An 81,484-nucleotide genomic window follows, 5' to 3' on the forward strand; every position below is an offset into this window, starting at 1 on the left:
GGGTTTCCATCCGCCACCGCAAAGGGAAATACAGACCCTTTCGCGGTGAAAGGGAAGTTACAAGGGTTAGGGTGAGGGGCGCCGCCGCCCGTATCGCACCGTCTCGAACCGCGCGGCGAGCCCGTCGTAGAGCAGCAGACGCCCGACGAGCGGCTCGCCGGCGCCGGTCAGGAGCTTGATCGCCTCCATCGCCATCAGCGTGCCGATGACGCCCGTCAGCGCGCCGACGATGCCGGCTTCCGCGCAGGCCGGCACGACGCCCGGCGGCGGGGGGGCGGGGAAGAGGTCGCGGTAGCCGGGGTTCCGGCGCCCGTCCGGCCCGGCCTCGTAGGGTTTCAGCACCGTCAGCGAGCCGTCGAAGCGGCCGACGGCGCCGCTGACGAGCGGCACGCGCGCCGCCTCCGCCGCGTCCGCCGCCGCATAGCGCGTGTCGAAATTGTCCGAGCCGTCGACCAGCAGGTCGAAGCCGGCAAGCAGGGCCGCGGCGTTCCCCGGCGTGAAGCGCGTGACGAAGGCGTCGACGCGCACATGCGGATTGAGCCGCCCGACGGCGGCGGCGGCGCTCTCCGCCTTGGCCGCGCCGACGACGGCGGTGTCGTGGATCACCTGGCGCTGCAGGTTGGAGAGCGAGACCGTGTCGTCGTCGACGAGGCCGAGCCGGCCGACGCCGGCGGCGGCGAGATACTGGATCACCGGCGCGCCGAGGCCGCCCGCGCCGATGACGAGCACGCCCGCCCGCTTCAGCCGCTGCTGCCCCGCCCCGCCGATCTCGGCGAGCACGATGTGGCGGCGGTAGCGTTCGATCTCGTCCGGCCCGAGCCTGTCCGTCATGGCGCGATGCTCCCGTCGGCGACGGTGAGGAACTGCGCCCGCTCGCCGAGCGCGGCAAACATGGCACGATCCGTGCCGGTCATGAAGGCCTGGCCGCCGAGCCCGTCGACCCGGTCGAACAGGGCGGCGCGGCGGCTTTCGTCCAGATGGGCGGCGATCTCGTCGAGCAGCAGCACGGGCGCATGGCCGGTCATGCCGGCGACGAGGCCGGCATGCGCGAGCACGAGGCCGACGAGCAGCGCCTTCTGCTCGCCGGTCGAGCAGCGCTCGGCCTCCATGTCCTTCTCGCGGTGGCGGATGAGGAGATCGGCGCGGTGCGGCCCGTCGAGCGTGCGGCCGGCGGCGGCGTCGCGATGGCGGCCCTCGCGCAGGAGGGCGAGATAGGTCTCCTCGATCTCGTAGGCCGGCCGCTGCCATTCCGCGTCGAGGAAGCCGGACAGCCGGAGCGTGGCCGAGGGGAACGGCCCGTCGTCGCGCGCCGCTTCCACGAGGCCGGAAAGCAGCCCCACCAGTTCATGGCGGGCGTGCGCCATGGCGATGCCGAGGGCGGCCATCTGGCTTTCCAGCGCGGAGAGCCAGGCGGGATCGGGCCGCGGCTCGGAGAGGAGCCGGTTGCGGCCGCGCATCGCCTTCTCGAAATCGGCGGCGCGGCGGCCGTGCTCGGGATCGAGCGACAGCACCAGCCGATCGAGGAAGCGGCGGCGGTCGGCGGAGGGGCCGGTGAAGAGCCCGTCCATCGCCGGCGTCAGCCAGAGCACGCGCAGGTGATCGAGCAGCTCGTCGACCGTGCGCGCCGGCGTGCCGTTGATGCGCAGGCGCCGCGACTGGCCCTCGTCGCCGCCCTCCGTGCCGGTGCCGATGTCGACCTCGCCGGCCATGCCGTCGACGGTGGCGAAGACGGAGAAGCCGCCCGAGGCGCCCGCGCGCGGCACGTCGCCATAGGCGGCGCGGCGCAGGCCCCGGCCGGGCGAGAGGAAGGAGACGGCTTCCATGAGGTTGGTCTTGCCCGCGCCGTTCTGGCCGGTCAGCACCACGTGCCGGCCGTCGAGCGCCAGCGACAAGGCCGCGTAGTTGCGGAAGTCGGTGAGCTTGAGGCGGGAAAGGGAGACCTTGTGCGGCATTGCGTGTCCGGATCGTTCGGCAAGAGAGCTATGCCGCAAGCCCCGCGATTGCAAGCCTGCCGGGCGGCGAAAGGCCCGGACGCAGGGAACATCCGGGCCTTCGCGGGAGGTCGGGGGCGGTGCTTACCGGCAGATGCGGACCTTCTTGACGACGAGGTTGCCGTAATAGTCGTAGGACTTCACCTTCTTGACGAAGCAGTGCTGCTGGTAGCCGTAGCTGTAGTAGCCGGCCTGCGAGGGCGCGGCGAAGGAAACGGCGGCAACGAGGGCGACGGCGGCGGAAACGACGATCTTGCGCATGGGGTCTCTCCTGATCTCTCCTGAAGGACGAGCCTCTCTCGTCCAGTGACCGGACTGTCCCATATCGGCCGGGCCGACGCTGTTTCGCGAGGAACAGGCCTCCGCGGACGTGGCTTCGCCCCTCACCCTGGCCCTCTTCCCGCTTTCGGAGACGGTGCGGGCAGGCCGCATCCGCGGTTTCCCTTCCCGGCCGTTTTGCTGTAGGGCAAGGCGCGACCTCCCCTGACAGAACGCAAGGACCCCTCGTTTGCTTTCCCGTTCCCGCCTTTTCGACAAGAGCTTCTCCGCCTTCCTCTTCGACATGGACGGCACCGTCATCAACTCGATCCCCGCGACCGAGCGGGTGTGGAGCGCCTGGGCGCGCCGCCACGGCCTCGATGTCGCGACCTTTCTGCCGACCATGCACGGCGTGCGCGGCATCGACACGATCCGCCGCCTGGCGCTGCCGGGCGTCGACGCGGAGGCCGAGGCGCGCGAGATCGAGCGGGCCGAGATCGAGGACGTGGACGGCATCGTCCCCATTCCGGGCGCGCCGCGTTTCCTCGCCGCGCTGCCGGCCGACCGCTGGGGCATCGTCACCTCCGCGCCCATCGCGCTGGCGAGGCGCCGGCTTGCCGCCGCCGGCCTACCGCTGCCGCGGGTGATCGTCACCGCCGAGGACGTGGAGAAGGGCAAGCCCGCGCCGGACGGCTACCTGCTCGGGGCCGAACGCCTCGGCTTCCCGGCGGCCGACTGCCTCGTCTTCGAGGACGTGCCGGCGGGCATCCTCGCCGGCGAGAGCGCGGGCGCGAGCGTCGTCGTCATGACCGCGACCCACGCCCACGAGATCCAGACCGGCCACCCGACGCTTCCCGGCTACGAGGGCGTCGAGGCGGAGGTAGGCGCGGACGGCCGGCTGTCGCTGCTTCGGGCCTGATCAGGCGTTGCCGATCAGGATGCCGGCGGCGAGCACCAGGCCGCCGCCGAGCACCACCTGCAGGACCGCCCGGAAGAAGGGCGTCTCCATGTAGCGGTTCTGGATGAAGGCGATCGCCCACAGTTCCAGGAACACGACCGCCACGGCGATCGCCGTCGCCGTGAAGAAATTCGGGATGAGATAGGGCAGCGCGTGGCCGAGGCCGCCGAGCGCCGTCATGATGCCGGAGGCGAGCCCCCGCTTCACCGGCGAGCCGCGGCCGGAGAGCTTGCCGTCGTCGTGGGCGGCCTCCGTGAAGCCCATCGAGATGCCCGCCCCGACCGAGGCCGAGAGGCCGACGAGGAAGGTCTGCCAGGTGTCCTGCGTGGCGAAGGCGGCGGCGAAGATCGGCGCGAGCGTCGAGACGGAGCCGTCCATCAGCCCGGCGAGCCCCGGCTGCACATAGGTCAGCACGAACTGCCGGCGCGCCGTCAGGTCCTCTTCCGTCCTCACGTCGGCGGGCGTGTGCGTCTCGCCGAGCCGGCGGGCGAGCGATTCGTGCGATTTCTCCGCCAGCGCCAGGTCGCCGAGGAGCTTGCGCGTCGCCGCGTCGCGCGTGCGGGCGGCGGCTGTGAGATAGAAGCGGTGGGCGGCCTCCTCCATCGCCTCGGCCTCGGCGCGGATCGTCTCCAGCGGCAGGTTGGCGACCAGCCAGTCGGGCTTGCGCTCGGGAAAGTCGCTGACGTGCTCGCGCCGCACCAGCGGGATGCGGTCGCCGAAACGGGCGACATGGCGGTCGATCAGCATCTGCCGGTGATGGCTCTCCTCCTCGGCCATCTCCTCGAAGACGCGCGCCGAATGGGGATAGGCCTCGCGCAACTGGTCGGCATAGGCGAGATAGATGCGGCCGTCGTCCTCTTCCGAGGAGATGGCGAGCGCCAGGATTTCCTGCTCGCTCAGCGATTCGAGCGCGCGCTTGTGCGGATGGAGGAGACGCGAGAGCATGGCGGGATTCCAGTTTAGAACTATTCTAAATATAGGACCGGGCCCGTGCCGGTCAAGCTCGACACCCGCGCCTCTCCCCGGCTAAAGTCAAGCCGCCACCATCGCGGCCACCAAGGCCGTCACAGGGAACCCGCCGGAGATCGTTCTTGTCATCGACGTTCAAGCTGCTTACGGACACCGGGGACACGCTCCTCGACCGGATGGGACGCGCGCTCGCCGGCCGCCTGCAGGCGCAGACCTCGGGCTACGAGCCCTATACGCCGTCCGACCCGGAGACGCTGGCGCGCACGCTGCGGCCCGGCGACGTGCTGCTGGTGGAGGGCAACCAGCAGGTCTCGGCGGCGATCAAGTACCTTACCCAGTCGACCTGGTCGCATGCGGCCCTCTTCGTCGGCGAGGCGGTGCCGCTGACCTTCGAGCAGGCGGCGCTGCCGGCGACGGAGCGGCCGCAGCTCGTGGAGGTCAATCTCGGGGAAGGGTGCGTCGCCGTGCCGCTGTCGAAGTACCGCACCTACAACACGCGCATCTGCCGGCCGATCGGGCTGACGCCCGACGACCGCGACACGCTGATCTCCTACATGGTCTCGCGGCTGGGGCTGCGCTACGACCTGAAGAACGTCCTCGACATGCTGCGTTATTTCCTGCCGACGCCGCCGGTGCCGGTGCGCTGGCGCCGCCGCCTGATCGCCTTCGGCTCGGGTGACCCGACGCGGGCGATCTGCTCGACGCTGATCGCCGCCGCCTTCGAGGCGATCCGCTATCCGATCCTGCCGCAGGTGACGCGCGCGCCCGGCCACGCGGCGGCGGCCTCGACCTATTCGCGCGAGGAGATCCTGCACATCCGCCACCACTCGCTCTACACGCCGCGCGACTTCGACCTCTCGCCCTATTTCGAGATCGTCAAGCCGACGCTGAAATACGGCTTCGACTACAAGCGGCTGGAATGGGCGGCGGACCGGGAGGGGCCGTGAGGCGGCCTGCCCGTCATGCCCGCTTCCGCCGCGAGAGGAGAGCGTGGGGAAACCGGCCCGCCCATCGCTCCTCGCGCCCCGCTTGCGGGGAGAGGATGCCGGCAGGCAGGTGAGGGGCCGCGCCGTCGATCAGGAGCGGTCGCTCCTCATCCCGCTGCCGCGACCTCTCCCCGCCAGCGGGGAGAAGGGGCAGGACGCACGCGCGTGATCCCGGATGGGTGAACCTCACCCCTTGAGCGGCGAGATCGCGATCTCGACGCGGCGGTTCTGGGCGCGGCCGGCCTCGGTGGCGTTCGAGGCGACCGGGCGGTCCATGCCGTAGCCGACCGCCGACATGCGGCGCGGATCGACGCCGGTCGAGGCGAGATAGTTGGCGACCGAGCCGGCGCGGCGCTCCGAGAGCGCCAGGTTGTACTGCGCGTTGCCGACGGAATCGGTGTGGCCGTCGACGTCGATCAGCGTCTTGTCGAACTTGCGCAGCACGATCGCCACCGCGTCGAGCGTGCGGTAGAAAGCCGGGATCACCTGGTCCTGGTCGGTGGCGAAGGTGATGTTCGACGGCATGTTGAGGACGATGCGGTCGCCGACGCGCGTGACCGAGACGCCCGAGCCCTGCAGCTGGGCGCGCAACTCGGCTTCCTGGTTGTCCATGTAGTTGCCGATGGCGCCGCCGGCGAGCGCGCCGACGCCCGCGCCGATCAGCGCGGCGTTGCGGCGCTGCACCGGGTTGTTGCCGACGAGCAGGCCGGTCGCCGCGCCGAGGCCGGCACCGATCAGCGCGCCGCCCGCCGTGTTCGACATCTTCTGCTCGCCCGTATAGGGGTCGGTGGTCGTGCAGGCGGAGAGAAAGATCGCCGCCGTCGCGACGATCGCGCATTTCTTGTACATGGAGATGCCCCCGAAGTGTTCCGTTGATTCTGCATCAACCTATCGATTGCGGCGGAATCAGGAAAGGCCCTAGGATTGGCCACTGCCGGCGGACGTGACGCCGGCGCTCGCGGCCACCACCAGCGCCGTGCCGAGCATCTGCCACGGCGTCATCGGCTGGGCGAGCACGAGGAAGCCGGCGATGGCGCCGAAGGCCGGCTCCAGGCTCATCAGGATGCCGAAGGCGGCGATCGGCATGCGGCGGAGCGCGATCATCTCCAGCGCATAGGGAAAGAGCGGCACGAGGATCGCCAGCCCCAGCATCATGCCGAGCCCCTCCGGGCTCATCGCCTCCGGCGCCCGCCACAGGCCGAAGGGGGCGGCGGCGATGGCGGCGACGATCAGCGACATGGAGAGGCCTTCCAGGCCCTTGAACAGCCGGCCGGATGAGCGCATCAGCACGATATAGGTGCCCCAGCCGACCGCCGCGCCGCAGGCGAAGAGGACGCCGACGGGATCGCCGATCCAGCCCTCGCCGTCATGCGAGAGCAGCATCACGCCGACGAGCGCCGCCGCCGGCCAGACGAGCCGCCAGCCCGCGCCGATCCCGAAGGTGGCGACGGCGAGCGGCCCGAGGAAATCGATGGCGACGGCGAGCCCGAGCGGGATGCGCTCGATCGCCGCGAAGAAGGAGAGCGTCATGCCGGCCATGGTGGTGCCGAGCATCGCCGCGCTCAGCCATTGCCGCCGGTCGTAGCGCAGCACCCTGGGGCGCACGATCGCGGCGAGGATCGCCGCGGCGATGGCGACCCTGAGGAAGGTCGTGGCGGCGGGGCCGAATTCGGCGATGGCCGTCGCCGAGAAGGCCGAGCCGAACTGCACGCTCGACATGGAAAGCAGGCACAGCACGACGCCCGCGAGAAGCCCCGTCCTGTCCCCGTCCGCCGTCATCTGCCGGTCCGTCATGCGCGGTCCTCCCCGCGCCCGGTCTATCGGAGGCGCCGACGTTCGACAAATCGATAATCGTGACGGCCGGCTTCAATAAAATTGACGCTTCAGCCGGAAATGCCCCTCAGAACGTTGGCGACGTTGAGGCCGATCTCCGGCACGCCGTAGCCGCCCTCCATGCAGACGAGCACCGGCACGCCGCTTTCGCGGATCTTCCGCCCCATGGCGAGGAAATCCGGCGAGGTGAGCCTGAAGAAGGAGATCGGGTCCTTCTCGAACGTGTCGACGCCGAGCGAGACGACGATGACCTCGGCGCCGAAGCCGGCAATGCGGGCGAGCGCGTCGTCGAGCGCGGCGCCCCAGACCGACCAGGGCGTGCCGGGCGGCATCGGATAGTTCTGCGTGGCGCCCGTGCCCGCGCCCTTGCCGGTCTCCTCCGCATAGCCGAGGAAATGCGGGAAGGCCTCCGCCGGGTCGCCGTGCAGCGAGGCGAAGAAGACGTCGCCGCGTTCGTAGAAGATGTCCTGCGTGCCGTTGCCGTGGTGGAAGTCGACGTCGAGGATCGCGACCTTCTTCGCCCCCTTGTCGAGGAAGCGCTGCGCGGCGACGGCGGCGTTGTTGATGAAGCAGTAGCCGCCGAAGGCGTCGATCGCCGCGTGGTGGCCGGGCGGGCGGCAGAGCGCGAAGGCGGCCTTCTCGCCGCCGGCGACGATGTCGGCCGCCGTCAGCGCCGAGCGCATGGAGGAGAGCGCCGCCTCCCAGGTGCCGGGCGAGATCGCCGTCTCGGCGGCGTTGCAATAATAGCCGAGCTGGCCCTCGATATGGGTCGGGATGCGCGGCGAGGTGCGGCGCACGGGGAAGGCGGTGGCGATCGCCTCGCCGCGGTAGCCTTCCTTCGACCAGCGCGCCCAGGCCGTCTCCAGGAAAGAGAGGAAGCCGGCGTCGTGCACCTTCAGCGCCGTCTCCAGCCCGTAGTCCGCAGGCGCCGACACGTCGGTAAAGCCGGCGTCCTTGACGGCGGCGAGGATCCATTCGGCGCGGAACGGCGCCTCGAAGGGCGCCACCAGCTCGCCGCCGAAGAGCTCCGTGCGGGCGTTCCTGAGCTTGTGGTCCTCGGAAAAGATGACGCGCATGACGGCCTCCCTCGCGCTTTTGCGCGCGACGTTAGCCCCGGCGTCACGGGGAAGGCAAGCCTAGCCGAGCTTCTTGTAGAAGAAGGTGGTCGCGCAGAGGTGTCCGTCCGGATAGAGCGCATAGTCGGGGATCACGCCGGCGCGCTGCCAGCCGAGGCGCTCGTAGACGCTCTCGGCCGGGCTGCCGGTCGCCGTGTCGAGGACCAGCACCGTCTTGCCGCGCCGCGCGGCCTCCTCCTCCGCCGCCGCCATCAGCGCCCGGGCGATGCCGCCGCCGCGGGCGTTCCGCATCACCAGCAGCTTCTTCACGTCCGCCCGGTGCGGCTGGTTCGGCATCTGGCGGATGCCGACCTGCACCGTGCCGACGATGCGCCCGTCGCGCTCGGCGGCGAAGAGCAGCGTCGCGCCCTCGCCGACCGCCGCCGCCACGTCCGCGAAGAAGGGCAGCGCATCCTCGACGCCGTAGGGCGCCAGGAAGCCGACCGAGGCGCCGTCCGCCACGCAGTCGGCCAGCACCGCGGCGAGCTCGCCGAGGCGGGCGCGGGTTTCGGTTTCGTCGAGCAGGCGGATGTCGTGCATGGTCTTGCCTCAGCTGCGGCCGCGGTCGAGCACCACGGCATAATGCGCGGGCTCCGGGCCGGGATTCTCGAAGACGTGGCCCTCGGTGATGCTCATGTAGAGGCAGTCGCCGGGCTCCAGTTCGTGGACGGTGTCGCGGACCGTCAGGCGCAGCCGGCCGGAGAACAGCCAGACATGCTGCGTCATGCCCGCCTTCGCCGTCTCCGGCGGATAGGCGATGCGGGCGCCGGCCGGAAACTCCACCTCGACCAGATCGACGCGCGAGCCGGTGTCCGGGGCCGAGACCGCACGGCGCTGGTAGCCCGTCTCCGGGTCGCGCCAGACCGTCTGCCGGGCGCGGCGCGAGAGCGGCGACGGCGGCGAGCCCTCCTCCGCGGCAAAGGCGAAGAAGGCCGAGAGCGTCAGGTCGAGCGCGGCGCAGAGCCGCGACAGGAGCTGCGCGGTCGGGCTCGCCTCGCCGCGCTCGATGCGCGAGATCATCGCCCGGCTGACGCCGGAGGCGGCGGCGAGGCCGTCGAGCGTCTCGCCGCGGGCGGTGCGGAGCTGGCGGACGCGCTCGCCGATCGCGCTTTCGAGGGGGGCATCGTCTTGTTCCATTATCATGGAATACTTTTCCTATATAGTGGAGTCAACGCCGCGCCGGCCCTGCCGAAAAATAATTTTCGCCGTGCCGCTCCGACGACACCGCGGCGGACCTTTGCCCGCTATGGTGGCGGCGAATCGGGGAGGAGCGACGGATGGCAGGACAGGCGGCAGGACGGGCGTCGTCCCTCTTTTCGATCACGGCCCTGGTCGTCTCGATGACCTTCGTCGCCGTCGGCAACGGGCTGATGCTCGCCTACGTGCCCTTCGTGCTGACGACCGCCGGGGCGCCCGGCTGGGCTGCGGGCGCCGCCGTCACGGCGATCGCCTTCGGCGGGCTGATCGGCTGCGTCATCGCCGGCCCGGTCATCCGCCGCGTCGGCCACGCGCGCGCCTTCTCCTGCTCGATGGCGCTGGTGTTGATCGCCGCCGTGCTCGTCGCGCTCGGCTTCAACCCGCTGCTCTGGGTTTTCGCGCGCGGGCTCTACGGGGTGGCCGGCAACGCCAATTTCATCATCGCCCAGAGCTGGCTGAACCATGCCAGCGACAACCGCTGGCGCGGCAGGGCGATGTCGTTCTTCTACATGGCCTATGTGCTCGGCCTCGGGCTCGGCGCCTGGATCTTCGGCCGCATGCCGGCCGACGGCAACCTCGCGCCGCTCGTCACCATCCTGATGACGACGCTGGCACTCCTGCCGATCGGCCTCACGCGCCTGCCGAATCCGCCCGCACCCGCCCGCGTCAGCGTCGATTTCAGGATGGCCTGGCGCAACTCGCCGGTGGCGCTGATCGGCGTGCTGGCGGCCGGCGGCCTGTCGATGGTGGTGCAGGGCTTCACGCCGATCTACGCCGCGACGGCGGGCGTCGGCCAGGCCGACGTGGCGCTTTTGATGTTCGTGATGCAGTTCGGCCTGCTTTTCGTGCAATATCCGCTCGGCACGCTCTCCGACCGCATCGACCGGCGCATCGTGCTGATCGTCACCTGCCTGATGATCGCGGGCGCCGCCGTCGCCGCCCTCTTCGTCACCTTCCAGGCCTTCCTGCTGCTGATGCTCGTCTTCGCGCTCTGGGCGGGCGCCGTCGAGAGCGTCTATTCGATCGCCAACGCGCATGCCAACGACCGCACGGACCCCGAGGACTTCGTGCCGCTCGCCTCGACGCTGCTCGTCGCCTGGTCGGCCGCCGCCACGCTCGTGCCGCTCGCCGTGACGGCGCTGACGCCCGCCTTCGGCCCGCAGACCTTCATCTACGCCGTCGTCGCCGTGGCGATCGCCTATGCCGGCTTCGTCGCCCACCGCCTGCGCCACCGCGAGACCGTGCCGCCGGAGGCGCGCGAGACGTTCGAGATCAGGAGCGCGCAGGTTCCCAATGCCGGCGCGCTGGTCGAGGGCGAACCGCCTCGGGAATAGCGGCTTCGATGGTGAAGGAACCGTTGATTTACCGCTTTGCGGGCGCAAGGCCCGCTGCTATATGGCGCGCATGAGCACCAATTCGACGCCCCTCGACCACATCCGCAACTTCTCGATCGTCGCGCATATCGACCACGGCAAGTCGACGCTCGCCGACCGGCTGATCCAGTCCTGCGGGGGGCTGGCCGAGCGCGAGATGAGCGAGCAGGTGCTCGACAACATGGAGATCGAGCGCGAGCGCGGCATCACCATCAAGGCCCAGACCGTGCGCCTGCACTACAAGGCGAACGACGGCGAGACCTACGTGCTGAACCTCATCGACACGCCCGGCCACGTCGACTTCGCCTACGAGGTCTCCCGCTCGCTCTCGGCCTGCGAGGGCTCGCTGCTGGTGGTCGACGCGTCCCAGGGCGTGGAGGCGCAGACGCTCGCCAACGTCTACCAGGCGATCGACAACAACCACGAGCTCGTCACCGTCCTCAACAAGATCGACCTGCCGGCCGCCGAGCCCGAGCGCATCAAGGAACAGATCGAGGAGGTAATCGGCATCGACGCCTCCGACGCCGTGCTGATCTCCGCCAAGACCGGCCTCGGCATTCCCGACGTGCTGGAGGCGATCGTCAAGCGCCTGCCCGCGCCGAAGAGCGAGGGCGGCGAGACCGCGCCGCTGAAGGCGCTGCTGGTCGATTCGTGGTACGACACCTATCTCGGCGTCATGGTGCTGGTGCGCGTCATCGAGGGCCGGCTCACCAAGGGCCAGGTCATCCGCATGATGGGCACGGACGCCAAATATTCCGTCGAGCGCGTCGGCGTGCTGACGCCGAAGATGGTGGCGATGGACAGTCTCGGCCCCGGCGAGATCGGCTTCATCACCGCCTCGATCAAGGAAGTGGCCGACACCCGCGTCGGCGACACGATCACCGAGGACAGGCGCCCGACGGCGAAGGCCCTGCCGGGCTTCAAGCCGGCACAGCCGGTGGTGTTCTGCGGCCTCTTCCCGGTCGATGCGGCCGACTTCGAGGAGCTGCGCTCGGCGATGGGCAAGCTGCGCCTCAACGACGCCTCGTTCTCGTTCGAGATGGAATCGTCCGCCGCCCTCGGCTTCGGCTTCCGCTGCGGCTTCCTCGGCCTGCTCCACCTGGAGATCATCCAGGAGCGCCTGTCGCGCGAGTTCGACCTCGACCTGATCGCCACGGCGCCTTCGGTCGTCTACCAGCTCACCATGACGGACGGCACCGAGAAGGAGCTGCACAACCCGGCCGACATGCCGGACGTCGTCAAGATCGCCGAGTTCCGCGAGCCGTGGATCAAGGCGACGATCATGACGCCGGACGACTATCTCGGCGGCATCCTGAAACTCTGCCAGGACCGGCGCGGCATCCAGACCGAGCTCACCTATGTCGGCAACCGCGCGATGCTGACCTACGAGCTGCCGCTGAACGAGGTGGTCTTCGACTTCTACGACCGGCTGAAGTCGATCTCCAAGGGCTACGCCTCCTTCGACTACAACCTCTCCGGCTACCGCGAGAGCGATCTCGTCAAGATGTCGATCCTCGTCAATGCCGAGCCGGTCGATGCGCTTTCCATGCTGGTCCACCGCTCGGCGGCGGAGAAGCGCGGCCGCGTCATGTGCGAGAAGCTGAAGGACCTGATCCCGCAGCACATGTTCCAGATCCCGATCCAGGCGGCGATCGGCGGGCGCATCATCGCCCGCGAGACGGTGCGCGCGCTGCGCAAGGACGTGACGGCGAAATGCTACGGCGGCGACGCCACCCGCAAGCGCAAGCTCCTGGAGAAGCAGAAGGAAGGCAAGAAGCGCATGCGCCAGTTCGGCAAGGTGGAGATCCCGCAGGAGGCCTTCATCGCCGCGCTGAAGATGGGCGACGAGTAAGGCGGGCCGTCCCCGGCCGGGCCCGGGAACGGCCGCAATGCAGGCGCGCTGTCAGGCGGCCGGCTGCCTGGTCTTGCGCAGGTAGGGCAGCACCGTGTCGAAGGAGCCGAAGCGGGCGATCGCGTCCTCGTTGGAGACGGCGGCGGTGATGATCACGTCCTCGCCCTGCTGCCAGTTGGCGGGCGTGGCCACCTGGTGCTTGCTGGTGAGCTGGATGGAATCGATCGCGCGCAGGATCTCGGCGAAGTTGCGGCCCGTCGTCATCGGATAGGTGAGGATCAGCTTGATCTTCTTGTCGGGGCCGATGACGAAGACGGAGCGCACCGTGGCGTTGTCGGCGGGCGTGCGGCCTTCCGACGTGTCGCCGGCGCCGGCCGGCAGCATGCCGTAGAGCTTGGCGACCTTCAGGTCCTTGTCGCCGATCAGCGGATAGTCGACGTCGAAGCCGGTGGCGACGCGGATGTCGTTCTTCCACTTGTCGTGGCTTTCGACCGGATCGACGGAAATGCCGATGATCTTGACGCCGCGCTTGCGGAACTCGCCCTCGATGCCGGCCATGGCGCCGAGCTCGGTCGTGCAGACGGGCGTGAAGTTCTTCGGATGCGAGAAGAGGACCGCCCAGCCGTCGCCGATCCAGTCATGGAAGCTGATCGGGCCGACCGTGGTCTCGGCGGTGAAATCCGGGGCGGTGTCGTTAATGCGCAGGCTCATGGTTTGGTCCTCTCGATCTGTCTGTCCGCCGGCCAGAGGGCCGCGGACGGCCTTTTCCGCTAGATAGACCCAAAAATCCGCCTTGCCTATACCTCGCCCGCCCGCGCGCGAAGGCCCGCCGGAGCCGAAGTTTGCGCGGTTTCGCCCGTGCGGGCGAAGGCATTCGGCAAGGCGCCCGGCACGCGCCAAACCGTTCTCCGCCGCGGCCGGGAATTGGAAGGGGATTTTATTTCTCCCGACCCCCGATTTCCGCCCGCCCGCCGGTGAGGTCGGCGAGCATGCGCGCGGTCTCCTCCGCGGCCCCTGCCGCCACGCGCAGCGCCAGCGTCGCGCCCGTGCCGTGGAAGGCCTCGCCGTCGATCAGCACGCCGCCGGCCGCAAGCCGCGCCTTGACCAGGGCGAGGTCGGAAAAGCCGACGGAGACGGACAGCGCCTCGCGCGCGACGAAGGGCGACTTCGCCGCCTGGCGCAGGCAGGCCGCCGCCGTGCCGCCATAGGCGCGCACCAGCCCGCCGCTGCCGAGCAGGATGCCGCCGAACCAGCGGGTGACGACGACCAGCGTCCGGTCGAGCGCCTGGCCGTCGATCGCCTGCAGGATCGGCTTGCCCGCGGTGCCGCCCGGCTCGCCGTCGTCGCTGAAACGATAGGTGCCGCCGATGCGCCAGGCCCAGCAATTGTGATTGGCGGCGCGGTCGGCGACGGCCGCGAGCACGGCCTTCGCCTCCGCCTCGTCGGCGACCGGGCAGGCGGTGGCGCGGAACCGGCTCTTGCGGATCTCCTGCTCGAAAGTCTCGGTGCGGTCCAGCGTGTACATGGGGCGCGTCGTCCGGCGGCATGGCGTTCGCCCGCTTCCTTGCCGCGTCCGGGCGGCCGCATCAAGCCCGACGGCGCGACAAATAGCCTACCATTTATATAGACTATTGACAGCCGCCACATTCCCGCCATGATGTCGTCCGGACAGAACGGGAGAACCGCATGCTCTATCTCGGCGGCGTGACGCTTGGTTATTTCAACCTCTATCCGGTCGGCTTCCAGCCGAAGGGCAGGACGGACCGCGAGGACGCCTTGCCAGCCACGGAAGAGGACGACCTTCCCTTCGAGGCCAGCCGGTTCCCGGCCGCCCCGCCCCGCCTCTTCGGCGGCACCCTGCCCGCGACGGCAAGAAATCATCGATGATTTCCCGCCGTCGCCGCCGGACGGAGCCGGGATTCATCCGGCTTTAAGGTTTTGCGGACACATGATGGCCGACGCGGGCGCGTGACACGGCCCGTGCCCACCGCTTGTTCGCAAAAGGCAACCGCATGTCACCGAACACTCCGGCCATCTTCGTCTCGATGGTCGTCGCGACGCTCGGCCGGTCGACCGAATTCGACGGGCTGCTGGCGTCGCTCGCCGCCCTGACGCGCCGCGATTTCGAGGTCATCGTCGTCGACCAGAACCCGGACGACCGTCTCGTGCCGATCGTCGCGCGCTGGCAGCACGCGCTCACCATCCGCCACCTGCGCCCGAAGATCCGGGGCCTCAGCCGCGCGCGCAACCTCGGCGCCGCCGAGGCGCGGGGGAACTGGATCCTGTTTCCGGACGACGACTGCTGGTACGCGCCGGACTTCCTCGACCGCTTCGCCGCGCTCGTCGAGAGCCGCCCGGCCGATTTCTATTGCGGCCGCGCCGTCAACGCCGAGGGCGAGACGATCATGGTGCGCTTTTCGACCGAGCCCGAGACGGTCCGGCGCGAGAACGTCTGGTCGACGCTGATCGAATGGGTGTTCTTCGTGCGCCGCGAGACCTTCGCCCGCTCCGGCGGCTTCGACGAGCGGCTCGGCGTCGGCGCCGGGACGCCCTGGGGCGCCTACGAAGGCCCCGACCTCGTGCTCAACCTCATCAAGGCCGGCGCGACCGGCGTCTACGAGCCCTCGCTGACGGGGCACCATCCCGACGAGCGCGCCGCGCCGCCCTCAGCGGAGGGCGCGCGCAAGATGCGGGCCTACGGCGCGGGCCTCGGCTACGTGATGCGCCGGCACGGCTACGGCTTCCGGACCTTCGCGCCGCATCTCCTGCGCCCGCTCGCCGGCATCGTCGTCTATACGCTGACGGGCCGGCCCGGGCTCGCCGACCGCTCGCGCCAGCTCCTCATCGGCCGCTGGACGGGCTGGCGCTCGGCCGCCTGAGCGCCGGCCCCCTCAGAAGGAAACCACGGCCTCCATGCCGGGGCCGCGCACCTCGCCCGAGGGGCGCGCGGCCGGATCGGTCGCGGCAAGCGGTGTGAGCCGCACGGTCCTGACGGAGCCCGGCGCGAGGTGGAACCAGTTGTCGGAGAGGCCGAAGCCCGGCGCCTCGATCGCCACGGACTGGGCGAAGCGATCCGCCGAAAGGGCGAGCGCCCATCCCGCCGCGTCCTGCTCCAGCGTCGCCGTCACCGCGGCGGGGAAGAGCGCGGCGGCACGGCCGCGCGGGAAATGGAAGGCCTCGGCGAGAACGGTCCCCTCCGCATCCGTCAGCCGCGCGACGGTGACGTCGTGGGCGGGCGGGCCGAAGCGGAAGGCATAGGTCGTGTCGAAGAAGGCGCCGAAGAGCGCGGTCGCGGCGACGGTCGCGGCGGAGCGGGGGCCGAGCGACAGCGCCTGCCGGCCGCTCACCACCGGCTGGCGGCCGTGGCGCAGGCAGGCAAGCTCGACGGCAAGATCGAGCGTTTCCGGTCCGTCGTTGACGACGTGGAGGTCGAGGCCGTTGGTGCCCTCGTCGGACAGGAGAAGCTGCACGGGACGGAAGGCGCGGCGCAGCGCGTGCCAGGCGGATTTCGGCAGGCCGGTCGCGTCCACGACGCCCCAGCCGGCGCCGGGCAGGAGGTCCTGGAAGGTCCAGACCAGCGCGCCGCCGCAGCCGGAGGCCGGCCGGCGCCATTCGGCGAAGGTTGCCTCCATCACCTCGGCGACGACGGCGCGCGAAAGATCGAGGTAGCGGGCCGGGTCCTCGCGGCGCAGGCGGGCGGGGTCCTCGCCGTAGAGGTCGTTCAGGTAGTGGTCGCGCACGTCCTCGAAGTCCCAGGAGGCGCCGCGGTCGCGCGGCACGCGGGCCTTCCAGCGCGGGTCGTGCACGGCGGGCACGGGCAGGTGCGCCTCCAGCGTCTCGCGCTCCGGCACGTTGGCGAAGGCGAGGCTTTCGGCGGCGAAGCGCACCCCGGCGCGGCGCGCGTCCTCCAGCGGCCGGCAATAGGCGCCGACGCCGTAATAGTGCGTGACGCCGGCATTGGGCGAGAACGGCATCGCCCCGCCGCTCGGCGAATTCTCCACATAGGCCACGTCGGGACGGTGCGCGGCCACGAGCGCCGGCAGGACCTCGCGGGTGAGCGGGCCGCCGCGGGCACCCTCCGGCAGGCCGAGCATCGCCGCCTGCTGGTCGATCTCGCTGCCGCCGCAAAACACCGCGAGCGACGGCGAGGCGGCGGTCGCATCGAGGAACTGCGCGACCTCGCGGCGGACGTTGTCCACGAAAGCCGGGTCGCCCGCGGGATAGTCGAAATTGGCGAGCATCGCATCCTGCCAGACCATCAGGCCGAGCTCGTCGCAGAGCGCGAAGAAGTCCGCCGTCTCGTAGGCCATGGTGCCGCCGATGCGCAGCATGTTCATGTTCGCCCCGGCGGCGAGCCGGAGCAGCGGTTCGCAGCGCTCGCGCGCGCCCGGCAGGTCGACGATGTCGGCCGTGGTCCAGACGGCGCCGCGGCAGAAGATCCGCTCGCCGTTGACGCGCAGGGCAAAACCGTTTCCGTCGGCACCGCGGTCGATCTCGACGCGGCGGAAGCCGGTGCGGCCGAGCGGATGGCGCACGCCGCCGGACACGAGGGCGACGTCGTGCAGCGCGGGCCGGCCGTGGGTGCGCGGCCACCAGGGCTCGACGCCGGGAAGCGAAAGCTCGGCGGCGAAGCGGCCCTCGCCGTCCGCGACCATCGTCACGCCGGCGCCCGCGCATTCCAGCACCGGTGCGGCCGCGCCGTCGAGCGCGAGGCGGACGGCGAGCCGGCCCGTGCCGTCGGCGTCGAGGCTGGCGGCGATGCGCACGTCGCGGGGGACGGCGGGATCGGCGCGCACGAGGCGGACGGGCCGCCAGGGACCGGCGGCATGGACCTCCGGGCACCAGCCCGGCATGCGGCCGAGCAGGGTGGAGCGCACCAGCCGCATGCCCTGCGGCACGATCATCTGCGGCCGCCAGCGGGCGCGCGGCCCGCGCCTTTCGAGATGCGGCCGCAGCGCGCGGAAGCAGAGGTCGAGGCGATCGCGGCCGGTCAGGTCCACGGGCAGGTCATGGCCGACGAACATGCTGTCGGAGGAAAGCACGCGCGCGCCGTTCCACCAGACCTCGCAGACCGTCGCCAGCCCCTCGAAGCGCAGCACGGCCGGACCGGGCGGCTCGCCGGAAAGGTCGAGGCCGTACCAGGCGTCGAGATGGTCGAGCGGGGCGGGTGCGGTCCGCTCGAAGCGGCCCGCCCGCTCCAGCGCGCCGGCGACGGTGCCGGGTACCGGTGCATCGATGCGGTCGGGGAAGGCGTCGAGCGCGGCGGGTTCCGCAGCCGCGCCGGCCGGCGTCAGCACCATGCGCCAGCCGGAAGAAAGGTCCCGTCCCGTCGCCGCCATGCCGTCTCCCTCAGCCGAAACGCGCGGCAAGCGCCGCCGTCAGGCTTTCCCAGGCCTCGGCGGCCGGGTCGAGGGCGGTCGCGAGCGGCGCGAACTTCTTCCGCGTCACCGCCCGGGCGAGCTGGAACTGCACGGACTTCGCCGTCTCCGAGATCCGCCGCGCCGCATCCGCCGCCGGCGCCAGGCCGCCGTCCGGCGCGATCCAGTCGAGATGGGCGGCGGCGAGCTCGAAATTGGCGCCGAGCTGGCGCAGCGTGTTGAAGGCATATTTGTGGAAGAAGCCGAAAGGCCGTTCCGCCACCGCCTCGACCTGCGCGGGGAAGACCGCCGCGAAGGCCGCGACCGGGTTTGCGGCGGGCCGCCGCGCGAAATGGACGGCGAGCAGCCGTTCGGCCTCGCGGCGCAGATGCGCCTCGTCCGGCGGGGCGGCCGGGAACTTGGCGAATTCCGCGTAGGGCAGGAAGGGCAGGTCGTCGGGCCCGTCCAGCCGGTGGAACAGGCCGTCGAAATCCTCGCCGTCCAGCCGGAAGAAGCCGGCATTGTGGAAATAGTCGAGCCCGCGGCCCTCGAGGTCCAGCCGGTTGACCGCGACCGTCGTCTTGCCGTGCTCCTGGCGATAGGCGACGCCGCGCGTGTCGGGCAGGAAATAGCTGTCCAGCTCGACGAGGCAGAGCCGTCCGCGCGCGAGCTGGGCGAGAACGTGGGTCTCCACCCGGTCGTAGATCGCAAGCTCGGTGCAGCGGATGCCGTAGAGGGATTCGAGATCTTCCAGCGGCACCTTGAAGAAGGTGAACTGGTCGCCCTCGAAATCCTGCGTCAGCGTGAAGCCGAGCATGGCTTCGGGAACCGTGCCGAAGGCGTTCAGCACCTCGATCCAGAGATCGACGTAGCAGTTCGTCTCCGGCCACATGCGTTCCGCGTCGTGCAGCGCATGCGGCCGGTAGGCCTCGGGCGAAAGCCCGGCGAAGACGGCAGCCATGCTCAGTCCCGGTAGCCGAGTGCCGCGCGGACGCTCTCGGGCCATTCCGCGACGTCGAGACCGTGGCGGGAAAAGAGCGCGAGCGCGATGCGCTCCAGCCCGAAGCCGACGCAGGCGGTATGCGCCACCGCGCCGTCATCCAGATAGAGGCCCCATTTCGCGCCGAAGGCGTCCTGGTGGTAGTTGAAGCTCATGCAGGCCGTCGGCTTCGCCGCCGAGGTGACGGGGATCAGGAGCTCGAACTTCAGGTTCTGGTCGCGCTGGTTGTTGGCGAGCATGCGGCCGGCACGGCCGAAGAACGGGTCGTTGGCGACGTCGATCGTCACGTCGAGGCCGACCTTGGCCATCATCTCCAGCCCGCGGTCCATCCAGGTCTGACGGAACGTCGTCACGTGCTCCTGCGTGCCCATGCAGACATATTCGCGCATGCGGAAGAGCTGCTGGCGGGCCGGGTCGTTCGAGGGCTCGTGGCGGAAGCAGTAGGACTGCAGGTCGTAGAGCCCGCCCCCGGCCGGCAGGCGGCCGCGTTTCGCGATCGTCGGGTAGAGCGGATAGCAGGCCGCCGGCGTCAGCACGATGTCGGTCGCCTTCTGCTCCTTCGTCCAGTCGCCGCCGACCTCCATGCATTGCAGGAGGCCCATGTGGTCGAGCTCGCCGCCGCAGAAGCTGTGCACGGTGCCGGCGAGCTGCGGGAAGCTCTTCATGTAGCCGCTCGTCTCGAAATGGGCGCGGTTCATGCCGGGCGGAAAGCGCATGGCCTCCGCGCCGTCGTCGCCGCCATAGGCGTCGATCAGCCGCTCGAAGCGGGCGATCACGTCCTCGAACAGACCGGAGCGGCCGTAGAGGCCCTCGACGCCGGTATCGATCAGCAGGCCCGCGTCGAAGAGGCGGTCGAGAAGGGAGGATTGCATGTCCATGGGATCACCCCGTGAGGCTGGTGTCCTGCCTGTGCACGAGCAGCAGGTTCGACGTGTTGGCGAGGATACGGTCGTTGGAGATCATCAGCTGCGCCGAATGGGCGTCGCGCAGATGCCGGCCGAGGCTGTAGGGCGTGCCGTTCTTGTAGCCGAGGATGCCGCAGATCAGCATGGCCTGGTTGACGATCGAAAGGATCGTCTCGGAGGCGGCGATCTTCACGTTGTTCATCGCCACGGCGAAGCCCATCGAGGAGAGCCGCTCCGCATCGGCCTTCGCCGTCTCGTATTCGCGAAGGCCGGCGATCGTGCTCGCCTTGACGAGCTGCAGCAGGTTGACGGCTTCGGCAAGCCGCAGCGCGCCGGGCGGCGGCGTGCCGGGGGTCTTGCGCGCGGCGGCGCGCACGAAGGCCTGGGCGCGGGCGACGGCGTCGACGGCGATGCCGTACCAGACGGCGCTCCACAGCAGGTGCGAGGTCGCGAGCATCGACTGCGCGGCGATCTCGGCGAAGGGCTTCGGCAGGATCTGCTCGGCCGGCGCCTCGCCGGTGAACAGGTAGCCGTCGGAGCAGGTGCCGCGCATGCCGAGCGTGTTCCAGCCCTGCGTGTGCTCCAGCGTGTACTGGTCCCTGGTGAAGACGGTCATCACCTGGTCGGTGGAGGCGGCGTCGGCATGCGACCGCGAGGTGATCAGGATCGCGTCGGCGTGCGCGCCGTAGGAGATGACGGTCGCGTCCTTGACGAGCCGGCAGCGGCCGCCCGCGACCTCGATCGCGCAGATGCTGTTGCGCAGGTTGCCGCCGATGCCGCCCTCCGTCGTGGCGGAGGCGAGCAGGAGCTGCTCGGCGACGATGCGGCGCATGAAGGCGCGGTGCCACTCGCTGTCCGTCCCGTGCGAGACGAGGCTCGACAGCTTGATGTGGTGCATGGCGAAGACCATGGCGGCGGCGGCACAGTTCTGGCCGATCAGCGAGCAGACCTCGGCGATCTCGGACAGGCTCGCGCCCTCGCCGCCGAGCTCCGGCGGGATCTGGATCGACAGGAGCCGCTCGGCGATCATCGCGTCGACCGCCTCGCGCGGGAAGCGGGCGGCGGCGTCGACGTCGTCGGCATGCGTCGCGGCCACCGCCGCGACGCGTCCGGCGCGCTCGGCGAGGCTCGTTGCAAGGGCGAGGGTCATTCGGCGGCCTCCGCGCTGCCGACGAGGCTTTCCACGGTGCGGGTGATCGCGGCGATGCTCTGGAAGGACTTGCGGTTCAGGAGGCTGTCGGGAAACTCGACGTCGAAGGCTTCCTCGACGGCCAGCATGACCTGGACGGAGGCGAAGGAGGAGAGGCCCGCCGCATAGAGATCGCCGTCGTCGGCAAGCTCTCCGACCGGCATCGGCAATCCGCCGTGCCTGGCGAGAATGTCACGGATCTTCTGCTTCATGTCGTCGTTCTCCATCGTTGTCCTGCCGCGCCGGGCGCGGGCCTCGGGCTCATCCCTGCCACACACATACGCCGGGGGAGATAAGATCGGCTGAAGGGACATGGATAAGATTCGGTGAAGACGGAAGCGGCCCGGCGCAATCTCCGCGTGTGCGGCGCGGCGGGAGAAAGCGGCCGCCTTTTCAAGGCCTTCCCGCGCCGTCACGCCCGCCGCCGGCCGGAAAATTGAGGCTTTGTTAACCATATCCTGAGAACGTGCGGCAGTGGCCCGCCACGCGATGCGCGCGCGGCGGCCGTCTCTAGCAGGCCGTCCGGAATCGGGCGGCCGTTCGGGCGTTGCATGGACATCGACATCTTTCAGCTGCCGGGCATCGTGAGGAAGAGGCTCCACTACGTGGTCTTCTCCGTGCTCGCCTGCGTCGCGCTCGCCGCCGGCTTCCTCGTGCAGCAGAAGCCGCTCTACCGCTCCACGGCGGAACTCTACGTCGACATGCAGCGGGGGCCCGTCGTCGGCAGCGGCGCGGGCACGGGGCTCGACACGCAGCAGCTGATCGGTAGCCAGCTCTATTTCCTGCAGTCGCGCGACGTGCTGCGCGACGTGGTCAAGCGGCTCGACCTAACGAAGGACCCCTATCTCGCCGGCCCCGCCGCCACGGGCGACGCCACGGACGGCGTCGTCGACGCGATCGCGGCCAATCTCCTCGTCGAGCGCAACGGCGAGAGCTTCGTCTTCGCCATCACCATGAAGCACCGCGACAGCGCGATGGCGGCGAAGATCGCCAACGCCGTCGGCGAAAGCTACCTGCGGCTCACCGATTCGTCCCGCCTCGACGCCAACCTGAAGACCTCCACGGCGATCGCCGAGGAGACCGAGCAGCTGCGCCAGCGCGTGCTCGAGGCGCGCGCGGCGGTCGAGACCTTCCGCGCCGAGAACGGCCTCCTCTCCACCGGCCAGCAGGGCCTCATCACCGACCAGCAGCTCGCCGCGCTCAACCAGCAGCTGCTCGCCGCCCGCCAGCAGGCCGAGCAGCAGAAGGCGGCCTACGACCAGGCCCGCAAGCTCAACCTGTCGGACGTCGAATCGGGCGCCATTCCCGAGGCGCTGCAATCGGCGTCGCTGTCTGGCCTGCGCACCCGCTACGGGCAGATGCTCGAGCGGCAGGCCGAGCTGTCCGCCAATCTCGGCAACGGCCACCCGCAGATGCGGGCCGTGCATTCGCAGATCTCCACCATGCGCGCGGCGATCGAGAAGGAGCTGGCGCGCATCCGCGAGCTGACCGCCAACACCTACGAGCGCGCCAACGCCAATCTCGCCGCCGTGCAGAAGCGCTTCGACGAGCAGACGGCCGCCAACGGCGACAACGGCAAGGTCCGTTTCCGCCTCGCCCAGCTCGTGAGCGAGGCCGACACGCTCGACGCCGTCTACAAGTCCTTCCTCACCCGCGCCGAGGAGCTCGGCCGCCAGCAGGACCTCGGCGCCGGCAACTCGCGCATCATCTCGGCCGCCGTCCCCTCCAGCAACCCGGTGAGGGCGCCGCGGCTGCTCGTGCTCGCCGCCGCCGTGCTGTTCGGCACCGCGGCGGGCGCGGCGCTCGCCGTGCTGCGCGAGATCGTCGGCGGCTCGCTGCGCTCCGAGCAGGACCTCGTGACGAAGACCGGCGCGCCGGTGCTGGGCACGATCGCGGCGGCCGGCGAGGCACGCGGCGACGGCCGCTGGAGCGACAGGCTCGCCCGCGTCGTGCCCTTCGCCCAGCGGGCGGAGCGGCGGGAGACGACGCCGCGCATCTCCGGTCTCACGCGGGCGGCGCATCTCATCGAGGCACAGTTCGAGCCGGGCGTGCCCGCGACGATCGCGGTCCTGTCGGCCGGCGGCGCCGGCGAGAACGCGGCCCTCGGCCTCGCGCGCGAGCTGCAGGCCCTCGGCGAGGAGGTACTGTTTTCCGACGGCACGCTGCGCCGGCCGGCGCAGGGCCGGTTCGGCGCCGGCGGCTCGGTGCGCATCCGCACCGACATCGCCGCCGTCCGCCGCGACGGGCCGTCGCGCGGGCATCCGCAGGCGCTCGAGGACATGCTGTCCTTCCGCCGCATCGGCGCGGCCGGCCTGCGCAAGGTGACGGCGCTGTCGTCGGCGCGCGTCAGCACCGCCTTCCGCGATGCGCCGGCCGGCTTCACGATCATCGACTGCTGCGGCACGCCGGCCGAGGCGATCCTGCCCGCGGTCCTGCGCCATGTCGACGGCATCCTCGTCGTCTCGGCGCTCGGCGCCACCGGGGCGGAGGCGCTCACCGCCCTCGTCGCCGAGATCGCGCCCTGGCGCGACAAGCTCATCGGCAACATCCTGGTCGGCGACCGGGCGGCCTGAGGGAGGGCGGACGATGCAGGCAACCGCCGCCGGGCATCCGGACCTTGCCGGCGGGACGGAGCTCGCGCCTCCCGTCCTGCGCTTCCTGGCGACCGTCGCCGTCCTCGGGGCGCTCACCTTCAACGCCTTCCTGTGCCTCGTCAACACGCGCGTCATGGGCGTCAGCGACAGCCAGGTGATGCTCATGGAGATGGCGATCATCGGCTGTGCGCTGCTCGGGGCCATGACGCGCAGGTTCGCGCTCTACCTACTCACCGCGGTCTTCGTCAGCTACATGGTCTTCCTGTTCATGATGCGCGGCGGACAGATCAACCCGAAGCCGGTGCGCGACATCCTCATCCCGATCGCCTTCTACTTCCTCGGCAGCCGGCTCGCCGACCCGAAGCTCGGCGACCGGCTGGTGCTGGCGAGCGCGCTCGTCGTCGTCGCCTTCGGGCTGTTCGAATACCTGCTGCTCGACACGTTCCTCGACTACTTCAACGTCCTCGGCTACTACATCGCCCGCGGCTCGGTGACGCTGGAGAAGGCCTTCGGCCAGACGAAGGGCCTCTTCATCTCCGGCCAGCGGCCGGAGGCGCGCACGATCCTGCCCTTCCTCGGCCAGCACCGCGTCTCCTCCGTCTTCCTCGAACCGGTCTCGATGGGCAATTTCGCGGTGATCGCCTATTGCTGGACGCTGTTCCGCGGCCGCGCCTTCGCCGCGCGCTGGCTCGTGCTGGCGCTCATCCTCACCGTGGTGGCGCTCGCCGACGCGCGCTTCGGCCTCTATACCTGCGTGCTCGTCACCCTGCTCTATCCCTTCTACGGGCTCGTGCCGCGGATCGTCTGGAGCGTCGCGCCGTTCCTCATGCTGGCGGTGATCGCCGTCTACGGGATAACCTCGGTCGACGGCGGCGGGCCGAACGACATCGCCGGCCGCTTCGCCGTCACCGCGCACATCCTCACGCAGCTTTCGACGAGCGTCGTGCTCGGCGTCGAGACGACGAACCTGTTCGTCGCGGATTCGGGGCTCGCCTATACGCTGACCGCCTTCGGCATCGCGGGGTTCGTCGCGCTCTGGACGCTCTTCGTGCACGCGCCGCTTTCCGACGCGCGGGCCTGGCGGTTCCACTCGATGGGGATCGTCTACCTGCTGCTGCTGATGCTGATCAGCGATTCCTTCTACTCGATCAAGACGGCCGCGCTGTTCTGGCTGCTGATCGGCATCGCCGGCGCCTGCCGCGCGCGGGACCGCTGAGGATCAGCGGCGCAGCGCCATGCAGGCATGCGGCGCCTCGCCGGAGACGAGCGCCTTCAGCTGGGGGCGGTCGCCCGCCGCCGTCGGCTGGATGTTGAGCGGCTCGTCCTCCGGCCACCAGTCGCCGCCCGCCCAGTAGGTCCAGCCCGACCAGACGTCCGGCAGCCCGTCGACATGCGCCACCATGCGGGAGAGCCCGTCGAGGCAGGCCTTGTCGTCCGATCCGCCGAACTCGCCGAGGAAGCCGCGCGCATTGTTGCGGCGCAGCCAGGCCGTGAAGTTCTCGAGCGCCGCCACCGCGTCGTCCGCCCGCTCGCAGCTCGGCGAGGTGCCGGAAAAGTCGCTGTCGAGATACTGGTGGACCTCGTAGGCGAAATTGCCGGCCGGGTCCTCGACGCCGAGCATCACCGTGCCGTTGGCGCCGCCCGGCAGCTCCTTCTCCCAGCTGTGCGCGCCGCTCCAGATCGTTCCCGGCACGAGCACGAGGTTCTTCGCCCCGGCCTTGCGGATCGCGGCGATGGCGGCGTTGACAGCGGAAAGCCATTGCGTGGCGGAAATGTCGTGCGGCTCGTTCATCAGGCCGAACTGCACGCCCTGGTCGTCGCGATACTCGCGCGCGAGCCGGCGCCAGAAGTCGGCGAAGGCGCTGTCCGGCACGTCGGGCGAGCCGATCTGCGCGCCGTCGTAATAGGCGTAGTTGTGCACGTCGAGGATGACCGTCATTCCCGCGCGCCGGATCTCGGCCACGGCGGCGGCGAGGCGCAGGCGCTCCTCCCGGTCGAAGCCGCGGCCGAGACGCGGCTGGAGCCGCTCCCACTTGAAGGGCAGCCGCACGGCGTTGAAGCCCTTACCGGCATAGTAGGCGATCGTCTCCGGCGAGGGATAGATGTAGTCGGTGCCGTAGCTGCCGATCCCGCCGCCGAACTCCGCGCCGGCGAGGTTGACGCCGCGCAGGCAGGCGGCCTCGGCGCCGGCGGCGACCGCAAGCGCCAGCGTCGTCGCCGCGGCGAGGCGGCCGAGGAAGGGCATGTCCAGGCAAGGTCGCATGATGTCGCTCCGTCCGGTCGGGCGTCCGGCTCAGGCGCCGGTGCGTCCGGCGAGGACGCCGGACGGCCATGCCCGCCTGCCGCCCTCGCAGGCGGCACGATAGACCTCCACGTAACGATCCGCCACCCGGTCCCAGGAATAGGCCGCCGCCGCCTCGATCGCCGCGCGGCGGTAGCCCGCGGGGTCGCCTTCGAGCACGGCGAAGGCCGCGTCGATGCCGTCCGCGGCCCGCCGCGCGTCGGCGAAGTCGCAGAGGCGGATCTCGCCGTGCCTCGCGGCGAGGTCGGCATAGGCGGTGTTGGGATGGAGCACGGGCATCAGGCCGGCGCTCATCGCCTCGACCGCGACGAGGCCGAAGCCCTCGTATTCGGACGCCGAGGCGAAGAGAGAGGCATTGCCGGCAAGATCGCGCACCGCCGCATCCGGCAGGCCGACATGCAGGCCGACATGGGCCGCAAGGCCGCGCGCGGCGATCATGGCCTCGACGTCCGCGACCGAATGATCGCCCGGCACGCCGACGACGTCGAGATGCCAGCCGGGATCGCGCGCGACGAGCGGCGCCATGGCGTCGAACAGGCGGTCGAGGCGCTTGTTGACGGAGAAGCGGCCGATGGTGACGAGGCGCCGGCACGGCACGCGCGCCGCGGCATCGGCGAATTTCCGCGTGTCGGCGCCGTTGTCGATATGGACGACACGCGAGCCCGCGACGGTGCGAAACAACCGCACGTCCTGCGCGCTGCAGCCGACGATGCCGCGATAGGCGAGCGAGGAGACCCGCGTGACGGTGCGGAACCAGACCTTCTTCAGCGCGGAGAACCTGGCGGTGTGGAAGAAGCCGCCATGGGTGGTGGCGACGAGCGGCCTGCGATGCAAGAGCCAGCCCCAGGCGAGCGCATCGAAGAAGAAGTCGACCGCATGGACATGGACGATGTCGGCATCGGCGAGATGGCGGAAGACCTGCGGGGCGAGCGGATAGCGCGTGCTGCCGGAGAAGGGGATGCGCACGACCTCGACGCCGTCGATCGTCTCGCGCGCCGGCAGGCTCTTCTCCGGCGCGGAGAAGAGCCGATCCAGCGTGACGACGCGCACGCGAAAACCGCGCGCCAGCAATTGCCGCGAGAGGTGGGCGACGACGTCCTCCAGCCCGCCGCGGTTCGGCAGGTACTGGCGCACGACCTGGACGGCGAGCGGCGCCGTTTCGGCGGAAGACGGATTGCGGGGCGCTCGGTTCATGGCGGTCGTCCTGGCTCCTCGGGCCGGCCCGTGCCGCCCGTTCCGCCCGATCAAGACCCGTCCGCCTTAAGGCGCGGTTAAAGCGGAACGGCTCCCCGCCGACAGGATTAAGAGATTGCAAGCGGCCGCCCGCCCGGATAGACGCGAAGGCCTGCCCCCGCACGGCCCCGACAGACAGGTTCCTCTGCCATGACCGCTTCCCGCCATCCGCTGCGCGTCCTCTTCTCGCTCGTCCGCGACGAGCGCGGCCGCGTGATCCGGGCGACGGCCTCGTCGGTCGTCAACAAGCTGTTCGACGTGATGCCGGAGATCCTGATCGGCATCGCGCTCGACGTGGTGGTGCGCGGCAAGGATTCCTTCGTCGCGAAGCTCGGCATCACCGATCCGGTGCAGCAGCTCACGCTGCTGGGCATCGCCACCTTCCTGATCTGGTTCGGCGAATCGCTGTTCGAGTATTTCTACCAGGTGCTCTGGCGCGGGCTCGCGCAGGACGTGCAGCACCGGCTGCGCATCCTCTGTTACGACCACGCCCAGCACCTGCCGACGAGCTTCTACGAGGAGAACCGCTCCGGCGACCTCGTCGCCGTGCTGAACGACGACATCAACCAGCTCGAGCGCTTCCTCGACCGCGGCGCCAACGAGCTGATCCAGACCTTTTCCGCCGTCGTCCTCGTCGGCGCGGTGTTCTTCATCGTCAGCCCGCTGATCGCCGTGATCGCCTTCACGCCGGTACCGGCGATCATCGCCGGCGCCTTCTGGTTCCAGCGCCGGGCGCAGGCGCGCTACGACGCGGTGCGTGCGCGGGCCGGCGGGCTCGGCGCAAGGCTCACCACCAACCTGCAGGGGCTGCAGACGATCCGCGCCTTCGGGGCGGAGGCGCGCGAGACGGAGGCGCTGACGCGCGAGAGCCTCGGCTATGTCGAGGCGAACCGGGCGGCGATCCGCGTCTCCTCCGCCTTCATCCCGATCATCCGCATGGCGATCCTGTCGGGCTTCCTCGCCACCTTCCTGATCGGCGGCTGGCTGACGCTGACCGGGCAGATGCAGGTCGGCGCCTACGGCCTGCTCGTCTTTCTCACCCAGCGCCTGCTCTGGCCGATGACGGGGCTTGCCGAGATCGCCGACCTCTACGAGCGCGCCATGGCCTCGACGCGGCGCATCCTCAGGCTGCTCGACGAGCCGCGCGCCGAGCCGCACGGCACGCACGACGCGCCCGTCTCCGGCCGCTTCGACCTCGACGACGTCGGCTTCCGCTATGCGACGAGCCCGGGCGGCGTCAACGGCATCTGTCTCTCCATCGGCGCCGGGGAGACGGTGGCGCTCGTCGGGCCGACGGGGAGCGGCAAGTCGACGCTGATCAAGCTCCTCGGCCTGTTCATCCGGCCGCAAAAGGGCTGCATCCTGCTCGACGGGGTGCCGCTTGCCGACTGGTCGGGCGAGAGGCTGCGCCGCGCCATGGCCTGGGTGCCGCAGGAGGTGACGCTGTTCACCGGCTCGATTTCCGACAACATCGCCTACGGGCGGCCGGGGGCGCGCTTTTCCGAGATCGAGGCGGCGGCGAGGATGGCGGAGGCCGACGGCTTCATCCGCGCGCTGCCGGACGGCTACGACAGCCAGATCGGCGAATACGGGCAGAAGCTCTCCGGCGGGCAGCGCCAGCGCATCGCGCTTGCGCGCGCCCTGCTGATCGACCCGGCGATCCTCATCCTCGACGAGGCGACGAGCGCCGTCGACAACGAGACGGAAGCGGCGATCCAGCGCTCGCTGGCGAAGATGAAGGGCAGGCGCACGGTGATCCTCGTCGCCCATCGCCTGAGCACCGTCGTCCATGCGGATGCGATCCACGTGATGGAGGACGGGCGGATCGTGCAGTCGGGCTCGCACGACGCGCTCGTGGCGCGGCCGGGGCTCTACCGCAACCTCTGGAACATCCAGACGGGGCATGCGGAGATCGAGGCGGAGATGTGAGTGGCCGACAGGCCCCCTCATCCGCCCTTCGGGCACCTTCTCCCCGCTGGGGAGAAGGGAAAGGAGACGTCGCCGCGCAACACCTTCTCCCCAGCGGGGAGAAGGTGGCGGCAGCCGGATGAGGGGTTATGCGAGCCCCCTCAGTGCGCCTCGTCCCAGTTGTGCGCGGCCCGCGCGTCGACCTTCAGCGGCACTTTCATCGCGAGCGCCGGCATGGAGGCGTTCTCCATCGTGTCGACGATGACGGGGATCGCGCGGTCCACCTCGCCGTCCTCGATCTCGAAGATCAGCTCGTCGTGCACCTGTAAGAGCATGCGCGCGCCGAGGCCGGCCCGTTCCAGCGCCGGCTCCATCTTGACCATGGCGCGGCGGATGACGTCGGCGGCCGAGCCCTGGATCGGCGCGTTGATCGCCGCCCGCTCGTTGAAGGCGCGCACCGACGGGTTGGAGGAGCGGATCTCCGGATAGTGCGCGCGCCGGCCGAAGATCGTCTCGACATAGCCGTGCTCGCGGGCGAAGGCCTTGGTGGAATCCATGTAGTCCTTGATGCCCGGGAAGCGCTCGAAATATTTCTTGATGTACTCGCCCGCCTCCGACCGCTCGATGGCGAGCTGGTTGGCGAGCCCGAAGGCGGAGATGCCGTAGATGATGCCGAAATTGATCGCCTTGGCGCGGCGCCGCACCTCCCCGGGCATGCCCTCGACCGGCACGCCGAACATCTCCGACGCCGTCATCGCATGGATGTCGATGCCGTCGGCGAAGGCCTGCCTGAGCTGCGGGATGTCGGCGACGTGGGCGAGCACGCGCAGCTCGATCTGGCTGTAGTCGGCCGAGACCAGCTTGCGGCCGGGCGAGGCGACGAAGGCGGTGCGGATCTTGCGGCCTTCCGCCGTGCGGACCGGGATGTTCTGCAGGTTCGGCTCGGAGGAGGAAAGCCGGCCGGTGGTGGTGGCGGCGAGCGCATAGGAGGTGTGCACGCGCTTGGTCTGCGGATGGACGAAGCCCGGCAGCGCGTCGGTATAGGTGGACTTCAGCTTGGTGAGCTGGCGCCAGTCGACGATCTTGCGCGCCAGCGGCACGCCCTGGGCGGCGAGGTCCTCCAGCACCTGCGCGGAGGTGGACCATTGGCCGGTCTTGGTCTTGGACGCGCCGGAGAGCCCCATCTTGCCGAACAGGATGTCGCCGAGCTGCTTGGGCGAGCCGATGTTGAAGCGCTCGCCGGCAAGCGCGTAGATCTCCTCCTCGAAGGCCGCCGCCCCCTGCGCGAGCTCGCCGGAGAGACGGGAGAGCACCTGCCGGTCGATGGTGATGCCGCGCTCCTCCATGCGGGCGAGCACGGGCACCAGCGGCCGCTCCAGCCGCTCGTAGACCGTCGTCATGCGCTCGGCCGCAAGGCGCGGCTTCAGCACGTGCCAGAGCCTCAGCGTCACGTCGGCGTCCTCGGCGGCATAGGCCGTCGCCCGGTCGATCGCCACCAGGTCGAAGGTCTGCGCGCCCTTGCCCGAGCCGCAGACATCCTTGTAGGGAATCGGCTTGTGGCCGAGCCAGCGCTCCGACAGCGTGTCCATGCCGTGCGTCGTCACGCCGGCGTCGAGCGCGTAGGACATCAGCATCGTGTCGTCGTAGCTCACGATGACGATGCCGTGCTGGCGCATGACGAGATAGTCGTACTTGAGGTTCTGCGCGACCTTGAGGACGGACCGGTCCTCCAGCAGCCCCTTCAGCCGGTCGAGCGCGGCGCGCACGGGGATCTGCCCCTCGGCGAGGCCGCCGCCGAGCAGGTCGCCGACGCCGGTCTTGTGGCTGAGCGGCACATAGGCCGCGCGGACCGTGAGGCCCGACGGGTCGGCGCGGTTGTCGGCGATCGCCAGCGAGAAGCCGCAGAGCTCGGCCTGCATGGGATCGAGCGAGGTCGTCTCCGTGTCGAAGCCGACGAGGCCGGCCTCGCGCGCATCGGCGATCCAGCGGTCGAGCGTGTCGAGGTCGCGGATCGTCACATAGGCCGAATGGTCGATCACCGCGCCGGAGAAGCGCTCGGCGCGGGCCCGGGCGAGCCCCGCCGGCGACGCCTCGCCCGGGCGGGCGGTGGGCATGAGCACGGCGGCGGCCTCCGCCGCCGTCTCGCCGCCGTCCGGCGAAGGCGCGACGGCCTCGCCCCTGTCGAGATCGGGACCGTGGGCCTCCGCGCCCCATTCGACCGGAACGACGGCCGGCTCGATGGCGCTCGCGTCGCAGTCGCAGGCCTCCGCCACGCGCCGCGTCAGCGTGTTGAACTCCATGGCCTTCAGGAAGGCGATCAGCCTCGGCCCGTCCTGCGGGTGCAGGATCAGGTCGTCGAGCGGCACGTCGAGCGGCGTGTCGTTCTTCAGCGTCACGAGCTGGCGCGAGAGCAGCACCAGCTCGCGGCTGGCGAGGATGTTCTCGCGCCGCTTGACCTGCTTGATCTCCTCGGCGCGGGAAAGCAGCGTGTCGAGGTCGCCGTATTCGGCGAGGAGCTGGGCGGCCGTCTTCGGGCCGATGCCGGGGACGCCGGGGATGTTGTCGGTGGAATCGCCCGTCAGCGCCTGCAGGTCGATCATCTTCTCCGGCGCCACGCCCCATTTCTCGATCACGTCGGGAATGGCGATCTGCTTGTCCTTCATGCCGTCGTACATCGACACCTTCCCGGTGACGAGCTGCATGAGGTCCTTGTCGGAGGAGACGATGGTGACGTCGGCGCCCGCCTCCTCGGCGAGCCGCGAATAGGTGGCGATCAGGTCGTCCGCCTCGTAGCCCTCCTTCTCGATGCAGGGCAGGTTGAAGGCGCGCGTCGCGTGCCGGATCAGGCCGAACTGCGGGATCAGGTCCTCCGGCGGCGCGGTGCGGTTGGCCTTGTAGAGATCGTAGAGATCGTTGCGGAAGGTCTTCGAGGAATAGTCGAAGATCACCGCGAAATGGGTCGGCGTGACGCCGACGTCGGTGTTGCGCGCATCCTTCAGGAGCTTCCACAGCATGTTGCAGAAGCCCGAGACGGCATTGACCGGCAGGCCGTCCGACTTGCGGTTGAGCGGCGGGATGGCGTGGAAGGCGCGGAAGATGAAGCCCGAGCCGTCGACGAGGAAGAGATGATCACCGTTTTTCATGGGGTGAATGGATAGCGCGGCGCTCCTCCGGCGTCCATCTCTTATCCGGGCTCTTATCCGGGCCGCCCGCGCCGCCCGGCCGTCACGCGAACGTTACCGATTTGTAATTTTCGCGGGTGGCCGAATCCCTTGAAATGCCACATTCGCGGGCACAGATATCACCCATCGGCACCTGATCAAAGCCGTTGTCTGGCATACCGGCCTGTCCCCCGCCGAGCCAGACGAGGACAAAGGCCTCATCCCCCTCTCCGGGCCTTTGTCCATTCTTCGAAGAAGCCGCCGCGACGCGCCTCCCGTCGTCGGCGGCTTCCGTTTTTCATCGCCTGCGATCCATCCTTGTCTTGCCCCGCGAACGGGCATAGCCTCGCGTCCATGGATTTCGACCGGAAGGAGTCGGCGGCCTATCTCGCCAATCTGCTCTCGAAGGCAGCGTCGCGCGCGCTGCAGGCGCGGGCGGACGGGGCCGGCTTCGCGCCCGGCCAGTTCCCCGTCCTCCTCGAACTGTGGAACGGCGACGGGCTCACCCAGCGCGAGCTCCTCGACCGGCTCGACATCGAGCAGGCGACCATGGCCAACACGCTTTCCCGGATGGAGCGCGACGGGCTCATCGCGCGGCGGCGCCATCCGAAGGACCGGCGGGCGCAGCAGATCTTCCTCACCGCCCGCGGAAAGGCGCTGCGCGAGACGGCGACGGCGGCGGCCGCGGCGGCCGAGGACGCGCTGTTTGCGGGCTTCCGCCGCTTCGAGCGGGAACTGCTCCTCGAATACATGCGCATGGCGCTCGCCAATCTCGGCCGCGACGCCGGACGCTGAGTGTCGCAGTTTCGTCATACGATTTGCCCTCGCCGCCGCGATCGGTCTAAATGCTTCCCGAAATCAAGGGAATCGACCATGACCAACCTCTCGCCCGTCCTCGACCGCGCCAGCGCCGGCATTCCGGCGAGCCTCGAACGCCTGTTCGAGCTGGTGCGGATCAAGTCCATCTCCACCGATCCCGCCTACAAGGCGGACTGCCGGCGGGCGGCGGAATGGCTGGTCTCGGACCTGCGCTCGCTCGGCTTCACCGCGACGGTGCGCGACACGCCCGGCCATCCGATGGTGGTCGCCCATCACGACGGCGCGCATCCCGACGCCCCGCACGTGCTCTTCTACGGCCATTACGACGTGCAGCCGGTCGACCCGCTGAACCTCTGGGACCACGACCCGTTCCAGCCGGCGGTGCGCGACGCACCGGGCGGGCGGCGCATCATCACCGGCCGCGGCACCTCGGACGACAAGGGCCAGCTCATGACCTTCGTCGAGGCCTGCCGCGCCTACAAGGAGACCGCGGGCGCGCTGCCCTGCCGGGTGACCATCCTGTTCGAGGGCGAGGAGGAATCGGGCTCGCCCTCGCTGAAGCCCTTCCTGGAGGCGAATGCCGCGGAGCTGACGGCCGACGTCGCGCTCGTCTGCGACACCAGCATGTGGGACGGCGAGACGCCGGCGATCTCCGCCGGCCTGCGCGGCCTCGTCGGCGAGGAGGTCGTCGTCAAGGCGGCCGACCGCGACCTGCATTCCGGCTATTTCGGCGGCGCGGCGGCGAACCCGATCCACATCCTCGCCGATATCCTCGCCGGCCTGCACGACGAGACCGGCCGCGTCACGCTTGCCGGCTTCTACGACGGCGTCGAGGAGACGCCGAGCCAGATCAAGGCCGCCTGGGAGACGCTCGGCCGCTCGGCGGAGACCTTCCTCGGCGAGATCGGCCTCTCCATCCCCTCCGGCGAGAAGGGCCGCTCGGTGCTGGAGCTCACCTGGGCGCGGCCGACGGCGGAGGTGAACGGCATCACCGGCGGCTATACCGGCGAGGGCTTCAAGACGGTGATCGCCGCGGAGGCCTCGGCGAAGGTCTCCTTCCGCCTCGTCGGCAAGCAGGATCCGGCGAGGATCCGCGACGCCTTCCGCGCCTATGTGCGCGCGAGGATCCCGGCCGACTGCTCGGTGACGTTCCACGCGCACGGCGGCTCGCCGGCGATCCAGCTCCCCTACGATTCGCCGCTCCTCAACAAGGCGAAGGCCGCGCTTTCCGACGAATGGCCGAAACCCGCCGTCGTCATCGGCATGGGCGGCTCGATCCCGATCGTCGGCGACTTCCAGAAGATGCTCGGCATGGAATCGCTGCTCGTCGGCTTCGCGCTGCCGGACGACCGCATCCATTCGCCGAACGAGAAATACGAGCTGCGTTCCTTCGAGAAGGGCATCCGCTCGTGGGTGCGCATCCTCGCGGCACTCGCCGAACGCTAGCACGCAATCCCGGACAAGAAGAGGCACGAAGGAGATCGGGCCCGGGACACCGGGCGGCGGACAGGCCAGAAAGGAAGCGGATGACATCGACGGAACGGTTGCAAGCAAGGGCCCCGCAGGGCGGACGGCAGAACGCCGCATGCGAGGGAACGGCCGGATGAAGTGGTTGAGGAAATTCTTCTGGCCGCTCGTCAGCACCGCCGCGATCATCATCTCGATCTACATCCTCTACAAGGACCTCCGCGGCCTGTCGCTCGACGAGTTCATGGCGAGCCTGGAGGCCATCCCGCCGTCGGGCTGGCTGCTCGCCGTCGCCGCCACCTTCGTCGCCTATGCGGCGCTCGCCGCCTACGACCACCTGGCGCTCGAACATCTCGGCCACCGCATCTCGCTGTGGTTCATCACCATCACCTCGTTCACGACCTACGCGCTGTCGCACAATATCGGCGCCTCGGTGTTTTCCGGCGCGCTCGTGCGCTACCGCGCCTATACGTCGAAGGGACTGTCGGGCTCCGAGGTGGGCATGCTGGTCGCCTTCTGTTCCTTCACCTTCGTGCTCGGCACCGTCATGCTGTTCGGCCTGGTGCTGGTGCTGGAGCCGGAGATCATCGAGCGCTTCGCCGATTTCCTGCCGATCGAGGCGGCGTTCTCGACCGGGATCTTCATCCTGGCGCTCGTCGCGCTCTACGTCGTGGGCAGCCTCGTCGGCTTCCGGCCGATCCGCACCCGCTGGCTGAAGCTCGAATATCCGCGTCCCTCGCTCGTCTTCCGCCAGCTCGTCATCGCGCCGGTGGAGCTGATCGGGGCGGCGGCGATCATCTATTTCGTGCTGCCGGCCGAGGGCAATCCCGGCTTCTTCGTGGTGCTCGGCATCTTCCTCGCCTCGTTTTCCGCGGCACTGCTGTCGCATGCGCCGGGCGGCATCGGCGTGCTGGAGCTCGTCTTCATCGCCGGCCTGCCGGAGATCGACCCGGCAGCGGTGCTGGCGGCGCTCGCCGTCTTCCGGCTGTTCTACCTCCTCGTTCCCTTCGTGATCGCCCTCTTCGTCATCCTCATCTTCGAGCGGGCGAGCTTCCTCGCCCGCTCGCGGCAAAAGGACGAGTGAACGGTTCATCCGCCGTTCAGTTGAATTGTTTCATGGTATGATCCGTCCTGATCACTGCAGACAGTGACGAACAAGGGAGACCGACATGAAGAACACGCTCAAGAGCGGCATTGCCGCGGCCCTGGCCGCCGCGATGTTCGCGACGACCTTCGTTCCCGTACAGGCGACGGCGATGCCCCTTCCGAAGGTCGGCGTCTCGCAGTCGTCGGACGTCGAGCAGGTGCAGTATCGCCGCGAGCGCCGCGGCTGGCACAACGGCCACCGCGGCTATCGCTACCATCGCCACGGCTATCGCCGTCATTCGGACGGCTGGTGGTATCCGCTGGCGGCCTTCGGCGCGGGCGCGATCATCGGCGGCGCCATCGCCAACCAGAACTATGCCCGCCCGCGCTACGAGGGCGTCAACCCGCGCCACGTCGAATGGTGCTATGCGCGCTACCGCTCGTACCGCTCCTACGACAACACGTTCCAGCCCTATGGCGGCCCGCGCCAGCAGTGCTATTCGCCCTACTACTGATCGACGAGACCTTCGGGCGGCCGGCGAGGCCGCCCGAAAGGCATCTGCGCGTTCACCGCTTGTTTACCACCCCTTAAATCGCCGCATTTAAGGTCCAACCCACGGCGACATCGACGGGGGCCCTTCCGACCGCGCATGGCAGACAACCGAAAATCCAGGCGAATCGAGCCCTCCTTCGACGGCTCCCGCGGGCGCGACGACGGCGACTTCCGCCTCGGCGCGGGCGACCGCGTCGCCGGGGAGCGCGGCGGGCGCAAGCGCGGCGGCCGATCCGCCGCCCCGCGCGCCGCGCGGCGGCGCCGCTCCGGCGGCCTGTTCGGCCTCCTGCGCACGCTCGTCTACTGGTGCCTCGTGCTCGGGCTTTGGGGGGCGATCGGCCTCGGCGGCCTCGTCCTCTACTACGGCGCGCGCATGCCGAGCGCCACCAGCTGGGCGATTCCCGAGCGCCCGCCGAACGTCAAGATCCTCGCCGTCGGCGGCGAGATCATCGCCAATCGCGGCGCCACCGGCGGCGAGGCGCTGTCGCTGGAGACCATGTCGCCCTATATCCCGCTCGCCGTCATCGCCATCGAGGACCGGCGCTTCTACTCGCATTTCGGCATCGACCCGCTCGGGCTCGCCCGCGCGATGCTGACGAACGTCACGAGCGGGCGCATGGTGCAGGGCGGCTCGACGCTGACCCAGCAGCTCGCCAAGAACCTCTTCCTCTCGCCGGAGCGCACGCTGGAGCGCAAGGTGCAGGAGGTGCTGCTGGCGCTGTGGCTGGAGCAGAAATATTCCAAGGACCAGATCCTTGCGATGTATCTCAACCGCGTCTTCTTCGGCTCCAACTCCTACGGCGTGGAAGCCGCCTCGCGGCGCTATTTCAACAAGTCGGCGCGCGACGTGAACCTCGGCGAGGCGGCCGTTCTGGCGGGCCTCCTGAAGGCGCCGTCGCGGCTTTCGCCCGCCCGCGACCCGGAGGCGGCGGAAGCGCGCGCGCAGGTCGTGCTGTCGGCCATGCGCGAGGAGGGCTTCGTCACCGACGGCGAGATCAAGACGGCGATGTCGCAGACGCCGGCACGCGCCAAGAGCTACTGGTCGGGCGCCCAGCACTATGCCGCCGACATGGTGATGGCGCAGCTTCCGGCGATGATCGGCGACATCACCGAGGACCTGGTCATCGACACGACGATCGACCTCGATCTCGAGAAGAAGGCCGACGCGGCGATCTCCGCCGTGATCGAGAAGGAAGGCGCCAAGCTCGACGCCTCGCAGGCCGCCCTCGTCTCCATCGACGGCACGGGCGCGATCCGCGCGCTGGTCGGCGGGCGCGACTATGCGGAAAGCCAGTTCGACCGAGCCTCCAAGGCGAAGCGCCAGCCGGGCTCCGCCTTCAAGCCCTTCGTCTATGCCGCGGCCCTCGAAGCGGGCCGCACGCCGCAGTCGGTGCGCAACGACCGGCCGGTCAGGATCGGCAAGTGGACGCCGGAGAACTACGACCAGAAATTCCGCGGCGAGGTGACGCTCGCCTCGGCGCTGGCCGAATCGCTCAACACCATCGCCGCCCAGCTCGTCATGGAGGTCGGGCCGAAGGAGGTGGTGAAACTCGCCCGCCGCCTCGGCATCGAATCGGAGATGCAGGCGAACGCCTCGATCGCGCTCGGCACCTCGGAGGTGACGCTGGTCGAGCTGACGGCCGCCTACGCCCCCTTCATGAACGGCGGCTACAAGGCGACGCCGCACATCATCCGCCGCGTCTCCACCGCGGACGGCCGGGTGCTCTACGAGAACACCTACGACAATCCGCCGCGCGTGCTTTCGCAGAAGGTGGTGTCGCAGATGAACGGCATGCTGATGCGGGTGCTGACGGAAGGCACGGGCAAGAACGCGCGGCTTCCCGGCTGGCAGGCGGCCGGCAAGACCGGCACGACCCAGTCCTTCCGCGACGCGCTCTTCGTCGGCTACACGAGCAACCTCACCACCGGCGTCTGGTTCGGCAACGACGACGGCAAGTCGATGCGGAAGGTGACGGGCGGCGGCCTGCCGGCCAAGGCCTGGAACGGCTTCATGACGGCCGCCCACGAGGGGCTCCATCCTTCGCCGCTCTTCGGCACGACGGAGGGCAGCGAGGCGGTGGCCGAGGACGCGGGCCACGATCCGCTCTACGACCTCGTCTCGCGCGCGCTCGGCACCGACCCGCAGGCGGCCGATACGCCGGCCGTGGCGGACGAGCGGACGGGCGCCGTCGACGACGGCCTCATCCCGCCCGCCAACGTCGGCGCGCGGCAGACCGGCACGCGGCGCACGACGCTCCTCGACATCCTGATGGGCGGCTGACGCCGGGCCGGCTTGACGCCCGTCAGGTCCGCATCCACATTGGGCCGCAAAGAGGAGGCATCCCGCCATATCGCTGATTTTGCCCGCTTTGCGGCCGTTCGATGTCTTGCAGTCGTTCGGGGGCGTCCTTATATACGCCGCAAAGCCGCGAGCTCGGGCTCCCGCTTTTGCGAAGACCATACCATAGGGACTGCCGAAAGAATGCCTGATCGGGTTCCGGCGGTTCGCTTCAAGGAGAGAATGACATGGCAAAAGTAATCGGTATCGACCTCGGAACGACCAACTCCTGCGTCGCCGTCATGGACGGCAAGGATGCGAAAGTCATCGAAAACGCCGAAGGCGCGCGCACCACGCCCTCCATGGTCGCCTTCACCGACGACGGCGAGCGGCTGACCGGCCAGCCGGCCAAGCGCCAGGCCGTCACCAACCCGGAAAACACCCTCTTCGCGGTCAAGCGCCTGATCGGCCGCCGCTACGACGACAAGCTCGTCGAGAAGGACAAGGGCCTCGTCCCCTACAAGATCGTCAAGGGCGACAACGGCGACGCCTGGGTCGACGCCCAGGGCAAGGCCTATTCGCCCTCGCAAATCTCCGCGATGATCCTGCAGAAGATGAAGGAAACCGCCGAATCCTACCTCGGCGAGAAGGTCGAGAAGGCCGTCATCACGGTTCCCGCCTACTTCAACGACGCCCAGCGCCAGGCCACCAAGGACGCCGGCAAGATCGCCGGCCTCGAAGTGCTGCGCATCATCAACGAGCCGACCGCTGCCGCGCTCGCCTACGGCCTCGACAAGAAGGACGGCAAGACGATCGCCGTCTACGACCTCGGCGGCGGCACCTTCGACATCTCCGTGCTCGAGATCGGCGACGGCGTCTTCGAGGTGAAGTCGACCAACGGCGACACCTTCCTCGGCGGTGAAGACTTCGACATGCGTCTCGTCGAATACCTCGCGGCCGAGTTCAAGAAGGACCAGGGCATCGACCTGAAGAACGACAAGCTCGCGCTGCAGCGCCTCAAGGAAGCGGCGGAAAAGGCCAAGATCGAGCTCTCCTCCTCGCAGCAGACCGAGATCAACCTGCCGTTCATCACGGCGGACGCCTCCGGCCCGAAGCACCTGACGATGAAGCTGTCGCGCGCCAAGTTCGAAAGCCTCGTCGACGACCTCGTGCAGCGCACCGTGGCGCCCTGCAAGGCGGCGCTGAAGGATGCCGGCGTGACCGCGGCCGAGATCGACGAGGTCGTCCTCGTCGGCGGCATGAGCCGCATGCCGAAGGTGCAGGAGACCGTCAAGCAGCTGTTCGGCAAGGAGCCGCACAAGGGCGTCAACCCGGATGAGGTCGTCGCCATGGGTGCGGCCATCCAGGCCGGCGTGCTGCAGGGCGACGTCAAGGACGTGCTGCTTCTCGACGTGACGCCGCTGTCGCTGGGCATCGAGACGCTGGGCGGCGTCTTCACCCGTCTGATCGAGCGCAACACGACGATCCCGACGAAGAAGAGCCAGACCTTCTCGACCGCCGAGGACAACCAGTCGGCCGTGACCATCCGCGTCAGCCAGGGCGAGCGCGAAATGGCCGCGGACAACAAGCTGCTCGGCCAGTTCGACCTCGTCGGCATCCCGCCGGCGCCGCGCGGCGTGCCGCAGATCGAGGTCACCTTCGACATCGACGCCAACGGCATCGTGCAGGTCTCGGCGAAGGACAAGGGCACCGGCAAGGAGCACCAGATCCGCATCCAGGCCTCGGGGGGTCTTTCCGACGCCGACATCGAGAAGATGGTGAAGGACGCCGAGGCCAATGCCGAGGCCGACAAGAAGCGCCGCGAGACCGTCGAGGCGAAGAACCAGGCCGAAAGCCTGGTCCACTCCTCGGAGAAGTCGCTCAAGGAATACGGCGACAAGGTCTCCGAAGACGACCGCAAGGCCATCGAGGACGCGATCGCTGCGCTGAAGGCCGCCACCGAGGTTTCCGAGCCGGACGCCGAGGACATCAAGGCCAAGACCAACACGCTCATGGAAGTCTCCATGAAGCTCGGCCAGGCGATCTACGAGGCCCAGCAGGCCGAGGCGGGCGCCTCCTCCCCGGACGAGGCCGGCGACAACGTCGTCGACGCCGACTACGAGGAAGTCAAGGACGAGGACGACCGCAAGAAGTCGGCCTGAGCCTGAAAATGCCGGCCGCGCCAAGCGGCCGGCCCAACGGACAGCGGAAGGCGGAAACCGGCGCGAAGGGAACAGGGCCACATGATCACTCCCGTTCAACGCGGCGACGACGTCATGGCCTTCTCCCCGCCCCGGTGTCCGCCTTTTCGCGTGCGCAGGCTTTCATCACAGACGCAAGATTGACGACCAGTCCATGAAACGGACGTGAACCCCGATGGCAAAAGCTGATTTTTACGAAACGCTGGGTGTTTCCAGGACCGCCGACGAGAAGGAGCTGAAGAGCGCCTTCCGCAAGATGGCGATGAAATACCACCCGGACAAGAATCCGGGGGATGCGTCGGCCGAGCAGAAGTTCAAGGACGTCAACGAGGCCTACGAGACGCTGAAGGACCCGCAGAAGCGGGCCGCCTACGACCGCTACGGCCATGCGGCCTTCGAGCAGGGCGGCATGGGCGCCGGCGGCTTCGGCGGCAACGGCGCCGGCTTTTCCGGCGGCGGCTTCTCCGACATCTTCGAGGACATCTTCGGCGAGATGATGGGCGGCGGGCGCCAGCGGCGCTCCTCCGGCGGGCGCGAGCGCGGCGGGGATCTGCGCTACAACATGGAGATCTCGCTGGAAGAGGCCTATTCGGGCAAGACCGCGCAGATCCGCGTGCCGACGTCGATCACCTGCGACGCCTGTTCCGGCTCGGGCGCCAAGCCCGGCACCAGCCCGAAGACCTGCGCGACCTGCGGCGGCTCGGGCCGCGTGCGCGCCGCCCAGGGCTTCTTCTCGATCGAGCGCACCTGCCCGACTTGCCACGGCCGCGGCCAGACGATCAGCGACCCCTGCACCAAGTGCCACGGCCAGGGCCGCGTCACCGAAGAGCGCTCGCTGTCGGTCAACATCCCGGCCGGCATCGAGGACGGCACCCGTATCCGCCTTGCCGGCGAGGGCGAGGCCGGGCTTCGCGGAGGGCCGGCGGGCGACCTCTACATCTTCCTGTCGGTCAAGCCGCACGAGTTCTTCCAGCGCGACGGCGCCGACCTCTACTGCACCGTGCCGATCTCGATGACGACGGCGGCGCTGGGCGGCACCTTCGACGTCGCCACGCTCGACGGCTCGAAGTCGCGCGTCAGCGTGCCGGAGGGCACCCAGGCGGGCCGCCAGTTCCGGCTGAAGGGCAAGGGCATGCCGGTGCTGCGCTCGACCCAGGTCGGCGATCTCTACATCCAGATCCAGATCGAGACGCCGCAGAAGCTCACCAAGCGCCAGCGCGAGCTTCTCAAGGAGTTCGAGGAGATCTCTTCCAAGGAGAACAACCCCGAATCCGCCGGGTTCTTCGCGCGGATGAAGGAGTTCTTCGAGGGGTGAGGTCCAGGTGAGTGCCCCTCACCTGCCTGCCGGCATCCTCTCCCCGCAAGCGGGGCGAGGAACGAATGCCGTACCGTTTTCCCCTTCTCCCCGCTTGCGGGGAGAGGTCCCGGCAGGGGGATGAGGGGCAAAACGCCCGTGATTTCCGGAAAACCGTGCCCTACTTGCCGACCGACGACACCATCATCGCGTCGCCGTTCTCGATCGAGACCCAGCGGCCGGCATGGAAATTGGCCTGCCGCTTCAGGTAGCGGTAGGGCGTCGCGGTCCAGGGCCTGACCTCGTCGTTGAGGTTGTCGAGGACGAAGTCGCCCTCCGTGGTGGCGAGCGTCAGCACCGCGTGGCCCTCGCCGTCCGGCTTGCGCACGACGGTGATCAGCAGGTCGCTTGCGGCAAAGCCCTTCTCCATCAGCTTGCGGCGCTTCAGGAGGACGAAGTCCTCGCAGTCGCCGGCCTCGCCCGGATAGGTCCAGTACTCGTCCTTGCCGTAGAGATCCTTGTCGGTCATCGGCGTGATGGCGTGGTTGATGCTCGCGTTGATCTCGCGCACGACCGTCCAGCCGTAGGCCGTCACCTTCGCCGCCCCGCGGCCGCGGCTGCCGGCCTGGCACTCGGACGGGTTCGCCTGACAGAATTCGTAATGCCCGATCGGCTGCGAGGTGACGCCGCCGGTCTGCATGGAAAGAAGGGAAGCGGGGGCCGTGAAGGCCGAGGAAGAAGAAACGAGCAGGGCGAAAATCGCCGCAACACCCGCCTTCGCACCGAATACATGCGCCATGAACCGCCTGCCCCCTGATCGTTAACAAAAGGTTAAAGAGCCAGGGGGCGTTTCGTCAATCATCAGTTTTGGCGATGGGACAATATGGTTAAAATGCGGCCCTCAGGCCACACCTTCGCCGCGCGCGAGCGTCTCCGCGGCCTCCAGCATGCGGGCGATGTCCTGCGGACGCGACAGGCGATGGTCGCCGTCGCGAATCATCGTCAGCACCACGTCGTCGCCGGAAAGGTGCTCCATCAGCCGCACGGCATGGGCATGGGGCACGTCCGGATCGGCCATGCCCTGCAGGATATGCACCGGGCAGCCGGTCTCGATCACCCCGTCGAGCACGCGGTTTTGCCGCCCGTCCTCGATGAGCTTCAGCGTGTAGACGTTCGGATCGGGGCCGTAGGGCGTCGGCTCCTCGAAGAAGCCGTGCTCGGCGAGCGCGGCCCGCTCGGCCTCGGTGAGATTGGGTTCGATCAGCTCCGAGGTGAAATCGGGAGCCGGCGCGATCAGCAGCAGGCCCGTCACCGCTGCGTCGCCGCGCTTCGCCAGCGCCCGCACGGCGCGCAGCGCGATCCAGCCGCCCATCGAGGAGCCGACCAGCACCATGCGGCGCGTGCCGATCGCGGCCCGGGCGTGCTCGATCACGGCGAGCGCCTCCTCCAGCCAGCGCGAGATCGTGCCGTCGGAAAACGCGCCGCCGGAGGCGCCGTGGCCGGAATAGTCGAAGCGCACGCAGCCCGTGCCGAGACGGGCGGCAAGTGCCGCGAGCTCGGCCGCCTTTGTGCCCGTCATGTCGGAGCGGTAGCCGCCGAGCCAGACGAAATGGGCGAGCGCGTTCCCGGCCGCCGGCGGCGTAAGCCGCATGGCGATCGGGCGGGCCTGCGCCCCCTCGCCGACGGTCAGGAACTCTTCGGGCGTCTCGCCGTTTCCGGTTGCGGTCATGGGGTCTCTCCTGCCTTGCGGATGCGCACGTGCGGGCGAGCTAGAACAGATTCGTCCGGGCAAGGACAGGTGGTGATTTTTTCAACGCGCCGTGCTATTGACGTCGCAAGCGCGATCGACACATAGCCGCCGGACGCCGAAACGGCGGGCGCGCGGGCCGATCGACGCAGGATTCCAAACCCTTATCGAAACAGTTCGAGGAGAACACGACCATTCGCAGACCCTTCAAAGCGGAAGCCCCCGTCAAGGACGGACCGCGCTCCAACAAGGAAATCCGGATCCCCCGGGTCCAGCTTATCGACGCCGAAGGCCACAACCACGGCATCCTGCCCACCGATCAGGCGCTCCGCATGGCGGAGGAAGCTGGCCTCGATCTCGTGGAGATCTCGCCGAATTCCGAACCGCCCGTCTGCAAGATTCTCGACCTCGGCAAGCTGAAATACGCCAACCAGAAGAAGGCGGCCGAGGCGCGCAAGAAGCAGAAGATCGTCGAGATCAAGGAAATCAAGATGCGCCCCAACATCGACACCCACGACTACGAGGTGAAGATGAAGGCGATGAACCGCTTCTTCGGCGAGGGCGACAAGGTCAAGGTGACGCTGAAGTTCCGCGGCCGCGAGATGGCCCACCAGGAACTCGGCATGAAGCTCCTGCTGCAGGTCAAGGAAGACACGCAGGCCATCGCCAAGGTGGAGGCCGAGCCGAAGCTCGAAGGCCGCCAGATGATGATGGTGCTCGCTCCCCGCTGAGACGCGGTGCCGCGGGTATTTGGTCGAAGCCGCCTTCCGGGGCGGCTTTTGCTTGTCCGCCCCGGATTCCGGTTGCGCTTTCGGGGGAGTTCGGTTACAAGCCCCCGTCCGAACGGTCCGGCAGGGCATGCCGTGGCCGTTCTTAATGCTGGGTCGGGCCTCGTCAGCCGCGTCCCGAATTCAAGAAGAATGGAGTAGCAAAATGCCCAAGATGAAGACGAAGTCGTCTGCCAAGAAGCGGTTCAAGATCACCGCCTCGGGCAAGGTTCTGGCGGCTGCCGCAGGCAAGCGCCATGGCATGATCAAGCGTACCAACAAGTTCATTCGCGACGCGCGCGGCACCATGGTGCTCGCCGAAGCCGATGGCAAGAAGGTCATCAAGAACTACCTGCCGAACGGTCTCTGAGACTAATCGCGCATTTTGATACGTTTAAGGAGATCATGACATGTCCCGTGTAAAACGCGGCGTTACCGCCCACGCCAAGCACAAGAAGACGCTGAAGGCCGCCAAGGGCTTCTACGGCCGCCGCAAGAACACGATCCGCGCCGCCAAGGCCGCCGTCGACCGTTCGAAGCAGTACGCCTACCGCGACCGCAAGGTGAACAAGCGCAATTTCCGTGCGCTCTGGATCCAGCGCATCAACGCCGCCGTGCGCGAGCACGGCCTGACCTACGGCCGCTTCATCGACGGCCTGAACAAGGCCGGCATCGAGGTCGACCGCAAGGTGCTCTCCGACATGGCGATCCATGAGACCGCCGCCTTCGGCGCGCTCGTCGCCGCCGCCAAGAAGGCGCTGGAGTACCTCAAGGACGCCGGCACCACCAACGAGTTTGAAAGCGCGGTCCGTTAAGCCAGCGCTTCCCAGGCTTTTTCATCATTGAATGGGAAACCCGCGCTGGCTGGGCCTGCGCGGGTTTTTCTTTGACCGCAAACGGATTTACGAGCGATGTCCGATCTCGACCAGTTGAAACAGACCCTGCTTGACGAAATCGCCGGCGCTTCCGACGAGGCGGCGATCGAGGCCGTGCGCGTCGCCGCCCTCGGCAAGAAGGGCTCCGTCTCCGAGCTCCTGAAGACGCTCGGCGCCATGTCGGCGGAGGAGCGCCAGACTCGGGGTGCGGCGATCAACGCGCTGAAGACCCTCGTCACCGAGGCGATCGCCGAGCGCAAGGCGGCGCTGCGCGAGGCGGCGATCGCGGCGCGGCTTGCCGCCGAGACGGTTGACGTCAGCCTGCCGGTGCGCGCCTCGCCCGCCGAGCGCGGGCGCATCCACCCGATCAGCCAGATCGTCGACGAGATCACCGCGATCTTCGCCGACATGGGCTTCTCCATCGCCGAGGGGCCGGACATCGAGACCGACTACTACAATTTCACGGCGCTGAACTTCCCCGAGGGCCACCCCGCCCGCGAGATGCACGACACGTTCTTCTTGCCCCCGGACGAGGCCGGCGAGCGCAAGGTGCTGCGCACGCACACCTCGCCGGTGCAGGTGCGCACGATGGAGGCCCAGAAGCCGCCGATCCGCATCATCATCCCGGGAAAGACCTACCGGCAGGATTCCGACGCCACGCATTCGCCGATGTTCCACCAGGTGGAGGGCCTCGTCGTCGACACCAGGGCCAACGTCGCCAACATGCGCTGGGTGCTGGAGGAGTTCTGCAAGGCCTTCTTCGAGGTGGAGAGCGTCACCATGCGCTTCCGCCCGTCCTTCTTCCCCTTCACCGAGCCCTCCTTCGAGGTCGACATCCAGTGCGACCGCTCCTCCGGCCCGATCGTCAGGTTCGGCGAGGGGACGGACTGGATGGAGATCCTCGGCTGCGGCATGGTGCATCCGAACGTGCTGCGCGCCGGCGGGCTCGATCCCGACGTCTACCAGGGCTTCGCCTGGGGCATGGGCCTCGACCGCATCGCCATGCTGAAATACGGCATGCCGGATCTCCGCGACTTCTTCAACGCCGACGTGCGCTGGCTTTCCCACTACGGCTTCCGCCCGCTCGACATGCCGACGCTGTTCGGGGGCCTGAGCGCGTGAGCCGATGCCGACCCTGCTGATCTGGCATGGATACAAGTTCCGGTTCTACGCCTCCGACGGCCCCGAACCGCCCCATATCCATGTCGTGAAGGATGCAGGGTCGGCGAAGGTCTGGCTCGAAAGCATGGAACTGGCCTAAAGCCACGGCTACAATAACCGCGAGATCGCAGAGTTCATCGCCAAGATTGCCGAGAACCGCGACGACTGGATGGAGAAGTGGAATGAGTTCTTTGGAATTTGAGACCGAAGAGATGCGCCCCGTCTCCGCCGCCTGCGACGCGGACTTCGTCTATGTGACGCTCGCCGACGGACGCCAGATCCGTGCGCCCCTCTGGTGGTACCCGTTCCTGGCGAAGGCCACGCCCGAGCAGCGCGCGATCGTGGACATGCAGTTTTCCGGCGTCTGGTGGCCGGAGCTGGACGAAGGCGTCTCCGTCAAGGGATTGCTGCTCGGCTGGAAAGCGCCCGGTGCCCGCGCTCCGGGGAAGGCCGCCTGATTCGATCAAAATACTTCAACCATCTGGATGACGGTCTGCCGGCCGCGACCTGAGGAAAAGAACCATGAAATTCACGCTCTCCTGGCTGAAGGACCATCTCGACACCGACGCCACGCTCGAAGAGATCTGTGCGCGCCTGACGGCGATCGGGCTCGAGGTGGAGGACGTCGACGACAAGGCGGCCTACAGGCCCTTCGTCATCGCCCGCGTCGTCTCCGCCGAGCAGCACCCGAACGCCGACAAGCTCAAGGTTCTGATGGTCGATACCGGCAAGGGCGACCCGGTGCAGGTCGTCTGCGGCGCGCCGAATGCGCGCGCCGGCCTCGTCGGCGCCTTCGTCTCCCCCGGCACCTTTGTGCCCGGCATCGGCGTGACGCTCGCCGTCGGCACCATCCGCGGCGTCGAGAGCCGCGGCATGATGTGCTCGGAGAAGGAACTGGAGATCTCCGACAATCACGACGGCATCATCGACCTGCCCGCGGATGCGCCGGTGGGGACGAGCTTCGCCGCCTATGCCGGCCTCGACGACCCGGTCATCGAGATCAACCTGACGCCGAACCGGCCGGACTGCACCAGCATATACGGCATCGCCCGCGACCTCGCCGCCTCCGGCCTCGGCACGCTGAAGGCCCCGAAGGCCCCCGCCTTCGCGGTCGAGGGCGACACGCCGGTCAAGGTGACGCTCGACCTTGGCGGCGACGATCATCTGTGCCCCGGCTTTGCGCTGCGCCTCGTGCGCGGCGTCAGGAATGGCCCGAGCCCGAAATGGATGCAGCAGCGGCTGCTCGCCATCGGCCTCCGGCCGATCAACGCGCTGGTCGACATCACCAACTACATGACCTTCGACCAGGGTCGGCCGCTGCACGTCTTCGACGCCGCAAAGGTGAAGGGCGACCTCGTCGTCCGCCGCGCGGCCGAGGGCGAGACGGTGCTGGCGCTCGACGGGCGCGAATACACGCTCACCCCCGCGAACGTCGTCATCGCCGACGACAGCGGCGTCGAATCGATCGGCGGCATCATGGGCGGCGAGCATTCCGGCTGCGACGAGACCACCACGGACGTGCTGATCGAATCGGCGCTGTGGGACCCGATGAACGTCGCCAGGACCGGCCGCGCGCATGGCATCATCACCGATGCGCGCTACCGCTTCGAGCGCGGCGTCGATCCGGAATACATGGTGCCGGGGCTGGAGCGCGCGACCGAACTGGTGCTGGAGCTGTGCGGCGGCACGCCGGCCGCGCTCGACGTGGTGGGCTACAAGGGCCACGCGCCGAAGGTCGTCGACTTCCCCTTCTCGGAGGTGAAGCGCCTGACGGGCCTCGACGTCTCGGCGGAGGAGAGCACCGACATCCTGACCCGGCTCGGCTTCTCGGTCTCCGGCTCGGGCGAACGTGTCTCCGTCGCCGTCCCCTCCTGGCGGCCGGACGTGGACGGCAAGGCCGACCTCGTCGAGGAGGTGATGCGCATCCACGGCGTCGACAACATCCGCCCGGCGCCGCTCGAAAGCCACGGCGCGGTGAACGGGCGCATCCTCACCACGCTGCAGATCCGCACGCGGCTCGCCAGGCGGGCGCTCGCCGCCCGGGGCATGCTGGAGGCCGTCACCTGGTCCTTCATCCCGAAGGCGCATGCCGAGCTCTTCGGCGGCGGCGCGCCGTCGCTCGCGCTGTCGAACCCGATCGCCGCCGACATGTCCGACATGCGGCCCTCGCTGCTGCCGGGCCTGCTGTCCGCCGCCCAGCGCAATGCCGACAAGGGTTACGGCGACGTCGCGCTGTTCGAGGTCTCCGGCACCTATGAGAGCGACCGGCCGGAAGGCCAGCGGCGCGTGGCCGGCGGCGTGCGCCGCGGCACCGCCGCGCTCGCGGGTGCCGGCCGCCTCTGGTCGAACGCCGCGAAGGGCGGCGGCAGGCCGGTCGACGTCTACGACGCCAAGGCCGACGCGCTTGCCGTGCTGGAAGCCTGCGGCCTGCCGATGGGCAATGTCCAGATCGAGCCGGGCGGCCCCGCCTGGTATCATCCGGGCCGCTCGGGCACGATCAGGATGGGGCCGAAGGTCGTGCTCGGCACGTTCGGCGAGTTCCATCCGAAGGCGCTCGCGGCCCTCGACGTCTCCGGCGCGCTCGCCGGCTTCGAGATCTATCTCGACGCCATGCCCGAGCCGAAGAAGAAGGCGACCCGCACCAAGCCGGCGCTCGACCTCTCGCCGTTCCAGGCAGTGCGCCGCGACTTCGCCTTCGTCGTCGACAAGACGGTGGAGGCGGGCGCCATCGTCCGCGCGGCGACCGGCGCCGACCGCAAGCTGATCACCGCCGTCAACGTCTTCGACGTCTTCGAGGGCGCCTCCCTCGGCGAGGGCAAGAAGTCCGTCGCCATCGAGGTCGTCATCCAGCCGACCGACAAGACGCTGACCGACGAGGACTTCGAGGCCCTGACGGCACGGATCGTCGGCAACGTCGTCAAGACGACCGGCGGCACGCTGCGCGCCTGACCGCTCATAATTCCCCGGAGCGCTTTCCGCCCCGGGGAATTATGCTGTAGTCTCCGCCCCGCAAGAAACGGGGAGAACACCATGCTGCGCTTCGGAATCCTGTCCACGGCCAAGATCGGCCGCGAACTCGTCGTGCCCGCCATCCAGGACGCGGAGAACTGCGTCGTCACCGCCATCGCCAGCCGCGACCCCGCCCGCGCCCGCGCCATGGCCGACCGCTTCTCGGTGCCGCACGCCTTCGGCTCCTACGAGGAGATGCTCGCGTCCGACGTCATCGATGCCGTCTACATCCCGCTGCCGACCTCGCAGCATGTCGAATGGACGATCAAGGCGGCGGACGCCGGCAAGCACGTGCTCTGCGAGAAGCCGATCGCGCTCCATGCCGACGAGATCGGCGCGCTGATCGCGGCGCGCGACCGCAACGGGGTGCTGGTCTCCGAGGCCTTCATGGTCACCTACAGCCCGGTCTGGCGCAAGGTGCGCGCGCTTCTCGCCGAGGGCGCGATCGGCAGGCTGCGCCACGTGCAGGGCGCCTTCACCTATTTCAACCGCGATCCCTCCAACATGCGCAACGTGCCGGAGCTCGGCGGCGGCGGTCTGCCGGACATCGGCGTCTACCCGACCATCACCACGCGCTTCGCCACCGGCCAGGAGCCGCTCCGCGTGCAGGCGAACACCGAGCGCGACCCGGAATTCGGCACCGACATCTATTCGAGCGTGCGCGCCGACTTCGGCGGCTTCGAGCTCTCCTTCTACATCTCCACCCAGCTCGCCCACCGGCAGGTGATGGTGTTCCACGGCGACGAGGGCTTCATCGAGGTGAAGTCGCCCTTCAACGCCGACCGCTACGGCGCCGAGGAGATCGAGCTCGCCAACCAGAACCACGGCGAATCGCGCCATTTCCGCTTCCAGGACGCCCGGCAGTACCGTTGCGAGGTGGAGGCCTTCACCCGCGCGGCGCTGGGCGAGAACGAGGAGGTGGTGACGCTGGAGAGCTCGCTCGCCAACCAGAAGCTGATCGACGCGATCTACCGCGCCAGCGACCGGGACGGCGGCTGGGAACCCGTCTGAGGCTCAGGAGCGGCCGAAGACGAAGCGGGAATAGCCGACGAAGGACCAGGCCATGGCGGCAAGCGACGCCGCCGCCACGGCAAGGAGCGGCGAGAGACCCGGGAAGGCGAGCACCAGGGCGGAATAGAGCGCGTAGTTGAGGAGCGCGGCGCTGATGCCGACGCCGCCGTAGCGCGCGCCCTCGGCGGCGAGGCCGCGGCCGCTGCGGCCGAAGGTGAAGGTGCGGTTCGCCCAGAAGGTGAAGAGCATCGCGGCGGCGATGGCGACGACGCGGGCGGACAGCGGCCCGAGCGCCGTCAGCCGCAGGACGAGCCAGAGCACGCCGGCATCGACGAGGAAGCCCGCGCCGCCCGCGAGCGCGAAGGAGTAAACACGCCTCATGCCGCGCCAGCCCGCATCCGGCCGTCGCGGAGCGGCGACGCGGCGCTGTCGATCTCCGCCGGCAGGGCGTCCGTCATGACGATGCGTTCTCCGTTCCGGCCCGTCGCCCGGGCCGGCGGCTTTACTATTTCTTGAGAAGGTTAAGGCTAGGTTTCGCGGAACGCATCGGGCCGAGGAGAGGGACGTGGCGGAAACCGTGCCTGCAATGCTGCCGTTCCCGGCCGCGCCGACGGCAGCGGAAAGCGGGCCGACGCCGCGCGTGCTCGCCGCCTATTGCCTCGCCACCATCGGCCTCCTGCTCGCCTTCTCGCTGCCGTTCGCGGCCGATTATGTCGGCGCCGACAACGACGACACGATGCGCCTCGTCATGGTGCGCGACCTGCTGGGCGGCCAGGGCTGGTTCGACACGACCCAGTACCGGCTCGGCCTTGCCGGCGGCACCTTCATGCACTGGTCCCGCCTCGTCGACCTGCCGATCGCCAACCTGATCGGCGTCTTCTCGCTCTTTACCGACCGGCTCCATGCCGAGGCGCTCGCACTCGCCGTCTGGCCGCCGCTCCTCGCCGTGCCGGTGCTCTCCGGCATGGGCCTTGCCGGCTTCCGCCTCGGCGGGACGGCCGCCATGCATGCGACACTGGTGCTGACGGCGATCCTCATCGTCTCGCTCAACCGCTTCCAGCCGGGCGCGATCGACCACCACAACGTCCAGCTCGCCCTCGTCGCGATCATCGCCGCCATGCTGCTCGACCCGCAGGTGCGGGCGCGCGACCATGCGGTCGCCGGTCTCGCCTCCGGCCTGGCGATCGCCGTCGGCGCCGAGACGACGCCGCTCGTCGCCGCCGTCTGCCTCGTCGTCGCGCTGCGCTGGGCCTGGCATGGCCGCGCCTTCCGCGATGCGGCCGCGGGCTTCGGCCTGGCGCTGGCCCTCACGACCACCGCCTGCTTCTTCCTCACCGTCCCGCCCGCGCATTACGGGCAGGTGACCTGCGACAGCCTCTCCTACGGCTTCTACGCGCTTTCGACCTTCGGCGGCGGCCTGCTCTTCCTCGCCGCCTCGCTTGCCGGCGACCGGCCTTTCGCCGCGCGGATCGCGATCCTTTCGGGCGCGGGCGCGGTGCTCGCGACGGCGGTGCTCGTGGTGGCGCCGTCCTGCCTCGGCAACCCGCTCGACGCGCTCGATCCGCTGCTCGCCACCTTCTGGCTCTCCGGTGTCGTCGAGGCGCAGTCCTTCGTCCGGCAGATCCGGCACGACCCGGGATCGATCGGCGGCTTCTACGCGGCCGGCCTGCTGGCGCTTGGCGTCTGCCTCTGGCGCATCCGGCGGCGCGAAGCGGCCGAGGCGCACCTGGTGCTGCTGCTGCTCCTCGCCGTCTCCTTCGCCGTCACGCTGGTGCAGGTGCGCGGCTCCATCTTCGTCAACCTGCTTTCGGCCGTGCCCCTCGGCCTGCTCGTCGCCGACCTGCGCCGTGCCGCTAATGCCGATCCGGGGAACCTCAGGCGGGCGCTCGCCTTCTTCTGCCTGACGCTCGCCTCCGTGCCGCCCGCCTGGGCGCTCGCCGGCACGGTGCTGCCCGGCCGCTCGCAGCAGCTGCTGGAGGCGGGGCTCGCGGCCGCCGCGCCGCGCTCCTCCTGCATCGGCCCGGAGGCGATGGCGGCGCTTGCCGCCGAGCCCGCGGGCGTGGTCGCCGCCGCCTCCGACCTCGGCGCGCCGATCCTGCGCCACACCGCCCACCGGGTGTTGTCGGCCCCCTATCACCGCAACCAGGGCGGCATGCTGACCGAGCTGCATATCGGCCTCTCCGACCCGCTCCAGGCCGAGGCCTTCCTGCGCGGCGCGGGCGTGACGCTCGTCGCCTTCTGCCGCACCGACGCGCAGACGCAGAGCCTTGCCGACGCCGAGCCCGGCGGGCTCTACGCCAGCCTCTTCAGGGGCATGGTGCCGGCCTATCTGGAACCGGTTCCGGGCGCGCCGGAGGCGGCGCTGCGGCTCTACCGCGTGATGCCGGAATAGGCGCGCACGGCGGCATGGAGGCAGGCGGCCAAGAGGCCGGCATTGAAGCCGAGGCCGGCCGCAAGCAGCCGGGAGAACGGCAGCGGCGCGCCCGCCGCGACGAAGGCGGCGAGGACGAGGCCCGCGACCGCAAGGCAGGCCGCGGCCGACCGCAGCGCCAGACTTGCGGCACCGAGCACGAAGGCGGTCAGGAACAGCATCGCGGCATCTCCCGTCGCGAACCGCGCCGGATGGCGTCGAGTACGATGCGCGAGTGTCGGCGCGCGAGCCTGCCCGAGGCTGGCGGCGCGCAGAGGACTGGGGACGTCCCCCGTCCGGCCCTGTCTTCCGCCGCCAAAGGCATTAGACTTCGCCGCATGAGCTTCTTTTCCGACAGTGATTCGCAGAGCAACCTCGCCGAATATTCGGTGTCGGAGCTTTCCGGCTCCATCAAGCGCACGATCGAGCAGGCGTTCGACCAGGTGCGCGTGCGCGGCGAGGTCTCCGGCTATCGCGGCCCGCATTCCTCGGGCCACGCCTATTTCTGCCTGAAGGACGACCGCGCCCGCATCGACGCGGTGATCTGGAAGGGCAATTTCTCGCGGCTGCGCTTCAAGCCGGAGGAGGGCATGGAGGTGATCGCGACCGGCCGCGTCACCACCTTCCCGGGCTCGTCGAAATACCAGATCGTCATCGAGACGCTGGAGCCGGCGGGCGCCGGCGCGCTGATGGCGCTCCTGGACGAACGCCGCCGCAAGCTCGCCGCCGAGGGCCTGTTCGACGCGGAGCGCAAGAAGCCGCTGCCCTTCCTGCCGAAGGTGATCGGCGTCGTCACCTCGCCGACCGGCGCCGTCATCCGCGACATCCTCCACCGCATCGCCGACCGCTTCCCGGTCCACGTCGTCGTCTGGCCGGTCAAGGTGCAGGGCGAGGGCTCGGGGGCGGAGGTGGCGGCGGCGATCGAGGGGTTCAACGCGCTTCCTCCCGGCGGCGCGGTCACGCGACCGGACGTGCTGATCGTCGCGCGCGGCGGCGGCAGCCTGGAGGATCTCTGGAGCTTCAACGACGAGATCGTCGTGCGCGCGGCGGCGGCCTCGGAAATCCCGCTCATCTCGGCCGTCGGGCACGAGACCGACTGGACGCTGATCGACCACGCCGCCGATCGCCGCGCGCCGACCCCGACGGGAGCGGCCGAGATGGCCGTGCCGGTGAAGGCCGACCTCGACGCGGCGATCGCCTCGCTCGCCGCACGCCTCGGCGGCGCGATGACGCGGCAGATGGAGAACCGGCGGCAGGGAGTGCGGGCGCTTTCCCGCGCCATCCCCTCGCTCGACCAGCTGCTCGCGCTGCCGCGCCGCCGCTTCGACGAGGCCGCCGCCCGGCTCGGGCGCGGGCTGGAGATGAACACGGTCAACAAGCGGCGCGCCTTCGAGAGGACGGCGGCGCACCTGCGGCCCGACATGCTGCTTGCCCGCCTCGCCGAGCGGCGCCAGCGCGTCGCCGAGCGGGCGGACCGGGCCGAGCGGGTGATGGAGCGCCGGCTCGACCGGTCGCGGGCGCAGGTCGCCGCCCTCGACGTGTCGCTGCGGGCGATGCCCGCGCGCATCGCCGTCCAGACCGGCCGGCTGCGCGAGCGCCTGTCCGGCCTTGCGCTCAGAGCCGAAAGCGCGCTCGCCGGCACGCTCGGCCGCCGCCGGGCACTCCTGCAGGCGCAGGGCCGCATGCTCGAATCGCTCTCCTACCGCAACGTGCTCGGACGCGGCTACGCGCTGGTGCGCGACGAGGAAGGCCATCCGGTGAAGGGGGCTGCGGAGCTCGGTCCCGGCCGGGCGATCGCCATCGAATTCGCCGACGGCACGGTCGACGCCGTCACGGGCGGCGGCGGCGCGCCGCCGCGACGCAAGCCCGCGAAACCGCAGGAAGGGGACCCGCCGCCGCGGCAGGGCTCGCTCTTCTGAGCCCTATTCCGAGCCGCGGGCGGCGCGGCGGTGGGCCGCGTCGAGGCCGCGGAAGACGGCATGGGCGATGTCCGCCTCCATCATCGCCGCGAGGCCGGAGGCGGTCGTGCCGCGATATTCCATGAAGAGATCGACGATGTCGGCCGGCGTCTGCCGCAGGGTGGCGATCTGGGTCGCCGCGCCCAGGAAGAGCTGGCGCACGGCGATGTCGGCCGTCTCCGGGTCGATGCCGGCCTCGACCGCATGGCGGATCATCGCATCGGCGAAGAGCGCGGGAAAGGCCGGGCCGGAGCCGGTGAGCGCGGTGAAGTAGTCGAGCTCCTCCTCGCTGAGGACATAGTGCGCCCGGCCGGAGGCCGAGAAGAAGGTCTCGGCGAAGTCGGCCTCCTCCTCGCGCACGTTGTCGGTCGTAAACCACGGGGTGAAGGACTGCCGCTGCTCGGCGCAGGCGTTCGGCATGGCCCGCACGATGCGGCGCGCGCCGAAGCGGTCGGCGATCTCCCCGGCGCTGACGCCGGCCATGACGGAGATCACCAGGCGGCCGCGCAGGTCGAGCTCGATCTCGTCGAGGTCCGTCGGGCGGACGGAGAGCATCACGATATCGGCGGCGTCGGCGAGCACCCGGTTGTCGGTCGTCATGTGCACGCCGGGCCAGGCCTCGAAGCCGGAGATCGCACCGGAACGCGAGGAGAGGACGAGGTCCTCCGGCTTGACGATGCCGTCGGCGAGCACCGGACGCAGCAGGGCGCTGGCAAGCCAGCCGCCCCCGCCGATGACGCCGAGCATCGTCATGTCCATTCGCCTCCGCGCATGACGGGGACGCGGCCGCCGTCGGCGGCGAGCCCGTTGATGTCCACCTTGTCGGAGCCGATCATCCAGTCGATGTGGATCAGGCTCTCGTTGCCGCCCTGGGCGCGGATCTGCTCGGGCGTCAAGGTCGCGCCGTCGAGGAAGCACTTGGAATAGCACTGGCCGAGCGCGATGTGGCAGGAGGCGTTCTCATCGAACAGCGTGTTGTAGAAGAGGATGCCGCTCGCCGAGATCGGCGAGGAATGCGGCACCAGCGCCACCTCGCCGAGCCGGCGGGCGCCCTCGTCGGTGTCGAGCACCTTGGTAAGCACCGCCTCGCCCTTCGAGGCCTTCGCCTCGACGATGCGGCCGCCCTCGAAGCGCACGCGGATGTCGTCGATCAGCGTGCCCTGGTGGGAGAGCGGCTTGGTGGAGGAGACGTGGCCTTCGACGCGCAGCGCATGCGGCGTGGTGAAGACCTCCTCGGTCGGGATGTTCGGGTTGCAGGTGATGCCGTTCTTCGCCGTCGAGGCGCCGCCGTGCCATTCGTGGCCGTCGGCGAGCCCGACCGTCAGGTCCGTGCCGGGTCCGGTGAAGTGCAGCGCCGCGAAGCGCCGGCCGTTCAGCCAAGCGGAGCGCTTGGCAAGACCGGCATTGTGCGCGGCCCAGGCCGCCACCGGGTCGGCGACGTCGACGCGCGAGGCGGCGAAGATGGCGTCGGCGAGTTTTTCGACCGCCACCTCCTCCGGATCGTCGGGGAAGACCTGCTTCGCCCAGGACGGGTTCGGATAGGAGACGATGTTCCAGTTGATGTCGAAATTGGCGATCTTCTCCAGCGCCGGCTTGTAGGCGGTCGAGTTCGCCTTGTTGGCGCGGGCGACCTTTGCCGGGTCCTCGCCGGAAAGCAGCATCGGGTTGTCGCCGGCGATCGCCAGGCGCGCAGCACCCGCGGCATAGGCCTTGGCCATGCCCTCGTAGAGCCAGTCGGTCGCCCGGTCGAAGCTCTCGTCGGGCGCGTGGCGGTAGCGCGCGAGCGTCGCCTCCTCGTCGGAATAGAAGGTGCTGACGAGGCCGGCGCCGGCGATATAGGCATGCTTGGTGATGAGCCGGGCGAGCGGAAGGGCTGCGACCGGCGCGGTCATGACGAGGTCCTGCCCCTTCTGCAGCTGCAGGCCGACGCGCACGGCGACCTCGGCGAGCTTTTCGAGTTTCTGGGGATCGACGGGAGAGTTCATGAGCATGCCTGCCTTTGATTTCGGGACGGGGGAAATCTAGAGCGCTTTGCCGCCGATGAGAAGGCGCTTTCAGGCGACGACGGACGCGGCCACGGCCTTCAGCGCGGCAAGGGCCGCGCGCGGCGAGAGCCTGACCTGCAGGCCGCGCTGGCCGCCGTTCAGGTAGACGAGATCGTGGGCGAGCGCCGCCGCCTCGATCGCCGTCGGCACCGCCTTCCTCTGGCCGAACGGGCTGATGCCGCCGACATGGTAGCCGGTGAGCCGCTCGGCGTCGGCGGGCTTCATCATGCCGGCCGACTTGCCCCCGAAGGCGCTCGCGAGCTTCTTCATGCTCACCTCGCGGTCCGACGGCACGACGACGCAGACCGGCCTGCCGTCCACCTCCGCCATCAGCGTCTTCAGGACGCGCGCCGGGTCCTCGCCGATCGCCTCGGCGGCCTGGAGGCCGACCCGGTCGGCGTTCGGATCGTAGTCGTAGGCGTGGACGGTGAAGGCGACGCCGGCCTTCGTCAGCGCCTGGGTGGCGCGCGTGGTCCTCGACATGGCTCAGAACAGGCTCTCGTAGACCACGGGCTTGAAGCCGGCGGTGAGCACGCCGTCGCGGTCGAGGATCGGCCGCTTGATCATCGACGGTCCGGCGAGCATCAGCGCCACGGCCTTGTCGGCGTCGATGTCCTGCTTGTCCGCCTCCGGCAGGGCGCGGAAGGTGGTGCCGGAGCGGTTCAGCACCGTCTCCCAGCCGAGCTCCGAAACCCAGCGCTTCAGCGTTTCCGCCTCGATGCCTTCCTTCTTGTAGTCGTGGAGTCGGTAGGCGATGCCCCTCGCGTCGAGCCAGGCGCCGGCCTTCTTCATCGTGTCGCAGTGCTTGAGGCCGTAAAGCGTGACGGTCATGACGGTCTTCCTCTCAAAGGCTCAGGAATTTCTCGACGACGGTATCGACCTCGGCGCTCTTCAGCCCGGCGATGTTGATGCGGCCGGAGGCCGGCATGTAGATCGCATGCTCGGCGCGCAGCTTCATCACGCCGGCCTCCTCGAAGGGCAGCAGCGAGAACATGCCCTCCTGGCCGGCGACCGCCGTCAGCACCTGCCAGCGGCGCGACAGGCCGGCGGCCAGCCGCTCGCGGATCGAGACGATCCTCCGGCGCATGGCTTCGAGTTCCTCTTTCCAGTCGGCGGCAAGCGCCGGATCGCCGAGGATCGTGCTGACGACGGCCGAACCGTGGTCCGGCGGCATGGAATAGCTGACGCGGGCAAGGCCGGCGAAATGACCGCGCACGACAAGCGCCGTCTGCGCATCGCCGCAGGTCGCATAGACCGCGCCGGTGCGCTCGCGGTAGAGGCCGAAGGACTTCGAGCAGGAGACGGCGACGAGCGCCTCCGGCACGATGTCGAGCAGGGTGCGCAGTCCCGCAGCGTCCTCGTCGAGGCCGCGGCCGTAGCCCTGGTAGGCGATATCGACGAGCGGCAGGAGGCCGCGCGCGGCGATCAGCTCGGAGACGGCGCGCCACTGGTCGGCGTCGAGGTTCGCGCCGGTGGGGTTGTGGCAGCTCGCGTGCAGCAGGACGCCGTCGCCGGCTGCCGCGCCGGAGAGCGCCTCCATCATGCGGTCGAACAGCACCATCTGCGCGGGAACGTCGAAGAAGGGATAGGTCGCGACCTCGAGGCCCGCGGCCTTGAGGATCGCCGCGTGATTCGGCCAGCTCGGCAGCCCGAGCCAGACGCGGCGCGTGCCCGTCCGCGCCATCAGGTCGGCGGCGATGCGCAGCGCCCCGGAGCCGCCCGGCGTCTGCAGCGCGGCCGTCTCGCGGCCGCGACCGGCCTCGCCCGCCGTCAGCGTCCAGAGCCGGTCGAGGAAGACCGGGTCGCCCTCCGGCCCGACATAGGCCTTGGTCGGCTGCGTCTCGACCAGCCGGCGTTCCGCCGCCTTCACCGCGCGGAAGATCGGCGTCGCGCCGGTCTCGTCGCGGTAGACGCCGACGCCGAGGTCGACCTTGCCGGCGCGCGCATCGGCGCCGTAGAGGCCGATCAGGGCGAGCAGCGGATCGTCGGGCTGACGGGCGAGGACTTCGAACATGGCGGGCTTCCTTCTGTGCGGGACCGATCCGGGTTTAGAGCATTTCCGGCAAAAGTGCGAAGCGGTTTTGCGCAGGACAATGCGCAAGCACAAAACCGCCGCGAAATCGACCGCGATCTTGCCGGGCGGGCGCACGGACCCATATGATGTCGCGGATGCCACGAGGAAGACCGTTGGACAGGAAACAGAACGCAAGGATCACGCCGGCCGCCCTGCTTTCGGCCGTCCGCAACCGGCGCGGCCACAGGCCCGCCGACAGCAACCGTCCCGGCGACACCGTGATCGCCTCCTACAACGTGCACAAATGCGTGGGCGTCGACCGGCGCTTCGATCCGGAGCGCACGGCGGAGGTGATCGCCGAGATCGGCGCGGACATCATCGCCATCCAGGAGGCGGACAAGCGCTTCGGCGCACGCTCCGGCCTGCTCGACCTCGCCGTGCTGGAGGAGGCCTGCGGCCTCGTGCCGGTGCCGATCACGGCGCTGTCGTCCACCGGCCACGGCTGGCACGGCAACATGATCATGATCCGCAAGGGCGCGGTCGGCGGCGTGCGGCAGCTGAAGCTGCCGGGCGTCGAGCCGCGCGGCGCGCTGGTGGTGACGCTGGACTTCCCCGAGGGCAAGCTCCGGCTCGTCGCCGCGCATTTCGGCCTGCTCAAGCGCTCGCGCGAGCAGCAGGCGCTCGCCGTGCTCGCCTCCGTCGCCGAGGAGGAGGACATGCCGACGCTGCTCGTCGGCGACCTCAACGAATGGCGCGTCGGCCGGCGCTCCTCGCTGTCGCGGCTGCATCCGGTCTTCGATCCCGCCTCCGGCGCCGTGCCGAGCTTCCCCTCGCGCTTCCCCGTGCTGGCGCTCGACCGGGCGCTCGGCCATCCGCACGACCTCGTCACCTCCGTCGAGGCGCACGACACGCCGCTCGCCCGCGTCGCCTCCGACCATCTGCCGATCAAGGCGCATATCGACCTCGGCGCCGTGTGGCGGCGCGCCTACGACCTCACAGATAGGGCGAGCCGAGCCATGTGATGCGCTCGACGAGCCGCTGCACGAAGGGCCGGGCGCGCAGCGCCTCGAGCCGGACCGGCTCGGCGGCGGCAAGCGCGGCGGCGATGCGCCGGCCGATCAGGTCGGCGAACTCGGCGTCGATCACCTCCAGGTCCACCTCGAAATTGAGCCGCAGCGAACGCGGGTCGATGTTCGAGGAGCCGACATAGGTCCAGATCCCGTCCACCACCGTCAGCTTGGAATGGTTGAAGGCGCCCGCCGCGCGCCAGATGCGGCAGCCGTGCTTGAGGAGCTGGTCGAACTGCGCGGTCATGGCGAGGTCGACGAGCTTGAGGTTGTTCGACGCCGGCACGACGATGTCGATCTCCACGCCGCGCCGGGCGGCCGTGACGATCGCGCCGATCAGCTCGCGGTCGGGCAGGAAATAGGGCGACATGAAGCGGATGTGCTTCTTGGCGACCGAGACGGCGCCCATCAGCATGCGGTGGTTGGTCTCCACGCTCTTGTCCGGCCCCGAGGCCACCACGCGGGCGAGCACCCCCTCGCCCGGCGGATCGGGCGGGGCGACGATCTGCCATTGCGCCCCGGACAGCTCCTCGCCGCCGGAAAAGCGCCAGTCCTCGTAGGCCGTGCGGAAGAGATCGCCGACGACCGGGCCGGTGACGCGGAAATGGGTGTCGAGCGCCGCCGCCCTGCCGCCGTGGGCGGCCGAGAAACCGGCGCGGATGTTGAGGCCGCCGGTGAAGGCGACCGCCCCGTCCACCACCAGGATCTTGCGGTGGGTCCTGAGGTTCGCATAGGGCAGGCGCAGGCCCATGACGATGTTGCCGTTGAACACCTCCGTCGGCACGCCCGCCTTCTGCAGCGTGCCGACGATGGAGGGAATGGAATAGCGCGCGCCGACCGCGTCGATCAGCACCCGCACCGCCACCCCGCGCCGGACGGCGGCGGAGAGCGCCTCGACGAAGCGTTCCCCGATCGGGTCGCGGTCGAAGATGTAGGTCTCGAGCAGCACCGAGCGCTCCGCGCCGGCGATCGCCGCCAGCATGACGCCATAGGCCTCGTCGCCGGTCGAGAGCACCGCGATGCGGTTGCCGGAGGTAAGCTTGCCGCGGCCGACCGTGTCGCCGAGGCGCTGCATGGCGGCGAGCGCGCCGCCGAAGGTCACCTGCACGTGCTCGTTGGAGACGTCGTAGCCGGCCATGTGCGGCCAGCCGGCGATGAGGCCCTCGCGCGTCAGGTTCAGCGTCTTGCGGCGGATGCGGTTCACGCCGCCGACGGCATAGATCAGCGCGCCGACCACCGGCGACAGCACGATCACGCCCACCCAGCCGATCGCCGCGCGCACCTCCTCCTTGGTCATCGTCGCATGGATGGCCGCCGGCACGCCGAGGACCAGCGAGAGGACGACGAAGATATGCGGCCAATAGGCGGAAAGCGTCTCGAACATGATGCTGCGGATCATCCCAGGTCGGCGGCATGCGATGCCGCCGACACTATATCGGGCGAATGGCCGCGATTGCGAGAGGCGAAGGGACGCGGCCGCGCGATTCTCCTGTGCGGTCGCCCGTCAGTCCTCCAGCGTGCCGGGCTTGCGGCCCTCCTGCGCCCGCTCGCGGCAGGCGATCTTCATCAGGTCCTCGCCGCGGCGGACGAAGCGGGCGGAGGTGCGGGTGGCGACGAGGCCGGCGTGCCCGGCCCTGACCTCCAGCGCCCCGTCCAGCAGGCCGGGCCGTACGAGCAGCGTGGCGAGGAGGTCGCCCTTCGCCACGTCGTCGCCGACATCGGCGTGGAAGAGGACCGTGCCCGGCTCGGGCGCGCGCACCATCTCGATATTGTCGAGCGGCACGGCGGGGCCGGCATAGCGGGCGGGCGCGTGGCCGGGATCGGAAACGACGCCGCGGCCGGCGAGGAAGCGCCAGAGCCCCTCGGCATTCGCCCTCGCGCTTTCCGCATCGACGTCGCGCTTGCCGCGCAGCTCCACCGTCACGGCGAGGCGGCCGGGCACGGCGGAAAGCGGCGCGCCGCCCCGGCGCTTGAAGGCGTGGCCGACGGCTTCCTCGAAGGCCGTGCTCTCGCCGTCGGAGAGGAAGACGGCGCGCATGTCGAGCGCGGCGGCAAGATCGGCCACCTCCGGCCAGAAGGCCGCGTCGACATAGGCATATTGCAGCGATTCGTCGTCGCAGTGCAGGTCGATGACGAGGTGGCTGCCGAGCGCCATGTGCAGGAGCCGGCGCTTCAGCCGGTCGACGGCGCCGCGGCGCTCGATGCCGTCCATGAGCGTCTCGCGTTCGGCGAGCGCCACCAGCGGGAAGTCGCGGTTGAAATTGGTGCGGGTGCCGAGGTCGAAGCGGCCCTGCATCTCGCCGAAATGCGCCTGGGCGAGGCCGATCGGGTTGGCATGGGGGATGACGGCGATGTCGCCGCGGATCGCGCCTTCGGCTTCGGCGCGGCGCAGGCGCTCGCAGAGGAAATGCGCCAGCGCCGTGCCCGGCAGCTCGCCGGCATGGAGCGCCGCCTGGATGTGGACGGAGGGCGCGGACGGGTCGGCTCCCCTGAAGCGGTAGACCGGCAGGCGCCATTCGATGCCGCCCGTGTCGCCGCCGATGATGATGTCCTCGATGTCCATGCCGTGCCTCCGCCGGTTCGTTCCGCCGGCGGGTTATGCGGATCGCGGCCGGCCGGCGCAAGACCGCAAATATCGCCGTGCCGGCGGAAAACGGGTTGCACCGCGGCGGGCGAAGCCCGATCTTGAGGGAAAGCGAACAGGGAGGCCGTTCCATGACCGGCGCCACGCACTACCACATCTTCGACACGGAAAGCGGCCCCTGCGGCATCGCCTGGACTGCGGCGGGCGTCCTCCGCTTCCAGCTTCCCGCCGAGGACGCGGCGACGACGCGCCGCCTGCTCCTGCGCCATCTCACCGACGCCGAACCGGCCGAGCCGCCGCCGGCGGTGGCGGACGCCGTCGCCGGGGCGAAGCGCTACTTCGCCGGAGAGCCCGCCGACTTCACCCGCGTGCCGCTCGACCTCTCCGGCCAGAGCGCCTTCTTCAAGGACATCTACGCCGCCGCGCGGAATGTGCGCTGGGGCGAGACGACCACCTACGGCGCGCTCGCCAGGGATCTCGGCGCCGGCCCGGAAGGTGCACGCGAGGTCGGCCAGGCGATGGCGAAGAACCCCGTCGCCCTCATCATCCCCTGCCACCGGGTTCTCGCCGCCGGCGGCCGGATCGGCGGCTTCTCCGCACCGGGCGGCACGGCCTCGAAGGAGCGGATGCTGGCGCTCGAAGGCGTCTCCTTCGCCCCGCCCGCCCCCGCGCAGCAATCGTTCGGGTTCTGAGAGCCGCGCAAACCTATCAGTTTTGCCGTCTACACGCGGCGGTCCGGAGCGTGTACCTCAGGGGTGACAGACACCATCGCCAGCCCTGAGGAGCCGCCATGCCGCCGATCGACCAAGCCGCCCTGGAACGCCTTGCCGAAAGCATCCCGAACGAGGTCCGCGGCCCGGGCGGGGCGATCGGCGTCGTCAAGGACGGCAGGACCGTGCTCCGCCACGTCTGGGGCTACGCGGACCCGAAGCGGCACCTGCCGATGACCGCATCGATCCGTTTCCCGATCTGCTCGATCAGCAAGCAGTTCACCTGCGGCGTGCTCATCGGCCTCGGGCGGGACCTCGACAGCTTCGAGCCCGCGGTGCGGGACTGGCTGCCGAATCTGGAGACGCCGCGCCCGGGCGTGCGCGAGCTCTGCAACAACCAGTCGGGGCTCAGGGACTACTGGGCGCTCACCGTGCTCCACGGCGCCGATGCCGAGGGCGTGTTCCGGCGCGAGGACGCGCGGCCGCTCCTCGCGCGGATGCGCAGCACCCATTTCGCGCCGGGCAGCCGCTACTCCTATTCGAACGGCAACTACCGCCTCCTCTCCGACCTGATCGAGGATGCCGCAGGACGCCCGCTCGCGGAGCTCTACCGCGAGCGGATCTTCGACGCCGCCGGCATGGCGACGGCGGAACTCCTGCCGGACACCGCGACCCCCGCCGACGGCATGGTCGGCCACGAGGGCAACGATGCCGTCGGCTTCTTCCCGGCGACGAACCGCATCTACTGGACCGGCGACGCCGGCATCTCCGCCTCGCTCGACGACATGCTCGCCTGGGAGCGCTTCATCGACGGCACGCGCGACGACGAGGACGGCCTCTACCGGCGCCTCTCGCGGCCGCAGACCTTCTCCGACGGCCGGCCGGCACCCTACGGCTACGGGCTCGCCCACGACACGATCGGCACGGTGGCGACGACCGGCCACGCCGGCGCGCTGCGCGGCTTCCGGGCGCAGCGCCTCCATGCCGCTTCCGAGCGGCTCTCGGTCGTCGTGCTGTTCAACCACGAGGGTCCCGCCGGCGAGACGGCGACGCGGCTGATGAAGGCGGCGCTCGGGGTTCCGGCGGAGACGGCGGCCGGCGCCGCGGCCGATCCCGCGTGGAACGGCCGCTATCTCGATCCCGAGACCGGCCTGCTGCTGACGCTCTCGGCCAATCCCGCCGGCGTGAGCGCGGTGTTCGCCGGCGCGCCCGAGCAGCTGGCGGTCACCCGGGCGGACGGCGCCGCCTCCGCCGCCATGACGCTCGCCCGGCGCGGCGACGCGGTCGACTACGAGCGCTGGCGCGAGAACCTCAGGGGCACGGCGACGCGCGTGACCGGCACGGCGAGACCGGACATCGCCGGGCGCTACCATTCCGCCGAGCTCGACGCCGCCTTCCGGGTCGTCGACACGGGCGGCGCCCTCTACGGCCATTTCGAGGGCTTCCTCGGCAAGGGCGAGATGGCGCCGCTCTATCCGGTGGCCGACGACCTCTGGGTCCTGCCGTGCCGGCGCTCGATGGATGCGCCCGCGCCCGGAGACTGGACGGTCCGCATCGCGCGCAACGGCGACGGCTCGGTCGGCGGGCTGACGCTCGGCTGCTGGCTCGCCCGCAACGTCGGCTACGTGCGGATGGGAGCCTGAACGCAGGACGCCCGCCCGGCATGGCCGGACGGGCGTCCTGCCGTCTTCAACCCGTCAGTTCTTGACGGTGTCCTCCAGGAAGAAGCGACCGAGCGGGTTCTGGGTGAAGTTCTCGATGTTCTTGCGCGTCACGTTGATGAAGGGGCTGTAGTAGAGGTCGATCCAGTGGACGTCGTCCTTCGCCGTCTTCTGGATCTCGACATACATCGCCTCGCGCTTGGCCGGGTCCATCTCCAGCCGCGCCGCCGCCACCAGGTCCTTGACCTTGTCGTTCTTGTAGCGGGTCATGTAGTTCATGTTGGTGTCGTGGCCGACGACGAAGGTCGTCTTCTGGTCGGGGTCGAGGATGTCGTTCGTCCAGTACATGACCGACAGGTCGTAGTCGCCGGCGATCAGCATGTCCCAGGTCTGGCTCGGGTCCATCTTCTGCAGGTTCACGGTGATGCCGGCCTTTTCGAGCTGCTGCTGCAGGAGGACGGCGATCTGCTCGTCGACCTCGTTGCCGGCGTTAACCAGGTAGTTGAGCGTCAGGCCGCTCGCGCCGGCCGCCGCCAGCAGCTCCTTGGCCTTTTCCGGGTCGTAGGGGCGCTGCAGGTTGTCGGCATAGTGGTAGAGCGCGCCCTTCGGCACGAACGAATAGGCGACCTCGCCGTAGCCGAAGGTGACGGTGTCGACGATCGCCTTCTTGTCGATGGCATAGTCGAGCGCCTCGCGCACCTCCTTCTTGGAGAGCTCCGGGTGCTCGTGGTTGATCAGCAGGTGGTCCTCACGCGTCGAGGTGTCGAGATGGACCGTCAGGTTCTCGTCCTTCTGCAATTCGGCGACGCGCGAGAAGGGCACGAAGATCGCCGCGTCGAGCTGGCCGGCCTGCACGTTCAGCATGCGGGTGTTGTCGTCGGGAACCGAGATCCACTCCACGCCGTCGAGCGAGACGCGGTCGGCTTCCCAGAAGTTCGGGTTCTTCTCCAGGATGACGCGGTCGCCGCGGCGCCACTCCTTGACGGTGAAGGCGCCCGAGGCCACCGGGGTTTCGGCATAGGCCTCCTCGCCGAGCGATTCCATGCCGGCCTTCGAGATGATCGAGGCGCCGGGCATGGCGAGCGTGGAGAGGAACGGCGCCGAGGCGCCCTTGAGCTTGATCACCAGCGTCTTCGGATCGGCCGCCTCGGCCGTTTCGATCACGCTGTAGGAATCGCTCCAGAGCGAGCCCTCGTTGTCGCGGATGCGCAGCAGGCTGAAGGCGGCGTCTTCCGCGGTGACCGGGCTGCCGTCGGAGAACTTCGCATCACGCATCGTGAACGTGTAGGTCAGCGCGTCGTCGGAAATCGTCCAGCTCTCGGCGAGGCCCGGCTCCAGCCTGGTGCCGGTCTTGTCGACGCGCACCAGCACGTCGTAGACGTTCGAGAAGACCCAGAAGTCGATGTTCTGCGCCGTCTTGATCGGGTCGAAGGTCGAGGAGTCCTCGCGCCGGCCGATGGTCAGCACGCCGGCAGCCTCGGCGATACCCGCGCCGGCGGTAAGCGAGGTCATGGCCGCGACCAGACCGACTTTCATCCATTTCTTCAACATCTCACATTCCCCTTTTGTTGGCTTGCGATGGTTCAGGCAGCAGCGGGCGCCGTATCGCTCCTGGGCGCCAGAAGTTTCTTGTCCGGATCGATGTCGGGCACCGCGCCGATGAGCGCGGCGGTATAGGGTCTCTGCGGACGCGCGAAGATCTCCGCCGAGGGCCCGTCCTCGACGACCTCGCCGTGGTACATCACCAGCACGCGCTCGCAGAGATTGCGCACGATGGCGAGGTCGTGGGCGATGAACAGCAGCGTCAGGTTCATGCGCGCCTTCAGCTCGGCGAAGAGGTCGACGATCTGCTTCTGGATCGTCACGTCGAGGGCCGCCACGCATTCGTCGGCGATGATGAGGCGCGGGTTGACGGCGAGCGCGCGGGCGATGCCGACGCGCTGGCACTGGCCGCCGCTCAGGCTGCGCGGCTTGCGGCCGGCGAATTCGCGGCCGAGATGGACGAGGTCCAGGAGCTCGTCGATGCGGCCGGGGATGTCGGCGGAGGGCATGCCGTTGACCTTCAGCACCTCGCCGAGCGTCTCGGCCACCGTGAAGCGCGGGTTCAGCGCGTTGAGCGGGTCCTGGAACACCATCGCCGTCTCGCGCCGGAGTTTTGCGAGCGCCCTGCCCGGCTGTTGCGCGAGGTCGACGCCGTCGAAGGTGACGTGGCCGGAGGAGAGCGGCGTCAGGCCGAGGATGGCGCGGGCGAGCGTGCTCTTGCCGCTGCCCGATTCGCCGACGATGCCGATCGTGTCGCCCTCCATCACCTGGAAGCTCACGCCCTTGACGGCGCTGACCTGCTTCCTGCCGCCGAAGCGGAGGAACGAGCCGCCGACGTCGAAGCGCACATGCAGGTCGTCGACCTCCAGCAGCGGACGCGCCTGCCTGTGGGCGGCCGCCGGCTTCGCCTCCCCGGCGGCCGGCAGCGACGGGTGGCTGCCGATCAGCATGCGGGTGTAGTCGTGCCTCGGCGCGGCGAGCACCTCGCGCTTCGGCCCCTGCTCCACCAGCCGCCCGCCGCGCATGACGGCGATGCGGTCGCAGGTCTGGGCGACGATGCCGAGGTCGTGGGTGATCAGGATCACCGAGAGCCCGAGGCTTTCGCGCAGGTCGAGCAGCAGCTCGAGGATCTGCGCCTGGATCGTCACGTCGAGCGCCGTCGTCGGCTCGTCGGCGATCAGGATCTTCGGGCGGCAGGAGAGTGCGGCGGCGATCATCGCCCGCTGGCGCATGCCGCCGGAGAACTCGTGCGGATAGCTGTCGTATTGCCGCGACGGATCGGGGAAGCCGACCTTGGCCAGCATCTCGACCGCCGCCTCGCGCGCCTCCCGCCCGCCCGCGCCCTCGTGGAAGCGGATGCCCTCGGCGATCTGGTCGCCGATCTTCATCACCGGGTCGAGATGGCTGGTCGGGTTCTGGAAGATCATGCCGATCTCGCGCCCGCGCACGGAAAGCATGTCGGCGGTGCTCGCCCGGACGAGGTCGCGGCCCTCCAGCATCACCGACCCGCCGTCGACCGACAGGCGCCGCGACGGCAGGAGGCCCATGACGGCGCGGCAGAGCAGGCTCTTGCCCGAACCGCTCTCGCCGACGAGGCCGAGGATCTCGCCTTTCGCAAGGTCGACCGAGACGCGGTCGATCAGGGTGCGCGGCTCGGGCCCGCCGTGGAAGTTCACCACCAGGTCGCGGATCGACAGGAGCGCCGTCATTCGTGCACTCCGAGCAGGTCGCCGAGCGCGTCGCCGAGCAGGCTGAAGGCGAAGGCGAGGAAGACGATGGAAAGGCCGGGGAAGAGCGTGATCCACCAGGCGGTGGTGACGAAGGGCTGGCCCTCGGCGACCATGATCCCCCATTCGGCGGTCGGCGGCTGCACGCCGAGGCCGAGATAGCTGATGGCGGCGCCGTTGAGCAGCACCAGCACGGCATCCGACATGACGAAGACCAGCGAGCCGGCAATCGCGTTCGGCAGCAGGTGGCGGAACATGATGCGGGCCCGGCTGAAGCCGAGGCTGACGGCGGCGACCGCATAGTCGCTGTTCTTCAGCACGAGGATCTGCGCGCGCACCAGCCGCGCGTAGGAGACCCAGCCGACCAGCGCCATGGCGATGTAGAAGCTCGCGAGCCCCGGCCCGAGGATGGCGATGATCGACAGCATCAGCACCAGGAAGGGGAAGGCGAGGATGATGTCGATGACGCGCATGAAGACGGTGTCGACGATGCCGCCGAAGAAGCCGGCGACGGTGCCGAGCAGCGTGCCGATGACGAACGGGAAGGCGACGCCGATGAAGGCGATCTGCAGGTCGATGCGGGTGCCCCAGATCACCCGCGACAGGACGTCCCGGCCGAAATTGTCCGTGCCGAAGGGATGGGCGAGCGAGGGCGGCTGCAGGCGCACGTCGGCCATCTGGGCCACCGGATCGTAGGGCGCGACGAGGGGGGCGGCGAGTGCCAGCAGGATGAAGAAGGCGAGGATGCCGGCGCCGGCGAGGAGCGACAGATGCTCCCCCAGCCAGCGGCTGAGCCCGCGCGAGACGGGAAGGCGGACGGCGGGGGCGCTCACAGCTTCACCCTCGGGTCGACCGTCACCGTTATGATGTCGGCGAGGAAGTTCACCAGCACCGTCGCGCAGGCGAAGACCATGGCGACGCCCTGGACGACCATATAGTCGCGCGAGAAGATCGCCCGCACCAGCAATTGCCCCATGCCCGGCAGCGCGAAGACGCTTTCGACGACGACGCTGCCGCCGATGAGCCAGCCGATGTTGACGGCGAGCAGGTTGATCGTCGGCACGAGCGAATTCGGCAGCACGTGGCGCCAGAAGACGATGCCCTCCGGCATGCCGCGTGCGCGTGCCGCCGTCGCCACGTCCGAGCGCAGCGAATGGATCATCGCCGCCCGGAGGCTGCGGGTGATGACGGCGGAAAGCGAGAGCGCGATGGTGAGGCTCGGCAGCGCCAGGTGCCAGAGCTTCTCCGGGATCGTCTCGCCGTAGCCGGAGACGGGGAAGAGGTCGAGCTGCACGCTGAAGAAGATGATCAGCATCAGCGCCAGCCAGAAGGGCGGGAAGCCGATGCCCATGGTGGAGACGATGCGCACCGCGTGATCGGGCAGCCGGCCCTGGCAGCGGGCGGCGATGGCCGACATCGGCAGCGCGATCAGGATGGAGAGGACGACGCTCGTCAGCACCAGCATCAGCGTCGGCTCGATGCGGGTGGCGATCAGCTTCAAGACGTCGATCTTGTAGAGGATCGACTTGCCCATCTCGCCGCGCCCGAGATTCTCGATGAAATAGAAATATTGCAGCCAGATCGGCTCGTCGAGGCCGTACTGCTCGCGGATGCGCGCGATCGCCGTCGGGGTCGCCCTGGTGCCGAGCAGCACGCGCGCGGGATCGCCGGGAATGAGGCGCACCAGCACGAAGGTGATGACGCTGATGCCGAACAGGACGGGCAACAGCTGCAGCGGCCGATAGAGAACGAACTTATATCGATGCATCTGTCCGGTGTTCGCCCCTGTCTTGCGATGCGGGATGTCGGCCCTCGGCCATCACGACGACCTGTGCCTGGCGAGGAAATCCGTGAGCGCCGCGTAATAGTCCTGCGGATTCTCATAGAACGGCATATGGCTGGAATTGCGGAAGACGCGCAATTCGGCATTCGGCAGCGCATTCTTCATCCGCATGGCGCAGGCCGGCGTCAGCTCGTCGTGCTCGCCCACGGTGATGAGGACCGGCACATCGAGGCCCGGCAGGTCCGGAATGCGGTTCCAGTCCTTCAGGTTGCCGGTATAGAGGAACTCGTTCGGTCCCTGCATCGTCACATAGGGTCCCATGTTCCAGTCGTCGAGCGACCGGCGCACCGGCGCCGGCCATTCCGGCAGGCGGCAGACGTGACGATAGTTCAGGATGGTGATCGCCGCCAGATATTCCGGATGGTCGATCGTGCCCGCCGCCTCGTGCTTCTGCATCATGGCGACCGTCTCCGAGCCGAGCGCTGCGCGCAGCCGCTCCAGTTCGGACACCAGATGCGGCATGTCCGCGACGGTGTCCTCGAGGATCAGCGTCTTCAGGTTCTCGCGATACTTGAGCGCATAGTCGATGGCGAGCCACCCGCCCCAGGAATGGCCGAGGAGATGGACCCTGCCGAGGCCAAGCCTGCGGCGGACCGTCTCCGTCTCCTCGACGTAGCGGCCGATCGTCCAGAGGCCGGCATCCTCCGGGCGGTCGGAAGCGCCGGTGCCGAGCTGGTCGAAGGCGACGACGCGGTAGCCGTGGTCGACCAGGCAGGAATGGGCGTCGCGCAGGTAGTCGGAGGGCAGGCCCGGGCCGCCGTTCAGACAGAAGACCGTCTCGTCGCCCGTGCCGAACAGGTAGGCCACGACCGTGAAGCCGTCGACCTCCACCTCGACCCGCTCGTCGGCAACGATCTCACGCCACATGCCGGGCCATCCTCCTGAATCGACTTGACCATTTTTTGAGCATGGCTAATTTTACCGCATCGCACCATGGGCGCCAGCTATAAGAAGTGATAGGGTATGCGTGCCATCGCCGTGCCGGAGTGAGGGATGCTTGAGGAAATCGGTGCCATCGCGGAACGCTTCTCGGCCCGCAAGACGCTCGACGACCGGATCGACGAGGCCTTCCGCGCGATGCGCCTCATGGGCTTCGAAGCGCTGATCTACGACTACACGCCCACCCCCTGCGACGTCGGCGGACGGGTCGAGATCCCGTCGCTCCTGAAGCTGCGCAACGTCGCCGGCGACATGCACGACTACTGGTGCAACCGGGAATATTTCCGTATCGACCCCGTGCAGCGCCTCGCCATGCAGACGTCCGTCCCCTTCTTCTGGAACTACGACCCGGACGTGGAGACCCGCATCAGCCGCTTCATGACCGACGAGACCAAGCCCGTCAGCGACTTCCTGCGCGAGCACGACATGCTGGCCGGCGTCACGGTGCCGGTGCACATGCCGCGCGGCGACTATGCGACGGTGACGGGCGTGCGCTACGGCGCGCGGCGGGAGTTCAGGCGCGACGCGATGCAGGTGCTCGCCGATTTCGGCCTGCTCGCCCAGGTCTTCCACGAGGCGGCCTACGAGCTCTTCGACGACACGGTGTTCAATGCCCGGGTGCGGCTGACCGAGCGGGAGCGCGAATGCCTCGCCTATTCCTCCTACGGGCTCTCGGCCAAGGAGATCTCCCGCATCATCGACCGGTCGGTGCCGACCGTGGTCATGCATCTGAACTCCGCCGCCCGCAAGCTCGGGGCGAAGAACCGCACGCAGGCCGTCGTGCGCGCCACGCAGTGCCGCCTGCTGGAGGGCACGCCCTATAAGTTATGATAGCTGCCGCGCCCTTCCGGGCGCCGCTATGGTTTCCTTTCCGCACGCGACGCAAGGAGATCGAACGTGGCCGACATCCCGTCCCGCGAGGGCTATCTGCCGTTCCGCGGCCACCGCACCTGGTACCGCATCACCGGCCCGCTCTCCTCGGGGCGCCTGCCGCTCGTCGTCGCCCATGGCGGACCGGGCTGCACGCACGACTATGTCGATTCGTTCAAGGAGATCGCGGCCCTCGACGGCCGCGCCGTCATCCACTACGACCAGCTCGGCAACGGCAACTCCACGCGCCTGCCGGAAAAGGGCGCGGACTTCTGGACCGTCGACCTGTTCCTGGAGGAGCTCGACGCCCTGCTGTCGCATCTCGGCATCAGGGAGCGCCACGCCCTCCTCGGCCAGTCCTGGGGCGGGATGCTCGGCGCCGAGCACGCCGTGCGGCGGCCCGCCGGCCTCAAGGCGCTGGTGATCGCCAATTCGCCCGCCAGCATGAAGACCTGGGTGGCCGAGGCCAACCGGCTGCGCGCGGACCTGCCGGCCGACGTCCAGGCGACGCTGCTGAAACACGAGCAGGCGGGGACCCTGACCGACCCGGACTACGTCGCCGCCTCGCGCGTCTTCTACGACCGCCACGTCTGCCGGGTCGTGCCCTGGCCTCCCGAGGTGGCGCGCACCTTCGCGATCATGGACGAGGACAACACCGTCTACCGCCACATGAACGGCCCCACCGAGTTCCACGTCATCGGCACGATGATGGACTGGACGATCGAGGATCGCCTCGGCGCGATCGCCGCGCCCACGCTTCTCATCTCTGGCCGCCATGACGAGGCGACGCCGCTCGTCGTGCGACCCTATGTCGAGAACGTCCCCGGCTGCCGCTGGGTGGTCTTCGAGGAATCGAGCCACATGCCGCATGTCGAGGAGAAGGACCTCTGCCTGAAGACGGTCTCGGACTTCCTCCGGGAGTTCGACTGAGGCAGGGCGGCAGGCCGCCCTTTTCCGCAAACGTGGAACAATGGCCCCTTCGCGCGGTTGGAAGGCCACGGGCCCGTGCGGCCTGCCGTTCAACACGTCTTCCGGGAGGAAACAGCCATGCCAAGGGAATGGGAAAATCGTGAAGGCCACCGCCGCTACGAGGACCGCGGCGACGAGCGCCGGTCCGGCGCCGGCCGCGACTGGTCCGACCGCGCGGAAGACGAGGCGCGGTCCTGGTTCGGCGACGAGGACGCGGAGCGCCGGCGGATGATGGACGATCCCTATCGCGGCGAGCGCGAGGACCGGCGCCATTCCGGGGGCGGCGGCTACGGACGGGAGGACCGCCGCTACGGCGGGACGATGCGCCCCTTCGCCGGGCGCGACGCCTCCTGGGGATCCGACCGCGCAGGCCCCGGCGGCGAACGCGACACCTACGGCTACCCGCGCCGCCAGTCGGACGACCGCTGGCGCTATCGCACCGCCGATGAGGGCGGGCGGCGCGGCTGGGACGAGGATCGCGGCTTCCTCGACCGCGCCAGCGACGAGGTCGCCTCCTGGTTCGGCGACGACGGCGCCACGCGCCGCCGCGAGATGGACGCCCGCCATCGCGGCCGCGGCCCGAAGAACTACACGCGCTCCGACGAGCGCATCGCCGAGGACGTCAACGACCGGCTCGCAGACGACGGCTATGTCGACGCGTCCGGCATCGAGGTCACCGTCGGCGGCGGCGAGGTCACGCTGAACGGCACCGTGACGGAGCGCTTCGCCAAGCGGCGGGCCGAGGACATCGCCGAGAGCGTCTCGGGCGTCAAGCACGTCCAGAACAACCTGCGGGTCGCGGCACAGCCGGCGTCCGGCGACGCCGGCACGGAGACCGCGCGGTCCGGCGGCGGCTCCACCGCGGGCGTCGCCTCGTCCGCCTCCTTCCGCCACTGAGAGCGGCGGCCCCGCCCGCGGGGCCGTCCCTTCCGGCCCGGAGGCCCCGATGCTCGACTACGAAGACGCCCGCCACCGCATGGTCGAACGCCACCTCGCCCGACGCGGCGTCGCGGACGAACGCGTGCTCGAGGCGATGCGGCAGGTGCCGCGCGAGGCCTTCGTCGAGCCGGGCTTCGAGGAGTTCGCCTACGAGGATTCCCCGCTGCCGATCGCCGAGGGCCAGACCATCTCGCAGCCCTATATCGTCGCCCGCATGGCCGAGGCGGCCGAGATCGAGCCGACCGACAACGTGCTGGAGGTCGGCGCCGGCTCCGGCTATGCGGCCGCCGTGCTGAGCCATCTCGCGCGCCGGGTCTCGGCGATCGAGCGGCACGCGGTCCTCGCCGAGACGGCCGCGGAACGGCTCGACGCGCTCGGGCGGCGCAACGTCGAGATACGCACGGGCGACGGCACGCGGGGATGGCCGGAGAAGGCGCCGTTCGACGCCATCATCGTCTCGGCCGGAGGGCCTGCCGCCCCCATGACGCTCAAGGAGCAGCTGGAGATCGGCGGCCGGCTCATCATCCCGGTCGGCCGGCAGGCGCGCTCGCAGCGGCTCGTCCGCATCACCCGGCTTGCGGCCAACCGCTACGAGGAGGAGGACCTCGGCGGCGTGCTGTTCGTGCCGCTGATCGGCGCGGAAGGATGGAGCGAGGATCGCCCGCAGGCGGGCGCCCACGCCCGCAGGAGCCTGCCCGAGACGATCGCGGAGGCGGCGGAGACCCTGCCGGACCCCGACGACCCCGCCTTCGCCGACGCGTTCGAGCGGTTCGCCGGCCGCCGCGTCGTCCTGCTCGGCGAGGCGAGCCACGGCACGTCGGAATTCTACCGTGCGCGGGCGGCGATCACGCGGCGGCTGATCGAGCGGCACGGCTTCACCATCGTCGCCGTCGAGGCGGACTGGCCCGATGCCGCGGCGATCGACCGGTTCGTGCGGGGCCGGCCGGACACGGGCGGCGAGGCGCCCTTCCGCCGCTTCCCGACCTGGATGTGGCGCAACACCGACGTCGACGCCTTCGTCACCTGGCTGCGCGACCACAATGCGCGCATGAAGGGCTCGAGGAAGGCCGGCTTCCACGGGCTCGACATCTACAACATGCGCGGCTCGATCGCCGCGGTGCTCTCCTATCTCGACGCCGCCGACCCGCAGGCCGCCGCCGTCGCGCGCGAGCGATACGGCTGCCTGACGCCGTGGCAGAACGAGCCCGGCACCTACGGCAGGGCGGTGCTGACGGCCGGCTACCGGACCTGCGAGGAGGCGGTGGTCGCCCAGTGCCGCGAGCTTCTGCAGCGCTCGCTCGACCGGGCGGAAGCCGACGGCGACGCGCTCTTCGACGCCGCGCAGAACGCCCGCCTCGTCGCAGCGGCCGAAAAATACTATCGCGTGATGTATTACGGCGGCGCCCGCACCTGGAACCTGCGCGACCGGCACATGTTCGAGACGCTCGAGCAGCTTCTGGAACGGGCGGGACCGCAGGCCAGGGCGGTCGTCTGGGCCCACAACTCGCATATCGGCGACGCCCGGCACACCGACATGGGCAAGGTGCGCGGCGAGCTCAACATCGGCCAGCTCTGCCGCGAGAGGTTCGGCGACGAGGCCGCCCTGATCGGCTTCGGCACCGACAGGGGAACCGTGGCCGCGGCGACGGACTGGGACGGCGAGATGGAGGTGAAGACCGTCCGGCCGTCGCATGACGACAGCGTCGAACGCTGCTGCTACCTTTCGGGCGGAAGACGGTTCCTGCTGGATTTCGCCCGGCAGCCCGGTCTCGCCGAGGCCCTCGCCGCGGAACGGCTGGAGCGCTTCATCGGCGTGATCTACCGGCCGGACAGCGAGCTCCTCAGCCACTACGCCAATGCCGCGCTCTCGCGGCAGTTCGACGCCTATGTCTGGTTCGACGAGACCCGCGCGGTGACGCCTCTTCCGACGCGGGCGGAGAGCGGGCGCGTCCCCGAGACCTTCCCGTTCGGGCTCTGAGCCGGCCGGCGGGCGCGGCCCTCATTTCTTGCCGTAGAGCCTGTCCACCTTCTCGTCCTGCATGCGCTTTTCCGCCGGGTGGAGGCGCCGCTGGCGCGCGGTGCCGAAGGCGATCGCCAGCCCGAGCAGGATCGCCCCGCCGGCGACGACGAACAGCCACAGATAGTCGGCCATCGGCTGGTCTCCTTCCCTACTGTCGGCTTTCCTGGTTGCGGCCGCGCAGGATGTTCCGGTCGTCGGGGTCGGCGAGATCCTTCGCCGGGGCCTTCAGCCCGCCGCCGTCCGCCTTGGCGTCCCGCAGGCCCTTGGAGGCCTTGAGGTCCTCCTCGGCCGGGAACCGGCTGCCGCCGCCCTTCGTCACCTCCTGCCGGTTGATGATCCGCTGCTGCTGCTCGTGGGTTTTCCGTCCGACCATGACGCGCCTCCTATCGATTGGCGCGCTGGCGGTCGCGCGGGTCGACGCCGCCCCAGCGGTTGGTGTTGTTGTCCGTGTCGCCCTCGAACGTGTTGTCGCCTTCCAGGCGTTCCGCGTCCTCGGCCGAATGCAGCCCCGCCGACTGGCCGATCCCGGGATTCTCCTTCAGGTCCTTGTCGGTGGGTTTCTGCGTCTTCTCGTGTTTCAGCGATGTCATGGAAACCTCCATCGGTCGACATGCAAGGCCAACCGCCGAAACCGCCATAGGTTCCCCGATCGTGATCGTCGCCGCATCGGGACCTAGCCGCGGTCCGCGCTCCTGAGGTGCCCGGTCGGCAGTGCGGTCGTGTACTTGATCTGATCGAGCGCGAAGCTGGAGCGGATGTTGGCGACGCCGGGAATCCGGGTCAGGAAATCGACGACCAGCGCCTGGAACTTCATCAGGTCCTCGACCACGACGCGGAGCATGTAGTCCGCCTCGCCGGTCATCAGGTAGCACTCGACGATCTCCGGCTTGGTGCGGATCGCGGCGTTGAAGACGTCGAGGGATTCGCGGTCCTGCTGCTTCAGCGAGACCTGGACGAAGACGTTGACCGCAAGCCCCAGCGCCTGCGCGTCGACCAGCGCCACCGATCCCTTGATGACGCCGCTTTCCCTGAGATCGTTGACGCGCCGCCAGCAGGGCGAGGCCGACAGGCCGACCGCCTCCGCGAGATCGGAAACGCTCATCCCCGCGTCCTGCTGCAGGAGGTCGAGGATGCGGACGGAGGCGGAATCGAGGACGGCTTTCGATCTGGGCATGATCTACCTGGAACGGGCTTCTTTCCGGCAAGATCATTCGCAAGATCCCGTTCCACGGTCAACTGGGATCACTTCTTTCCCGGATTCGGGTGTAGCATTCTCCGGTTCGTGGCAGAGGGAGTAGGACACGATGACGAGGCCGGCCTTGACGCCCGCGACGCTGGCTTGCCTGAAGGACCTGGAACGGCAGGTCCTGTGGCATGCCTGCTGGATGATCCACAACGCCAATCACCTGCGCGGGAAGGGCGAGGTGAAGGTCGGCGGGCACCAGGCCTCGTCCGCCTCGCTCGCCGCGATCATGACGGCGCTCTATTTCCGCGTGCTGCGGCCCGAGGACCGCGTCGCGGTCAAGCCGCACGCCTCGCCCGTCTTCCACGCCATCCAGTACCTGACGGGCAACCAGACGCGGGAGAAGCTCGAGAATTTCCGCGGCTTCGGCGGGGCGCAGTCCTATCCGAGCCGCACCAAGGACGTCGACGACGTCGATTTCTCGACGGGCTCGGTCGGCCTCGGCGTGGCGATCACCGCCTTCGCCGCCATCGTGCAGGACTACATCGCCGCCAAGCCGTGGTCGGCGCCGCGGCCGGAGGGCCGCATGATCGCGCTGGTCGGCGATGCCGAGCTCGACGAGGGCAACGTCTACGAATGCCTGCAGGAAGGCTGGAAGCACGACCTCAGGAACACCTGGTGGGTGATCGACTACAACCGGCAGAGCCTCGACGGCGTCGTGCGCGAAGGCCTGTGGCAGCGTATCGAGGGCATCTTCACCGCCTTCGGCTGGGACGTGAAGGTGCTGAAATACGGCGCGCTCCAGGAGGCGGCCTTCCGCGAGCCGGGCGGGGCGGCGCTCGGCCGCTGGATCGACGGCTGCCCGAACCAGCTCTATTCCGCGCTCACCTTCCAGGGCGGTGCCGCCTGGCGCAAGCGCCTCACCGACGAGATCGGCGCCGAGCCCGGCGTCGCCGATCTCCTTGCCGCCCGCAGCGACGAAGAGCTCTCCGACCTCATGAGCAATCTCGGCGGCCATTGCCTCGAGACGCTGATCCGCACCTTCGAGAGCATCGACCACGACCGGCCGACCGTCTTCCTCGCCTATACGATCAAGGGCTGGGGCACGCCGCTCGCCGGCCACAAGGACAACCATGCCGGCCTGATGACCGGGGCGCAGCTGGAGGCCTTCCAGGCCCGGATGGGCGTCGCGCCGGGCGCGGAATGGGAGACATTCGGGGCGGTGGCCGCGCCCGGGCCCGTGCGGGCCTACCTGGAGACCGTGCCGTTCTTCGCCGGGGGCAGGCGGCGCTTCGCCTCCCCCGCCCTGCCGTCCCCCGGCCCGGTCTTCCTCGACGACCGGGAACTGTCGACGCAGGCCGGCTTCGGCAAGATCCTCGATGCGCTCGCCCGGCGCGACGACGCCCTGTCGGCGCGCATCGTGACCATGGCGCCGGACGTCACCGTCTCGACCAATCTCGGCCCCTGGGTCAACCGGCGCGGCCTGTTCGCGCGCGAACGGCTGGCCGACACGTTCCGCGACGAGCGCGTGCCCTCGGCGCAGCGGTGGGAATTCGGGCCGGCCGGCCAGCACATCGAGCTCGGCATCGCCGAGATGAACCTGTTCCTGCTGCTCGGCGCCGCCGGCCTGTCGCATTCGCTGTTCGGCGAGCGGCTGCTGCCGATCGGCACGGTCTACGATCCCTTCGTCGCGCGCGGCCTCGATGCCCTGAACTACGCCTGCTACCAGGATGCGCGCTTCATGATCGTCGGCACGCCCTCCGGCGTGACGCTGGCGCCGGAGGGCGGCGCGCACCAGTCGATCGGCTCGCCGCTCATCGGCATCAGCCAGGACGGGCTGGCGAGCTTCGAGCCCGCCTATCTCGACGAGCTGTCGGTGATCATGGACTGGTCCTTCGACTACATGCAGCGCGACGGCGCGGGCACGCACGACACGCGGACCTGGCTGCGCGACGCGACCGGCGGTTCGGTCTACCTGCGGCTGACGACGCGGCCGCTGGAGCAGACCGCGCTGCGCCGCGAGGACCCCGCCTTCCGGCAGGGCGTGATCGACGGCGCCTACTGGCTGCGCGCGCCCTCGGCCCGCACGCGCATCGTGCTCGCCTATCAGGGTTGCGTCGCGCCGGAGGTGCTGATGGCGGCCGGGCGGCTCGCCGACGGCCATGGCGACATCGCCGTGCTCGCCGTCACCTCCGCCGATCGGCTGAACGCCGGCTGGACGGCGGCGCAGCGCGCCCGCCGCCACGGCCATGCGGGCGCCCGCAGCCATGTCGAGACGCTGCTTTATACCGTTCCCCGCTCCGCCGGCCTGGTCACCGTCATCGACGGGCATCCGGCGACGCTCGCCTGGCTGGGCTCGGTCGAGGGCCACCGGACGGCCTCGCTCGGCGTCGAGCATTTCGGCCAGACCGGCACGATCGCCGACCTCTACGCCCATTTCGGCATCGACACCGACGCCATCTGCGAAGCGGCCGTGGCGCTCGACACGCCGTTAAGGGCCGCGCGGCCGGCCATCTAGGCCCGCATCAGTCCGGCATGCGGTAGCGGTGATGGTCGCGCATGTGCCCGACGAAGGCGTCGACCCGGCGCCGGGTCTCCGCCGGGCTCCAGCCGAGGCGGGCCGCCATGATCTGCGCGGCGGCCGCGACGGTGCTTCGCGTCAGCGCGCCCGTCCAGGCGAGCCCCGTGCGCGCGAAGAGGACGCCGGCGAGATCGCGCGCATGCTCGTGCTCGACGCAGAAGCTCACGTCCGCGGCCGTGCAGGGGTGTTCCGGCTGGAGGCGGGGCGATGCCGACGGCGGAAACCGCCGCGGCTGCCAGGGGCCGGGCCGCGGCCTGCCCGAGGGCGATATCTTCCTTCCGACGGCGGCGGCGATGCCGCGCGCGGTCGATCGATGGTTGACGATGATGCCCCAGCTCAACGCGAGCATGCCGGGCAGCCCCTCCGTCTCCAGATCGTGCAGGACGTTGAAGGGCAGTCGCCTGCCCCGGGGATGGCCGGGCGCCGCCGTGATCGCGCGCAGGCCGGCCCATGCCATGACGATATCCTCCTCCCGCAGCGCCAGTGCCGGGAACAGCCGGTTGAACTCATCGATGAGGAAGCGGATGTCGCCGTCGTCGGGACGGACATCCCCGCGGTCGCCGGAGAACCGGGTTTCCGTCGGGCCGATGTAGTGGAGGTCGTCCCAGGGCAGGCATGTCAGGGGCTCTCCGACACTGTTGACGCCGGCGAAGCCCCGCCCGCGGAATTCGGCGGGAAGCCGGACGAGCATGTAGACGCCCTTGACGGGAACGACCTTCGCCGCGGCGGAAGCACCCGCGCGGCCGACGACGTCGTCGACGAAGACGCCGGCGAGGTTGAGCACGATGCGCGCTCGCGCGGTCGTTCGCGCGCCGTCGAGCGTCCCCGCGAGGTCCGCGTGCCAGACGCCGTCCGCACGCCGCAGCCGCTCCACGCCGGTAAAGTTCCGGACCGACGCCCCGAGCCGTTCGGCGTCCAGCGCGGCATCGATGGCGATGCGTTCGGGCCAGTCGAAACGACGGTCCACGAAGGACACGACAGACGCGATGCGGTCGCGGTCCGCGAGGTTCGTGACGAAGGGATTGCCGCTCCGCTGCGGGCTATGCCGCCTGTAGCCGAGCGCGCGGTAATCGCCGGCCATCCATCCGACGAGCCGGGCGCCGAGATCGACATGCCATCCCGAATAGTCGCCGCCGCGATGGATCGGCACGGAGATCTCCATCGGGCGCAGGCGCGGCCCGAGCGTTCCGACGAGCTCGGCATAGTCGCGCGCCGTCGTGCGCGCCATGCCGAGACGCATCAGGAATTCCCGCGGATGCTTCAGGTGGTCGAGAAGCGAGGAGGGCGGCGCCAAAAGCTGCAGGCCGCAATGCAGGACGCGGCCGGAGCGGCTCGTCGCCGCAGCGCCGAAATCGCCCCGGTCGACGAGCAGCACGCCGTAGCCGTCGGCCGCGAGCTGGCGTGCGGCGGCGCAACCGTTGATGCCGCCGCCGACGACGAGCACGTCGACGATGCCGCCATCAGCGCTCATGGGCTCGCCCGCCGGCGGACGGCATGCGCGGCCGCGGGGTTTCCTCCCGCGGATGGCGAGATCATGAGCCGGCGAAGGACCGCCGCGGGGACGGCCCCTCGGCCCGGAGATCCACGGGAACGGCGCCGGCGGCCATCCGCGAGGAGACCGCGCATTTTACGGCTTGCAGGCCTGGACGGCACCGGGCAGCTTGCTCCATTCGGCATACCAGGTGTCGAACAGCCTGAGCTGTGCCTCGACATAGCCGCGCTGGCTGTCGGAGAGCACGTCCGTCTCGTTGAAGTGCAGCGCGTATTCCTTGTCCCCCTTCAGCACCATCATGTGCTTGAAGTAGAGCACCAGGTCCGGGCCTTCGTCGAAGGAGGAGAGGACGGCAAGCGCCGCCTCCAGCTCCAGCGCGCGGGCGCGCGCATCCGGGTCGCCCTTGGCGGCGGCCTTCGCGAGGTTGCACATGTGGATCACCTCCTTCGGCAGCACGCAGCCGATGCCGGTGATGGCGCCG

General features: G+C 69.5%; 74 protein-coding genes and 1 pseudogene. 34 read left to right on the plus strand and 41 right to left on the minus strand.

Annotated features, from left to right (window positions below; translation table 11 throughout):
- Positions 1–66: 66 nt before the first annotated feature.
- The 3 genes from moeB to NNZ72_RS19685 form a co-directional block, all read right to left on the minus strand.
- Positions 67–831: a molybdopterin-synthase adenylyltransferase MoeB gene (gene moeB / locus NNZ72_RS19675; protein ID WP_257317250.1), complete on the minus strand. Its 765-nt coding sequence runs from the start codon at positions 829–831 to the stop codon at positions 67–69.
- Positions 828–1,952, minus strand: a complete 1,125-nt coding sequence (gene recF / locus NNZ72_RS19680) for a DNA replication/repair protein RecF (protein ID WP_380705367.1) — start codon at positions 1,950–1,952, stop codon at positions 828–830. The genes moeB and recF overlap by 4 nt, the downstream gene beginning before the upstream one ends.
- Before the next feature lie 123 nt (positions 1,953–2,075).
- Complete coding sequence (locus tag NNZ72_RS19685) at positions 2,076–2,252, minus strand: hypothetical protein (RefSeq protein WP_257317251.1); 177 nt, start codon at positions 2,250–2,252, stop codon at positions 2,076–2,078.
- A gap of 247 nt (positions 2,253–2,499) precedes the next feature.
- On the opposite strand from NNZ72_RS19685, the gene NNZ72_RS19690 reads away from it, so the two are divergent.
- Positions 2,500–3,168, plus strand: coding sequence for an HAD-IA family hydrolase (locus NNZ72_RS19690; RefSeq protein ID WP_257317252.1), 669 nt, complete (start codon positions 2,500–2,502; stop codon positions 3,166–3,168).
- On the opposite strand, the gene mbfA is transcribed toward NNZ72_RS19690, so the two are convergent.
- A complete protein-coding gene (gene mbfA / locus NNZ72_RS19695) occupies positions 3,169–4,152 on the minus strand; it encodes an iron exporter MbfA (protein ID WP_257317253.1) in 984 nt (327 codons plus the stop codon).
- Positions 4,153–4,352: 200 nt separating this feature from the next.
- Between mbfA and NNZ72_RS19700 the strand changes: the two genes are divergently transcribed.
- Complete coding sequence (locus NNZ72_RS19700) at positions 4,353–5,123, plus strand: C40 family peptidase (RefSeq protein ID WP_257317326.1); 771 nt, start codon at positions 4,353–4,355, stop codon at positions 5,121–5,123.
- 225 nt (positions 5,124–5,348) lie between these two features.
- Here NNZ72_RS19700 and NNZ72_RS19705 read toward each other — a convergent pair whose 3' ends face one another.
- The 5 genes from NNZ72_RS19705 to NNZ72_RS19725 form a co-directional block, all read right to left on the minus strand.
- Positions 5,349–6,011, minus strand: coding sequence for a YiaD family glycine zipper/OmpA-like lipoprotein (locus tag NNZ72_RS19705; protein WP_257317254.1), 663 nt, complete (start codon positions 6,009–6,011; stop codon positions 5,349–5,351).
- 69 nt (positions 6,012–6,080) lie between these two features.
- Positions 6,081–6,956, minus strand: coding sequence for an EamA family transporter (locus NNZ72_RS19710; RefSeq protein WP_257317255.1), 876 nt, complete (start codon positions 6,954–6,956; stop codon positions 6,081–6,083).
- Between the two features lie 89 nt (positions 6,957–7,045).
- A complete protein-coding gene (locus NNZ72_RS19715) occupies positions 7,046–8,071 on the minus strand; it encodes a histone deacetylase family protein (protein WP_257317256.1) in 1,026 nt (341 codons plus the stop codon).
- Positions 8,072–8,131: 60 nt separating this feature from the next.
- Positions 8,132–8,650 (minus strand): GNAT family N-acetyltransferase, encoded by a 519-nt coding sequence (locus NNZ72_RS19720; RefSeq protein WP_257317258.1) that lies wholly within the window; start codon positions 8,648–8,650, stop codon positions 8,132–8,134.
- A 9-nt stretch (positions 8,651–8,659) separates the two neighbouring features.
- Complete coding sequence (locus NNZ72_RS19725; RefSeq protein WP_257317327.1) at positions 8,660–9,247, minus strand: helix-turn-helix domain-containing protein; 588 nt, start codon at positions 9,245–9,247, stop codon at positions 8,660–8,662.
- Positions 9,248–9,387: 140 nt separating this feature from the next.
- Here NNZ72_RS19725 and NNZ72_RS19730 point away from each other — a divergent pair, with 140 nt between their 5' ends.
- Both NNZ72_RS19730 and lepA read left to right on the plus strand, forming a co-directional pair.
- Positions 9,388–10,641 carry an MFS transporter gene (locus NNZ72_RS19730; protein WP_257317259.1) on the plus strand — a complete coding sequence of 418 codons (1,254 nt, stop codon included), beginning with the start codon at positions 9,388–9,390 and terminating at the stop codon, positions 10,639–10,641.
- A gap of 61 nt (positions 10,642–10,702) precedes the next feature.
- Positions 10,703–12,532 carry a translation elongation factor 4 gene (gene lepA, locus NNZ72_RS19735; RefSeq protein WP_257317260.1) on the plus strand — a complete coding sequence of 610 codons (1,830 nt, stop codon included), beginning with the start codon at positions 10,703–10,705 and terminating at the stop codon, positions 12,530–12,532.
- A 51-nt stretch (positions 12,533–12,583) separates the two neighbouring features.
- Here the strand turns inward: lepA and NNZ72_RS19740 are convergent, their stop codons facing one another.
- Positions 12,584–13,243, minus strand: a complete 660-nt coding sequence (locus NNZ72_RS19740; protein WP_257317261.1) for a peroxiredoxin — start codon at positions 13,241–13,243, stop codon at positions 12,584–12,586.
- A 226-nt stretch (positions 13,244–13,469) separates the two neighbouring features.
- Positions 13,470–14,057, minus strand: coding sequence for an IMPACT family protein (locus tag NNZ72_RS19745; protein ID WP_257317262.1), 588 nt, complete (start codon positions 14,055–14,057; stop codon positions 13,470–13,472).
- Between the two features lie 161 nt (positions 14,058–14,218).
- On the opposite strand from NNZ72_RS19745, the gene NNZ72_RS19750 reads away from it, so the two are divergent.
- Entirely contained in the window at positions 14,219–14,419 is a 201-nt protein-coding gene (locus NNZ72_RS19750) for a hypothetical protein (RefSeq protein ID WP_257317263.1), read from the plus strand.
- A gap of 125 nt (positions 14,420–14,544) precedes the next feature.
- Positions 14,545–15,411 carry a glycosyltransferase family 2 protein gene (locus NNZ72_RS19755; protein ID WP_257317265.1) on the plus strand — a complete coding sequence of 289 codons (867 nt, stop codon included), beginning with the start codon at positions 14,545–14,547 and terminating at the stop codon, positions 15,409–15,411.
- Between the two features lie 12 nt (positions 15,412–15,423).
- On the opposite strand, the gene NNZ72_RS19760 is transcribed toward NNZ72_RS19755, so the two are convergent.
- Genes NNZ72_RS19760 through NNZ72_RS19780 form a run of 5 tightly spaced genes read right to left on the minus strand, consistent with a single transcriptional unit; the run spans position 15,424 to position 21,195 of the window.
- A complete protein-coding gene (locus tag NNZ72_RS19760) occupies positions 15,424–17,871 on the minus strand; it encodes a beta-mannosidase (RefSeq protein ID WP_257317266.1) in 2,448 nt (815 codons plus the stop codon).
- Between the two features lie 10 nt (positions 17,872–17,881).
- Complete coding sequence (locus NNZ72_RS19765; protein ID WP_257317267.1) at positions 17,882–18,850, minus strand: DUF1839 family protein; 969 nt, start codon at positions 18,848–18,850, stop codon at positions 17,882–17,884.
- A 2-nt stretch (positions 18,851–18,852) separates the two neighbouring features.
- Positions 18,853–19,767 carry an amino acid--[acyl-carrier-protein] ligase gene (locus NNZ72_RS19770; protein ID WP_257317268.1) on the minus strand — a complete coding sequence of 305 codons (915 nt, stop codon included), beginning with the start codon at positions 19,765–19,767 and terminating at the stop codon, positions 18,853–18,855.
- Between the two features lie 4 nt (positions 19,768–19,771).
- Positions 19,772–20,944, minus strand: coding sequence for an acyl-CoA dehydrogenase family protein (locus NNZ72_RS19775; protein WP_257317269.1), 1,173 nt, complete (start codon positions 20,942–20,944; stop codon positions 19,772–19,774).
- Positions 20,941–21,195: an acyl carrier protein gene (locus NNZ72_RS19780; RefSeq protein ID WP_257317271.1), complete on the minus strand. Its 255-nt coding sequence runs from the start codon at positions 21,193–21,195 to the stop codon at positions 20,941–20,943. Before NNZ72_RS19780 ends, NNZ72_RS19775 begins: the two co-directional genes overlap by 4 nt.
- 339 nt (positions 21,196–21,534) lie before the next feature.
- Between NNZ72_RS19780 and NNZ72_RS19785 the strand changes: the two genes are divergently transcribed.
- Together NNZ72_RS19785 and NNZ72_RS19790 are read left to right on the plus strand one after the other, a co-directional pair.
- The gene (locus NNZ72_RS19785; protein ID WP_257317272.1) at positions 21,535–23,556 is read left to right on the plus strand and encodes a GumC family protein; all 2,022 of its coding nucleotides are present in this window, start codon (positions 21,535–21,537) and stop codon (positions 23,554–23,556) included.
- A 13-nt stretch (positions 23,557–23,569) separates the two neighbouring features.
- The gene (locus NNZ72_RS19790; protein ID WP_257317273.1) at positions 23,570–24,793 is read left to right on the plus strand and encodes a hypothetical protein; all 1,224 of its coding nucleotides are present in this window, start codon (positions 23,570–23,572) and stop codon (positions 24,791–24,793) included.
- A gap of 3 nt (positions 24,794–24,796) precedes the next feature.
- Here NNZ72_RS19790 and NNZ72_RS19795 read toward each other — a convergent pair whose 3' ends face one another.
- Both NNZ72_RS19795 and NNZ72_RS19800 read right to left on the minus strand, forming a co-directional pair.
- Positions 24,797–25,840 (minus strand): glycoside hydrolase family 5 protein, encoded by a 1,044-nt coding sequence (locus NNZ72_RS19795; RefSeq protein WP_257317274.1) that lies wholly within the window; start codon positions 25,838–25,840, stop codon positions 24,797–24,799.
- Positions 25,841–25,870: 30 nt separating this feature from the next.
- The gene (locus tag NNZ72_RS19800) at positions 25,871–27,073 is read right to left on the minus strand and encodes a glycosyltransferase family 4 protein (protein WP_257317275.1); all 1,203 of its coding nucleotides are present in this window, start codon (positions 27,071–27,073) and stop codon (positions 25,871–25,873) included.
- Between the two features lie 189 nt (positions 27,074–27,262).
- Between NNZ72_RS19800 and NNZ72_RS19805 the strand changes: the two genes are divergently transcribed.
- A complete protein-coding gene (locus NNZ72_RS19805; protein WP_257317276.1) occupies positions 27,263–29,041 on the plus strand; it encodes an ABC transporter ATP-binding protein in 1,779 nt (592 codons plus the stop codon).
- 140 nt (positions 29,042–29,181) lie between these two features.
- Here NNZ72_RS19805 and polA read toward each other — a convergent pair whose 3' ends face one another.
- Positions 29,182–32,163 (minus strand): DNA polymerase I, encoded by a 2,982-nt coding sequence (gene polA, locus NNZ72_RS19810; protein ID WP_257317277.1) that lies wholly within the window; start codon positions 32,161–32,163, stop codon positions 29,182–29,184.
- Positions 32,164–32,535: 372 nt separating this feature from the next.
- Between polA and NNZ72_RS19815 the strand changes: the two genes are divergently transcribed.
- The 7 genes from NNZ72_RS19815 (at position 32,536) to dnaJ (ending at position 41,900) form a co-directional block, all read left to right on the plus strand.
- Complete coding sequence (locus tag NNZ72_RS19815; RefSeq protein WP_257317278.1) at positions 32,536–32,976, plus strand: MarR family winged helix-turn-helix transcriptional regulator; 441 nt, start codon at positions 32,536–32,538, stop codon at positions 32,974–32,976.
- A 78-nt stretch (positions 32,977–33,054) separates the two neighbouring features.
- Positions 33,055–34,446, plus strand: a complete 1,392-nt coding sequence (locus tag NNZ72_RS19820) for a dipeptidase (protein ID WP_257317279.1) — start codon at positions 33,055–33,057, stop codon at positions 34,444–34,446.
- A gap of 157 nt (positions 34,447–34,603) precedes the next feature.
- Positions 34,604–35,551 carry a lysylphosphatidylglycerol synthase transmembrane domain-containing protein gene (locus NNZ72_RS19825; protein ID WP_257317280.1) on the plus strand — a complete coding sequence of 316 codons (948 nt, stop codon included), beginning with the start codon at positions 34,604–34,606 and terminating at the stop codon, positions 35,549–35,551.
- 85 nt (positions 35,552–35,636) lie between these two features.
- Positions 35,637–36,068 carry a BA14K family protein gene (locus NNZ72_RS19830; RefSeq protein WP_371747790.1) on the plus strand — a complete coding sequence of 144 codons (432 nt, stop codon included), beginning with the start codon at positions 35,637–35,639 and terminating at the stop codon, positions 36,066–36,068.
- Positions 36,069–36,203: 135 nt separating this feature from the next.
- Complete coding sequence (locus NNZ72_RS19835; protein ID WP_257317281.1) at positions 36,204–38,387, plus strand: transglycosylase domain-containing protein; 2,184 nt, start codon at positions 36,204–36,206, stop codon at positions 38,385–38,387.
- A 245-nt stretch (positions 38,388–38,632) separates the two neighbouring features.
- Positions 38,633–40,546 carry a molecular chaperone DnaK gene (dnaK, locus tag NNZ72_RS19840; protein ID WP_257317282.1) on the plus strand — a complete coding sequence of 638 codons (1,914 nt, stop codon included), beginning with the start codon at positions 38,633–38,635 and terminating at the stop codon, positions 40,544–40,546.
- A gap of 214 nt (positions 40,547–40,760) precedes the next feature.
- Positions 40,761–41,900 (plus strand): molecular chaperone DnaJ, encoded by a 1,140-nt coding sequence (gene dnaJ, locus NNZ72_RS19845; RefSeq protein WP_257317283.1) that lies wholly within the window; start codon positions 40,761–40,763, stop codon positions 41,898–41,900.
- 160 nt (positions 41,901–42,060) lie between these two features.
- Here the strand turns inward: dnaJ and NNZ72_RS19850 are convergent, their stop codons facing one another.
- Positions 42,061–42,678 (minus strand): transglutaminase-like cysteine peptidase, encoded by a 618-nt coding sequence (locus NNZ72_RS19850; RefSeq protein WP_257317284.1) that lies wholly within the window; start codon positions 42,676–42,678, stop codon positions 42,061–42,063.
- A gap of 102 nt (positions 42,679–42,780) precedes the next feature.
- Positions 42,781–43,608, minus strand: coding sequence for an alpha/beta hydrolase (locus NNZ72_RS19855; protein ID WP_257317285.1), 828 nt, complete (start codon positions 43,606–43,608; stop codon positions 42,781–42,783).
- A gap of 212 nt (positions 43,609–43,820) precedes the next feature.
- Here NNZ72_RS19855 and infC point away from each other — a divergent pair, with 212 nt between their 5' ends.
- The 8 genes from infC to NNZ72_RS19895 all read left to right on the plus strand — a co-directional run bounded on the left by infC (position 43,821) and on the right by NNZ72_RS19895 (position 50,449).
- Positions 43,821–44,357 (plus strand): translation initiation factor IF-3, encoded by a 537-nt coding sequence (gene infC / locus NNZ72_RS19860; RefSeq protein WP_257317330.1) that lies wholly within the window; start codon positions 43,821–43,823, stop codon positions 44,355–44,357.
- 202 nt (positions 44,358–44,559) lie between these two features.
- The gene (rpmI, locus tag NNZ72_RS19865; protein WP_134647921.1) at positions 44,560–44,763 is read left to right on the plus strand and encodes a 50S ribosomal protein L35; all 204 of its coding nucleotides are present in this window, start codon (positions 44,560–44,562) and stop codon (positions 44,761–44,763) included.
- Between the two features lie 40 nt (positions 44,764–44,803).
- On the plus strand, positions 44,804–45,208 hold the full coding sequence (rplT, locus tag NNZ72_RS19870; protein WP_257317286.1) for a 50S ribosomal protein L20: 405 nt from the start codon (positions 44,804–44,806) through the stop codon (positions 45,206–45,208).
- 96 nt (positions 45,209–45,304) lie between these two features.
- The gene (gene pheS, locus NNZ72_RS19875) at positions 45,305–46,390 is read left to right on the plus strand and encodes a phenylalanine--tRNA ligase subunit alpha (protein WP_257317287.1); all 1,086 of its coding nucleotides are present in this window, start codon (positions 45,305–45,307) and stop codon (positions 46,388–46,390) included.
- Positions 46,391–46,394: 4 nt separating this feature from the next.
- The gene (locus tag NNZ72_RS19880; RefSeq protein ID WP_257317288.1) at positions 46,395–46,529 is read left to right on the plus strand and encodes a DUF4160 domain-containing protein; all 135 of its coding nucleotides are present in this window, start codon (positions 46,395–46,397) and stop codon (positions 46,527–46,529) included.
- Positions 46,530–46,611: 82 nt separating this feature from the next.
- Complete coding sequence (locus tag NNZ72_RS19885; protein ID WP_257317289.1) at positions 46,612–46,887, plus strand: DUF2442 domain-containing protein; 276 nt, start codon at positions 46,612–46,614, stop codon at positions 46,885–46,887.
- Between the two features lie 64 nt (positions 46,888–46,951).
- Positions 46,952–49,378, plus strand: a complete 2,427-nt coding sequence (gene pheT, locus NNZ72_RS19890) for a phenylalanine--tRNA ligase subunit beta (protein ID WP_257317290.1) — start codon at positions 46,952–46,954, stop codon at positions 49,376–49,378.
- Positions 49,379–49,459: 81 nt separating this feature from the next.
- Positions 49,460–50,449, plus strand: coding sequence for a Gfo/Idh/MocA family protein (locus NNZ72_RS19895; protein WP_257317291.1), 990 nt, complete (start codon positions 49,460–49,462; stop codon positions 50,447–50,449).
- A 3-nt stretch (positions 50,450–50,452) separates the two neighbouring features.
- Here NNZ72_RS19895 and NNZ72_RS19900 read toward each other — a convergent pair whose 3' ends face one another.
- Complete coding sequence (locus NNZ72_RS19900; protein WP_257317292.1) at positions 50,453–50,830, minus strand: GtrA family protein; 378 nt, start codon at positions 50,828–50,830, stop codon at positions 50,453–50,455.
- Positions 50,831–51,026: 196 nt separating this feature from the next.
- Between NNZ72_RS19900 and NNZ72_RS19905 the strand changes: the two genes are divergently transcribed.
- Positions 51,027–52,841, plus strand: coding sequence for a hypothetical protein (locus NNZ72_RS19905; protein WP_371747794.1), 1,815 nt, complete (start codon positions 51,027–51,029; stop codon positions 52,839–52,841).
- On the opposite strand, the gene NNZ72_RS19910 is transcribed toward NNZ72_RS19905, so the two are convergent.
- Positions 52,820–53,041 carry a hypothetical protein gene (locus NNZ72_RS19910; RefSeq protein WP_257317294.1) on the minus strand — a complete coding sequence of 74 codons (222 nt, stop codon included), beginning with the start codon at positions 53,039–53,041 and terminating at the stop codon, positions 52,820–52,822. The two genes, NNZ72_RS19905 and NNZ72_RS19910, sit on opposite strands and share 22 nt — an antisense overlap.
- A gap of 156 nt (positions 53,042–53,197) precedes the next feature.
- Here NNZ72_RS19910 and xseA point away from each other — a divergent pair, with 156 nt between their 5' ends.
- Positions 53,198–54,778, plus strand: a complete 1,581-nt coding sequence (gene xseA, locus NNZ72_RS19915) for an exodeoxyribonuclease VII large subunit (RefSeq protein WP_257317295.1) — start codon at positions 53,198–53,200, stop codon at positions 54,776–54,778.
- Positions 54,779–54,781: 3 nt separating this feature from the next.
- On the opposite strand, the gene NNZ72_RS19920 is transcribed toward xseA, so the two are convergent.
- The 5 genes from NNZ72_RS19920 to NNZ72_RS19940 form a co-directional block, all read right to left on the minus strand.
- Complete coding sequence (locus NNZ72_RS19920; protein WP_257317296.1) at positions 54,782–55,570, minus strand: pyrroline-5-carboxylate reductase family protein; 789 nt, start codon at positions 55,568–55,570, stop codon at positions 54,782–54,784.
- On the minus strand, positions 55,567–56,802 hold the full coding sequence (locus NNZ72_RS19925; RefSeq protein WP_371747791.1) for an aminopeptidase: 1,236 nt from the start codon (positions 56,800–56,802) through the stop codon (positions 55,567–55,569). The genes NNZ72_RS19920 and NNZ72_RS19925 overlap by 4 nt, the downstream gene beginning before the upstream one ends.
- A gap of 69 nt (positions 56,803–56,871) precedes the next feature.
- Positions 56,872–57,345: a Cys-tRNA(Pro) deacylase gene (gene ybaK / locus NNZ72_RS19930; protein ID WP_257317299.1), complete on the minus strand. Its 474-nt coding sequence runs from the start codon at positions 57,343–57,345 to the stop codon at positions 56,872–56,874.
- A 3-nt stretch (positions 57,346–57,348) separates the two neighbouring features.
- Positions 57,349–57,693, minus strand: a complete 345-nt coding sequence (locus NNZ72_RS19935; RefSeq protein ID WP_257317300.1) for an arsenate reductase — start codon at positions 57,691–57,693, stop codon at positions 57,349–57,351.
- A 13-nt stretch (positions 57,694–57,706) separates the two neighbouring features.
- Positions 57,707–58,876: an amino acid aminotransferase gene (locus tag NNZ72_RS19940; protein WP_257317301.1), complete on the minus strand. Its 1,170-nt coding sequence runs from the start codon at positions 58,874–58,876 to the stop codon at positions 57,707–57,709.
- A 155-nt stretch (positions 58,877–59,031) separates the two neighbouring features.
- Here NNZ72_RS19940 and NNZ72_RS19945 point away from each other — a divergent pair, with 155 nt between their 5' ends.
- The gene (locus tag NNZ72_RS19945; RefSeq protein WP_371747792.1) at positions 59,032–59,898 is read left to right on the plus strand and encodes an endonuclease/exonuclease/phosphatase family protein; all 867 of its coding nucleotides are present in this window, start codon (positions 59,032–59,034) and stop codon (positions 59,896–59,898) included.
- On the opposite strand, the gene NNZ72_RS19950 is transcribed toward NNZ72_RS19945, so the two are convergent.
- Both NNZ72_RS19950 and NNZ72_RS19955 read right to left on the minus strand, forming a co-directional pair.
- Positions 59,870–61,327: a phospholipase D-like domain-containing protein gene (locus tag NNZ72_RS19950; protein WP_257317331.1), complete on the minus strand. Its 1,458-nt coding sequence runs from the start codon at positions 61,325–61,327 to the stop codon at positions 59,870–59,872. The genes NNZ72_RS19945 and NNZ72_RS19950 overlap by 29 nt on opposite strands.
- A 120-nt stretch (positions 61,328–61,447) precedes the next feature.
- Positions 61,448–62,506, minus strand: coding sequence for a M14 family metallopeptidase (locus tag NNZ72_RS19955; protein ID WP_257317303.1), 1,059 nt, complete (start codon positions 62,504–62,506; stop codon positions 61,448–61,450).
- 152 nt (positions 62,507–62,658) lie between these two features.
- Between NNZ72_RS19955 and NNZ72_RS19960 the strand changes: the two genes are divergently transcribed.
- Positions 62,659–63,219 (plus strand): methylated-DNA--[protein]-cysteine S-methyltransferase, encoded by a 561-nt coding sequence (locus NNZ72_RS19960; protein ID WP_257317304.1) that lies wholly within the window; start codon positions 62,659–62,661, stop codon positions 63,217–63,219.
- A gap of 98 nt (positions 63,220–63,317) precedes the next feature.
- Positions 63,318–64,880 carry a D-aminopeptidase gene (locus NNZ72_RS19965; protein WP_257317305.1) on the plus strand — a complete coding sequence of 521 codons (1,563 nt, stop codon included), beginning with the start codon at positions 63,318–63,320 and terminating at the stop codon, positions 64,878–64,880.
- A 54-nt stretch (positions 64,881–64,934) separates the two neighbouring features.
- Here the strand turns inward: NNZ72_RS19965 and NNZ72_RS19970 are convergent, their stop codons facing one another.
- The 5 genes from NNZ72_RS19970 to NNZ72_RS19990 are packed head-to-tail and all read right to left on the minus strand — an operon-like array spanning position 64,935 to position 70,877.
- Positions 64,935–66,449: an ABC transporter substrate-binding protein gene (locus NNZ72_RS19970; protein WP_257317306.1), complete on the minus strand. Its 1,515-nt coding sequence runs from the start codon at positions 66,447–66,449 to the stop codon at positions 64,935–64,937.
- Between the two features lie 32 nt (positions 66,450–66,481).
- Positions 66,482–68,149, minus strand: a complete 1,668-nt coding sequence (locus NNZ72_RS19975) for a dipeptide ABC transporter ATP-binding protein (protein ID WP_257317309.1) — start codon at positions 68,147–68,149, stop codon at positions 66,482–66,484.
- Positions 68,146–69,000: an ABC transporter permease gene (locus tag NNZ72_RS19980; RefSeq protein ID WP_371747793.1), complete on the minus strand. Its 855-nt coding sequence runs from the start codon at positions 68,998–69,000 to the stop codon at positions 68,146–68,148. Before NNZ72_RS19980 ends, NNZ72_RS19975 begins: the two co-directional genes overlap by 4 nt.
- Positions 68,997–69,935 (minus strand): ABC transporter permease, encoded by a 939-nt coding sequence (locus NNZ72_RS19985; protein WP_257317311.1) that lies wholly within the window; start codon positions 69,933–69,935, stop codon positions 68,997–68,999. The genes NNZ72_RS19980 and NNZ72_RS19985 overlap by 4 nt, the downstream gene beginning before the upstream one ends.
- Positions 69,936–69,986: 51 nt before the next feature.
- A complete protein-coding gene (locus NNZ72_RS19990) occupies positions 69,987–70,877 on the minus strand; it encodes a proline iminopeptidase-family hydrolase (RefSeq protein ID WP_257317313.1) in 891 nt (296 codons plus the stop codon).
- Between the two features lie 126 nt (positions 70,878–71,003).
- Here NNZ72_RS19990 and NNZ72_RS19995 point away from each other — a divergent pair, with 126 nt between their 5' ends.
- The 4 genes from NNZ72_RS19995 to NNZ72_RS20010 all read left to right on the plus strand — a co-directional run bounded on the left by NNZ72_RS19995 (position 71,004) and on the right by NNZ72_RS20010 (position 75,705).
- Positions 71,004–71,780, plus strand: a complete 777-nt coding sequence (locus tag NNZ72_RS19995) for a LuxR family transcriptional regulator (RefSeq protein WP_257317315.1) — start codon at positions 71,004–71,006, stop codon at positions 71,778–71,780.
- Positions 71,781–71,846: 66 nt separating this feature from the next.
- Complete coding sequence (locus NNZ72_RS20000) at positions 71,847–72,749, plus strand: proline iminopeptidase-family hydrolase (RefSeq protein WP_257317316.1); 903 nt, start codon at positions 71,847–71,849, stop codon at positions 72,747–72,749.
- Positions 72,750–72,866: 117 nt separating this feature from the next.
- A complete protein-coding gene (locus NNZ72_RS20005) occupies positions 72,867–73,685 on the plus strand; it encodes an SWFGD domain-containing protein (RefSeq protein WP_257317318.1) in 819 nt (272 codons plus the stop codon).
- Positions 73,686–73,734: 49 nt separating this feature from the next.
- Positions 73,735–75,705: a protein-L-isoaspartate(D-aspartate) O-methyltransferase gene (locus NNZ72_RS20010; RefSeq protein WP_257317319.1), complete on the plus strand. Its 1,971-nt coding sequence runs from the start codon at positions 73,735–73,737 to the stop codon at positions 75,703–75,705.
- Between the two features lie 21 nt (positions 75,706–75,726).
- On the opposite strand, the gene NNZ72_RS20015 is transcribed toward NNZ72_RS20010, so the two are convergent.
- The 4 genes from NNZ72_RS20015 to NNZ72_RS20030 all read right to left on the minus strand — a co-directional run bounded on the left by NNZ72_RS20015 (position 75,727) and on the right by NNZ72_RS20030 (position 76,921).
- On the minus strand, positions 75,727–75,879 hold the full coding sequence (locus NNZ72_RS20015) for a hypothetical protein (protein ID WP_257317320.1): 153 nt from the start codon (positions 75,877–75,879) through the stop codon (positions 75,727–75,729).
- Between the two features lie 16 nt (positions 75,880–75,895).
- Positions 75,896–76,120 carry a hypothetical protein gene (locus NNZ72_RS20020; RefSeq protein ID WP_257317321.1) on the minus strand — a complete coding sequence of 75 codons (225 nt, stop codon included), beginning with the start codon at positions 76,118–76,120 and terminating at the stop codon, positions 75,896–75,898.
- A gap of 10 nt (positions 76,121–76,130) precedes the next feature.
- Positions 76,131–76,337 (minus strand): hypothetical protein, encoded by a 207-nt coding sequence (locus NNZ72_RS20025; RefSeq protein ID WP_257317322.1) that lies wholly within the window; start codon positions 76,335–76,337, stop codon positions 76,131–76,133.
- Between the two features lie 83 nt (positions 76,338–76,420).
- Complete coding sequence (locus tag NNZ72_RS20030; RefSeq protein WP_257317323.1) at positions 76,421–76,921, minus strand: Lrp/AsnC family transcriptional regulator; 501 nt, start codon at positions 76,919–76,921, stop codon at positions 76,421–76,423.
- A 130-nt stretch (positions 76,922–77,051) separates the two neighbouring features.
- On the opposite strand from NNZ72_RS20030, the gene NNZ72_RS20035 reads away from it, so the two are divergent.
- Positions 77,052–79,448, plus strand: a complete 2,397-nt coding sequence (locus NNZ72_RS20035; RefSeq protein ID WP_257317324.1) for a thiamine pyrophosphate-binding protein — start codon at positions 77,052–77,054, stop codon at positions 79,446–79,448.
- Positions 79,449–79,455: 7 nt separating this feature from the next.
- Here the strand turns inward: NNZ72_RS20035 and NNZ72_RS20040 are convergent, their stop codons facing one another.
- Positions 79,456–80,982, minus strand: coding sequence for an FAD-dependent oxidoreductase (locus tag NNZ72_RS20040; protein WP_257317325.1), 1,527 nt, complete (start codon positions 80,980–80,982; stop codon positions 79,456–79,458).
- Between the two features lie 156 nt (positions 80,983–81,138).
- Positions 81,139–81,484, minus strand: a pseudogene (locus tag NNZ72_RS20045) (dihydrodipicolinate synthase family protein); the annotation flags it as partial.

This window comes from Shinella pollutisoli (genome assembly GCF_024609765.1).
Lineage (GTDB): Bacteria > Pseudomonadota > Alphaproteobacteria > Rhizobiales > Rhizobiaceae > Shinella > Shinella pollutisoli.

What these genes read in the sequence shown, in the direction of transcription:
- moeB (WP_257317250.1), bottom strand. Translation starts at nt 831, where the DNA reads ATGACGGACAGGCTCGGGCCGGACGAGATCGAACGCTACCGCCGCCAC.
- recF (WP_380705367.1), bottom strand. Translation starts at nt 1,952, where the DNA reads ATGCCGCACAAGGTCTCCCTTTCCCGCCTCAAGCTCACCGACTTCCGC.
- NNZ72_RS19685 (WP_257317251.1), bottom strand. Translation starts at nt 2,252, where the DNA reads ATGCGCAAGATCGTCGTTTCCGCCGCCGTCGCCCTCGTTGCCGCCGTT.
- mbfA (WP_257317253.1), bottom strand. Translation starts at nt 4,152, where the DNA reads ATGCTCTCGCGTCTCCTCCATCCGCACAAGCGCGCGCTCGAATCGCTG.
- NNZ72_RS19700 (WP_257317326.1), top strand. Translation starts at nt 4,353, where the DNA reads ATGGGACGCGCGCTCGCCGGCCGCCTGCAGGCGCAGACCTCGGGCTAC.
- NNZ72_RS19705 (WP_257317254.1), bottom strand. Translation starts at nt 6,011, where the DNA reads ATGTACAAGAAATGCGCGATCGTCGCGACGGCGGCGATCTTTCTCTCC.
- NNZ72_RS19710 (WP_257317255.1), bottom strand. Translation starts at nt 6,956, where the DNA reads ATGACGGACCGGCAGATGACGGCGGACGGGGACAGGACGGGGCTTCTC.
- NNZ72_RS19715 (WP_257317256.1), bottom strand. Translation starts at nt 8,071, where the DNA reads ATGCGCGTCATCTTTTCCGAGGACCACAAGCTCAGGAACGCCCGCACG.
- NNZ72_RS19720 (WP_257317258.1), bottom strand. Translation starts at nt 8,650, where the DNA reads ATGCACGACATCCGCCTGCTCGACGAAACCGAAACCCGCGCCCGCCTC.
- NNZ72_RS19725 (WP_257317327.1), bottom strand. Translation starts at nt 9,247, where the DNA reads ATGGAACAAGACGATGCCCCCCTCGAAAGCGCGATCGGCGAGCGCGTC.
- NNZ72_RS19730 (WP_257317259.1), top strand. Translation starts at nt 9,388, where the DNA reads ATGGCAGGACAGGCGGCAGGACGGGCGTCGTCCCTCTTTTCGATCACG.
- lepA (WP_257317260.1), top strand. Translation starts at nt 10,703, where the DNA reads ATGGCGCGCATGAGCACCAATTCGACGCCCCTCGACCACATCCGCAAC.
- NNZ72_RS19740 (WP_257317261.1), bottom strand. Translation starts at nt 13,243, where the DNA reads ATGAGCCTGCGCATTAACGACACCGCCCCGGATTTCACCGCCGAGACC.
- NNZ72_RS19745 (WP_257317262.1), bottom strand. Translation starts at nt 14,057, where the DNA reads ATGTACACGCTGGACCGCACCGAGACTTTCGAGCAGGAGATCCGCAAG.
- NNZ72_RS19750 (WP_257317263.1), top strand. Translation starts at nt 14,219, where the DNA reads ATGCTCTATCTCGGCGGCGTGACGCTTGGTTATTTCAACCTCTATCCG.
- NNZ72_RS19755 (WP_257317265.1), top strand. Translation starts at nt 14,545, where the DNA reads ATGTCACCGAACACTCCGGCCATCTTCGTCTCGATGGTCGTCGCGACG.
- NNZ72_RS19760 (WP_257317266.1), bottom strand. Translation starts at nt 17,871, where the DNA reads ATGGCGGCGACGGGACGGGACCTTTCTTCCGGCTGGCGCATGGTGCTG.
- NNZ72_RS19765 (WP_257317267.1), bottom strand. Translation starts at nt 18,850, where the DNA reads ATGGCTGCCGTCTTCGCCGGGCTTTCGCCCGAGGCCTACCGGCCGCAT.
- NNZ72_RS19770 (WP_257317268.1), bottom strand. Translation starts at nt 19,767, where the DNA reads ATGGACATGCAATCCTCCCTTCTCGACCGCCTCTTCGACGCGGGCCTG.
- NNZ72_RS19775 (WP_257317269.1), bottom strand. Translation starts at nt 20,944, where the DNA reads ATGACCCTCGCCCTTGCAACGAGCCTCGCCGAGCGCGCCGGACGCGTC.
- NNZ72_RS19780 (WP_257317271.1), bottom strand. Translation starts at nt 21,195, where the DNA reads ATGAAGCAGAAGATCCGTGACATTCTCGCCAGGCACGGCGGATTGCCG.
- NNZ72_RS19785 (WP_257317272.1), top strand. Translation starts at nt 21,535, where the DNA reads ATGGACATCGACATCTTTCAGCTGCCGGGCATCGTGAGGAAGAGGCTC.
- NNZ72_RS19790 (WP_257317273.1), top strand. Translation starts at nt 23,570, where the DNA reads ATGCAGGCAACCGCCGCCGGGCATCCGGACCTTGCCGGCGGGACGGAG.
- NNZ72_RS19795 (WP_257317274.1), bottom strand. Translation starts at nt 25,840, where the DNA reads ATGCGACCTTGCCTGGACATGCCCTTCCTCGGCCGCCTCGCCGCGGCG.
- NNZ72_RS19800 (WP_257317275.1), bottom strand. Translation starts at nt 27,073, where the DNA reads ATGAACCGAGCGCCCCGCAATCCGTCTTCCGCCGAAACGGCGCCGCTC.
- NNZ72_RS19805 (WP_257317276.1), top strand. Translation starts at nt 27,263, where the DNA reads ATGACCGCTTCCCGCCATCCGCTGCGCGTCCTCTTCTCGCTCGTCCGC.
- polA (WP_257317277.1), bottom strand. Translation starts at nt 32,163, where the DNA reads ATGAAAAACGGTGATCATCTCTTCCTCGTCGACGGCTCGGGCTTCATC.
- NNZ72_RS19815 (WP_257317278.1), top strand. Translation starts at nt 32,536, where the DNA reads ATGGATTTCGACCGGAAGGAGTCGGCGGCCTATCTCGCCAATCTGCTC.
- NNZ72_RS19820 (WP_257317279.1), top strand. Translation starts at nt 33,055, where the DNA reads ATGACCAACCTCTCGCCCGTCCTCGACCGCGCCAGCGCCGGCATTCCG.
- NNZ72_RS19825 (WP_257317280.1), top strand. Translation starts at nt 34,604, where the DNA reads ATGAAGTGGTTGAGGAAATTCTTCTGGCCGCTCGTCAGCACCGCCGCG.
- NNZ72_RS19830 (WP_371747790.1), top strand. Translation starts at nt 35,637, where the DNA reads ATGAAGAACACGCTCAAGAGCGGCATTGCCGCGGCCCTGGCCGCCGCG.
- NNZ72_RS19835 (WP_257317281.1), top strand. Translation starts at nt 36,204, where the DNA reads ATGGCAGACAACCGAAAATCCAGGCGAATCGAGCCCTCCTTCGACGGC.
- dnaK (WP_257317282.1), top strand. Translation starts at nt 38,633, where the DNA reads ATGGCAAAAGTAATCGGTATCGACCTCGGAACGACCAACTCCTGCGTC.
- dnaJ (WP_257317283.1), top strand. Translation starts at nt 40,761, where the DNA reads ATGGCAAAAGCTGATTTTTACGAAACGCTGGGTGTTTCCAGGACCGCC.
- NNZ72_RS19850 (WP_257317284.1), bottom strand. Translation starts at nt 42,678, where the DNA reads ATGGCGCATGTATTCGGTGCGAAGGCGGGTGTTGCGGCGATTTTCGCC.
- NNZ72_RS19855 (WP_257317285.1), bottom strand. Translation starts at nt 43,608, where the DNA reads ATGACCGCAACCGGAAACGGCGAGACGCCCGAAGAGTTCCTGACCGTC.
- rpmI (WP_134647921.1), top strand. Translation starts at nt 44,560, where the DNA reads ATGCCCAAGATGAAGACGAAGTCGTCTGCCAAGAAGCGGTTCAAGATC.
- rplT (WP_257317286.1), top strand. Translation starts at nt 44,804, where the DNA reads ATGTCCCGTGTAAAACGCGGCGTTACCGCCCACGCCAAGCACAAGAAG.
- pheS (WP_257317287.1), top strand. Translation starts at nt 45,305, where the DNA reads ATGTCCGATCTCGACCAGTTGAAACAGACCCTGCTTGACGAAATCGCC.
- NNZ72_RS19880 (WP_257317288.1), top strand. Translation starts at nt 46,395, where the DNA reads ATGCCGACCCTGCTGATCTGGCATGGATACAAGTTCCGGTTCTACGCC.
- NNZ72_RS19885 (WP_257317289.1), top strand. Translation starts at nt 46,612, where the DNA reads ATGAGTTCTTTGGAATTTGAGACCGAAGAGATGCGCCCCGTCTCCGCC.
- pheT (WP_257317290.1), top strand. Translation starts at nt 46,952, where the DNA reads ATGAAATTCACGCTCTCCTGGCTGAAGGACCATCTCGACACCGACGCC.
- NNZ72_RS19895 (WP_257317291.1), top strand. Translation starts at nt 49,460, where the DNA reads ATGCTGCGCTTCGGAATCCTGTCCACGGCCAAGATCGGCCGCGAACTC.
- NNZ72_RS19900 (WP_257317292.1), bottom strand. Translation starts at nt 50,830, where the DNA reads ATGAGGCGTGTTTACTCCTTCGCGCTCGCGGGCGGCGCGGGCTTCCTC.
- NNZ72_RS19910 (WP_257317294.1), bottom strand. Translation starts at nt 53,041, where the DNA reads ATGCTGTTCCTGACCGCCTTCGTGCTCGGTGCCGCAAGTCTGGCGCTG.
- xseA (WP_257317295.1), top strand. Translation starts at nt 53,198, where the DNA reads ATGAGCTTCTTTTCCGACAGTGATTCGCAGAGCAACCTCGCCGAATAT.
- NNZ72_RS19920 (WP_257317296.1), bottom strand. Translation starts at nt 55,570, where the DNA reads ATGACGATGCTCGGCGTCATCGGCGGGGGCGGCTGGCTTGCCAGCGCC.
- NNZ72_RS19925 (WP_371747791.1), bottom strand. Translation starts at nt 56,802, where the DNA reads ATGAACTCTCCCGTCGATCCCCAGAAACTCGAAAAGCTCGCCGAGGTC.
- ybaK (WP_257317299.1), bottom strand. Translation starts at nt 57,345, where the DNA reads ATGTCGAGGACCACGCGCGCCACCCAGGCGCTGACGAAGGCCGGCGTC.
- NNZ72_RS19935 (WP_257317300.1), bottom strand. Translation starts at nt 57,693, where the DNA reads ATGACCGTCACGCTTTACGGCCTCAAGCACTGCGACACGATGAAGAAG.
- NNZ72_RS19940 (WP_257317301.1), bottom strand. Translation starts at nt 58,876, where the DNA reads ATGTTCGAAGTCCTCGCCCGTCAGCCCGACGATCCGCTGCTCGCCCTG.
- NNZ72_RS19945 (WP_371747792.1), top strand. Translation starts at nt 59,032, where the DNA reads ATGCCACGAGGAAGACCGTTGGACAGGAAACAGAACGCAAGGATCACG.
- NNZ72_RS19950 (WP_257317331.1), bottom strand. Translation starts at nt 61,327, where the DNA reads ATGTTCGAGACGCTTTCCGCCTATTGGCCGCATATCTTCGTCGTCCTC.
- NNZ72_RS19955 (WP_257317303.1), bottom strand. Translation starts at nt 62,506, where the DNA reads ATGGACATCGAGGACATCATCATCGGCGGCGACACGGGCGGCATCGAA.
- NNZ72_RS19960 (WP_257317304.1), top strand. Translation starts at nt 62,659, where the DNA reads ATGACCGGCGCCACGCACTACCACATCTTCGACACGGAAAGCGGCCCC.
- NNZ72_RS19965 (WP_257317305.1), top strand. Translation starts at nt 63,318, where the DNA reads ATGCCGCCGATCGACCAAGCCGCCCTGGAACGCCTTGCCGAAAGCATC.
- NNZ72_RS19970 (WP_257317306.1), bottom strand. Translation starts at nt 66,449, where the DNA reads ATGTTGAAGAAATGGATGAAAGTCGGTCTGGTCGCGGCCATGACCTCG.
- NNZ72_RS19975 (WP_257317309.1), bottom strand. Translation starts at nt 68,149, where the DNA reads ATGACGGCGCTCCTGTCGATCCGCGACCTGGTGGTGAACTTCCACGGC.
- NNZ72_RS19985 (WP_257317311.1), bottom strand. Translation starts at nt 69,935, where the DNA reads ATGCATCGATATAAGTTCGTTCTCTATCGGCCGCTGCAGCTGTTGCCC.
- NNZ72_RS19990 (WP_257317313.1), bottom strand. Translation starts at nt 70,877, where the DNA reads ATGTGGCGTGAGATCGTTGCCGACGAGCGGGTCGAGGTGGAGGTCGAC.
- NNZ72_RS19995 (WP_257317315.1), top strand. Translation starts at nt 71,004, where the DNA reads ATGCTTGAGGAAATCGGTGCCATCGCGGAACGCTTCTCGGCCCGCAAG.
- NNZ72_RS20005 (WP_257317318.1), top strand. Translation starts at nt 72,867, where the DNA reads ATGCCAAGGGAATGGGAAAATCGTGAAGGCCACCGCCGCTACGAGGAC.
- NNZ72_RS20010 (WP_257317319.1), top strand. Translation starts at nt 73,735, where the DNA reads ATGCTCGACTACGAAGACGCCCGCCACCGCATGGTCGAACGCCACCTC.
- NNZ72_RS20015 (WP_257317320.1), bottom strand. Translation starts at nt 75,879, where the DNA reads ATGGCCGACTATCTGTGGCTGTTCGTCGTCGCCGGCGGGGCGATCCTG.
- NNZ72_RS20020 (WP_257317321.1), bottom strand. Translation starts at nt 76,120, where the DNA reads ATGGTCGGACGGAAAACCCACGAGCAGCAGCAGCGGATCATCAACCGG.
- NNZ72_RS20025 (WP_257317322.1), bottom strand. Translation starts at nt 76,337, where the DNA reads ATGACATCGCTGAAACACGAGAAGACGCAGAAACCCACCGACAAGGAC.
- NNZ72_RS20030 (WP_257317323.1), bottom strand. Translation starts at nt 76,921, where the DNA reads ATGCCCAGATCGAAAGCCGTCCTCGATTCCGCCTCCGTCCGCATCCTC.
- NNZ72_RS20035 (WP_257317324.1), top strand. Translation starts at nt 77,052, where the DNA reads ATGACGAGGCCGGCCTTGACGCCCGCGACGCTGGCTTGCCTGAAGGAC.
- NNZ72_RS20040 (WP_257317325.1), bottom strand. Translation starts at nt 80,982, where the DNA reads ATGAGCGCTGATGGCGGCATCGTCGACGTGCTCGTCGTCGGCGGCGGC.